The sequence below is a fragment of the Aurantimicrobium minutum genome, from assembly GCF_029893825.1.
Lineage (GTDB): Bacteria > Actinomycetota > Actinomycetes > Actinomycetales > Microbacteriaceae > Aurantimicrobium > Aurantimicrobium minutum_C.
Window position 1 is genome coordinate 861122 of the sequence record NZ_JARXXV010000001.1, and the last position, 115343, is coordinate 976464.

The 115343-nt window shown below is 54.5% G+C and carries 101 protein-coding genes, 5 tRNA genes and 1 riboswitch (2 of these 107 running past the window's edge); of the genes, 35 read left to right on the forward strand and 71 right to left on the reverse strand.

The window, feature by feature from the left end; genetic code table 11:
- Positions 1 to 177 carry the beginning of a LemA family protein gene (locus tag M2120_RS04125; RefSeq protein WP_280797452.1) on the reverse strand. Its footprint begins 393 nt before the window's first position, so only the first 177 of its 570 coding nucleotides appear in the window; the start codon lies at positions 175 to 177; its stop codon lies beyond the left edge, outside the window.
- A 96-nt stretch (positions 178 to 273) separates the two neighbouring features.
- Between M2120_RS04125 and M2120_RS04130 the strand changes: the two genes are divergently transcribed.
- Positions 274 to 1554 carry an MFS transporter gene (locus tag M2120_RS04130; RefSeq protein ID WP_280797453.1) on the forward strand — a complete coding sequence of 427 codons (1281 nt, stop codon included), beginning with the start codon at positions 274 to 276 and terminating at the stop codon, positions 1552 to 1554.
- A gap of 110 nt (positions 1555 to 1664) precedes the next feature.
- On the forward strand, positions 1665 to 3593 hold the full coding sequence (locus M2120_RS04135; protein WP_280797454.1) for an alpha-amylase family protein: 1929 nt from the start codon (positions 1665 to 1667) through the stop codon (positions 3591 to 3593).
- Here M2120_RS04135 and M2120_RS04140 read toward each other — a convergent pair.
- From M2120_RS04140 to M2120_RS04190, 11 genes are all read right to left on the reverse strand, one after another.
- A complete protein-coding gene (locus M2120_RS04140; RefSeq protein ID WP_280797455.1) occupies positions 3590 to 4015 on the reverse strand; it encodes a hypothetical protein in 426 nt (141 codons plus the stop codon). The genes M2120_RS04135 and M2120_RS04140 overlap by 4 nt on opposite strands.
- A 74-nt stretch (positions 4016 to 4089) precedes the next feature.
- Positions 4090 to 4163 (reverse strand) — tRNA-Leu (locus M2120_RS04145).
- Between the two features lie 67 nt (positions 4164 to 4230).
- Positions 4231 to 5661: an NAD(P)/FAD-dependent oxidoreductase gene (locus tag M2120_RS04150; RefSeq protein ID WP_280797456.1), complete on the reverse strand. Its 1431-nt coding sequence runs from the start codon at positions 5659 to 5661 to the stop codon at positions 4231 to 4233.
- Between the two features lie 31 nt (positions 5662 to 5692).
- Positions 5693 to 6958 (reverse strand): S8 family serine peptidase, encoded by a 1266-nt coding sequence (locus tag M2120_RS04155; RefSeq protein WP_280797457.1) that lies wholly within the window; start codon positions 6956 to 6958, stop codon positions 5693 to 5695.
- Positions 6934 to 7446, reverse strand: coding sequence for a DUF501 domain-containing protein (locus M2120_RS04160; protein WP_280797458.1), 513 nt, complete (start codon positions 7444 to 7446; stop codon positions 6934 to 6936). Before M2120_RS04160 ends, M2120_RS04155 begins: the two co-directional genes overlap by 25 nt.
- A 9-nt stretch (positions 7447 to 7455) precedes the next feature.
- Positions 7456 to 7947, reverse strand: a complete 492-nt coding sequence (locus M2120_RS04165) for an FtsB family cell division protein (protein WP_280797459.1) — start codon at positions 7945 to 7947, stop codon at positions 7456 to 7458.
- An 18-nt stretch (positions 7948 to 7965) separates the two neighbouring features.
- The gene (eno, locus tag M2120_RS04170; RefSeq protein WP_280797460.1) at positions 7966 to 9246 is read right to left on the reverse strand and encodes a phosphopyruvate hydratase; all 1281 of its coding nucleotides are present in this window, start codon (positions 9244 to 9246) and stop codon (positions 7966 to 7968) included.
- Positions 9247 to 9304: 58 nt separating this feature from the next.
- Positions 9305 to 10612, reverse strand: coding sequence for a histidine--tRNA ligase (hisS, locus tag M2120_RS04175; protein ID WP_280797461.1), 1308 nt, complete (start codon positions 10610 to 10612; stop codon positions 9305 to 9307).
- Positions 10613 to 10616: 4 nt separating this feature from the next.
- Positions 10617 to 11294: a MazG family protein gene (locus M2120_RS04180; protein ID WP_280797462.1), complete on the reverse strand. Its 678-nt coding sequence runs from the start codon at positions 11292 to 11294 to the stop codon at positions 10617 to 10619.
- Positions 11291 to 11719 (reverse strand): DUF7670 domain-containing protein, encoded by a 429-nt coding sequence (locus M2120_RS04185; protein WP_280797463.1) that lies wholly within the window; start codon positions 11717 to 11719, stop codon positions 11291 to 11293. Before M2120_RS04185 ends, M2120_RS04180 begins: the two co-directional genes overlap by 4 nt.
- 103 nt (positions 11720 to 11822) lie before the next feature.
- Complete coding sequence (locus M2120_RS04190) at positions 11823 to 13697, reverse strand: phosphoenolpyruvate carboxykinase (GTP) (protein WP_280797464.1); 1875 nt, start codon at positions 13695 to 13697, stop codon at positions 11823 to 11825.
- A 133-nt stretch (positions 13698 to 13830) separates the two neighbouring features.
- Between M2120_RS04190 and M2120_RS04195 the strand changes: the two genes are divergently transcribed.
- Positions 13831 to 15270, forward strand: a complete 1440-nt coding sequence (locus M2120_RS04195) for an XRE family transcriptional regulator (RefSeq protein WP_280797465.1) — start codon at positions 13831 to 13833, stop codon at positions 15268 to 15270.
- A gap of 9 nt (positions 15271 to 15279) precedes the next feature.
- Positions 15280 to 16443, forward strand: coding sequence for a Na+/H+ antiporter NhaA (locus tag M2120_RS04200; protein ID WP_280797466.1), 1164 nt, complete (start codon positions 15280 to 15282; stop codon positions 16441 to 16443).
- Here the strand turns inward: M2120_RS04200 and mfd are convergent.
- From mfd to M2120_RS04220, 4 genes are read right to left on the reverse strand one after another with little or no spacing between them, the layout of a single operon-like run.
- The gene (gene mfd / locus M2120_RS04205) at positions 16409 to 20005 is read right to left on the reverse strand and encodes a transcription-repair coupling factor (protein ID WP_280797467.1); all 3597 of its coding nucleotides are present in this window, start codon (positions 20003 to 20005) and stop codon (positions 16409 to 16411) included. The two genes, M2120_RS04200 and mfd, sit on opposite strands and share 35 nt — an antisense overlap.
- Positions 20006 to 20023: 18 nt before the next feature.
- The gene (locus M2120_RS04210; RefSeq protein WP_280797468.1) at positions 20024 to 21142 is read right to left on the reverse strand and encodes a hypothetical protein; all 1119 of its coding nucleotides are present in this window, start codon (positions 21140 to 21142) and stop codon (positions 20024 to 20026) included.
- A 48-nt stretch (positions 21143 to 21190) separates the two neighbouring features.
- On the reverse strand, positions 21191 to 21772 hold the full coding sequence (gene pth / locus M2120_RS04215; protein WP_280797469.1) for an aminoacyl-tRNA hydrolase: 582 nt from the start codon (positions 21770 to 21772) through the stop codon (positions 21191 to 21193).
- 7 nt (positions 21773 to 21779) lie between these two features.
- Positions 21780 to 22493: a 50S ribosomal protein L25/general stress protein Ctc gene (locus tag M2120_RS04220; protein WP_280797470.1), complete on the reverse strand. Its 714-nt coding sequence runs from the start codon at positions 22491 to 22493 to the stop codon at positions 21780 to 21782.
- Positions 22494 to 22832: 339 nt separating this feature from the next.
- On the opposite strand from M2120_RS04220, the gene gndA reads away from it, so the two are divergent.
- Entirely contained in the window at positions 22833 to 24239 is a 1407-nt protein-coding gene (gene gndA / locus M2120_RS04225) for an NADP-dependent phosphogluconate dehydrogenase (protein WP_432418547.1), read from the forward strand.
- Between the two features lie 43 nt (positions 24240 to 24282).
- Complete coding sequence (locus M2120_RS04230; RefSeq protein WP_280797472.1) at positions 24283 to 25227, forward strand: carbohydrate kinase family protein; 945 nt, start codon at positions 24283 to 24285, stop codon at positions 25225 to 25227.
- Between the two features lie 149 nt (positions 25228 to 25376).
- On the opposite strand, the gene M2120_RS04235 is transcribed toward M2120_RS04230, so the two are convergent.
- The 3 genes from M2120_RS04235 to M2120_RS04245 form a co-directional block, all read right to left on the reverse strand.
- Entirely contained in the window at positions 25377 to 26345 is a 969-nt protein-coding gene (locus M2120_RS04235; protein ID WP_432418548.1) for a ribose-phosphate diphosphokinase, read from the reverse strand.
- 49 nt (positions 26346 to 26394) lie between these two features.
- On the reverse strand, positions 26395 to 27816 hold the full coding sequence (glmU, locus tag M2120_RS04240) for a bifunctional UDP-N-acetylglucosamine diphosphorylase/glucosamine-1-phosphate N-acetyltransferase GlmU (RefSeq protein ID WP_280797474.1): 1422 nt from the start codon (positions 27814 to 27816) through the stop codon (positions 26395 to 26397).
- 26 nt (positions 27817 to 27842) lie between these two features.
- A tRNA-Gln gene (locus tag M2120_RS04245) sits at positions 27843 to 27913 on the reverse strand.
- 66 nt (positions 27914 to 27979) lie between these two features.
- Here M2120_RS04245 and M2120_RS04250 point away from each other — a divergent pair.
- Together M2120_RS04250 and M2120_RS04255 are read left to right on the forward strand one after the other, a co-directional pair.
- Positions 27980 to 28492: a MarR family winged helix-turn-helix transcriptional regulator gene (locus M2120_RS04250; protein ID WP_280797475.1), complete on the forward strand. Its 513-nt coding sequence runs from the start codon at positions 27980 to 27982 to the stop codon at positions 28490 to 28492.
- Positions 28493 to 28494: 2 nt separating this feature from the next.
- Entirely contained in the window at positions 28495 to 28812 is a 318-nt protein-coding gene (locus M2120_RS04255; RefSeq protein ID WP_280797476.1) for a hypothetical protein, read from the forward strand.
- Here M2120_RS04255 and M2120_RS04260 read toward each other — a convergent pair.
- From M2120_RS04260 to rsmI, 6 genes are read right to left on the reverse strand one after another with little or no spacing between them, the layout of a single operon-like run.
- A complete protein-coding gene (locus M2120_RS04260) occupies positions 28809 to 30605 on the reverse strand; it encodes an ABC-F family ATP-binding cassette domain-containing protein (RefSeq protein ID WP_280797477.1) in 1797 nt (598 codons plus the stop codon). The genes M2120_RS04255 and M2120_RS04260 overlap by 4 nt on opposite strands.
- On the reverse strand, positions 30605 to 31543 hold the full coding sequence (locus M2120_RS04265) for a 4-(cytidine 5'-diphospho)-2-C-methyl-D-erythritol kinase (RefSeq protein ID WP_280797478.1): 939 nt from the start codon (positions 31541 to 31543) through the stop codon (positions 30605 to 30607). Before M2120_RS04265 ends, M2120_RS04260 begins: the two co-directional genes overlap by 1 nt.
- 9 nt (positions 31544 to 31552) lie before the next feature.
- Positions 31553 to 32389 carry a 16S rRNA (adenine(1518)-N(6)/adenine(1519)-N(6))-dimethyltransferase RsmA gene (rsmA, locus tag M2120_RS04270; RefSeq protein ID WP_280797479.1) on the reverse strand — a complete coding sequence of 279 codons (837 nt, stop codon included), beginning with the start codon at positions 32387 to 32389 and terminating at the stop codon, positions 31553 to 31555.
- Positions 32386 to 33291 (reverse strand): TatD family hydrolase, encoded by a 906-nt coding sequence (locus M2120_RS04275; protein ID WP_280797480.1) that lies wholly within the window; start codon positions 33289 to 33291, stop codon positions 32386 to 32388. Before M2120_RS04275 ends, rsmA begins: the two co-directional genes overlap by 4 nt.
- A gap of 14 nt (positions 33292 to 33305) precedes the next feature.
- On the reverse strand, positions 33306 to 34886 hold the full coding sequence (metG, locus tag M2120_RS04280) for a methionine--tRNA ligase (RefSeq protein WP_280797481.1): 1581 nt from the start codon (positions 34884 to 34886) through the stop codon (positions 33306 to 33308).
- Positions 34887 to 34896: 10 nt separating this feature from the next.
- Positions 34897 to 35712 carry a 16S rRNA (cytidine(1402)-2'-O)-methyltransferase gene (gene rsmI / locus M2120_RS04285; protein ID WP_280797482.1) on the reverse strand — a complete coding sequence of 272 codons (816 nt, stop codon included), beginning with the start codon at positions 35710 to 35712 and terminating at the stop codon, positions 34897 to 34899.
- 41 nt (positions 35713 to 35753) lie between these two features.
- On the opposite strand from rsmI, the gene M2120_RS04290 reads away from it, so the two are divergent.
- Both M2120_RS04290 and M2120_RS04295 read left to right on the forward strand, forming a co-directional pair.
- A complete protein-coding gene (locus M2120_RS04290) occupies positions 35754 to 37283 on the forward strand; it encodes a dolichyl-phosphate-mannose--protein mannosyltransferase (protein WP_280797483.1) in 1530 nt (509 codons plus the stop codon).
- A 74-nt stretch (positions 37284 to 37357) separates the two neighbouring features.
- The gene (locus M2120_RS04295; protein ID WP_280797484.1) at positions 37358 to 38722 is read left to right on the forward strand and encodes an L-serine ammonia-lyase; all 1365 of its coding nucleotides are present in this window, start codon (positions 37358 to 37360) and stop codon (positions 38720 to 38722) included.
- Positions 38723 to 38735: 13 nt separating this feature from the next.
- On the opposite strand, the gene mmuM is transcribed toward M2120_RS04295, so the two are convergent.
- Together mmuM and M2120_RS04305 are read right to left on the reverse strand one after the other, a co-directional pair.
- Positions 38736 to 39632 carry a homocysteine S-methyltransferase gene (mmuM, locus tag M2120_RS04300; protein ID WP_280797485.1) on the reverse strand — a complete coding sequence of 299 codons (897 nt, stop codon included), beginning with the start codon at positions 39630 to 39632 and terminating at the stop codon, positions 38736 to 38738.
- 47 nt (positions 39633 to 39679) lie between these two features.
- Positions 39680 to 41251 carry an MFS transporter gene (locus tag M2120_RS04305; protein WP_280797486.1) on the reverse strand — a complete coding sequence of 524 codons (1572 nt, stop codon included), beginning with the start codon at positions 41249 to 41251 and terminating at the stop codon, positions 39680 to 39682.
- Between the two features lie 86 nt (positions 41252 to 41337).
- On the opposite strand from M2120_RS04305, the gene hrpA reads away from it, so the two are divergent.
- On the forward strand, positions 41338 to 45195 hold the full coding sequence (gene hrpA / locus M2120_RS04310) for an ATP-dependent RNA helicase HrpA (RefSeq protein WP_280797488.1): 3858 nt from the start codon (positions 41338 to 41340) through the stop codon (positions 45193 to 45195).
- Positions 45196 to 45242: 47 nt separating this feature from the next.
- Here hrpA and M2120_RS04315 read toward each other — a convergent pair whose 3' ends face one another.
- The 4 genes from M2120_RS04315 to M2120_RS04330 all read right to left on the reverse strand — a co-directional run bounded on the left by M2120_RS04315 (position 45243) and on the right by M2120_RS04330 (position 51343).
- The gene (locus tag M2120_RS04315) at positions 45243 to 46184 is read right to left on the reverse strand and encodes an InlB B-repeat-containing protein (RefSeq protein ID WP_280797489.1); all 942 of its coding nucleotides are present in this window, start codon (positions 46182 to 46184) and stop codon (positions 45243 to 45245) included.
- 108 nt (positions 46185 to 46292) lie between these two features.
- On the reverse strand, positions 46293 to 47522 hold the full coding sequence (locus M2120_RS04320; protein WP_280797490.1) for an InlB B-repeat-containing protein: 1230 nt from the start codon (positions 47520 to 47522) through the stop codon (positions 46293 to 46295).
- 109 nt (positions 47523 to 47631) lie between these two features.
- Entirely contained in the window at positions 47632 to 48612 is a 981-nt protein-coding gene (locus M2120_RS04325; RefSeq protein WP_280797491.1) for a ribonucleotide-diphosphate reductase subunit beta, read from the reverse strand.
- A gap of 229 nt (positions 48613 to 48841) precedes the next feature.
- A complete protein-coding gene (locus tag M2120_RS04330) occupies positions 48842 to 51343 on the reverse strand; it encodes a ribonucleoside-diphosphate reductase subunit alpha (RefSeq protein WP_280797492.1) in 2502 nt (833 codons plus the stop codon).
- Between the two features lie 231 nt (positions 51344 to 51574).
- Between M2120_RS04330 and M2120_RS04335 the strand changes: the two genes are divergently transcribed.
- Positions 51575 to 52780: an MFS transporter gene (locus M2120_RS04335; protein ID WP_280797493.1), complete on the forward strand. Its 1206-nt coding sequence runs from the start codon at positions 51575 to 51577 to the stop codon at positions 52778 to 52780.
- A 12-nt stretch (positions 52781 to 52792) separates the two neighbouring features.
- Here the strand turns inward: M2120_RS04335 and M2120_RS04340 are convergent, their stop codons facing one another.
- From M2120_RS04340 to M2120_RS04360, 5 genes are all read right to left on the reverse strand, one after another.
- Complete coding sequence (locus tag M2120_RS04340; protein WP_280797494.1) at positions 52793 to 53935, reverse strand: MalY/PatB family protein; 1143 nt, start codon at positions 53933 to 53935, stop codon at positions 52793 to 52795.
- A gap of 9 nt (positions 53936 to 53944) precedes the next feature.
- Positions 53945 to 54583 carry a pyridoxamine 5'-phosphate oxidase gene (gene pdxH, locus M2120_RS04345; RefSeq protein ID WP_280797495.1) on the reverse strand — a complete coding sequence of 213 codons (639 nt, stop codon included), beginning with the start codon at positions 54581 to 54583 and terminating at the stop codon, positions 53945 to 53947.
- Positions 54584 to 54585: 2 nt separating this feature from the next.
- Positions 54586 to 55359 carry an SDR family oxidoreductase gene (locus M2120_RS04350; RefSeq protein WP_280797496.1) on the reverse strand — a complete coding sequence of 258 codons (774 nt, stop codon included), beginning with the start codon at positions 55357 to 55359 and terminating at the stop codon, positions 54586 to 54588.
- A gap of 34 nt (positions 55360 to 55393) precedes the next feature.
- Positions 55394 to 56281 (reverse strand): hypothetical protein, encoded by an 888-nt coding sequence (locus M2120_RS04355; RefSeq protein ID WP_280797497.1) that lies wholly within the window; start codon positions 56279 to 56281, stop codon positions 55394 to 55396.
- A 61-nt stretch (positions 56282 to 56342) separates the two neighbouring features.
- Positions 56343 to 56984, reverse strand: coding sequence for a GNAT family N-acetyltransferase (locus M2120_RS04360; protein WP_280797498.1), 642 nt, complete (start codon positions 56982 to 56984; stop codon positions 56343 to 56345).
- 56 nt (positions 56985 to 57040) lie between these two features.
- Between M2120_RS04360 and M2120_RS04365 the strand changes: the two genes are divergently transcribed.
- Both M2120_RS04365 and M2120_RS04370 read left to right on the forward strand, forming a co-directional pair.
- Positions 57041 to 57622, forward strand: a complete 582-nt coding sequence (locus M2120_RS04365) for a 5-formyltetrahydrofolate cyclo-ligase (protein WP_280797499.1) — start codon at positions 57041 to 57043, stop codon at positions 57620 to 57622.
- Between the two features lie 20 nt (positions 57623 to 57642).
- Positions 57643 to 57885, forward strand: coding sequence for an FmdB family zinc ribbon protein (locus tag M2120_RS04370; RefSeq protein WP_280797500.1), 243 nt, complete (start codon positions 57643 to 57645; stop codon positions 57883 to 57885).
- 13 nt (positions 57886 to 57898) lie between these two features.
- On the opposite strand, the gene M2120_RS04375 is transcribed toward M2120_RS04370, so the two are convergent.
- From M2120_RS04375 to M2120_RS04430, 12 genes are all read right to left on the reverse strand, one after another.
- Positions 57899 to 58108 (reverse strand): hypothetical protein, encoded by a 210-nt coding sequence (locus M2120_RS04375; protein ID WP_280797501.1) that lies wholly within the window; start codon positions 58106 to 58108, stop codon positions 57899 to 57901.
- Positions 58108 to 62190: an AAA family ATPase gene (locus M2120_RS04380; protein ID WP_280797502.1), complete on the reverse strand. Its 4083-nt coding sequence runs from the start codon at positions 62188 to 62190 to the stop codon at positions 58108 to 58110. The genes M2120_RS04375 and M2120_RS04380 overlap by 1 nt, the downstream gene beginning before the upstream one ends.
- 69 nt (positions 62191 to 62259) lie before the next feature.
- Positions 62260 to 63504, reverse strand: a complete 1245-nt coding sequence (gene rlmN / locus M2120_RS04385; RefSeq protein ID WP_280797503.1) for a 23S rRNA (adenine(2503)-C(2))-methyltransferase RlmN — start codon at positions 63502 to 63504, stop codon at positions 62260 to 62262.
- 249 nt (positions 63505 to 63753) lie between these two features.
- Positions 63754 to 64815, reverse strand: a complete 1062-nt coding sequence (locus M2120_RS04390) for a DUF3644 domain-containing protein (RefSeq protein WP_280797504.1) — start codon at positions 64813 to 64815, stop codon at positions 63754 to 63756.
- A 19-nt stretch (positions 64816 to 64834) separates the two neighbouring features.
- The gene (locus M2120_RS04395) at positions 64835 to 67969 is read right to left on the reverse strand and encodes a type I restriction endonuclease subunit R (RefSeq protein ID WP_280797505.1); all 3135 of its coding nucleotides are present in this window, start codon (positions 67967 to 67969) and stop codon (positions 64835 to 64837) included.
- Positions 67966 to 69069, reverse strand: a complete 1104-nt coding sequence (locus tag M2120_RS04400) for a restriction endonuclease subunit S (RefSeq protein WP_280797506.1) — start codon at positions 69067 to 69069, stop codon at positions 67966 to 67968. The genes M2120_RS04395 and M2120_RS04400 overlap by 4 nt, the downstream gene beginning before the upstream one ends.
- Positions 69070 to 69087: 18 nt before the next feature.
- Positions 69088 to 70638, reverse strand: a complete 1551-nt coding sequence (locus tag M2120_RS04405; RefSeq protein ID WP_280797507.1) for a type I restriction-modification system subunit M — start codon at positions 70636 to 70638, stop codon at positions 69088 to 69090.
- A gap of 105 nt (positions 70639 to 70743) precedes the next feature.
- Positions 70744 to 72420: a GmrSD restriction endonuclease domain-containing protein gene (locus tag M2120_RS04410; protein ID WP_280797508.1), complete on the reverse strand. Its 1677-nt coding sequence runs from the start codon at positions 72418 to 72420 to the stop codon at positions 70744 to 70746.
- A gap of 31 nt (positions 72421 to 72451) precedes the next feature.
- Positions 72452 to 72523, reverse strand: a tRNA-Arg gene (locus M2120_RS04415).
- A gap of 27 nt (positions 72524 to 72550) precedes the next feature.
- Complete coding sequence (locus M2120_RS04420) at positions 72551 to 73048, reverse strand: HNH endonuclease (protein WP_280797509.1); 498 nt, start codon at positions 73046 to 73048, stop codon at positions 72551 to 72553.
- 268 nt (positions 73049 to 73316) lie between these two features.
- Positions 73317 to 74105 (reverse strand): hypothetical protein, encoded by a 789-nt coding sequence (locus M2120_RS04425; protein WP_280797510.1) that lies wholly within the window; start codon positions 74103 to 74105, stop codon positions 73317 to 73319.
- Positions 74106 to 74320: 215 nt separating this feature from the next.
- The gene (locus tag M2120_RS04430) at positions 74321 to 75019 is read right to left on the reverse strand and encodes a metal-dependent transcriptional regulator (RefSeq protein WP_280797511.1); all 699 of its coding nucleotides are present in this window, start codon (positions 75017 to 75019) and stop codon (positions 74321 to 74323) included.
- Between the two features lie 77 nt (positions 75020 to 75096).
- Here M2120_RS04430 and serC point away from each other — a divergent pair, with 77 nt between their 5' ends.
- Positions 75097 to 76209: a phosphoserine transaminase gene (serC, locus tag M2120_RS04435; protein WP_280797512.1), complete on the forward strand. Its 1113-nt coding sequence runs from the start codon at positions 75097 to 75099 to the stop codon at positions 76207 to 76209.
- Here serC and M2120_RS04440 read toward each other — a convergent pair.
- Both M2120_RS04440 and M2120_RS04445 read right to left on the reverse strand, forming a co-directional pair.
- Positions 76206 to 76832 carry a DUF3027 domain-containing protein gene (locus tag M2120_RS04440; protein WP_280797513.1) on the reverse strand — a complete coding sequence of 209 codons (627 nt, stop codon included), beginning with the start codon at positions 76830 to 76832 and terminating at the stop codon, positions 76206 to 76208. The genes serC and M2120_RS04440 overlap by 4 nt on opposite strands.
- Entirely contained in the window at positions 76825 to 77205 is a 381-nt protein-coding gene (locus tag M2120_RS04445) for a cold-shock protein (RefSeq protein ID WP_280797514.1), read from the reverse strand. Before M2120_RS04445 ends, M2120_RS04440 begins: the two co-directional genes overlap by 8 nt.
- Before the next feature lie 70 nt (positions 77206 to 77275).
- Here M2120_RS04445 and M2120_RS04450 point away from each other — a divergent pair, with 70 nt between their 5' ends.
- The 6 genes from M2120_RS04450 to M2120_RS04475 all read left to right on the forward strand — a co-directional run bounded on the left by M2120_RS04450 (position 77276) and on the right by M2120_RS04475 (position 83769).
- Positions 77276 to 77539: a hypothetical protein gene (locus M2120_RS04450; protein ID WP_280797515.1), complete on the forward strand. Its 264-nt coding sequence runs from the start codon at positions 77276 to 77278 to the stop codon at positions 77537 to 77539.
- A 22-nt stretch (positions 77540 to 77561) separates the two neighbouring features.
- The gene (locus M2120_RS04455) at positions 77562 to 79304 is read left to right on the forward strand and encodes a helicase-associated domain-containing protein (protein ID WP_280797516.1); all 1743 of its coding nucleotides are present in this window, start codon (positions 77562 to 77564) and stop codon (positions 79302 to 79304) included.
- A 49-nt stretch (positions 79305 to 79353) separates the two neighbouring features.
- Positions 79354 to 80988 carry a DNA repair helicase XPB gene (locus M2120_RS04460; protein ID WP_280797517.1) on the forward strand — a complete coding sequence of 545 codons (1635 nt, stop codon included), beginning with the start codon at positions 79354 to 79356 and terminating at the stop codon, positions 80986 to 80988.
- Between the two features lie 120 nt (positions 80989 to 81108).
- Positions 81109 to 81801, forward strand: a complete 693-nt coding sequence (locus tag M2120_RS04465; RefSeq protein WP_280797518.1) for a response regulator transcription factor — start codon at positions 81109 to 81111, stop codon at positions 81799 to 81801.
- A gap of 89 nt (positions 81802 to 81890) precedes the next feature.
- Positions 81891 to 83342 (forward strand): sensor histidine kinase, encoded by a 1452-nt coding sequence (locus tag M2120_RS04470; protein WP_280797519.1) that lies wholly within the window; start codon positions 81891 to 81893, stop codon positions 83340 to 83342.
- Between the two features lie 136 nt (positions 83343 to 83478).
- Positions 83479 to 83769, forward strand: coding sequence for a WXG100 family type VII secretion target (locus M2120_RS04475; RefSeq protein WP_280797520.1), 291 nt, complete (start codon positions 83479 to 83481; stop codon positions 83767 to 83769).
- Between the two features lie 69 nt (positions 83770 to 83838).
- On the opposite strand, the gene groL is transcribed toward M2120_RS04475, so the two are convergent.
- The 11 genes from groL to M2120_RS04530 form a co-directional block, all read right to left on the reverse strand.
- A complete protein-coding gene (gene groL, locus M2120_RS04480; protein WP_280797521.1) occupies positions 83839 to 85458 on the reverse strand; it encodes a chaperonin GroEL in 1620 nt (539 codons plus the stop codon).
- 174 nt (positions 85459 to 85632) lie between these two features.
- Positions 85633 to 86670, reverse strand: a complete 1038-nt coding sequence (locus M2120_RS04485; RefSeq protein WP_280797522.1) for a DUF3048 domain-containing protein — start codon at positions 86668 to 86670, stop codon at positions 85633 to 85635.
- A gap of 70 nt (positions 86671 to 86740) precedes the next feature.
- Positions 86741 to 86944 carry a cold-shock protein gene (locus M2120_RS04490; protein WP_110234406.1) on the reverse strand — a complete coding sequence of 68 codons (204 nt, stop codon included), beginning with the start codon at positions 86942 to 86944 and terminating at the stop codon, positions 86741 to 86743.
- Between the two features lie 129 nt (positions 86945 to 87073).
- Positions 87074 to 87622: a LytR C-terminal domain-containing protein gene (locus tag M2120_RS04495; protein ID WP_280797523.1), complete on the reverse strand. Its 549-nt coding sequence runs from the start codon at positions 87620 to 87622 to the stop codon at positions 87074 to 87076.
- A gap of 12 nt (positions 87623 to 87634) precedes the next feature.
- The gene (locus M2120_RS04500) at positions 87635 to 87892 is read right to left on the reverse strand and encodes a DUF3263 domain-containing protein (RefSeq protein ID WP_280797524.1); all 258 of its coding nucleotides are present in this window, start codon (positions 87890 to 87892) and stop codon (positions 87635 to 87637) included.
- A 1-nt stretch (position 87893) separates the two neighbouring features.
- A tRNA-Thr gene (locus tag M2120_RS04505) sits at positions 87894 to 87966 on the reverse strand.
- A 35-nt stretch (positions 87967 to 88001) separates the two neighbouring features.
- Entirely contained in the window at positions 88002 to 88913 is a 912-nt protein-coding gene (locus tag M2120_RS04510; RefSeq protein WP_280797525.1) for a DsbA family protein, read from the reverse strand.
- A gap of 88 nt (positions 88914 to 89001) precedes the next feature.
- Positions 89002 to 89994, reverse strand: coding sequence for a 23S rRNA (guanosine(2251)-2'-O)-methyltransferase RlmB (gene rlmB, locus M2120_RS04515; RefSeq protein WP_280797526.1), 993 nt, complete (start codon positions 89992 to 89994; stop codon positions 89002 to 89004).
- Positions 89984 to 91390, reverse strand: a complete 1407-nt coding sequence (gene cysS / locus M2120_RS04520; protein WP_280797527.1) for a cysteine--tRNA ligase — start codon at positions 91388 to 91390, stop codon at positions 89984 to 89986. Before cysS ends, rlmB begins: the two co-directional genes overlap by 11 nt.
- Before the next feature lie 25 nt (positions 91391 to 91415).
- Positions 91416 to 92591, reverse strand: coding sequence for a 2-C-methyl-D-erythritol 4-phosphate cytidylyltransferase (ispD, locus tag M2120_RS04525; RefSeq protein ID WP_280797528.1), 1176 nt, complete (start codon positions 92589 to 92591; stop codon positions 91416 to 91418).
- Between the two features lie 27 nt (positions 92592 to 92618).
- A complete protein-coding gene (locus M2120_RS04530; protein ID WP_280797529.1) occupies positions 92619 to 93101 on the reverse strand; it encodes a CarD family transcriptional regulator in 483 nt (160 codons plus the stop codon).
- Positions 93102 to 93294: 193 nt separating this feature from the next.
- Here M2120_RS04530 and M2120_RS04535 point away from each other — a divergent pair, with 193 nt between their 5' ends.
- Entirely contained in the window at positions 93295 to 93789 is a 495-nt protein-coding gene (locus M2120_RS04535; protein WP_280797530.1) for a DNA modification methylase, read from the forward strand.
- 67 nt (positions 93790 to 93856) lie between these two features.
- Here the strand turns inward: M2120_RS04535 and M2120_RS04540 are convergent, their stop codons facing one another.
- Positions 93857 to 94603, reverse strand: a complete 747-nt coding sequence (locus M2120_RS04540; RefSeq protein WP_280797531.1) for a phosphoglyceromutase — start codon at positions 94601 to 94603, stop codon at positions 93857 to 93859.
- 33 nt (positions 94604 to 94636) lie between these two features.
- On the opposite strand from M2120_RS04540, the gene M2120_RS04545 reads away from it, so the two are divergent.
- Positions 94637 to 95449: a class I SAM-dependent methyltransferase gene (locus M2120_RS04545; protein WP_280798157.1), complete on the forward strand. Its 813-nt coding sequence runs from the start codon at positions 94637 to 94639 to the stop codon at positions 95447 to 95449.
- Here the strand turns inward: M2120_RS04545 and M2120_RS04550 are convergent.
- Positions 95446 to 96606 carry a YgfZ/GcvT domain-containing protein gene (locus M2120_RS04550; RefSeq protein WP_280797532.1) on the reverse strand — a complete coding sequence of 387 codons (1161 nt, stop codon included), beginning with the start codon at positions 96604 to 96606 and terminating at the stop codon, positions 95446 to 95448. The two genes, M2120_RS04545 and M2120_RS04550, sit on opposite strands and share 4 nt — an antisense overlap.
- Positions 96607 to 96853: 247 nt before the next feature.
- Between M2120_RS04550 and M2120_RS04555 the strand changes: the two genes are divergently transcribed.
- The 3 genes from M2120_RS04555 to M2120_RS04565 are packed head-to-tail and all read left to right on the forward strand — an operon-like array spanning position 96854 to position 100690.
- On the forward strand, positions 96854 to 97543 hold the full coding sequence (locus M2120_RS04555) for a winged helix-turn-helix transcriptional regulator (protein WP_280797533.1): 690 nt from the start codon (positions 96854 to 96856) through the stop codon (positions 97541 to 97543).
- A 37-nt stretch (positions 97544 to 97580) separates the two neighbouring features.
- Positions 97581 to 99749: an RNA degradosome polyphosphate kinase gene (locus tag M2120_RS04560; RefSeq protein ID WP_280797534.1), complete on the forward strand. Its 2169-nt coding sequence runs from the start codon at positions 97581 to 97583 to the stop codon at positions 99747 to 99749.
- Complete coding sequence (locus tag M2120_RS04565) at positions 99746 to 100690, forward strand: NUDIX hydrolase (RefSeq protein WP_280797535.1); 945 nt, start codon at positions 99746 to 99748, stop codon at positions 100688 to 100690. Before M2120_RS04560 ends, M2120_RS04565 begins: the two co-directional genes overlap by 4 nt.
- Before the next feature lie 110 nt (positions 100691 to 100800).
- Here M2120_RS04565 and M2120_RS04570 read toward each other — a convergent pair whose 3' ends face one another.
- Positions 100801 to 101430 (reverse strand): DNA-directed RNA polymerase subunit beta, encoded by a 630-nt coding sequence (locus M2120_RS04570; RefSeq protein WP_280797536.1) that lies wholly within the window; start codon positions 101428 to 101430, stop codon positions 100801 to 100803.
- A gap of 32 nt (positions 101431 to 101462) precedes the next feature.
- Here M2120_RS04570 and M2120_RS04575 point away from each other — a divergent pair, with 32 nt between their 5' ends.
- The 3 genes from M2120_RS04575 to M2120_RS04585 all read left to right on the forward strand — a co-directional run bounded on the left by M2120_RS04575 (position 101463) and on the right by M2120_RS04585 (position 102443).
- Positions 101463 to 101621: a DUF5993 family protein gene (locus M2120_RS04575; RefSeq protein ID WP_280797537.1), complete on the forward strand. Its 159-nt coding sequence runs from the start codon at positions 101463 to 101465 to the stop codon at positions 101619 to 101621.
- Positions 101621 to 102322, forward strand: a complete 702-nt coding sequence (locus M2120_RS04580; protein ID WP_280797538.1) for a disulfide bond formation protein B — start codon at positions 101621 to 101623, stop codon at positions 102320 to 102322. Before M2120_RS04575 ends, M2120_RS04580 begins: the two co-directional genes overlap by 1 nt.
- 47 nt (positions 102323 to 102369) lie before the next feature.
- Positions 102370 to 102443, forward strand: a tRNA-Lys gene (locus tag M2120_RS04585).
- A 42-nt stretch (positions 102444 to 102485) separates the two neighbouring features.
- Here M2120_RS04585 and M2120_RS04590 read toward each other — a convergent pair.
- The 5 genes from M2120_RS04590 to M2120_RS04610 form a co-directional block, all read right to left on the reverse strand.
- Positions 102486 to 103127: a DUF998 domain-containing protein gene (locus tag M2120_RS04590; RefSeq protein ID WP_280797539.1), complete on the reverse strand. Its 642-nt coding sequence runs from the start codon at positions 103125 to 103127 to the stop codon at positions 102486 to 102488.
- A gap of 55 nt (positions 103128 to 103182) precedes the next feature.
- A complete protein-coding gene (locus M2120_RS04595; RefSeq protein ID WP_280797540.1) occupies positions 103183 to 104166 on the reverse strand; it encodes a pirin family protein in 984 nt (327 codons plus the stop codon).
- Positions 104167 to 104281: 115 nt separating this feature from the next.
- The gene (locus tag M2120_RS04600) at positions 104282 to 104956 is read right to left on the reverse strand and encodes a hypothetical protein (protein WP_280797541.1); all 675 of its coding nucleotides are present in this window, start codon (positions 104954 to 104956) and stop codon (positions 104282 to 104284) included.
- 85 nt (positions 104957 to 105041) lie between these two features.
- Entirely contained in the window at positions 105042 to 106088 is a 1047-nt protein-coding gene (locus M2120_RS04605; protein WP_280797542.1) for an LLM class flavin-dependent oxidoreductase, read from the reverse strand.
- 67 nt (positions 106089 to 106155) lie between these two features.
- Positions 106156 to 107352 carry a CapA family protein gene (locus M2120_RS04610; RefSeq protein ID WP_280797543.1) on the reverse strand — a complete coding sequence of 399 codons (1197 nt, stop codon included), beginning with the start codon at positions 107350 to 107352 and terminating at the stop codon, positions 106156 to 106158.
- A gap of 62 nt (positions 107353 to 107414) precedes the next feature.
- On the opposite strand from M2120_RS04610, the gene M2120_RS04615 reads away from it, so the two are divergent.
- Positions 107415 to 108959 (forward strand): glycosyltransferase, encoded by a 1545-nt coding sequence (locus M2120_RS04615; protein ID WP_280797544.1) that lies wholly within the window; start codon positions 107415 to 107417, stop codon positions 108957 to 108959.
- Between the two features lie 17 nt (positions 108960 to 108976).
- A complete protein-coding gene (locus tag M2120_RS04620; RefSeq protein ID WP_280797545.1) occupies positions 108977 to 109510 on the forward strand; it encodes a gamma carbonic anhydrase family protein in 534 nt (177 codons plus the stop codon).
- Here the strand turns inward: M2120_RS04620 and M2120_RS04625 are convergent.
- Both M2120_RS04625 and glyA read right to left on the reverse strand, forming a co-directional pair.
- Positions 109500 to 110384, reverse strand: coding sequence for a bifunctional methylenetetrahydrofolate dehydrogenase/methenyltetrahydrofolate cyclohydrolase (locus M2120_RS04625; protein ID WP_280797546.1), 885 nt, complete (start codon positions 110382 to 110384; stop codon positions 109500 to 109502). The genes M2120_RS04620 and M2120_RS04625 overlap by 11 nt on opposite strands.
- Positions 110378 to 111658, reverse strand: a complete 1281-nt coding sequence (gene glyA, locus M2120_RS04630; RefSeq protein ID WP_280797547.1) for a serine hydroxymethyltransferase — start codon at positions 111656 to 111658, stop codon at positions 110378 to 110380. Before glyA ends, M2120_RS04625 begins: the two co-directional genes overlap by 7 nt.
- A 48-nt stretch (positions 111659 to 111706) precedes the next feature.
- Positions 111707 to 111791, reverse strand: a riboswitch (ZMP/ZTP riboswitch).
- Positions 111792 to 111824: 33 nt separating this feature from the next.
- Between glyA and purU the strand changes: the two genes are divergently transcribed.
- From purU to M2120_RS04650, 4 genes are all read left to right on the forward strand, one after another.
- Entirely contained in the window at positions 111825 to 112679 is an 855-nt protein-coding gene (gene purU, locus M2120_RS04635) for a formyltetrahydrofolate deformylase (protein ID WP_280797548.1), read from the forward strand.
- Between the two features lie 101 nt (positions 112680 to 112780).
- On the forward strand, positions 112781 to 113347 hold the full coding sequence (locus M2120_RS04640) for a YceI family protein (protein ID WP_280797549.1): 567 nt from the start codon (positions 112781 to 112783) through the stop codon (positions 113345 to 113347).
- A 149-nt stretch (positions 113348 to 113496) separates the two neighbouring features.
- Positions 113497 to 114246 (forward strand): dioxygenase family protein, encoded by a 750-nt coding sequence (locus tag M2120_RS04645; RefSeq protein ID WP_432418549.1) that lies wholly within the window; start codon positions 113497 to 113499, stop codon positions 114244 to 114246.
- 90 nt (positions 114247 to 114336) lie between these two features.
- A protein-coding gene (locus M2120_RS04650) for a ferredoxin reductase family protein (protein ID WP_280797551.1) crosses the window boundary here: on the forward strand, positions 114337 to 115343 show its 5' portion. 427 nt of this gene lie beyond the right edge of the window; 1007 of the gene's 1434 nt are visible here — the first part of the coding sequence; the start codon lies at positions 114337 to 114339; its stop codon lies off the right edge, out of view.

The window sequence follows — 115343 nt, forward strand, 5'->3', positions numbered from 1 at the left end:
CTCAATCAGGTTGGGGATCAAATCCGCTCGACGCTTGAGCTGAACGGTGATGTCACTCCACGCTTCATCAACTCGCACATTGAGGGTGACGAGTGAGTTGTAGGTCGACCAGAGGTAGATACCAACAATGACAGCGAGGACGACAACGATGCCGAGCAGGGGAAGCAAGAAATCCATGCCTCAATAGTACGGCGAGAAAGCTGGATGTCTGCCGGGAGAATCATGAAGATTTTTCCCCACAACGCTGTGAAAATATCTCACTAGGCTGGAGTAATGTCTTCTCCGCGAACACGCCTGATTCATCCTGCGTGGATAGTGGCAGCGGTGGGCTTCCTCGCACTTGTGGGGGCGGCAGGATTCCGTTCTGCACCGGGCGTCATGATGATCCCCCTCGAAGAGGAATTCGGCTGGGGAAGCGCAACTATTTCGCTTGCTATTTCCATCAACATTTTGCTTTTTGGACTAACTGCTCCCTTCGCGGCAGCACTGATGAGCCGCTTTGGCCTGCGAAAAGTCACCACAACTGCCCTTCTTCTCATCTCTGCGGGTAGCGCTCTGAGCATCTTCGTGACAACCCCCTTCATGTTGATTCTCACCTGGGGAATCCTGATCGGCTTGGGTTCAGGCTCTATGGCTTTGGTATTTGCTGCCACGATTACGAACACCTGGTTTTATGCCCGTCGTGGCCTCGTCTCGGGTGTGCTTTCTGCTGGAAGCGCCACTGGCCAATTGATATTCCTTCCTGTGATGGCAGGTCTTGTCACTACTTCAGGCTGGCGCGCAGCTTCCCTGGTGATTGCTGGTGCTGCGCTTGCAGTGGTTCCGTTGATTCTGCTCTTCATGAGGAATTCTCCAGCGGACATAGGCGTTCGACGATTTGGAGAAAGCGAGAAGGTGGCAGCTCAAGTAGCCGCAGAGAACGCTGCTGCTGCACCAGCGGGCAATCCCGCCAGATACGCTCTGACAACTCTTCGCGAGGCTGCACGAACAAAAACCTTCTGGGCTTTGGCAATCGGTTTTGCAATCTGTGGTGCAACAACCAATGGCCTCATCGGCGTCCACTTCATTCCATCCGCCCATGACCATGGCATGCCAGAAACTACTGCAGCAGGCTTATTAGCGGCAGTGGGCATATTCGACATTATGGGCACCGTTGCTTCCGGTTGGTTAACTGACCGCGTGAATCCGCGCATACTGTTGGGAATTTACTACTTCGGTCGGGGTATCTCCTTGATGCTTCTGCCCGTATTACTGTCGGCAACCATCCATCCCAGCCTGATCGTCTTCATCGTGATTTATGGTCTGGATTGGGTTGCCACCGTTCCGCCAACCATTGCTATCTGCAACGAAGTCTTTGGTAAGAAGGGGCCGATTGTTTTCGGCTGGGTATTTGCATCCCACCAAGTTGGGGCCTCTATTGCGGCGGTTGTTGCCGGCATCATTCGGGACCAGACTGGTGAATACACGTATGCGTGGTTCGGCGCAGCTACGCTGTGTGCCGTTGCCGCATGGATTAGCTTCCGCATTCGTAAGACGCCCACCGCAGTCTCCTAACTACCCTTAGGTCACAATTCGTGAAAGTGGTTCCGTGGGCTCCTCAGCAGGCATAAACTTTTCTCAACCTGTTATGAGACGGACAGGTTAGAGACAATGGAGTCCCTCCCATGCACGACATTTTCCCCCTTGTCGACGCTGCACGCGTGCAGCTCCAAAGACTCGTAGGTACCAGTACTCGTGGTGCCCAGGATCTACTCGACCGATTCGATCGCTGGGGTGGCGACCTGGTTGAAGCGCTCGCTGAGATATATCCCATCGAAACGGTTCTGCCAGCTCTGATTGAGGTAATGGCCTCAGCTCATGCCCAGCGCGATGAAGCACTACAACAGCGCGACCGCGAGCGCGTACTGGAGCAGGACTGGTTCCAAAGCCCCGACACCATCGGCTATGTTGCCTATGCTGACTTGTTTGCCAAAAACCTCAAGGGAATCACCAAGAGAATCCCCTATCTAGAGAACCTCGGCATTACCTATCTCCACCTGCTTCCTATTCTGAAGCCCCGCCCCGGCGCGAACGATGGTGGTTATGCGGTCATGGATTACCGCGCCCTCCGCGATGACCTCGGCTCTATGAAGGAGCTGCGCTCCACTGCGGACAAGTTGCATGACTCAGGTATTTCGCTCACTTTGGACTTGGTTCTCAATCACGTGGCGCAAGAACACGAGTGGGCGGAAAAAGCCCGCTCGGGTGATGCTGCATATCGAGAGTATTTCTATGTCTATCCCGACCGAACCATCCCTGATGAATATGAGAAGAGCCTGCTTGAAGTCTTCCCAGACTTCGCGCCCGGCAACTTCACGTGGGACGAAGAGCTTAAGGGCTGGGTCTGGACCACCTTCAACTCCTACCAATGGGATGTGAACTGGTCAAACCCTGCCGTGTTCTGCGAATACGCCGACATCATTGCCAACCTGGCCAACCACGGCGTTGACTGCATCCGCCTAGATGCCATTGCATTTATGTGGAAGCGCATGGGAACTATTTGTCAGGGCGAGCCAGAAGTTCACGTCATTACCCAGGCACTGCGCGCGTTCACCAAGATCTTCTCCCCTGCCATGATCTTCAAGGCGGAGGCCATCGTGGGCCCTGCTCAGGTTGGTGCCTACTTCGGTGAAGGTAAACATGCTGGCAAGGTTTCTGATCTGGCGTATCACAACAGTTTGATGGTGCAGATTTGGTCAGCCATCGCGGCCAAAGATGCCACTCTGATGGTTCACACCATGTCCCGGTTCCAGGGTTTACCTTCCACCACCGCGTGGGGTGTCTATCTTCGTTGCCACGACGATATCGGCTGGGCAATCGATGACACCGATGCCCATGAAGTCGGACTCAACGGTCACGACCACCGCATGTTCCTAGCTGAGTACTTTGAGGGCAGCTTCTATGGCTCTCTGGCTACGGGTGAGCCCTTCATGCCAGACCCTGTAAGCGGTGAGCGTCGCACCTCGGGTACGGGCGCCAGCCTGGCGGGTATTGAAAAAGCAATCAAGCTCAAGAATGAGAAGTTTCTGGGCCTAGCCATCGAGCGTTACCTCTGCGCTTACACAATGGTCTTTGGCTTTGGCGGCATCCCCCTGCTCTACATGGGTGATGAAATCGGTTTGCTCAATGACCACAGCTACCTCAAAGACGAGACCAAGGCAGAAGATAACCGCTGGTTACACCGACCCAAGATGAATTGGAAGGTTGCTGACGCCGCAGCTGCTGGCGAGCTCGATGACAAGCCTGCAGGTGTTATCTTCAACCGAATCAAACACGTCATTGAAGTTCGCAAGACGCTGCCCTCCCTTCACGCGGGCGTTGCCACGGTCGTGAAGAAGGGCACTGGTCAAGGCGTGGTGCTGTTTGAACGCACCCACCCTGCTGGGCGTCTCGTGGAGGTTTATAACCTCTCCGAATCAACCCGGTGGCTTGCCGCTAGTGAGCTTGGTGGATTACACGGCACTGTGACTGATCACCTCACTGGTCACAGCTTTGACCTAGGCGAGGGAATGCCGTTAGCGCCTTATGAAATGCGCTGGTTCACGCAAGGCTAGTGAAGTTCCTCAGTAATTTCTGTGGTGTCTTCTGAGATCTCTTGAACATCGCTGCTGATTTCATCAACATCTTTTTCAAGATCTTTCAAGTTCATAAGTAAGTTCTTGATGGCCGCAATTTCTTGTGCATGTGATTCACGTGCCGCCTTTGCTAACTCGAACTCAGCAAGAGAAGCTTCGTGAGTCTCATCAATTTTCTGCTGGAGACCCTTTGATTGAACATCCTGGCCAACCATGATGATGGAGAGAAGCACGAGTTGCAGGAATGTCTGCGCTACCCAGGCAACGATGATGATGGGATCTCCGGTGCTGAGAGCTGCCGGAAGGCTGATGAGGGCAATCCCCGCGAAGATATACGCACACCACATGGTTCCAACTGCGCTGGTAATGCGGGAGGCTAGCTTTTCATTGAACTGTTTCATGCCCATTCCCCCATTCAACCAGAGGAAACACTCTCAAAAGAGAAAAGACGAGATAGAGATAGAGATAGAGATAGTACCCCCAGTGGGACTCGAACCCACACTGGATCGATTTTAAGTCGATTGCCTCTGCCGATTGGGCTATGGGGGCGTACCATGTCAAGGCTAGCAAAGCAAAAGGGAGGCCGAGGACGGCCTCCCTTTCGTTTGGAAGTTTTTTACTTCTTAACTGCAGGCTTCTTAGCAGGAGCCTTCTTCGCAGCTGGCTTCGCAGCAGCCTTGGTTGCAGGCTTCTTAGCTGCTGGCTTCGCAGCTGCCTTAGCTGGTGCTGCAGGAGCTGGACGTGAAGCGAATTCTTCGAATGCAGCACGAGGAGTCTCGCGAGCAGACAGAGAAACAATGTCGCGTCCAAGCCAGAAGTTGTTCCACCATCCGCCAAGAACGCGGAACTTGCGCTCGAAGGAAGGCATTGCCATGCCGTGGTAACCACGGTGTGCAAGCCAGGCGATGTAACCCTTGAGGGCAAGCTTGCCGGACTGGAACACACCCACGTTGAGACCGAGGCCTGCAACAGCACCCAGGTTCTTGTGGAAGTAGTCGGTGGGGCCTTCGCCGCGCAGCACGGCAGCAATGTTGCGTGCCATGAGCTTGCCCTGACGAACAGCGTGCTGTGCGTTAGGAACGCAGTAGCCACCAACGCCACCACCGGAAAGATCTGGACATGCGGTTGCGTCACCAGCACCCCAGGCGCCTTCGATGATTCCGTTGTCGCCTTCAACGCGCAGGTCTGCACGAACGCGCAGACGTCCACGCTCATCAAGCGGGAAGTCGGTTGCACGAAGCATGGGGTTAGCCATCACACCTGCGGTCCAGATGATGAGGTCAGACTCGAAGCTTTCACCGGTGGAGAGCTGGATAACACCGTTCTCTGCAGACTGGAGCTGAGTATCGAGGTGAACCGTGGCACCACGCTCTGCGAGGTTGTTGAGTACCCACTTGCTGGTCTCGAGGGAAACCTCAGGCATGATGCGACCCATGGCCTCAATCAAGTGGAAGTGAGTGTCTTCGAAGGTGAGCTCTGGGTAGTCCTTGATCAGGTCAGAAGCCAGTGAGCGTAGTTCAGCGAATACCTCAATACCTGCGAAGCCACCACCAACAACGGTGACGGTGAGCAGGCGATCACGCTCGGGACCTGCAGGAAGCTGAGCAGCCTTGTCGAAGTTGGAGAGGATGCGGTCGCGGATTGCTACTGCTTCTTCAATGGTCTTCAGGCCGATAGCGTTGTCCGCAATACCTGGGATGGGGAAGGTGCGAGAAACAGCACCCGCGGTGAAGATGACCTGGTCATACTTTTCAGCAAACTGTGCACCAGCGTTAGGAACGATGGTTGCTGTCTTTTTCTTGTGGTCAATGCCGACAACCTTGCCCGAGATGATACGGGTGCGCTTAAGGTGTGAACGGTGTCCGACAACAGCGTGACGAGCTTCGATTGAGCCAGCTGCGATTTCAGGCAGGAATGGCTGGTAGGTCATGTAGGGCAGTGGGTCAACAATTGTGACTTCTGCTTCTCCTCGACGGAGGAGTTTTTCGAGCTTCCACGCGGTATAGAAACCTGCGTAGCCAGCACCGACAATAAGAATCTTGGGCACAGTAATACGTCTCCAGCTAGACAAAGTGGGGTTAGGGCGTCACGTCTGTTTCGTGATGGGAATTGTCACGGGGAACAACAGGGCGAAGTCTTCGAGCAACAACGATGTACCCGATAACTACAATCGTACCGAATCCAGCGAAAAACAGTAACGGAACACCCACGGTGGTGAGCTGATAGAGGGTGGGAAGACCCGGAATATTCCCGCTATCGAAAGGCAAAGGTGCCGGAGTTGCGGTTGACGTGTCCCAGTCTTCAGGCGAGGCAGTGGAGCTTCCACGGCGATAGAGCTTGATCCAGTCAGCAAGTGAACCCAGAGGGTTCTTCTTAACCAGTGGCACATCTGCGGTCACTGCTGCATAGGCATCGATCTTGCCGTAACCATAAATAGGGCTGGGCACAGTGTCCACCGGTGTTGCTGTGGCAATGATGCGGTTGATGACATTGTTGGCATCGAGTTCGGGATGAGCTGCACGTACGAGTGCCACAAGCCCTGCCACGATCGGGGTTGCCCCGCTGGATCCGGACCATTTCATATACGCACCGCCGGGTGCAACACCTACCAGTGCCTCACTTGGAGCAGAGACGCCTATCGTGATGCCTTGACTGGAAGCGTCGTAACTGGCCTCCCCATTGACATCGAGTCCGGCCACGGTCAGCACACCAGGAATTGTTGCCGGTGCTCCTACCTCAGTGGTTCCCGCACCGCGATTACCTGCCGCTGCAACGATGACCACGTCATGCTCGAACGCATACATAAAGGCGTCATCCCAGCTCTTGGGCCATTCCAAAGAGTTCCGGGTTAGCGACATGTTGATGACCTTGGCACCTTGGTCAACTGACCACTTGATGGCATTAGCTATTTGTTCATCAGAAGAAATTGCAGTGTTTTCACCAAATGCCACAGAAGCCGAAAGAAGCTGTGCTGCAGGAGCAGTTCCCAAAATTCCGTTGTTGCCGCCCGTGCCACGACCGGCAAGCACAGAGGCTACGAGTGTGCCGTGATCTGGCGACTCCCCCACAGGTGTTCGCCCATCGGGAGAACCAACACCAGAGAAGTCAGCGCCACCGACCACAGCAGCATTGATATCGGGGGCATAGCCAATACCGGAGTCAATCACGGAGACCAGCACGCCATCACCTTGAGTGATGTCCCACGCTTGATAAAAGTTGTAATCCCCGAGCCAATATTCAAAGTCACGGATATAGTCAGCGCGTGCGGGAGTAGCCGAGAGCACCGCCAGTGCGCTGACGGCAAGAACTGACAGAGCTGCTACTGCGCGTCGTAGTCGATGCATTGACACACCTCTGGTGACCAGCTTGAGCGCTCCAACGCCAGATCACCAATGGGGTTCACGCCAGGACCAGCAGCAAGTGCATGACCGGCGAGGGCGTGCAGGCACTTCACTCGAACGGGCATGCCGCCTGCAGAGATTCCATCGAGCTCGGGAACCACAGCAATGGATTCGCGGTCAGCAATGAACTGCTGGTGCGCTATGAGGTATTGCTTTTGCATTTCTTCGTCAGCGTTCAAGATCTCGGTGAACTCTGCCATCACCTGAGTTGCTTCCAAGTCAGACATGGCAACTGTTGCAGCGGGGTGGGTGAGGTAGTAGAACGTGGGAAAGGGCGTTCCATCTGAGAGCCTGGGCGCGGTTGCCACCACGGTCGGAGCACCGCACACACAGCGCGCAGGAATACCGATTACATCCCGCGCGGGACGACCCAGCTGCGCCGAGACAATGCGGATGTCTTCGTCGCTGGCAGGTTCAAATGGTGGGCGCATGGATGAGTCCTACTGTGTGGGCTGAACTTGTTCCGGGGTGGGAGTACCCAACCCAGCAACAAGGAAAGATTTGAGCAGACCAGAAACCCAGTCCGTGGAGGTGTCTTGCAAAGAAGCAGTTGCTTTCTCACGCTTGAGATCATCAATGTTTGCGTCATTGATAACCAGGTAGCTGATTTCACCAGGCATGACGTAATAGAGGCGATCGCGTGCCTGCGCACGAACATAGGCAGGGTCATCCCAGCGAGCGCGTTGCTTTTCAAGATCAGAAATCTGTGACTTCTTCAGATCTGCCTCTGCTTGCAGATCGGCAATGACCTGACGTTGTTCTACCAAGATCTTCAGCTGAGGCGCCAGCACGAGCACACCCAACAGGGTCAAACTCATGATCAAGATAGAAAAGCCCGACAAGCGAATGCTGCCGAGCCAGACGCCCGCCTTCGTGGTTCCGGTGACAAGAGCCACCGGAACCTTACGAACGCGAACGTTTTTGTTAGCCATAGAGGGCTGGTGCTTTCCTTAGGCCGAGAAGCGTGGGAATGCGCTGCTACCTGCGTAGACAGCTGCATCTCCCAGTTCTTCTTCGATACGCAGAAGCTGGTTGTACTTAGCAACTCGGTCGCTACGTGCAGGAGCACCGGTCTTGATCTGACCGCAGTCGGTTGCAACTGCGAGGTCAGCAATGGTGGTGTCCTCGGTTTCACCGGAACGGTGAGAGAGGATTGCCTTCATGCCGTGGCGCTGAGCAAGTGATACAGCATCGAGAGTCTCGGTGAGAGTACCAATCTGGTTTACCTTGACCAGAATCGAGTTACCGGCCTTGAGGTCGATACCCTTCTGCAGGCGAACGGGGTTGGTTACGTAGAGGTCGTCACCCACGAGCTGAAGCTTGTTGCCAAGCTCAGCAGTGATGTGGGTCCAGCCGCTCCAGTCATCCTCATCCAGTGGGTCCTCGATGGATACCAGTGGGAAGTCGCGAACGAGCTCTGCGTAGTAAGCGGTCATTTCTTCAGAAGAGCGCTTCTGACCTTCGAAGTGGTAGGCGCCATCCTTGAAGAACTCAGAGGAAGCAACATCGAGTGCAAGAGCAATGTCCTTGCCTGGCTTGAAGCCAGCCTGCTCAATAGCGCCCACGATGAACTCGAGTGCACCACGGTTGTTGGGCAGGTCTGGAGCGAAACCACCCTCGTCACCCAAGCCAGTAGCCATACCGTTCTTCTTCAACAGCGACTTGAGCGAGTGGTAGATCTCAACACCCCAGCGCAGTGCTTCTGAGAAGCTCTCCGCACCGTGTGGAACTGCCATGAACTCCTGGATGTCCACACCGGTGTCAGCGTGAGCACCACCGTTGATGATGTTCATCAGGGGAACAGGAAGAGTGTGAGCGTTGGGGCCACCAACGTAACGGAAGAGTGGAAGGTCTGCAGAGTCAGCAGCTGCCTTCGCAACGGCAAGAGAAACACCCAGAATGGCGTTAGCGCCGAGGCGCTTCTTGTTCTCGGTGCCATCGAGTTCAATCATGGCGGAGTCAATCAGACGCTGGTCTGCAGCGTCGAAGCCTTCGAGTGCAGGACCGATTTCGTCGAGAACTGCATCTACGGCCTTGAGTACACCCTTACCGAGGTAACGGTTCTTGTCTTCGTCACGAAGTTCATACGCCTCGAAAGCACCGGTGGAGGCACCGGATGGGACTGCAGCGCGAGCGAGCACGCCATCTTCGAGCAGAACCTCTACCTCAACGGTGGGGTTACCGCGAGAGTCGAGAATTTCGCGTGCGCCAATGGCGTCAATGAGGGCCACAGTGTCTCCTTGTGATGTGTTAGGTGGTGTGTAAAAAGTGAGGGAATTACTAGTAATTCTAGGCGAGGTCCTTGAAGACCAAGTCTTTGGCACTCGTAGTCTCAGCAGAAACAAAGGCAAAGGAGCCAAATCCTGCTTCTCGGGCACGATCAAGCACCGGGGTGAGATTCTTTACTCGCTTTTCCAAACGAACACGCTTGCCCGCAGCAATCAGTTCTGCCTTGATGCCAATCAGGGTGCTCATGCTGAGGTCGGCGCTGTCTAAGACAGCATCGTGCACCAGCACGACACTGTCGGAAACAGCGGCGGAATCGACCTCAATGAGGTCAACGATGCGCTCAAACCCGATGGAGAATCCTGCTGCAGGAACCTCCTGCCCCAGGAAGCGACCAATCATGCCGTCATAGCGACCGCCACCGCCGACAGAGGAACCAGACTCAGGGTGGGCAATCTCAAAGATGGTGCCGGTGTAATAGCCCATGCCGCGCACCAAAGTGGGGTCAAAGCGCACCTCAACGCCTGCAGGCAGTTCGGTGAGTGAGTGAGCCAGTGTCTCCAGCGCTGCCACAGCATCAGGGTCAATACCTTCAGGCAGCACAGAAAGAATGTCTTCGGTGGTCAAGGGCACTCCGCCTGAGGCGAGGTGTGGCTCGATGCGGCCGAGCAGTCCACCCAGGACTGCTGCTGCATCGGGTCCAGTCTCAGAGAGCTCCTTCACGACGCCCTCGGCACCGATCTTGTCGAGCTTGTCGATCGAGATCAGTGCCTGGCCAAAACGTTCTGAAGCAAAGCCGCAGTAATCAAGAATGCCCGCCAAGATGCGGCGGTCATTGATGCGGATGGTGCATCCGTTCAAACCCAGGGTGGAAAGAACTGCAGAGGTGGCGGTGATGAGTTCCACTTCAGCGAGCTGACCTGCTTCACCAATAATGTCGATGTCGCACTGCACAAACTGGCGGTAGCGACCCTTCTGGGGTCGCTCAGCACGCCAGACCGGCGCGATCTGGATTGCACGGAAGACACTGGGAAGTTCAGCACGGTGGCTGGCGTAGAAACGCGCTAACGGAACCGTGAGGTCAAAACGCAAGCCCAGATCTGCTAGGTCGTGAGCATCACCCGACTGGGCAGCAGCTTCGAGTGCTTCCTTGTCGAGGCCGCGCTTAAGAACGCTGAAGGCAAGCTTTTCGTTATCTCCGCCAAGCCCGGAGTGCAGACGCTCAAAGTCTTCAACTACTGGGGTTTCGATTTCTTCAAAACCGTGGCTGGTGTAGACATCGCGAATGACGCGCAGCGCGCGTTCACGCTTGGCCTTATCTGCAGGCAGGAAATCCCGCATTCCACGGGGAGGAGAAACATCACGAGCCATGTATCTATTCTGCCTCTCGAATGTCTTCCTGAAGTTCACGTAGCCTCAGACGCAGGGCTTTCTCAGCATCAATACCCTGTTCACGAGCTGAAGAAACAATGCTCAACAAAATCGAGCCGACCTCGTCTTCGTCTTCCCAGATGGGTGGGTCAGGCAGGTGTTGCTTCTCCAGGCCCACTTTTTCTGCTTTGCCCAGCAGTTTCTCGGCGAGTGCGAGGGCAGGCATGGACTGCGGAACTCCATCCAGGGTGGAGGTGCGTCCAGGTTTTTCTTGCTTTTTTAGGTCATCCCATACCGCCATCACATCTTCAGCGGTGTCGAGCTTGTTCTCGCCAAAGACATGAGGGTGACGCCCCACCATCTTGGCGGTCATGTGAGCGGCAACATCTTGAATATCGAATTCTTCGCCAGGAGTATTCGACGCCAAGTCAGCGTGGAAGATGACTTGATAGAGCACGTCACCGAGTTCTTCAATCATGGCGTCACGATCACCAGACTCGATTGCATCGATGAGCTCGTAGGTTTCTTCCACCAAATACTTGATCAGCGACTCGTGGGTTTGCTCCGCATCCCAGGGGCACCCACCCGGTGCTCGAAGCACAGCCATGACCTCGATGAGTTCATCGAGTTTGGATTGCTCGTTGTTTACTTCACTGATTTCTAGGCTGTTTTCTTCACTCATGAGTTCTTCTCCAGAAACCTTTCACGCATACCCCAGCGATAAGCAGTGGCATAAGCAATGGCGACGATAAGCCCAGGCGCTACCACGATGGGAATATATGCCACCTCTGTCCCGACAGAAAATGCTTGGAGCAAGGCAAAGAGAGCAAAGCCAAGGCCTGCTAGACCAGGACGGTTCCAACCAGCAAACGTGAAGATAGCCAGGGCAAGCGCGGGCAAGAAGTGGGTCCAAATCGACCACTGAAAAAAGAAGTCTGGGTTCGTAGCACCGCCGAGAACTAGCTGTTGCCTCGCCTGGGACTCATCCCACCAAGCAGTGAAGAACAGAGCGGTTACCGCAAGGGCGAGGACACGTGAGGTCCAGATAGCCACGACATATCGTGTGCGGGTGACTCCTCGAAGTGAGGAGAAGATGGGGCTGGTCATCAGTTTCCCTCCAGATGTACAGCCCCATCCTCTCACCGAGACTGAGAGACACAGGCCCGGTTCACTCGTCCGACAATAAATTGTCGGTTATGACTCAGGTGATCTACGTGGTGAGACGTCCTCGTAGCTGAGCCAATTCTGTGTTGAGCGCGTCAGGAACGCGATCACCAAACTTCTCGAAGTACTCCTCCGTGAGGTCGCACTCCGCGGTCCACATGTTGCGGTCAACGTGGAACAACTTCTCCATCGCCTCATCAGTTACATCGAGGCCTTCGAGGTTGAAGGATCCTGCTGCAGGAACGCGACCCATGGGTGCGTTCTCAGTTCCAACCTGGCCATCTACGCGGCGAGCAATCCATTCGAGTACTCGAGAGTTCTCACCAAATCCTGGCCACAGGAAGGAGCCGTCTGCATCCTTGCGGAACCAGTTGACCTGGAAGATCGCTGGTGCTTTTTCGCCCAGGGTCTTGCCAATCTCAAGCCAGTGGCCCCAGTAGTCAGCCATGTTGTAGCCGCAGAAGGGAAGCATGGCGAAGGGGTCGCGGCGCAGATCGCCCACGGTTCCTTCGGCAGCTGCAGTCTGCTCGCTCGACATAGTTGCACCGATGAAGACACCGTGCTGCCAGTCGAAGGCTTCTGCCACGAGAGGAATGTTTGTTGCACGGCGACCACCGAAGATGATGGCATCCAGGGGCACACCTGCGTTTTCGTACCACTCGTCAGAAAGAGTTGGGCACTGCTGGATGGGAACAGTGAAGCGCGAGTTGGGGTGCGCTGCGGGACGGCCAGAGTCTGGAGTCCATTCGTTTCCACGCCAGTCGATGAGGTGATCAGGAGTCGCCTCAGTCATGCCCTCCCACCAGACGTCGCCGTCATCGGTGAGTGCCACGTTGGTGAAGATTGTGTTGGAGGCCACAGTATCCATCGCGACAGGGTTGGTCTTTTCACCGGTTCCCGGTGCTACACCGAAGAAACCTGCTTCTGGGTTGATGGCGAAGAGTCGGCCATCAGCGCCGGGGCGCAGCCAGGCAATGTCATCACCAATGGTCTCGGCCTTCCAGCCGGGGATGGTGGGACGGAGCATGGCGAGGTTGGTCTTTCCACATGCCGAAGGGAAGGCAGCAGCCATGTGATACGCCTTGCCCTCTGGAGAGGTGAGCTTGAGGATGAGCATGTGCTCAGCGAGCCAGCCTTCCTGCAGCCCCATGAACGATCCAATACGCAGCGAGAAGCACTTCTTGGATAACAGTGCGTTTCCGCCGTAACCAGAACCAAATGACCAGATTTCACGAGTCTCAGGGAAGTGGCAGATGTACTTGATGGGGTTTGAAGGCCAGGCCACATCCTCAACGCGACGACCGGTTGCATCAACCAGAGGTGCACCTACAGAGTGAACGGCGGGCACCCAGGGGGTGTTCTCGTCAATCTGAGCAAGAGCATCAAAGCCCATACGGGTCATGATGCGCAGGTTCAACACAGCGTAGGGAGAGTCAGTGAGCTGAATACCCACCTGAGAGATGGGACCACCGTAGGGACCCATCGAGAAGGGCACGACATACATGGTGCGACCACGCATGGAGCCGTCGAATAGTCCACGGAGCTCTTCATTCATGTCATCGGGGTCGCGCCAGTTATTGGTTGGACCTGCATCTGCTTCGTTGACCGAACAGATGAAGGTGCGGTCTTCAACACGGGCAACATCATCAGGATCTGAACGAACCAGGAAAGAGTTGGGGCGCTTTTCTGGATTGAGCGGAATCATCGATCCGGCATCAACGAGAAGTTTGGTCAGACGGTGCCATTCAGCGTCAGAACCGTCGCACCATTCAATGCGCTCGGGCTTGGTCAACTTGGCAATGTCCGCAACCCAGTGCAGAAGGGCTCGCTGAGTGACGAAGGGAGGCGCGTTGAGTTCAGTAGCGATGGGCACCTCAGGCTGAGCAACTGGCTCGGTGTGGGTGAGGTCTGCGATCGACATCTGAGTCTCCTTTGTCTCATCCAAGTCTCGAGGGAAGTAAAACTTGGTGATATTTCAAGTATTGACCCCTGTATACAGAATTGTTGCCGAATTTCACTAGAAATATTTGCACTTTTTCTCGTATTGTAAAGAAATGGCCTCTGACATGATGATTTTGGGTAAACGCATCAAGCACTTCCGTATCAGCGCGGGAATGACCCTCGAACAGCTCGGTGACGCCGTGGGCGTCGTCCCCAGCCAGCTCTCCTTGATCGAGAACGGAAAACGAGAACCCAAGCTGTCCCTGCTCACCTCGATTGCGTCCTCACTGAGCGTTACCGTGCCCGAGCTACTGAGCACCGAAGCACCCGATCGTCGCTCAGAACTCGAGATTGAGCTTGAACGACTTCAACAGTCTGAGCTCTACACCTCATTGAACTTGCCCGCCGTGCGCAGCACCAAGGGCCTCACCGACGATGCTCTCGAAGCTATCGTGGGGCTGCACAAGGAAATGGAACGGCGAGCGCGTCAATCTATTGCCACCCCAGAAGAAGCACGTCGCGCCAACACGGAACTTCAAGCCGTGATGCGCGAGAAGAACAACTACCTGCCCGAACTCGACCAACTCGCAGAAGATCTGGTGAAACGAACCGGTCACGAAAGCGGCGCACTGATGCACCGCACCGTTGCCGAGATGGCCAACCTGCTCGGTTTTGAGCTCATCTTCGTGGATGACCTGCCAAGTTCTGCCCGCTCCGTCACAGATACCGCCAACGGACGCATCTACTTGCCCCCGGCATCCATTCCCGGTGGTCATGGTCTGCGCGCTATGGCGCTGCAAGCCATGGCACACCGTGTTCTGGGGCATGAGAAGCCCCACACCTATGCCGAGTTCTTGAAGCAGCGCCTAGAGATTAACTACTTTGCTGCTGCCTGCTTAATGCCACGTTCGAGGTCAGTGGCGTTCTTGCAGAACGCCAAGAAGGAACGCAATATTGCCATTGAAGACTTCCGTGACGCATTCGGTGTGACGCACGAAGCTGCTGCGCTGCGCTTTACGAACCTGGCAACCGAACATCTTGGTCTGCGCACCCACTTCCTGCGCGTGAACCAGGGTGAAGGTATTTTCCGCGGCTATGCCAACGACGGACTTCGTATCCCCGCCGATGCCAACGGCTCCATAGAGGGACAGGTTGTCTGCCGGAAGTGGCCAGCACGTGTTGCTTTTGAGCGCACCAACCGCACCAATGAGTTCTACCAATACACCGACACCCCTGGTGGTACTTTCTGGGATTCAACCCAAACAGGAACAGGTGAAAAGGAAGTCTTCTCGATCAGTGTGGGTGTTCCCTTCGACGATGCGAAGTGGTTCCGTGGGCGCGACACCGATAACCGTGAAGTCTCTACCTGCCCCAACGAGGCATGCTGCAAGATCCCTGCCGAGGACCTCACCCAGCGTTGGGCAGGTAATGCCTGGCCCAGCGCCCGTATGCATGCACACGTGCTCTCACCCTTGCCTTCTGGAACATTCCCTGGCGTAGATGACAACGAGCTCTTTGCGTTCCTCGAACGCCACGCCAACGCCGGCGCTTAGGCTTATCTCATGGCCCGAGTCAGCATGCGCACGATCTTTCGATCTGAACGTTATGCCGCGATTTCTCTCGCCGCCGCTGCGGTATTGGGATTGTTCCTCGCGAACTCAGTTGCTGGACCTGGCCTGATTGAGCTCTTCTCCAGCCACATTGGCTTGCCAGCTCTGGAACTTGACCTGAGCATAGGGCACTGGATTACCGATGGTTTGCTCGTCATATTCTTCTTTATTGTTGCGGTGGAGCTTCGGCATGAACTCACCGTGGGTGAGCTGAACTCGTTCAAGCATGCGTTGGCGCCAGGAGTTGCCGCCGTCGGTGGTGTGATTATTCCTGCGGTGCTCTATCTCGTTATTGCAGGACCAGACTTCGCGCAAGGCTGGCCCATTCCAACAGCAACCGACATCGCTTTTGCACTGGGCCTGATTGCTCTGGTGGGACGTGGTCTCCCGGGGCGAATTCGAGTCTTTTTACTAGCCCTTGCGGTGCTCGATGACCTCATTGCCATCCTCATCATTGCGGTGTTCTTTAGTCACAGCATTGACCTCCTCGCTCTGGGCATGGCAGTCGTTGCGGTGTATTTGTTCCGGTTCTTGGGCTGCGAGGGTCGCATCAAGAACCCGACCTTGCGCACAGTTCTTCTTGTGGTGGCTGCCCTATTTGCCTGGTACTTCACGGTGCTTTCTGGCGTTCACGCCACCATCGCAGGAGTTGCCCTCGGCCTCGTGCTGAACCCTCGCCTTGCACAGCAGGCAGCCCATGCTCTGCAACCGGTGACTAATGCTGTGATCTTGCCCCTGTTTGCCTTTGCCTCAGCACTTGTTGTTATTCCTGCCGTCTCCCCGGCTGAACTCAGCCCCGCCTTCTGGGGTATTGCTGTTGGTCTGCCTCTAGGCAAGATCATTGGCATCATGATTGCCGGCAGCATCATTGCACTTATTGCCACGCGTGGCGAGGCAACACAGACACTGATTCGTGGCTGGGACTTGCTCACGGTTGCAGCCGTGGCAGGTATTGGTTTCACAGTCTCGCTACTGATGAATGAGTTAGCTTTTGCCAACCTTGATGCCATACGTGACGAAGGTGTCCTTGCCGTGCTCGTCGGTTCTGCCGTGGCAATCGTGGTGGGTGGAACCTTGGTGTTTATTCGCTCTCGCCACTACCGGAAGCAGCACTAGCTTCTTCAGTCTTCACCGGCAACGGGAAGATGGCATCAAGCAAGGTGCCCGTCCAGGCAATCAAGTCCGTGTCTTCGGGCAATGGCACGGTGATTACGCGAGCTGCTGGAACATACTTCGCTCCCGGATACATCCTGGCCAATCTCACCTGAATAGAGTCCGGTAAATCAGCTGGGGTAATACGCAGGTTCGATCCCATCACAACAACCTCACTCAAACCGGAGCGGTGTGCTCGGCGACGCAGGCGAGAAATGGAGATGAGGTTGTGAACCTGTGCTGGCGGTTCACCATAACGGTCTGTGAGCTCTTCCAGAACCTGATCAATCTGCTCCTCACGAGAGAGCGGGCCGCTGGCAACTGAGAGCTTCTGGTAAGCCTCTAGGCGGAGGCGCTCACTATCGACGTAGTCGTCGGGGATGCGAGCATCCACCGGAAGCTCGAGGCGAAGCTCGGTCTGACCTTCGGCAACATCGCCGCGGAAGGTGGAGACAGCTTCGCCAATCATGCGCAGGTAGAGATCAAAACCAACCCCGGCGATGTGACCTGACTGTTCACCACCAAGGAGGTTGCCAGCGCCACGAATCTCGAGGTCTTTCAGCGCAATTTGAATACCAGAACCCAGTTCATTGTTCATGGCTAGAGCATTGAGTCGATCGTGAGCGGTTTCTGTCAGTGGGGTGGTCTCGTCATAGAAGAGATAGGCATAGGCGCGTTCACGACCACGACCGACGCGACCACGAAGCTGATGCAGCTGGCTCAGGCCATACTTATCTGCGCGGTCAATAATCAAGGTGTTGGCATTGGCAATATCGAGACCGGTTTCGATGATAGTGGTGGAGACCAACACATCAAACTTGCGCTCCCAGAAGTCAATGATGACCTGCTCCAGCTGGTGCTCAGAGAGTTGGCCGTGGGCAACGGCAACGCGTGCCTCGGGAACCAGTTCAGCAATCTGGGCAGCAACGCGATTGATGCTCGAGACCCGGTTATGTACGAAGAAGACTTGGCCTTCGCGCAAGATTTCGCGGCGAATTGCTGCCGCTGCCTGCTTTTCCGAGTAGGGACCCACGAAGGTGAGAATCGGGTGACGATCTTCGGGAGGTGTTGCCAGCGTCGACATTTCACGAATGCCGGTGACTGCCATCTCGAGCGTGCGAGGAATGGGGGTTGCACTCATAGCCAAGATGTCGACGTTGGTCTTGAGTTTCTTCAACGCATCCTTGTGCTCAACGCCAAAACGTTGCTCTTCATCAATGATGACGAGTCCTAAATCTTTGAAGGTGACACCCTGTGCCAAGAGGCGATGCGTGCCAATGACCACATCCACTGTGCCATCGGCCATTCCCGCCAGGGTCTCTTTTGCTTCCTTCTCGGTTTGGAAGCGACTGAGTGCCCGAAGATGAACAGGGAAACCTGCAAAGCGCTCTTGGAAAGTCTCAAAGTGTTGCTTCACCAGCAGCGTGGTGGGCACCAAGATGGCAACCTGTTTGCCATCTTGGACAGCCTTGAACGCTGCACGAACCGCGATCTCTGTCTTTCCAAAGCCCACGTCACCGGAGATGAGGCGATCCATGGGGATGGGTCGCTCCATGTCGGCCTTGACCTCATCGATGGTGGTGAGCTGATCCATCGTCTCCACATAGGGGAAGGCTTCCTCAAGCTCGCGCTGCCATGGAGTGTCAGGGCTGAATGCAAAACCTTTACTTGCCATGCGCGCGCTATAAAGCTTGACCAATTCAACGGCAATGTCTCGAACTGCCTTGCGCGCTTTACTCTTGGCCTGACCCCAGTCACTTCCACCCATCTTGGACAGCGCAGGTGCTTCCCCGCCGACATAACGGGTGAGTTGATCTAGCTGATCGGTGGGGACATAAAGTTTGTCGCCGGGATATCCCCGCTTGCTGGGTGCGTATTCGAGGACTAAATATTCACGCATGGTCTTCACCGCATTCCGACCACCGGTGGAGACTTCGCGTTGAACCAGCTCAAGAAACTTGCCAATTCCGTGCGTCTCGTGGACCACGATGTCGCCCGCTTCAAGCTTGAGTGGGTCCACCACATTTTTACGACGACTGGCCAGCTTGCGTGGTGCCCTGGCGTCATAGCCTGCTGCGCGGCCATAGAACTCAGACTCTGAGATGACGGCCAGCTTGGCTTCCCCGAGCTCGAACCCTGCCTCTACTGAAGCTTGAACGAGATAGGCAACGCCTGGTTCGAGCTCGTCAGGAAGCTCCTCCACCATGCGGGCAGCCAGGCTGCGTTCAGCAAGAACTTGCCCTGCTCGTTCAACAAGGCCGTGACCTTCGGCCGCAACAATGACAGTCCAGTCCTGCTTGAGTAATGACTCCACGTGGTCAACAGCACCGTCAACGTTGCCGGCGAATGTGGGAACATTCTTGGCATCAATACGGATAGTCAGAATCTCGTCGAGGTCGAGTTCTTCGGGCAGTGGTTCGGAAGCATCAGGTCCATGCTGGAAGGCACTGAATGTCCACCATGCCCCGCCGGTGTAGTGCTTCCGTAATTCTGTAACGGTGAGGAAATCACCTGCAGAAAGATCAATGGGTGACTGAGCACCAGCACTTGCAGCATTCCATGCAGCGTTGAGGAACTCACGGTTGGTCTCGGTCAGGTTGATTGCACGTGTGGCAATGCGTTCAGGGGAAAGCAATGCCACGGCGGAGCCTTGGGGTAAGTAACTAGTGATGGGAACCAGCTTGTCCACCAGTGCCGGAGTCAATGACTCCATGCCCTCCACCGCAATACCTTCAGCAATCTTGGACAGCATCTGGTTGATGCCGGGGAACTCATGCTCCATCTCCCGAGCGCGCTGACGCACAGCTTCGGTAAGCAGCAACTCTCGACTAGGTGCTAGTTCAATGCTGTCAAGCACCTCATCGAGGGAGCGCTGATCGGCAACCGAGAAGGCACGAATGGAATCTACTTCGTCACCAAAGAAATCCACACGGATGGGGTGGTCTGCTACCGGTGGGAACACATCCAAGATGCCGCCGCGAACTGCGAACTCTCCACGACGAGTCACCATGTCGACTCTCACATATGCCAAGTCGACCAGGCGCGAAGCAATGGCCATCAGGTCATTGCCACGTGAACCCACTTTCAACACGATGGGTTCAACATCACCGAGGTTGTCGGCAATCGGTTGCAACGCTCCACGCACCGAGGTAATCATCACCAGAGGTGTTGAACCGTCCCACTCGCGAGCCAGACGCAGCGCCGCAAAGCGCCGGCCCACAATCTCGGGACTGGGTGAGAGACGCTCATGCGGAAGAGTTTCCCAGGCAGGGAAATCACACAGCTGAGCATGGGGCATCAAACTTGCCAGAGCAACCGTGAGGCGTTCCGCCTCACGGTTAGTGGCAGTCACAGCAAGAACCACAGGCGGCAAGCCAGCGCGAATTCGCGCCTCGAGAAGAGAACTCAACAGCGGGGCATTCAGGCCTTCAACGAGTGAGAAGTCTGCGTCTTTGTTGGCGTAGCTGAGCGCTTCAGAAATCTGAGGGGTGCGCGAAAGGGCGCGCGAAAGCCCCTGAAATACCATGTGATTAGTCTAGGGCTCTCACCAGAGCGTGGCAGCTTCAGCAAGCTGATCAGCAGTGCAGCTGCGGGTATAGGCACCAGTGCTGTAACCCAGTTTCACGATGGTGGCACAGTCCGCCATCCACTCCACTGGCATCGAGCCCGTCTGACCCGGAACCAGTGCGTTGTAGGCGGTCATGATCGAGGGGCCATATTTCAGCCACTGCTTAGCGTGTGCTGCTTCATGAACCAACACAGAGATGCCCACTGAGTTGGCATAGCGGTCGGTCAACGAGCTATCCAAGGTGATGGGAACACGGTCGGTGTTAGAACCACGCAGGTTCACCGTGGCATATCCACAGACATAGACATTCGGACCGAACTGGCTAGCACACATGCCGTTGACCCACACGATGTAGGAATTGGGGGCAAGCGCTGTGACATAGGTCTCTGCGCTAAATCCTTGCGTGACCGGAGCCGCGGCTGCCGCAGTTGCGGGTGGTGCAGGAGCAGTAGGCGTGGTTGAACCACCTGTTTGTTCCAGGGTTTGTGCTTGTGCTGCACGCCGGGCTGCCGCAGCGGCTTGGGCGGCAGCGGCAGCTTCTGCCGCTACCTGTTCTGCCGCAATACGATCTTGTTCTGCCTGCCAGGCGGTCTGAGCAGCTTGAACATTCTGTATGCCTTGCCCCAGCGCCATCACTGATTTGACGAGAGATTCAACACTTGTCTTATCTGTTTCTTTCACGCTCTGAGCTCGCTGTTCTTGGCCATATGGCCAAACCAGATCGAGCGGGGCAGGGGTCTTTAACGAGGACACTGCTGTCTTGAGTTTGGCTAACTCTGACTTTTGAGCCTTGAGGGTAGCTTGTGCTGTGGCAATTGATTTCTCCAGTGCCTGGCGGGAGGAATCATCGAGTACCTTGCCGCTGGAATCAGAAAGTATTGCCTGCGAATTCTTCAGCGCTAATTCGAGATCAGCAATGCGTTCAGTAACCGCATCTACCTTTTCTTGGCCCACGGCCAATGAATCCACCAGGGCTTGCTGTGCACTGTGTTGTGTGGAGACGTAGTTCGTTCCCACCACCACAGCAGTGCTGGTGACCAGCACTGTGCTGACTGCCAGGGCGGCAATCATTTGAGTTCGGGGGGAGAACTTCATGACTCTAGGTTAATCGCTGAAACTTAACGCCAGCTGAGTGCATCTTGTTTATGCGGGTGAATTAAAGCGCTGTTGCGCAGCAAGGATTCCTTCTTCTGCGATGGTCTCCACTGCATCCGCAGCATGGGCTAGAACATGCGGCAAAATCTCACGCTGTGCCGAGCTGAAGTTGGAGAGCACAAAGTCCGCTGCATCTTGGCGACCGGGTGGGCGACCGATGCCGATGCGGACACGATTGAATTCATTCGTACCAATAGCCGCGATGATGTCGCGTAGGCCGTTGTGGCCTCCGTGTCCGCCATTGCTTTTGAGTCGAACCACGTCAAAGTCGATGTCGAGTTCGTCGTGAAGAACAATCAAGTTTGATGGTTCAATTCCATAGAACTTCAACAGGTTGGCAACAGGCCCACCGGAGAGGTTCATAAACGTGTTGGGCTTAGCGAGAACAAGTTTGGGGCCTCCAGGGCGCACCCAACCTTCCGCTACAAGCGCGTTTGCTTTGTGTGACTTGAACGTCGCACCGATGTCGCTGGCTAACTGCGACAGAGCCATCTGACCCACGTTGTGGCGATGACTGGCGTAGTCGGGCCCGGGGTTGCCGAGCCCGACTACAAGCCAGGTAGTGCTCAATGCAGTGTTACTCAGCAGCCTCAGCTGCAGCAGCTGCACCGGAGAGCTCAGCGTCAGCGAGTGCTTCTGCCTTCTCTGCCTCGTGCTGCTCAGCGTGGATTTCTGCCTTGTGCTCAGCGTGAGCTGCTTCATCAGCGAGCTCTGCAGCGAGTTCTTCACCAGACTCTGCAAGGTCCTTAGCCTTTGCACCGTGAACGTGAACAACAAGCTGAGTGGGGTCACCAGCAACAGCAACACCTGCAGGAAGGTTGAGGTCTGCATAGGTTACGCGGTAACCAGCAGCAGCACCTTCGATGCTGACCTCAATGAATGCAGGGATGTGAGTTGCCTCAGCCTCAAGGTGTGCCGACTTAGCGTCGAGCTCGAGGGTGTTACCAGCCTGCTGAGTACCGACGATGTGGATGGGCACGTCAACGACAACCTTCTCGCCAACCTTGACCACAACGAGGTCAATGTGCTCGATGATCTGGCGTACGGGGTCCTTCTGAACATCCTTCACGAGTGCAAGAGTGCTCTTGCCATCGATCTGGAGGTCGAGGATTGCGTTCTTCTTACGCAGCAGAAGAGAAACCTGACGAGCAGGAACCGCAACGTGAAGAACCTCTGCACCGTGACCGTACACAACGGCAGGAATCTGACCTGCAACGCGAAGACGGCGAGCAAAACCCTTACCGAACTGGGTACGTACCTCTGCGGGTACCTTGTTATCAACTTCAGCCATGATGGCCTCCTTGTCTTGCGAGGCCGTGGCCTCAATCGTTATTTCAACTCGAACGCATGTCAGCGTGAGGAAACGGCGAGAGCCACATTCCACCGCGTCGATAACGGATATCCAAGAGATATCCCTCGCCGAAGTACTCCTTTACTGTAGCGGGAAAGCCGTAACAGCGCGAAATCGAGCAAGAAGGGCAATCCTCGGTCGGGTACGATTGAAATTAGAGACGTTATTCATTAAGAGACGACTGAATACCTCTTATCTTTCCCACTTTTTACTTTTCTTCAGCTAGGAGACGCATTCGTGAGCGCGAAGGCAAACATTGGAGTCGTAGGACTCGCCGTTATGGGTTCTAACTTGGCACGCAACCTTGCCAGCCGCGAAGGCAACACCGTTGCCGTTTACAACCGTTCCTATGCGCGCACCGAGCAGCTCATCACCGAGCACCCAGAGGCTCGCTTCATTGCTTCCGAGACCATTGATGACTTTGTCGCATCACTGGCAAAGCCTCGCACCGCGATCATCATGGTTCAGGCTGGTGCCGGAACTGACGCTGTGATCAGTCAGCTGGCTGAACGCTTCGAACCTGGCGACATCATTGTCGACGGCGGTAACGCACTCTTCACCGACACTCTGCGACGTGAGGCAGCGATCTCCCCCACCGGCATTCACTTTGTGGGTGCAGGTATTTCCGGTGGTGAAGAGGGCGCGCTCAAGGGCCCCAGCATCATGCCCGGTGGTTCTGCAGAGTCTTACAAGACCCTCGGCCCCATCCTTTCTTCCATCGCAGCTGTTGCTGAGGGTGAACCGTGCGTAACTCACGTGGGTACCGACGGCGCTGGCCACTTCGTGAAGATGATTCACAACGGTATTGAGTATGCAGATATGCAGCTCATTGCTGAGGCTTACGACCTGCTTCGTAACATCGGCGGATTCTCTCCTGCCGAGATTGCAGATATCTTCACCGAATGGAACAAGGGCGAGCTCGAGTCCTACCTGATCGAGATCACCGCTGAGGTTCTCAAGCAGGTCGATGCCAAGACCGGTAAGCCACTGGTTGATGTCATTCTGGATGAGGCAGGCTCCAAGGGAACTGGTGTCTGGACTGTTCAGACGTCGCTGAACCTGGGTGTTCCCGTTTCCGGTATTGCTGAGGCGGTATTTGCTCGTTCGCTGTCATCACAGCGTGCACAGCGCGATGCGGCCAACAACCTTCCCGCAGAGACCTTCCCCTTCGAGGTTCCCAACAAGGAAGCTTTCGTTGAGGAAGTACGCCTTGCCCTCTATGCTTCGAAGATTGTTGCTTACGCTCAGGGCTTCGATGCGATTCGTGCCGGCGCGAAGGAATACAACTGGAACATTGACTTGGGTGCTGTGTCCAAGATCTGGCGTGGTGGCTGCATCATCCGTGCCCAGTTCCTCAACCGCATTGCAGAGGCCTATGGCAAAGATGCGAACCTGTTGTCCCTGCTTCTTGATGGTTACTTCACCGACGCTGTAGCGAAGTCTCTGGGCGCATGGCGCCGTGTAGTGGCTGGAGCATCCCTTGCTGGATACCCCATTCCTGCTTTCGCTTCCTCCCTGTCCTACTACGACGGTCTGCGCGCTGAGCGCCTTCCCGCTTCTGTGGTGCAGGGTCAGCGCGACTTCTTTGGGGCTCACACCTACAAGCGCGTAGACATGCCTGGCACCTTCCACACGCTGTGGTCGGGAGATCGCACCGAAATCGAAGCTGAGCCCAGCACCCACTAAATCCGATTGCGGGAATTCCCTCCCCCGCACAAAGGAGACAACCATGAGTGATCGCATTGTGGTCATTGGCGAGGCACTGATCGACCTCATCCAACAAGCTGACGGCAGCTATCAGGCCAAGCCTGGTGGTGCACCAGCAAACGTGTCCATTGCCTTAGCTCGCTTAGGTGCACACGTGAGTTTCGCAGGCCGTATGAGTGATGACAAGTTTGGCCAGAAGCTGCACGATTGGCTCAGCCCAGAGAAAATTGACCTCTCACTGGTTGAGCGAACCAGTGACCCCACCTCACTGGCTGTGGCATCGCTGGATGATCAGGGCAAGGCCAGCTACAGCTTCTATCTCAAAGGAACTGCTGACTGGGGTTGGACTCTGGGTGCATTTGTTCACTTGGAAGTGGAACCACCAGCTGCACTGGTGATTGGCTCCGTTGCCACCGCTATTGAGCCTGGTGCTTCGGTGATTGAGAACCTCGCCGGCCACCTGCACTCAACGGAAAACTCGACTGTCATTATTGACCTCAACATTCGCCCAGGTCTCGGTTTTGAACGCGAGAACGAGACAGTGCGTGTGGAGCGCCAGATCAAACTGGCACACATTGTGAAGGCATCAGATGATGACCTCGCCTGGCTCTATCCCGACCGCTCACCGGTTGACACTGCTCGTCTCTGGGCTGGCGCTGGTCACCACGTCATCATGACTCGTGGCGCAGACGGGGCAACCCTGTTCACCCCCACCGGAGACACGGTGAGCGTGAAGGCACCGGTTATTGAACTTGTCGACACCGTCGGTGCCGGTGACTCCTTCCTGGGCGCCACGTTATATGGATTGCAGCAACGTGGAGCACTTGGCGGTAATGCTGAGGAACTTCTGGCCAAGGTCACACTGGATGAATGGATTGACCTGCTCACCCTTGCAGCGGAAGTCGGCGCCATCACCTGCTCTCGTGCTGGGTGTAATCCACCCACGCTTGCCGAACTAGGCTTGTAGGGCGCTCGCCCAGATTCTTTCCACCCAAGCCATCCTTTTGGGATGTGTGCTTCTCGGGTGGTTCATGGGGCGACGAATCCACAAATTCACAGACAACCGCTTCACTGAGGGCCCCTGCACAGCAGAGGCCCACAGTCATGAAACTGCTGTTATGCAGCTCCATCAAACATTGAGGTGACAGAACCCTCTTCGAAGACTTCGTGGATGGCACTGGCAAGCAGTGGCGCAATCGGAAGAATGGTGAGCTTGTCAAAGCGCTTCTCTTCAGCGATAGGAAGAGTGTCGGTGACGACAACTGCACTAATGAACTCAGACTGCAGAATCTCACACGCAGGATCTGAGAACACGGCGTGTGTGGCAGCAACAACAACACCAATGGCGCCATTAGCAACCAGAGCTTCAGCAGCCTTCACGATGGTGCGACCGGTGTCAATCATGTCGTCAACCAAGAGGCAGACGCGGCCAGAAACTTCACCCACGATTTCGTGAACAGTGACCTGGTTGTGAACCTTGGGGTCACGACGCTTGTGAATAATGGCCAGTGGAGCACCTAGCTTCTCGCTCCAGATGTCGGCAACGCGAACACGGCCCATATCTGGAGACACCACGGTGAGTGTTGCAGGGTCGAGCTGAGCACGGAAGTGCTCGAGCAGCACGGGCATAGCAAAGAGGTGGTCTACTGGGCCATCAAAGAAGCCCTGGATCTGTGCTGCGTGGAGATCGACGCTCATGATGCGGTCTGCACCTGCGGTCTTGAACAGGTCAGCAATCAAACGAGCAGAGATGGGCTCGCGGCCACGGCCCTTCTTGTCCTGACGAGCGTAGGGATAGAACGGAGCAACTACCGTGATGCGCTTGGCCGATGCACGCTTGAGCGCATCAATCATGATCAAGGTTTCCATTACCCATTCGTTGATGGGGGCAGTGTGAGACTGAACCACGAAGACATCAGCACCACGAACACTGTCGTCATAACGCGCATAGATTTCACCGTTGGCGAAGGTGCGCAGGTCGGTGCCGGAGACGTGGGTGTTCAGTGCGGCAGCAACTTCGGTGGCAAGTTGTGGGTGAGCGCGTCCACTCACGATCACGAGCTTCTTCTTCGTTGACACGGAGATTTCTGACACTGGCGGCCTTTCGAAGGTGGTTTGACTCGTGTGGGGTGAGCTACTTGGCCTCGTCAGCAGCTTTCGCTGCTGCGGTGCCGGGACGGTTGGCTTCAACCCAGCCGTCTATGTTGCGCTGTGGGGCCACGTTAATGGCGAGTGCTCCGGCTGGGACATCCTTACGGATGACCGCACCAGCGCCGCTATAGGCTCCATCGCCAATACTAATTGGCGCAACGAAGGTGTTGTGAGACCCAGTTCGAACATGGGAACCCACGGTGGTGTGACTCTTGGTCACGCCGTCGTAATTAGCAAAGATGGTGCCAGCACCAATGTTGCTTCCCTCGCCGATGGTGGCATCGCCGACATAGGACAGGTGAGGGACTTTACTTCCCTTGCCAATGCGAGCATTTTTCGTCTCAACGAAAGTGCCAATCTTTCCGTCTGCCTCAAGATAGGTTCCTGGACGCAGGTAAGAGAAGGGGCCAACCGATGCACCAGCACCGATGACTGACAGTGTCGCATCGGTGCGCTTGACCACAGCACCCTCGCCCACCTCTGTGTCGAGCAAGGTGGTGTCGGGACCGATCACGGCACCGGTCTCCACCACGGTGGCACCGAGAAGTTGTGTTCCTGGCTTGATTTCCACATCTGGAGCAAGCTGCACCTGAATATCGATCCAGGTTGAGGCAGGATCAGTAATTGTCACACCAGCAAGCTGCCAGCCGCGCACAATCAAGCCATTGAGCAAACCTGCCGCACGAGAAAGCTGAGCACGGTCGTTGATACCTTCGACTTTCCAAGAATCAAGAATCTCTACTGCCGCTACGGTCGCTCCTGCTTCGCGCAGAAGACCAATCACGTCAGTGATGTATTTCTCGCCCTGAGCATTGTCGAGGGTGAGGTTGCTCAACTGTGCACGAAGCTCAGGTGCAGAGAAGACATAGATCCCGGCATTGATTTCTTTGATTGCCAGTTCATCCTGATTGGCATCCTTGTGCTCAACGAGCTTCTCCAGGTTGCCATCAGCAGAACGGATCACACGACCATAACCAGTGGCATCGTCCAAGATGGTGGACAACACCGTTGCGGCAGCCTGCGCATCGCGGTGCTGATTAATCAAGCCTTGGAGTGTTTCAGCATCCAGCAGTGGCACATCTCCGTTGACCACGAGCACATCCCCCGCGAACCCGGATGGAAGTGCAGCAACAGCAAGCTCAACTGCACGACCGGTGCCAGGAACGTCGTCCTGATCCACAATGATGCTTTCGGGCAGGTCAACTTCAATGACCTCCACCAGACGGTCACGTTCGTGGCGAACAACAGAAACTACGTGTGCTGCGTTCAGTTCACGTGCAGTAGCAAGAACGTGACTGACGACCGAAACGCCACCGAGCTTGTGTAACAGCTTGGGTGTGGAGCTCTTCATGCGAGTGCCTTGACCAGCTGCAAGAACCACGATGGCTAGTTGTGCGTCGGTCACTCACGTCTCCAATTTTTGATCGGGAGCTCCGCCACCAGGATTCGAACCTAGACCAACAGATCCAAAGACTGTTGTGCTGCCTTTACACTATGGCGGACCGTGGATTCTCTTTGAGGAAACCCACACGTACAGTCTGCCAGATTCCAGCAGGGATAATGGATGCATGGCCCCAGAGAATGATGAAGTCGACCGCATTGTGCAGTCGTGGAAGCGTGAGCGTCCCGATCTGGACTTCTCTCCCCTGCAGGTTCTCTCCCGCGTAGGGCGCCTGGCCAAGATGCTAGACCGCGCCAGGAAAGACGCGTTCCACAAATCTAAGTTGGAATCGTGGGAATTCGATGTTCTTGCAGCTCTGCGCCGTGAAGGCCACCCCTACCAGCTCAGCCCCAAGGCATTACTGCAACAAACATTGGTTTCCAGTGGAACTATGACAAACCGCATCGACCGCCTGGTCGACAGCGGTTTGGTGGTTCGTAGAGAAGACCCCAATGACGGTCGTGGTGTTCTGGTCGAGATGACAACCGCAGGGTTGACGCGCGTTGATGCTGCCATTACCCGCTTGGTAGATGCCGAGGCGATTCTGTTGTCTTCGCTTTCACGTAGTGAACAAACCCGCTTGGCGGAATCTTTACGGCGACTCAGCATCGATGTCGACACCCAAGAATCCGCTGACTAAACATGGCACGCCACCGAGGATTTTGGCCCTCTGAAAAGTCAGGCAAAGTAGCACTCTGGTTTGCCGTCGGAGCTTTTCTGCTGTGGGTCATCCTGCCCATGATCACTGGCGCGTTCCGCGAGAGTGTTCCTGTGACAGACACTTGGGTGATGCCGTTCATTGGTGTGGTGGGGGTAGCCATCGCTGCCGCAGTGAATCTGTTTACCTATGTGGTCAAGCGCCAACGATCTGCCCTGAACCTCACAGCGATGTCACTGACTGTGTGCTTCACGGTGTTCTCGGCCGTGTTTTTGATAGGTGAAGGACTTGCAGGGGTTTAGTGCCCGAGCAACTCACTCAGTTCTAACCAGCGCATCTCGAGATCTGCGATAGTTCCTTCGCACGCACTGATCTGCGCTGCATATTCACCCAGGCCCACGTAATCGTTAGGGTCATGGGCGGCCATCTTCTCGTGAATGAGAGCAATATCTGCTTGTTGTTTAGCAATCTTGCGCTCAATAGAGCCGAACTCTTTTTCTGCGTTGCGAAGCTCGGCCCCTGAAAGCTGTGGCTGAGCCTTGTGTGCAACTGCCGGTGAAGCTGTGCTGGTGGGTGCTGCAGGAGCCGCGACTTGCTTGGCACGCAGTGCCAGGTATTGATCCACCCCATTAGGCAGATGGGTGAAGTGGCCTTCGAGCACGGCGTATTGATTATCCGTGATGCGCTCGAGTAGGTAGCGGTCGTGAGAGATCACGAGCAGGGTTCCTGGCCACGTATCCAGCAAGTCCTCCATCGCGACCAACATGTCTGTGTCGAGGTCGTTGGTGGGCTCATCCAGGATCAACACGTTCGGTTCATCTAACAAGATAAGAAGTAGCTGCAGGCGTCGCTTCTGACCACCAGAGAGATCTTTCACGGGAGTGGCCAACTGTGCTGAGGTGAAACCGAGGCGTTCCAACAACTGGCCAGGGGTCATCTCCTTGCCACCAACTGCATAGGTGGTGCGCTTTTCTGCAACGACGGCACTGACACGCATGTCTTGAACAGCGGTGAGCTCATCAAGCTGTTGAGTAAGCGTGGCAATCTTGACTGTCTTGCCTCGCTTCACACGACCGCTCGTTGCCTCCACATGCCCAGAAACCAGCCCCAACAATGTGGACTTTCCTGCACCGTTGATACCGAGAATTCCGGTGCGCTCACCAGGAGCAATACGCCAGGTGACATTGCGTAATACTTGCTTGTCGCCAAAGCTGACCGAGACATCTTCGAGATCAACCACGTCTTTACCCAAACGCTGCATCGCCATTTGGGAGAGGGTGATCTGATCACGAACAGGTGGTTCATCTGCAATGAGGGCATTGGCTGCCTCAATACGGAACTTCGGTTTTGCCGTTCGTGCGGGTGCACCACGGCGAAGCCAGGCCAATTCTTTCTTCATCAGGTTTTGACGTTTGGCCTCACTCACCGCAGCCATGCGGTCGCGTTCCACACGTTGCAAAACATACGCGGCATAGCCGCCCTCGAAGGGCTCCAGAATCCGGTCGTGAACTTCCCAGGTGTCTGTGGAGACTTCGTCGAGGAACCAGCGGTCGTGAGTGACCACGAGCAGACCGCCCTGACCGTTAGGCCAGCGCTTCTTCAGGTGTGAGGCAAGCCAGGAAATACCTTCCACATCTAGGTGGTTGGTGGGCTCGTCTAAGAAAATGACGTCCCAGTCTCCGGTCAGCAATGCTGCCAGTGCGACGCGGCGGCGCTGACCGCCAGAAAGATCTCCCACCTTCGCATCCCAAGGAATATCCGAGACGAGACCGGCAAGAACATCACGAACCTTGGCATCCCCGGCCCAGACGTGTTCTTCAATACCGCCCACGATGGCCTCGCCCACGGTGAGTGTGGGGTCAACCTCATCGGATTGGTCCAGCATTCCTAAGGTGATGCCACCGCGCCTCGTAACGCGACCAGAATCTGGTTCTAACCGCCCTGCAAGAATTTTCATCAGGGTGGACTTGCCGTCACCGTTGCGACCGACAACACCAATGCGATCACCGTCGTTGAGGCCTACGGTGATGCCCTCAAAGATGACGCGCGTGGGAAATTCAAGGTGGAGGTTTTCTCCACCGAGCAAGTGCGCCATTAGTCGTTGACCAGGCGTGCGCCGTGGACAGGGCCGGTCACACGAAGTGCCTTGTGGCCTGCAGCGCTGAGTGTCACTTGAAGATCAACTGCAGATTCTTCATCTTCGACCAGGAACGCGAGGGTGGGGCCAGAGCCTGAAACAATGCCGGCAAGTGCACCATTCTTTTCACCGAGCTCCAGAATGTCCACTAGGGAAGGCTGCAAATGGAGGGCAGGTGCTTGCAAGTCATTGCTCAACGCATCTGCAAGTTGCACAGGATCACCCGCACGCAGTGCCTGAAGCACATGAGTGTCCACGGTGGGCAGCTGAGGTGCAGGTTTGATATCTGCAATGTGGCGTTCCCGGTGAGCATCAAGTTCGCCATAGACAGCGGGAGTGCTCAGCCCGAAGTCCGCAGGGACCAGAACCCATTCAAAGTGTTCGTGGCTGGTGAGCACAGGACTCAAACGGTCACCGCGTCCAGTGCCAATGGCTGTGCCACCCATCAGAGCAAAAGGAACGTCAGCGCCAAGTTCAGCTGCCAAGGTGAGCAGGGTTTCTTTGCCCACATTGGTTCCCCACAGTGCATCACAGGCAACCAGGGTTCCAGCAGCATCTGCTGAACCGCCGCCCATACCCCCGGCAATGGGAACGTTTTTCTCGATGACCAGTCGAACACCACCGCGGTACTTCGTTGCACGAGCCAGTAGCTGCGCTGCCTTGATGGCGAGGTTACTGGCATCGAGCGGAACGCCACTGAGATCAAAATCACCGGTGAACGATACGGAGAAATCATCTGCGTGGTAGGCGCGAATGTCTTCATAGAGACTGACTGCTTGATAGGTGGTTGCCACGTCGTGGTAACCATCCTCCATCACTGCGCCAACAGCGAGCGAGACATTGATTTTGCCGGGGGCTCGAACGTGAGCCACCTCGCGTGCACCTGTCTCGGTCATGATTCCAAACTAGCTGGCGTTGGCAATTGACACGAATTGAGCAATGGTGAGCTGCTCTCCGCGCAGAGTGGGATCAATCCCTGCACACTCCAATAGCTCGGTAGCAGCTGCACTGGAACCACACAGATCGGAGAGAGCTTGGCGCAACATCTTGCGCCGCTGGCCGAATGCCCCATCGATGATCTCGAAGGTGCGGCGGCGCAATGCTTCATCGCCGGGCTCCACAGCATCGCGCTCAAATCCCACAAGCACCGAGTCCACATTCGGTACCGGCCAGAACACCTGGCGGCTCACAGTGCCCGCAATGCGCCACTTGCCATACCAAGCAGCCTTAGCACTGGGCCCGCCATACACCTTCGAACCAGGCTCAGCAGCCAGACGGTGTCCCACCTCGGCCTGAACCATGACAACACCCGAACGAATGCTGGGGAAGTGCTCCAGGAAGTGAAGCAACACAGGAACGGAGACGTTGTAGGGGAGATTGGCAACCAGACGTGTTGGCTCGTTGGGTAGCTCCAAAATCTTCATCGCGTCTTCGTGAATCACGGTGAGGTCAGCACCCGGTGCCATCTCGGCAAAGGTTGCAGGCAGCTGTGCTGCCAAGCGGCCATCAATCTCCACCGCAACCAAGGAAGCCCCTGCTTCCACAATGCCCAGGCTTAAAGAACCAAGCCCTGGGCCAATCTCAACAACTTTGTCCCCTGATTCAACGTGAGCAACCTTGACGATTTTGCGCACCGTGTTGGCATCAATGACAAAGTTCTGCCCCAACTTCTTCGTTGGAGTGACATCTAGTATCTCTGCCAGATCTCGAATCTCGGCAGGCCCGAGGAGTTTCACACTCATTCGACAAGCCCCTCTTGCCACGAGCCATAAACCTTCTCAGTGTTGAAGAAAATCTGTGCACACAGATCACCCAGATCAACATTCAAAACCTCTGCCATGGAGCGAACAGTGTGAGGAGTCATATAGGGAGCATTGGGCCGACCCCGGAAGGGAGTGGGTGTCAGGAACGGTGCATCCGTTTCCACCAGCACAAGCTCACGAGGAATCACACGGAGTGCTTCACGTAAGTTTTCATTCTTCTTGAATGTGACCGTTCCTGAAAAGGAGAGATACCAACCGTGATCGGCGGCAATCTTGGCCATCGTGGCATCCCCTGAGAAACAGTGGAACACGGTCTTCTCTGGGGCTCCCACGCGCAGCAGCGTTTCGATCACGTCATCATGTGCGTCACGGTCATGAATCTGCATTGCGATGGAGTGCTTCTTCGCAATCTCAATGTGTGCTTCGAAGGATCGACGTTGCGCAGCAAGACCTTCAGCACCCGTGCGGAAGAAGTCGAGTCCGGTCTCCCCCACCGCACGCGTGCGGGGCCAGGCAGCAAGCTCATCAATGACGGCCAAAGCGTCATCGAGCGTGCCTGCTTCTTCGTAGCGTGGGGCTTCATTGGGGTGAATAGCAACAGCGGCAAGCATTCGAGGTTCTGCAGCAGCAACTGTGGCAGACCATTTCGATGTCTCCACGTCGCCGCCAACCTGAATCACGCCAACAATGCCCACCTCGGCAGCACGTTCGAGATGCTCGTGATAATCGATGGGCTGCTCACCATCAGAGATCTCGAGGTGAGTGTGATTGTCATAGACCGCGACCGGGAGGGGTTCTGGAAGTGGTGGGTAGGACAAGTCACGCTTCTGGCCGTGCTCGGCTGTGGTGTCGCGCTGACGAATATATGCCGATTCGGTCATATTGGCTGATCCGACTACTCGGCGGAGGACTCAATACGTGGGAAAAGGGCTTCCAAAGCGCCAACGGTGGTTCCGGTGGGAACTTGGTTCCACTTCCCTGCTTCGCGGATGGGCTGAGCAGTGAGGGCGCCGAGGCTTGCTTCAACGTTCAAAGCTGACCACAGCTTCTGGGTCGCCTGAGGCATGAACGGCGAGAGCAACACAGCAAGAGCACGCAGGCCCTCGGTTGCCGTATTGAGCACAGTTGCAAGGCGGCCAGCCTGATCAGGATCCTTCGCCAGAGCCCAGGGCTCTTGCTCAGTGATGTATCCGTTGAGAGCATCAACGATGGTCCAGATCGAGGTCACCGCATCATGGATCGCCAGCCGCTCAATTGCTGCATCTGCTTCAACAGCTGCCGCGGCAACGACGTCCACGATGGCCTTATCCGATGGGGTAAGTTCACCAGCGGCGGGAACAACTCCGTCGAAGTAGCGGGTCACCATGGCCAGGGTGCGCGAGGCAAGGTTTCCAAAACCGTTTGCAAGCTCAGCCTGGTAGCGAGCAGAAAGGTCTTCCCAGCTGAAGGAGCCATCTTGACCAAAGCTAATTGCGCTCATGAAGTAGTAACGGAATGCATCCGAACCGAACGTGTCGGTGATGTCATTGGGTGCAATACCCGTGAGCTTGGACTTGGACATCTTCTCGCCACCAACGAGTAGCCAACCGTGTCCATAGACCTGGTGAGGAACCTCAACACCGGCAGCCATGAGCATGGCAGGCCAGATCACCGCGTGGAAGCGAAGGATGTCTTTACCCACGATGTGGGTAGCAGGCCAGAGAGAATCCAGCTTCTCCTGGTCATAGCCGTAACCTGCAGCAGTGATGTAGTTCAGCAGTGCATCGAACCACACATAGACAACGTGCGATTCATCCCAGGGAAGCTTGATTCCCCAGTCGAAGCTGGAGCGAGAAATGGAGAGGTCGTTGAGCCCCTGCTTCACAAACTGGACAACCTCGTTACGGGCAGATTCAGGCTGTACAAAGTTGGGGTTTGCTTCATACATATCCAGCAAAGGCTGGGTGAAGTCACTCATACGGAAGAAGTAGTTCTTCTCGTGCAGGTTCTCTACCGGCTTGGAGTGAATTGCACAGACCTTCTCGCCGGCAAACTCTCCGGTGCCCTCAACCAGATCAGAGTCCTGCTTGTACTCTTCACAGCCCACACAGTAAGAGCCCTCGTATTCCCCGGTGTAGATGTATCCAGCGTCATAGAGGTGTTGCAGGAACTTCTTCACATTGTCTTCGTGACGAGCATCCGTGGTGCGAATGAAGTCATCGTTAGAAATATCAATGGTGTCTAGCAGTGGCTTCCACGCAGACTCAACGAGGCGATCTACCCATTCCTGGGGAGTGGCACCGTTTGCGGTTGCAGTGCGCAAAATCTTTTCACCGTGTTCGTCAGTACCAGTGAGCATCCAGGTGCGATCGCCGGCCTGGCGGTGCCAGCGTGCGAGCACGTCTGCAGCTACCTCTGTGTAGGCGTGACCAATGTGTGGTACGTCGTTGACGTAGAAGATAGGGGTGGTGACGTAGAAGCTCTTGCCGGCAGACATAGCTTCTATTCTATTTTGCTGCGAGAGCTGCCTGATACAGGTCCCGTTTGGAGAGCCCCGTCTCTTCAGCAACCTGTGTAGTGGCCTCTTTCAGACGCACACCATCAGCAACCAGTATCTGAACCTGGGCTAAACCATCCTCGAGAGTGACGGTTGCGGCCGTTGCTCCACCAATGACGAGAACAATCTCGCCACGCACACCTTCTGCTGCCCAGTCGGCAAGCTCGGACAGTGTTCCGCGCTTGACCTCTTCATAGAGTTTGGTCAGTTCCCGACACACTGCAGCCCGACGGTGAGTACCCAATTCATCCCGGGCATCTGCCAAGGATTCAGCAATGCGATTGGGTGATTCAAAGAAGACCATGGTGCGAGATTCGCGGGCAAGTTCCCGGAATGCAGATTTACGCTCCCCCGATTTCCGCGGCAGGAAACCTTCGAAGGTGAAGCGATCGGTGGGAAGCCCTGCCACGGCGAGCGCGGTAATGACCGCGCTGGGCCCTGGAATAGCGGTGATTTGAATACCTGCTGCAGCAGCTGCCTCAACGAGGTGGAAGCCTGGGTCACTCACCGTGGGCATTCCTGCATCAGAGAGCACAAGGACATCCTGTTCCTTGGCCAACTCAATGATTTCTGGCGACTTGGAGGTCTCGTTGTGATCGTGGAGTGCAATCAGGCGTGGCCTGTTCTCAATCCCTAAAGCATTGAGCAGTTTGGATGTGGTGCGGGTATCTTCACTGGCTATGACTGTGGCTTTACTCAGAGCCTCCACCAGTCGAGTGGAGGCGTCTCCTAAGTTCCCGATAGGAGTTGCGGCCAAGATAATCACACACCCAGTTTGGCAGGGTTCTCACTCGCTAGGCTAAACGGATGAAACAGGTGTGGTCAGCAAACCTGCGCTGGATAGCTCCAGCGCTTGTCTTATTGGTTGCTGCCGCCTTACGCCTGTGGAATTTAGGCAACCCGCACTCTCTCGTTTTTGACGAGACCTTCTATGTGAAGGACGCCTGGTCGTTGTGGAACAACGGCTATGAGTCCACCTGGGGTGAGAACCCTGATGCCAACTTCAATGCCGGGGATACTTCTGGTTTCAGCACCGACCCGTCGTATGTGGTTCACCCACCGCTGGGTAAGTGGCTGATCGGTCTGGGTATGTCTGCCTTTGGAGCCCAGAACTCCTTCGGTTGGCGTATTGGTGTTGCCATTGCCGGCATTTTGATTGTGCTCATGGTGATGCTCATAGCGCAGAGACTCTTCCACTCCACTGTGTTGACCGTGGTGGCGGGAAGCTTGATGGCTATCGACGGACATGCCATCACGCTTTCTCGGGTGAGTCTGCTCGATAACTTCGTTACGTTGTTCACCTTGGCCGGCTTTGGTCTGGTCTTGTTAGACCGTGAGCAAAACCTGCCCAGGCTCATGGCTTGGCTGCGCAGACGCAGGGCGCAACTCGGCGATGAAGCACAAGGTCCCACCTGGGGTCCGACGCTGTGGAATAGGCCTTATTTGATTCTTGCGGGTCTCGCCTTTGGCTTGGCCTGCAGCGTGAAGTGGTCTGGCCTCTACTTCCTTGCGGGTTTTGCTGTCTATGTTGTGGTGATGGATGCCCTGGATCGACGCCGCGTTGGCCTGCCCTTCTGGATTTCTGCAGCGCTACTCAAGCAAGGACCTGCAACCTTTATCTTGATGGTTCCCATTGCTGTCGTGACCTATGTCACTAGCTGGGCTGGCTGGATTCTCACCAGCGGTGGCTACTATCGCAACTTGGTATCGCAAGACACCAGCCTGCGCTGGAGCGGGCCGCTGTCGTGGGTTCCGGACTGGGCACAAAGCCTGTGGGCTTATCACGTCTCTGCCTACCAATTCCATGTGGGCTTGGTCACCCCTCACTCCTACCAAGCAAACCCACTGACCTGGTTGATTATGTGGCGACCAACCAGCATGTTCTATGAAGGCGTCAACAATGGTGAAGCTGGGTGCACTTTCGACTCTTGCGCCTCAGCAATTACTGCCATTGCCAACCCTCTGATTTGGTGGGGCGGATCGGCAGCACTGGGGTATTTGCTATACCGACTGGTTCGCTACCGCGAGTGGAAGGTGGGCTTTATCCTGATGGGCATCGTCGCCGGGTATGTGCCCTGGCTGATGTACCTCAACCGCACCGTGTTCCAGTTCTATGGCATCGTCTATGAGCCCTACATGATCCTCGCCATCACGTTCGTGGTGAGTGTGATCTTGGCCATCAAGGATGACTACAAACGCAACACAGGAATTGCCATCCTTACTGTGTTTGGAATCCTCACTGTATTGGTCAGTATCTTCTTCTACCCACTCTGGAGTGGAATGCAGATTCCGTATTGGTACTGGCACATTCACATGTGGATGCCCAGCTGGATTTAGTCCGTCCCACTGACCGGACACGCGCACCCACAATTCTCTAGCTGGATTGCCGCGGCAACCCTAAGCTCAGTACCGTGACAGCGTACGTCTCAGCCTTTGACCTGTTTTCCATTGGTATCGGGCCCTCCAGTTCCCACACTGTGGGACCCATGCGGGCTGCCCTTGACTTCGTTACCACCCTGCGCGAGAAGAACCTCCTGAGCTCAGTCACCTCTGTGAACTGCAGCCTCTATGGGTCCCTCGGCTCCACCGGTATTGGCCATGGCACCCCCGGTGCTGTAATTGCGGGACTGACCGGCCTTGCCCCCGAGACGTGCATGCCCGAACAAGTGCGCAGTGCCTGGAGCTCACTAGAAAGTGCCCCCACCCTCAACCTCGGTGGCACACAATCGATCGCATTCACCCCAGCAGACATCAACTTTGAACCTCGCACCCGACTACCTGGCCACCCCAATGCCATGACTATCCGCGCCTTCGGTGCGGATGCAATACCCCTATGGGAACAGACCTACTATTCAGTCGGCGGTGGTTTCATTCGCCGCGACGGCGAAGAAACCAGCAGCATTCAAACCGAATGGCCGCTTCCCTATGGCACCTCCACTGCTTTGTTGGCGCTGTGCGATGTGCAGAACCTCACCATTGATCAGGTTGCCCTCAAGAACGAACTTTCTCAGCACACCGAGCAGGAAGTCACTGAGCGCTTGGATGCCATCTGGGACACCATGCACTCCTGCGTCAACGCGGGGCTCACCTCTGCGGGAACACTTCCTGGTGGTCTGAACGTGAAGCGACGCGCTGCAGAACTGCGCGAACATTTGGTCACCGCCGATGCGGCCAATAGCCGTGACACCACCATCGAATGGCTGCATGCCTTTGCCCTTGCCGTCAACGAAGAAAACGCTGCCGGCGGAAGAGTGGTCACTGCTCCCACCAATGGAGCTGCCGGCATTGTTCCCGCTGTTGCCAGCTACTACCTGCGCTTTGTGCCCGGAGCCAACCAAGAGGGCATCCGTCGCTATCTACTCACCGCAACGGCTATCGGCTCACTGTTCAAAGCCAACGCATCAATCTCGGGTGCAGAAGCAGGTTGCCAAGGCGAAGTAGGCCCTGCCTGCGCCATGGCAGCTGGTGGTTTGTGTGCAGTGTTGGGCGGAACACCACGTCAAGTGGAGAACGCAGCAGAGATCGCTATGGAACACCACCTTGGCCTCACCTGCGATCCAGTCGGTGGTCTGGTTCAAATTCCCTGCATTGAACGTAACGCCATTGCCAGTTCAACCGCGGTGAGCGCAGCACGTCTTGCCCTGCATGGTGATGGCAATCACCTGGTGTCCTTGGACACTGTGATTGAAACCATGCGTCAGACCGGTTTGGATATGTCGACCAAATACAAGGAGACCAGCGAAGGCGGTCTCGCCGTCAACGTGATTGAGTGCTAAAGCGCACTACCCACTACAGCGCTGCAGCAAGCTGGCGAATATCTCCTGCGTGAGTACCACAGCACCCACCAATAAGTGATGCTCCCTCACGCGCCCAGGTCTGGGCATAGGAAACCAGTGCATCCGCATCTGCGTTCTCCCACAAACCAGTTTCCGAGTTCCAGGTTCCACCACCATTTGCATAAATCACTATGGGCAGATCACTCACACTGCGGATTTCAGCGATAGCGGCAGAAACCAATACCGGGTCAACGCAGTTGACTCCGATGGCCGCAATAGCCGGAGAAGAGGCAGCTATCTGCGCTGCCTCCGCAAGGCTCTGCCCTGCCCACAACTTCCCATCAGGACCTAGGGAGAAACTCATCCAAGCAATTGCCCCAGGGAATTCTGCGAGCGCTGCAACAAGAGCTTCCGCTTCGAGGGCATCAGGAATGGTTTCGATGGCGAGCAGATCAGGGTTAGCAGAGAGTATTACTGAGAGGCGCTCAGCGTGGAACGCACGAAGCTCCTTAACAGTCTTGCCATAGTTGCCCTTGTATTCGCTTCCGTCGTGGAGGATGGCTCCATATGGTCCCACGCTGGCGGCAACGAGGGTGCCCGTTCCCGCAACGGCTTTGCGTGCAACCTCAATGCTGGCGCGCAGTGCGCGGTCGGCATCTTCAGCTGTGAGTCCTACTTCAACAAAGCCCGTGCGTGAGATTTGGTAGCTGGCAGTGATGACCACGCCTGCTCCCGCATCAACATATGCTTTGTGGGCTGCCTGGATCAGTGCTGGGTCATCGAGCAATGCCTGAGCAGTCCAGAGGGAACCCTCGAGACGGCAACCTTGTTGTTCCAGTTCTGTGCTCATTCCGCCGTCAATGGCGTAAGGAGTATGAACACGAGCGAGAAACTCTTCACGGGTCAGCATGACTAGAGCCTAAAGAACAACGAGGAAATGAAGAAAGTCGAGAAGACTTAGTTCGTCAAACCCAAGTACTCTTCCACAGGAATGCTGGCCTTTTTGTTCTTGAGCAAGAGATACATCGTGGCACCGGCAAGGGCAATCACCACAGCAATGATGCTGATGGTGGAGACAAAAGCACTCGAATAGATCGCAGCAAGATCCGCAGTACTCACCGCTGACAACGAGGAGTTTGTCGTCGAACCGGTTGCCATGTAACTGGTGATGGCATCCCAGTTACTATCCCCTGCTACTGCGCCATTGGTTGCCTTCTTCACGCCAGAGAGCGTAAAGAGCGAGACCATGACAGTGCTACCGGTCAGACCCAGCGCGTAACCGAACTGTCCCACAGCGAGCTTGCTAGAGGTAACGGGGCCATAGAACTTGGCAGGGGCCAAAGTAATGAAGAGGTTTCCTTGGCTCGTTGCGTTCATCATCCAACCCACAGCAGCAATGACCATGCCGGGGAGGAACATTAAGTAGCTCGAGGTGGGACCAATGATGAGATAGCTGGCAAAACCAAGAACCATCAAGACGTAGCCGGAGATGGCAGTGGTGCGAGGCACAGAACCCTTACCCAGCAATGTTCCAGCTATGACCGAACCAATGATTCCTGCTGCCGACATAGGCAAGCTTGCTGCACCCAACAGTGCTGCGGGGATGTGCGTCACGTACTGCCACATGTTAGGGAGCATCTGGCTCAACGAGGCTGATGCCATGTTCCAGAAAATACCCATCACTACAGCACCCAAGAATGCGGGGTGGGTCAGCAGCTTGATGGGGAATACAGGAGACTTTGTGCGATTTTCTCGAATACCGAATGCTGCCAGAGCGATCAGGGCGATAACCACTGGAACATAAAACGAGGGGTGACCGAAGCCGTTCGTTGCACCGCTGATGCCATAGAGCAAACCGGCAATACCGATAGCCACAAAAAGCATGCCGAGGTAATCAACTTTCGAGGGAGGCAGCTTGTCAATTTTGGGCAAGATGGGCTTAACAAAGAAGAAACCAATCACCGCAACCACGGGAAGAATCAGATATGCCAGTCGCCAGCTTGTAGCAATCAAGACGCCTGCCAACACCATTGCAATGACAGGGATAACGCCGTTGACGATGTTGAAGGTAGCCATCGCGGGTCCCAGAGATTTTGTACTCGAGACATTACGCAGCATGCCGTAAGAGGCGCCAAAGGTCACACCAAGAGCCACACCAGTAATCACACGGCCCAATAAATAGAAGAGAACAGCCGTGCCTGCCTTGGGATCAATCAGACCTGCGCTGGCGGTCATCAGCTGACCTGCCGCGGCAACAAGCACAGACAAGGCGAGGAGTAAACGACGACCGTAACGGTCAGCCAACATACCGCCAGGAATAGCTGTTGCTGCCAGGGCAAGGGTTGAAATACCAGCGGCTAGGGACTGGGTGGAAGCTGAGAAGTTCAGTTCGTCCGAGGCCTTCACCAATGCCAAGGAGGAGAGGATAGGGTCTGCTACCTGAATAGCACCCAACAGCCCCAGAAGAATAACGGCGGAGCGACGAAAGCCTGTTTCAGGTGCAGTTCCTGCATTAGCGGTTGTAGACACGTTTTCTCCTCATAAAGATGTGCTCAGTTAGTTTGGCACAGTAGACCCGTAGTACAAACACCCCTCGCGTAGTCTTGAAGGTGCCCATGGATGCCGCACTCATCACCTACCCGCCTGACCTGCCGGTCAGTGAACGGCGTGAAGAGATTCTGAAGACCATCCGTGACAACCAAGTTGTGATTATTGCCGGTGCAACTGGCTCCGGTAAGACCACTCAAATACCCAAGATGTGCCTGGAATTGGGCCGCACCAGCATTGCTCACACCCAGCCCCGGCGAATTGCTGCCCGTGCTGTAGCGGAGCGCATTGCAGAGGAGCTCAAGGTAGAACTCGGTGGCCTTGTTGGCTACCAAGTGCGCTTCACTGATCAAGCAAGCCCAGAAACCGAAGTCAAAGTCATGACCGACGGTATCTTGCTCAATGCTCTCCAGCGTGACCGACTTCTGAAAAACTACGACACCATCATCATCGATGAGGCACACGAGCGCAGCCTCAATATTGACTTCCTGCTGGGCTATCTCAAACAGATCTTGCCCCAGAGGCCAGATCTCAAACTCATCATTACCTCAGCCACCATCGACCCAGAGAGTTTCTCCCAGCACTTCGGCGGAGCACCCATGATTGAGGTCTCCGGGAGAACATTCCCGATAGAGATTCGCTACCGCCCACTGGTGGAAGACAAGATGTCCAGTGATGACGTCGATGATGATGAACTCGCTGATGCGTCCAACAAGGCAACACAGGCTCCTGAGCATTCTGCTCGGGATTATCTCGATGGCATCATCTCTGCCCTCAATGAGCTAGATAAAGAAGCCCCCGGAGATGTGTTGGTTTTTCTTTCCGGAGAGACAGAAATCCGCGATGCCCAAGAAGCCATCGAAGGACATATCGCGGCAGGCCGAATGAAGTCCGGCACGGAAGTCCTTCCCCTTTATGGCCGCCTCTCTGCTGCAGACCAGCACAAAGTATTTGAACCCAGCAAGGTTGTGGGACTGCGCAAACGCATCATCCTGGCCACTAACGTTGCAGAAACAAGCCTCACCGTCCCCGGCATCAAATACGTCATTGATGCCGGAACTGCACGTATTTCCAGATACTCACCCCGAGCAAAAGTGCAGCGCCTGCCTATCGAGGCAATCTCTCAAGCAAGTGCGAACCAACGCTCAGGCCGCTGTGGTCGAACAAGTGACGGCATTGCAATCCGCCTCTACTCAGAAGAAGACTTCGAGCGCCGCCCAGAATTCACCGACCCCGAAATCCTGCGCACCAACCTCGCCTCGGTGATTCTGCAAGCGGCTTCGCTGGGCTTGGGAGATATTTCTCAATTCCCCTTCCTGCAAACACCAGACTCCAGGGGCGTTAAAGACGGCATTGATCTCTTGAAAGAGCTTGGTGCTATACAAAGCAACTCCAACACAACCAAGTTGACCAAGATCGGTCACGACCTCTCCAGACTTCCCATTGAGCCGCGATTTGCCCGCATGGTCCTGGAATCTAGGAACCACGGGGTCACCAGAGAAGTGATGGCCATCGTTGCCGGCCTCACCGTGCAGGACCCGAGAGAACGCCCACTTGAGAAACGTCCCCAAGCAGACCTCTCCCATGCTCGCTTCACGGATCCCACCAGTGATTTCTTGTCACTGCTGAACCTGTGGAACTACCTCGAAGAGAAACAGAAAGAACTCTCCTCGAGCGCATTCCGCAGGATGTGTAAGGCAGAGTTCTTGAACTACCTCAGGGTCCGTGAGTGGAATGACGTTTTCCGCCAGCTCAAGACTCTGACCAAACCCTTAGGGCTCAGCTTGGGTGAGCCCAAGATCGACCCAGATGGTATTCACAAGTCACTGCTATCCGGTCTGCTTTCCCATATTGGTCTCAAGCAAGTCAGTGACAACAAGCTGGGAAGCAAATACAACGAGAAGAACTCTCCCCGCAAACAGCAGCACGAATACCTGGGTGCAAGAAATCAGAAGTTTGTCATCTTCCCTGGCTCTGCCCTAGCGAAGAAACCACCGGCAGCAGTGATGAGTGCAGAGCTCGTAGAGACCAGCAGACTCTTTGCCCGCACAAACGCTGCCATCGATCCCGGCTGGGCAGAGAAGATTGCAGGAGAGCTGTGTAAGCGCAGCTATAGCGAACCACACTGGGAGAAAAACCAGGGGGCAGTTGTTGCCTATGAGAGGGTCACCCTCTTTGGAGTGACCCTCGTTGCACACCGGAGAATGCAGTACTCAAGAGTAGACACAGAGCTATGCCGAGAACTCTTCATCCGCCATGCATTAGTAGATGGCGAATGGGACTCCAAGCAAGCGTTCGATCGAAGCAACAGAATCCTGCGTAGACAGCTCGAAGAACTCGAAGAACGCTCGAGAAGACGAGACATCCTCGCAGACGACGAAGTCGTCTTCGCCTTCTATGACCAGCGCATCCCTGCCGATGTCTTCTCCACCAGAACCTTTGAAGGATGGTGGAAGAAAGAGCGAAGCACCAATCCTGACTTCCTCACCATGCAACGCTCAGACCTGTTAGAAGAAACAGAAGCTGAACATGACGAGATCGAATTCCCCTCCGAGTGGGTCTATGGCGACCAGCGCCTCAAGCTCAAATACAGGTTCGAACCCGGCCGTGAAGATGATGGGGTCACAGTCGAGATTCCCCTGCCATTACTAGCCAGGCTAGAACCAGAAGCATTCGACTGGCTCGTCCCCGGTCTTCGCCTCGAGCTCATCACAGGCCTGATCAAAACCCTCCCTAAAAACATTAGAAGGCAAGTAGTCCCGGCAGCAGACTGGGCTGCCAAAGCAGCTGCGACCTTGCCTGAACAACCAGAGGGCAACCTGTTGGTTGCCGTTGCCAAAGCACTTCAACATCTCAGTGGCGCACTCGTCTCACCACAGGACTTTGACCCTGAGCGCCTGGCAGATCACCTCCGCATGACCTACCGCGTCATCAGCAACACAGGAAAGAACCTAGGCACCGACAAAAACTTAAGCAAGCTCCAACGAGGCTTAGCCGAGCGCAGCAGAGACGCAGTGGCCGAGGTAGCCGAGCGCGTGACATCACCACTGGAGAGAGACGGTCTCACGAGCTGGGACTTTGATGAACTGCCTCGAACAGTGGATGCCAAGCACGGTGGCAACACCGTGCGTGCATACCCCGCACTTGTTGTTGAGAACCCAGGAACAGCTCGGCAAGAAGTCAACATCAGACTTCTTGCCACCGAAGCAGACCAGAGACGTGAACACCCTCTAGGGACCAGAGCACTTGTTGTTGCGGCAATACCTTCACCTGCGAAGTATGTGCAGGAACACCTCACCGCTGCAGAGAAACTCATTCTCACTCAGAGCCCCTACCCCAGCCTGAATGCACTCATCTCTGATGCCATCGCAGCCAGCGTTGACAACGTGCTGTTCTCCATGCGTGAGGACGGAATGATCTTCCAGAAAGCAGAGTTTGAAACCCTGAGAGACAGAGTCCAAGGCGCCATCATGGACAACATCTTCGATGCTGTCTCACTCACTGCACGCATTCTGAGTGCCGCTAAAGAAGCACAGAAGGCAATGGCGAACACCAACCCCATGTCCTTCCTTGCCCAGCTCTCACAAGAGAAAGCACACCTAGAACAGCTTCTTCAGCCTGGGTTTATTTCTGATGCAGGATTAGCACGTCTGCCCCGCATACTCATCTATGTCAGAGCTATCACCATGCGCATTAACAAGATGGTTGAAGATTCAGGCAGAGACAGAACAGCGGCTGTTGAGCTCGATCAAGCACTCAATCTCTACGAAGCTGCAGGTGGCAAAATCCCACTCGCTCCTCATTCACCAGACAAGTTGGTTAAGGTTCGTTGGATGTTAGAAGAGTTCAGAGTGAGCCTCTTTGCTCAGTCTCTAGGAACAGCAGAGCCCATCTCGTTACAGAGGATCAAGAAGGTATTGGCATAAACAAGAACACCCCAGCCATAAGGCTGGGGTGTTCTGGTATTTGATACTTAGTTGCTGCGCTCGCGGCGAGCAATCATGAAGAGCTCTGCACCAACAAGTGCCAGTGACAGCCCACCTGTGAGGAGGGAGATGCCTGAAGCGGTGTTGATACCGGTGTTTGCTAGAGGCTGAGCGCTGGTCGAACTCGAACCGCTTCCAGAGCTATTCGCGGTCCACTGGGCATAAAGAATTCTGCTCGACTGGAAGTTATAAGTAGCTCCATCTGCAAAGGCAGTTCCAGAACCATTTGCAGCGGTGTTCCACCCTGAGAATGTGTATCCAGAACGAGTGAAAGTGTTTGACGTTAGGGAAGCAGAGACGTTGGAAGATTGAGGAGACATGGTTCCCGAGCCAGAATTCGCATTAAAGTCCACGGTGACCGTGGGAGCAGTTCCAACCAGAATTGTTGATGTTCCTCGATCAATCAAATTTCCACTTCCCTCCTCCGTAGCCACACCAAACGTGTAATACCCATTGGTCGCAGGGGTCACAAATGCACCTTGTGCAAAAGTAATTTCAATGTCTCCAGTTGTGGGGCTGAATTGAGTGCTGGGGTTGTAAACCCTAATTCCGTTATAGGTGACTCCACCCAAATATGCTTGCCAACCAGAAACGGTAATTCCTCCCACTTTGATGCTTGTAATGCCGCAAGATGCAAGGTTGTTAGCAGGAAGCGAACCACTATAAGCAGGGCACGTGTTAACTGGAGTCCAGTTGTTCCCAGACAAGCTTCCACCGATAGAGATGTAGTTGATCAAGCTGCTAATCGATGCCCCGGGGATGGTCACAGTAAATGCTGGTGTTCCAGTCGATGTGGCAAATGCAGTGTTTGCAGGGTTGGTAACCAGTGTCATAGAGATATTGGCTGCTTGCGCTGGATTTATTGCTGAGACCGAAATTCCCAGAGCTACAACAATCACGCCAAGGAACCTAAGGGAAAAACGCTTCATAACTAAATACTAAACATGAGGAGGAAGTTGACCCCACATAGCCACATCACTAGTCAAGAAACACAGGGTGCCCCAACCTTGCGGTTGGGGCACCCTGTAATTGAATAACTAGTTGCTGCGCTTGCGCCGAGCAATCATGAAGAGCTCTGCACCAACGAGTGCCAATGACAGTCCACCTGCGAGGAGAGAGATGCCAGTAGCGGTGTTGATACCAGTGTTTGCAAGCTCTGCAGGAAGTGTGCTGGAAGTCGCAAGCAATGTTCCGGATGCGGAGACCTTGAAGTAGCTCACGCTTGTAACAGCTGAACCGTTTGCCCCCGTAGAGGTGAAGGTCAATGTGTGCCAACCTGCTTCAAGACCCGCTGGCAGAGTTACCGAAGTGTTTACAACACCAGCAGTTGCATTGCCGGAACCGATGGTCTGAGGTGTCGACTGCACAACAACTGTGTAAGGGGCTGTTGCCTGGAGGCCACTAGCTTGAACTGCAACTGTTGAGCCTGCGACGAGCTGTCCGGTAGAAGCATTGAGAGTCATGGTTGCCGATGCAGAAGATCCGCCGCCACCATTAGCTGTCCAGATCGCGTACAAAGTACGTGAGGTCTGGAAATCGTAGCTAGCTCCGTTAGCTAGGAATACCGTTCCTGCGTTAGCAAATGACTGAGTGGAAGCCCAGCCGCCAAATGTGAAACCTGACTTGGTAAATGCATTTGGAGTCAAGTTTGTAGCAGAAGACGAGGTCTGGTTCGCCATAGATCCAGAGCCACCATTTGAGTTGAAGGTAACCGTAGAGGAAGGGCTGCCAACTGTTAAGGTTGTGGTTGAACTATCGAGGTTGGCGCCACCGTTGTACATCGTTGTAAATGTGAAAGTTGTATATGCTGCGCTAGCTGATGTGGTCCATGCGCCAGCATCAAAAGTTACCTTGATTGCTTGACCAGAGGTAAAGCCTGTACCCGCGTTTGCTTTGTACAATCGCAATTTAGGTCCAGTGTTGCTATCCAAATATGCTTTCCACCCAGTTACCGCAGTACCACCAACGGTTACCGAAGTGATTCCACATGAAGATTCATTACCTGCAGTAGCACTTCCAAAAACTGGACAGGTATTGACGTTGGTCCACCCCGAGTTGGGACCAATAACAATCGTGTCAAAGTTATTTTGAATCGTTGTACCAGTTAGTTCAGCATTGAGACCGGCAGGAGTAGCTGTACTGGTTGTGAAAGTTGTTGTCGAAACTGTGAGTGCAGCAACTGCCTGGGCAGAGAGAGATGCACCAAAAACAACAAGAACCAAGGTTGTAATGGCAGCGCTGAGCGCCTTGAAAGAAAGCTTTGTCATACCAATAGTTTAGACAAAAATTCTAGGGATTTTCACCTTTTCGGGGTACATGAAAAGGGCCCTCCTGTAATCAGGAGAGCCCTTAACTTTGTTCGAGTTCAAACGGTGACTAAGCAGTTGCTCCGTTGGACTCGTAGCTGGTGTTGGTCGACTCGAAGAAGTTGACCAACTGCAGAGTGTCATTGGCGGTAGCCATCCACTTTGCAGGGTTCGAAACCTTGTACTCTGCTTCGAAGCCGAGCTCTTCGAGACGGCGGTCAGCGAGGTAACGAACGTACTGGTTGATGTAGTTCGAGTTCAGGCCCAGGATGCCGTTGGGGAGGAGGTCGCGGTTGTATTCCGATTCCATCTCTACTGCATCGAGGATCATCTGCTTGATCTCTGCTGCGAACTCTTCGGTCTGCAGGTCTGGGTTTTCTTCCAGAACGGTAAGGATCAAGTTGATACCGAACTTGAGGTGAAGGGACTCGTCACGAACCACCCAGTCCATGAGAGAACCGAAGTTACGCAGCAGGTTGCGCTGGCGGAAGCTGAGAGCAACCATGAAGCCTGAGTAGAACCAGATGCCCTCGAGGATGACGTTGTAGGCAACGAGGTTGCGAACGAAGTCCTTCTTGCCTTCGGTGGTGGTGATGTCGAGAGTCTGCTCAGTCATGCGCTTGATGAAGTTCACTTCGAACTCTTCCTTGCGCGCCATGGAAGGCACCTTGACGTGTGAGCTGTAAGCAGCTTCACGGTCAATGGGGAAGGTTTCGAGAACGTACTCGAAGCTCATGCAGTGGTTTGCTTCTTCCCACATCTGCTTTGCGAGGTAGAGGTGAGCCTCAGGTGCGTTCACGTAGGGGTACACACCGAAGGCGAGTGCCTTGTTCACGAGAAGCTCGTTGGGGTTGAAGTAGCTCATCAAGAAGGTGATGGCGTGACGTTCTTCATCCGTCATCTTCTTGAAGTCAGCGATGTCTTCGCCGAGCTGAATTTCGTTAGGGAACCAGGTGTTTGCTACTGCCTGGTCGTAAAGGTCCATCGCCCACTTGTAGGTGACGGGCTTGAGTAGGAGTCCTTCCTGGACTCCGGTTCCGAGAATACCCATGGTGTTTCTCTCCTTAGTTCGTCGTAAAAGTGTGGTGTTTCTGTAGTTCCCGCTTTTCTAGATCCGGGGTGGAAGTAGTGGGGTGCGGCGGGAGTGTTACAGATGGTGCTGGTGTTGCAGGGGTGTCTATGGTTCAGGGTGAGACCTGCCTACTGGCAGGAGTCACACTGAAGTTCGTCCATTGGGTCGACAGGAACGACGTACTCGTCTACTGAAGTGGTGTAGTTCATTAGTTTCCACCTCCCGCTGCGCCGAATCCGAAGCCCTTACGAGCTGGAGCTGCTACTGCTGGCTCAGCTTCAGCAACTGCTGAAACTGCATGAGGTTCTGGGTTTGCACCAGAGCCACTGCCGAAGCCGAAGCCCTTCTTTGGTGCGCCAGCGCCAGCGTTGATGTCTTCTGCCTTGTTCACCTTGACGGTGGACTGCTCAGCAGTGTGACGAGGCTTCATGTGCAGGTAGTAGGTGGTCTTGACGCCTCGGTTCCATGCTTCGGAGTAGATGTCCATCATGTCGCCGAGGTCGCGGGTTTCTAGGTACATGTTGCGACTAATGGCCTGGTCGATCCACTTCTGTGCACGCGCTGCAACTTCAAGGAAGGAGAAGGGCGAGAGCTGGAAGCTGGTCTTGTAGACAGCCTTGATGTGGTCAGGAATCTGAGGCAGGTTCTGAACATCACCCTGGTTACGCAGCAGGTCTTCACGAACGGTTTCCCAAATGCCCAGCTGCTGCAGGTCAGCAACAAGGTTGCGGTTGACCTCAAGGAACTTACCCGAGCTCGTTGCACGGCTGAAGATCTGTGAGAACTGTGGGTCCAGGCCAGGAGTGGTTCCGGCAACGAGACCGATGGATGCGGTGGGTGCAATGGCCATCAGGGTTGCGTTGCGAACACCGTTCTTGACCTTGGCACGCAGTGCATCCCAGTCCAGAGTGGTGTTGCGGTTGACAGTGATGGGAACACCACGGTCTGCTTCGGTCAGGTCAATGCTGTCGAAAGGTACGAGACCCTGTGACCAGCGGCTGCCCGCGAAGTTCTTGTATGCGCCACGCTCCTGAGCAAGCTCGGTCGATGCCTCGATGGCAGCGTACGAGATGTGCTCCGTAATGACGTCGATGAGGTCGTAGGCCTCTTCAGACTCGTAGGAGTAGCCCAAGCGCTCCACGATGTCGGTGAAGCCCATCAGACCCAGACCGATTGCACGGTTCTCCTTGTTGGAGAAGTCTGCTTCGTCAACCGATGAACGAGTGATGTCGATCAGGTTGTCGAGCTGGCGAACAGCAAGCTTGGCGCTTTCTGCGAGCTTGGCAAAGTCAACCTTGTTGTCAGCGGTGAGGTGACGAGAGAGGTTGATGGAAGCCAGGTTACATACCGAAACGTTGTCTTCATCCTGAGGAAGGGTGATTTCGGTGCAGAGGTTCGAGGAGTGGATCGTGCCGGTGTTGTTGTTGAGGGCACGCAGGTTGATGGTGTCCTTCCAGGTCAGCCAAGGGTGGCTGGTGGACTGGAGGGAGATCAGAATCTGCTTGAACTGCTCGCGAGCACCGATCTTCTTGTAGAGGTTCATGCGGCCAGCTTCTGCCTCGGCTACGTAGAAGTTGTAGCGCTCTGAGAATGCCTTGCCGTAGAGCTCGTTGAGGTCAGTTACCTCGAGTGGGTCGAAGAGGTACCAGTCTTCATCGTTCTGGACACGCTTCATGAACTCATCTGAGATCCAAACAGCGGTGTTGGCAGTACGGGTACGACGGTAGGGGTCACCAGAGTTCTGACGAAGGTCAAGGAACTCGGGGAAGTCCATGTGCCAGTTCTCCATGTAGAAGCAGAGGGCACCAAACTTCTTACCACCACGGCTGACTGCACGAAGGATCGAGTCGATGGTGTGCATGAAGGGGATGGGACCGGTCGAAGTGGTGTTGTTCGAGCGGATAGGTGAACCCTGCGCACGCAGCTTGGTCACGGACAGACCGATTCCACCGGTTCCCTTGGTCAGCCACATCACGTCGCGAGTGGTCTTCGCGATGTGCTCCATGTCGTCCTGCATTTCCAGAACGAAGCAGTTAGCAAGCTGAGGGTAGATGGTTCCCGCGTTAACCAGGGTTGAACCTGCTGCGAGGTATTCGAGCTGGCTCATCTTGTTGTAGAACTTGATTGCGTGCTCGGTGGGATTCTTCTCGTTCAGAGACAGACCCATGGAGATACGCATCCAGAAGTACTGAGGAACCTCTAGTGGGTCACCGTTGCGGCCCTTGATGGCGTAGCGGTTGTTGAGGGTAACAACACCGATGTACTTGAGCAGGTCATCGTGGCTGGGGTCGATCTCGGCAGCAAGAGCTTCGAGGTCGAACAGCTCGGTCAGACGTGGGTCGAGCAGACCTTCTTCAACACCGCGCTTCATGTTCTCAGCGAAGTGTTCGCGGTGCAGCTTCTTCAACTGTTCTGGAGTGGAGAAGTCTCCCAATACGCGCTTGTAGATGGTCTTGAGCAGAAGTCGAGCAGCAACAACGTCGAATGCAGGGTCATCCTTGACGTTCTGCAGTGCAACCTGGATAACTGCCTCATCCAGCTGCTGAGTGGTAATGCCGTCAAACAGTGTGATTTCGAGCTCGGTGGCAATCTGAGTCACCCACGCAATGTTGTCGTGGAGGCCATGTGTTGCCTCTTCGATCGCCATGTTGATCTTGTTGGCGTCATACTGTTCGCGCTGTCCGTTGCGCTTAACGACGGTGATTGCCACGTCTGTTGTCTCTTCCTCGTGTGATTTCTGCTCTTGGTGCTTGACCACTATATACGGGGTAGAGGATGAAAATGAATCCCTAGATGTTGTGGGCGTGTCATCCCCAGTTGTGGATAACTTTTCCTCATTTATGCACATATCAACACCCCTTTTTTCACTCTTTTTGTGCGTAAAATCCATCATTTCTGCACCCACGGACACTCACATCGCGCCAGCTAGAGTGGAGAGGTTGTGAAAACGTATCTAGAACTCCTCAAAGTCACGGGCGTAGCCCGTGTTTTGCTGTCGCAACTTCTGGCACGTTTTCCCCACGGCATGCTCTCTATTGCGTTCTTGATCCACGTTGAACACATTCACCACTCCTATGCCGCAGCTGGACTGGTTGTCGGAGGAATTACCTTAGGTGAAGCTATTGCCGGCCCCATCAGCTCACGCCTGATGGCAAGGTGGGGCATGCGCCCACTGCTGAGTGTGATGGCTGTTATTTCTGTCGCTGTCTTCTGCATCATGGCTATCTTCCCCTTCTCGGTTCCGGTCATGGTGGTGCTGGGCTTTATTGCGGGAAGTTCTTATCCGCCCATTCAGCCGGCAGTGCGCACCATCTACCCCAAGTTGGTTCCCAACCGTTTGCTCACACCACTATTTTCACTTGATGCCTCCGCACAAGAAATCATCTGGATTGTTGGCCCCGTGCTCACCACTTTCGTGGCTGTGCAGTTTGGGAGCACCGAGGCCATCTTGGTGTCGATGGCATTCCTGGCCGTCGGTGGCGCGTGGTTTATCACCGCTCCGTCGGTAGGTCAGGTTCGTATTCCAATGAGCAAGCGCCGCTTTGGTGGTGTGCTCACCAGATCGCCGGTCATTATTTCTCTCACACTGGGCCTGACCCTGGTGGCAACTTTCTCTGCCGTTGAAGCAGGAATCATTGGTTTGTTTGGCAAGGACGGCCCCGAGGCGGGTTGGATTCTCGCCATCTATGCCCTGGGTTCCCTGGTGGGTGGACTGGCCTGGGGTCACCGAGAAATTGCACCGTGGTCATTAACGCGCAGACTTCTGGTGATCACTACCGGTCTCGTCGCAGCGTCATTCGCCAGTGACTTCTGGTGGCTTTCTATCACGCTGTTTATTTCAGGCCTTGGTGTTGCACCTGCACTCACGGTGCTCTTTGCCAATGTGAGCGCAACCATGAAGTTCAGCGAGACCGCCGAGTCTTACGCCTGGATCGGAACAGGTCAACTCATTGGAGTGGGCTTGGGTGCAACCGTGGCAGGTCTGTGCATCGACCACCTCGGCGCACAAACCGCCATCATGGCAGCTACAGGCTTTGCGGCACTGACCGCGGTTGGCGCCGCCATTGCCTATAAGTGGAGTCCCGACTTGCGCGGATCACACGGTGCACCGCTGCCAGATACTGGCCCGGTCGAAACGATTAGCTAAAGCAGCTGAGATCTAGAGAGCTAGCGATGCTCGGCGGAAAGCTTCCGTCAAAATCTCGGGGCTGGTTGCCATGTTCACACGAATGTGACCTTCACCACCCTGACCAAAGACGTGGCCACTACTGAAGGCAACCTTGCCCTTCTCTAGGAACACCTGACCGGGGTCATCGCCAAGGCCCAAGGGGCGGCAGTCCACCCAAGCCAGATAGGTTGCCTCCACTGGCGTGTAGTGCGCGCCGGGAAGGAACTGAGTAACTAATTCAGACACCAGGTGACGATTACGGTCAATATCTTTGTTTACTGCCGCAATCCACTCATCCCCACCGCGCAGCGCGGCAACGTGGGCAATCGTGCCCAAGTGGCTGGGTGCTTCAAGGTATTCCGCCTTCATGCTGCGCACAAATTCGGAAGATTCCTTATTCGTGACAATGAGTGCACCCTTCAAACCTGCAAGGTTGTAGGACTTGGAAGCACTGGTCACCACAATGGCATCTGCTGCTTCCGGGATATCCAGGATGGAGATGAAGTCAAAGCCGGGCATGGTCAATGGTGCGTGAATCTCATCCGAGAGAATACGCAGACCATGCTTGGCAGCCAATGTTGCCAGCATGGTCAGTTCTGCGCGGGTGTGCACAGCACCACCGGGGTTGTGGGGGTTACTGATCAAGACCATGCCACCCTTACCCATTGCGGCAGCTTCTGTGAATGCCTTCTCAAGAGTCTCAGGGTCGAAGCGACCTTCTGATGTCAAAGGTGCATTCACGAGAGTGCGACCAGTACCGGCCACGATCATGGCGAAGGGGTAATAAACCGGTGGGGTAATCACCACAGGAGCACCCTCTTCAGTGGCATGAGAAATAACTGAACCCAAACCACGAATCACGTCAATGACGGGGATTGTGTAGGCAACGTCGAGATCAAGGTTCCAGTGACGCTTCGAGTACTCCACGAACGCTTCACCATAGAGATCCCCCACGGCATAGCCAGTGTCACCATTGACCAGTGCAGCGTTGACCTCTTCAATCACGGAAGGTGCGATGGGCACGTCCATCTCGGCAACCCAAAGTGGTAACACGTCTGGGCCGTAGTGCTGCCATTTTGCACTGGTGCGGGTGCGCAGCTGGTCGAGAGTAAAGGTGGTGAAGGGAGTGCTCATTGCTTCAGCCTAGGGCTGAAGACGGCTGATCTGCCACTGATTATCCACAAGGTCGTAACGAATGCGGTCATGGAAGCGCATCGAGCGTCCCTGCCAGAATTCGATGGCGTGAGGAAGGACCCTAAACCCGCCCCAGTGCTCAGGCCGAGGAACCAGAGCATCCCCTGGATACTGCGCTTCTAGCGCTGCGAGCTGTTCGTCAAGGAGGTCACGAGAGGCAATCGGTGCAGACTGATCACTTGCCGCGGATGCCAACTGAGCCCCCTTGGGGCGGCGCTGCCAATACAGGTCACTCACGGAAGAAACAGTGGGCTGTGCCTCGCCATAGACAATCACCTGACGCTTGAGTCCATACCAGGGAAACAGCAGAGAAATGCTGGGGTTAGCCAGAAGTGCTTTGCCCTTGCGTGAGGTGTAGTTGGTCACAAACTCGAAGCCGGTGGCATCTAGGCCCTTGAGCAACACCGTTCGTGAGCTGACAGCCCCATCTGGATCGATGGTGCTGGCAACCATGGCATTGGGTTCAAAAACCTCTTCGGCTTCTGCCTGCTTGAGCCACTGTGCAAACTGCTCCAGCGGATTGGCAAGCGCAATCGATTCGTCGAAGGGGACGTTTCCGTAGTCGGTGTGACGAGAAAGCGATTCCATATTTAGGCCTTGGGCTTGAGTTCACCACGAATAAGTTTGTGCTGGGCTGCTTGGGCAACGGGACGAATGGTGATCATGTCCATGTTCACGTGGCCAGGAAGTTCAATGGCGTGAACTATTGCCTCGGCAACATCTTCAGCAACCAGAGGCGCTTCAACGCCGGCATAGAGTGCCTCAACCTTGGCGGTGTCTCCACCCAAACGGTTGAAAGCGAACTCGTCGGTCTTGACCATGCCAGGGGCAATCTCAAGAACACGAATAGGTTCACCAGCTAGCTCCAGACGCAGCACACCCACAACACCGTGAGCAGCAAACTTGGCGGCGTTATATCCGCCACCGCCTTCATAGGGAACAAAACCTGCTGTGGAGGTGACGGCCATGATGTCGGCGTGGCCACCTGCTGCTGCCTTGCGCAGCAAGGGAAGCAGCGCACTGGTCACGCGCTGAACACCAATGACATTGACGTCGAACATGCGCTTCCAGTCTTCGGGGTCACTATCTTCAACAGACGAAGCACCAAAGGCACCACCGGCGTTGTTCACCAGGGCATGAACAGGTCCAGAATCTGCAAGGAAGTCACGCAGAGCATCCACATCTTCCTGCTTGGTCACATCTGCCACGAAGGTGCTGATGCCGGACTGCGCTTCAAGTTCTGCCAGGCGGTCAGCCCGGCGGGCAACGCCAACAACCTGCCAGCCATGCTGGGCAAACAAACGGGCAGTGGCCCGACCTATACCGGAACTAGCTCCGGTGACAACAACGCGACGAGTGCTCATACAAGCAAATGTACCGCGGGAAGAAAGAAGATGTTTAGCCTGCGCGGCGGCGGCGCAACACAGCATCCAGGTCGAGCTCTGCCGACTCAACCTCTGAGACGACACCCATGCTTGCCAGGCGTGCGCTCACGCTGTCAGCAACAGGAACCTGAACAGGAGTTGCCGGAACAGAACGACGTAAGTTTTCAAGCCCTGCCTGATCCAGGCTCATGCGTTCAACCAGTGCAGACTCTTGAGCGTTCTGACGCATGCGGTCAGCAGCCAACTGCGACTGAACTACGGCCTGGGCCAATGTTCCCTCGGAGAGGTGGAGCGGGCGAGGAAGAGCAGTAGGGGTCCAGCTGCGCGGCGCAACAGCAGGCTTGTAGTGACCTTGGTCAAAGAACTCAGAAGCAAAGCGGTTTGTCTGGGCAGGGGCAACCTGTGCTGCTGCCTGAACCGACACAACCACTTCCTGAGTAATCAGTGCAGCAGCGAAGGCGATGCAGGAGATAGCGAGAGTTTCCCAGCTACCGCCGTTGGCGAGAATGAGAATTCCAGCAACCACACCCAGGATGCTTGCCAGCAGGAAGAGTGCACTTGCCAGACGATTACGGCGAGCGCGACGGGCAGCCATCTCGGCCTGCTCGTCATACCCCACGGCACGACCTGCTGCCTGGCGAACCTGTGCACGGGCGGCAGCTTCTGCCTGGCGCAGAACACGCTTTTGTTCAATGACGGCGCGAGCAGATGCTTCCACGCGAATCTCCTCGGGAACGTCTGTGGTTTCTGCCAGTGCGCGGATGGTTTGTTGCATGCGCACGGCATTGCGCTCGGTCGCATCGAAGTTGCGACGGCGCAAATATGTTGGGATTAAATAGGCAATCCAGAGGGCAGCAGCAATAGCGAAAACTATGCCGCCACCGAACATTCCACCACTCATGTTTCTAAGTTACGAGTGAAAGTGGTCTGCGCCCTTTAAGGACAGGGTGTGTTGTTTTCCCTTATGACAAACCCAGTGCTTCATAGTCAGCGGCAGGAACCATGCTGACATCTGCCGGGACGAGTCCCGACTGCCATCTATTCAAGACTCCGCCAGGAATTTCTTCCTGAGTGAGCGCGAAAGCGAAGTGGTCTCGCCAGTCACCGTTGATGTGGATATAACGGCGGCGAAGGCCTTCATATCTAAACCCGAGCTTCTCCACGATGCGCAACGAAGCTGCGTTCTCGGGTCGAATGCAGATCTCCATGCGGTGCAAACCCAGACTGCGTAAGCAATAGTCCGTGGCCAAAGCAACCGCAGTGGGCGTCACACCCTTGCCCGCAACGCGTTCGGCAACCCAATACCCCAGCTGCGCTGAGGAGAGGGAGCCATAAACAATGCCAGAGACGTTGAGCTGACCCACCAACTCGCCGTCATATTCAATAGCGAAAGGCAGACCAGCACCGACCTTGGCATGGGCCAGGAGGTTTCGAATACCAGCCTTGGTGTCAAAGCTCACGAAAGATTGCGGCGCTGTTGCTTCCCATTGGCGCAACCAGGCACGGTTGCGCATCAGTTCTTCTTCCAGTTTCTTGGCATCGCGTGACTTGATCCCACGGATACTCACGCGCCCCTCTGTGAGGGTGGGAATGATGGCAGCCATGTTCACAAGCCTAACTAAGCCCCAGTGCTGGTGTCACAGCCAATTAGAATTGAGGCATGTCAGAGAATCTTGTTGCCGCAAAAAAGGCTTTGCGTGCTGAGATTCGCGAGCGTCGCAGAAACATCACCGAGCACGAGCGCGCTGAAGCAACCGCGGCAATCACCGAGCATCTCAAGCACCTGGTTGCTGCCCGCGGCGTGAAGAAACTCTCCTGCTATCTGGCCACCCCCTCCGAGCCAGAGACTCGCCCCTTCCTCAGCTGGGCCTATGACAATGGCATTGAGGTTTTGCTGCCGGTAAGCCGAGATGATGGCTTGTTGGATTGGGCCATCGCGAATGACTCCCCCGATGAAAACATTGGAATGTATGGCTTGCCCGAACCCACCGGCGAACTGGTGGGCCCTATCGCAATCAATGGGGTTGACCTCATCATTGTTCCTGCCTCTGCCGTTGATAAGCAGGGTGTGCGCATGGGCTGGGGTCGTGGCTATTTCGACAAGACACTTGGATCTATGGGCAAGCGCCCACCTGTTTATGCGATCGTGTTCGACTCTGAATACGTTGATTCCTTACCCCGCGAAGTACACGATCAGCCGGTCACCGGCGTGGTCACCCCTTCCGCCCTGATTACGTTCTAACTGACACCACGGAGATACACGTGCCTACTTATTCCTACCGCTGCACCGAATGCGACAACGCTTTCGATATTCAGCAGGCGCTCAGTGACGACTCGTTAACAGAGTGCCCCTCCTGCAAGGGCAAGCTTCGTAAGCTTTTCAACACCGTCGGAGTGACATTCAACGGCTCTGGTTTCTACCGCACTGACTCTCGTTCAAGCGGATCATCCAGTTCTAGCTCCACCGGCTCATCGAGCTCGAGCTCCTCTAGTTCAACTTCCTAGAACGTTTCGGGCGCTAACCCCAGTGGGGTGGCTTGTCACGCTTGAGCTGTTCGTCATTACTGAGTGAACGCTCTGCCCAGTCTTCACCAGCGTCCTCGGCAGGTGCGCCAACAAAACTGGGATCAATCGTGACGCCTTCTGGCTGCCACTGAACTCGGCGGTTCTTTCGGGGTGAACCACTGCTCGACTTCTCAGACTTCGAAGTCTCGGGCTGCTCAGCCATTAGTTCTCAGGAAGATTGATGGGTTCGGTGACCGCGTCAGGCTCTGAAGTCCGTGGTGTATCCATGATGACGTCGGTGAAGGAGATGGAGTCATCAACTTCTTCTACAACGACCTCTTCTTCAATAACATCTTCAACAACAACCTGTTCAACGAGGACATCACCGTCAGCATCTTCGACAATCACTGTCTCTTCGAACGTGATGACCTCTTCAACTACGTCTCCGACAACAACTTCTTCAACGATGACCTCGTCGACAACCTCTACCGCAACTGGTGCTGCCACAACAGGAATATTGATGGGACCGGTTTGAATGTCATCTTCAGCGGGGTCAACGCCAATGAGTGCTGCAATACGAGTTGCGACTGCTTCAGGATCTGCAAAGAGTTCGAAGGCGTGAATGCGGATGTAGTGCCAGCCAAGACGGCGAAGCATTTCGGGGCGCAGGCGCAATGACTCACGCAGGCTGCCACGAGCAAGTACAGCATCTGTCTCCACGGCAACAGCACGGCCTTGGAAGGACGCAGCCAATGCAATCTCTCCTGCGTGGTTGAGCGAGACCGTGAGACCACGACGCTCCAAGCGCTTGGCTAAGTCAACAAGCATGGGCTCGGGAGTTTCTGTGCCAACCTCACGAGCAATGGGCTTTTCCGTTTCAGAAAGTACCTCTGCCAGTGCGCGCATGCCATCAGAGAGGCGACTCTCGTCGATGTCACCGGGTCGGAAGCACGAGACGATTTCCATCGAGCGGCGTGCTCGGGTCATACCGACAGCAAGCAAACGCTCACCACCAGGAAGAGCAAGCGAACCGAAGTCGGAAAGCAGGCGTCCGTGAGGTGTGCGGCCATAGCCGATGGAGAATATGACGCGGTCTCGGCTTTGTGCGACGGCCTGCTCGAGTGTCATCACAGCAAATGCTTCAGGGCGATCTTCGAGAATAAACTCGGCCAAATCAGCACGGCGAGCAAAGGCAGAAAGCACTGACTGTTCAACACGAACGGCGTGCTTAGGGCTCGCGGTAATCACCATGAGTGATTCATTGGGGCGCTCGGCAGCGTGTTCCAGCACGAGCTCCACCACGCGCGAGACTTCAGCATCCACGCTCTCCACAGCACCGGATGCCGAGTCAGGCATACCCGAGCCATCAGCGATGTAGTGCAGGCGCAAGCTGGAGTGGCCTAGGAAGGTTCCTGCCCACGGTAGGGATGAAATCTTGCCGCCATAGAACCTACGGTTCACCACATCTGCCAGATCTTCACCACCGGCACGATAACTCTGCGTCAGCGTGCGAGACGGAAGAATTCCACTGAACTGGGCCAGGGCAGACCTACTGTGCCACGCATCTGCGTCCCGAACGGGAGGCAATGGGGTTTCAAATTCACCCATACCGGTTTCAAAGCGTGAGGGTGTTTGAGTGACGGGGTCACCAAAGACAACCACTGATGCACCGCGGCGGATTGCTCCTGCATTCTCGGCAACGGTAGTTGCTCCGGCATCGACTAAGAAGACTGCATCGAAAGAGACCGAGTCAGGAATGAGGTGTGCTTCATAGGGTGAGCACAACCACACGGGAGCAATAGATTTCGCCAGGCGTGGTGCGAGGGAAATGAATTCATCGGGGCTGAGGGCATCCCCACGCAAGCTTTGACGCAGACGCTCTGCCTCATCGGGAAGGTCAACTAATCCGATCTTCCACAGCTCTGCCAAGCGAGCTGCCAAGAGCCCACCATTTGCCGATGCGTGAGCATCATCCACGAGTCGGAAGTCAGACTCGAGGCGATCCAAGATAGAGGTGTTGGCGTTGAGTAAAGCCTTGTCGGTGGTGAGCATGCCTTCGAGAACCGACTGCCACCAGGCCAGTTCGAGTTCGTCAGCCACTTCGCTTTCGGGCACGTGACGAGAAGAAAGATCAGCAAGCAGAACATCAAGATCAAGTTCACGCAGATGAGCCAGCAGCGAGGTGCGCTCTTGAAGATTGTGCAGAACCTCAGACTCAGCAGCCAATCCTGAAACCTTGTTGGTCAGGGTTGCGATGGGGAGCTTAGCGAAGGACTGATCGGTGCCCTTGAGGCTCAGTGCAACATCCAGGATGTCCAGCTCTGCCATCACGCTTTGGTAGTTCGCCAGAAGATCTGCCACACCGACAGGAACTTCAGGAACAGCACCGGCGACGACGTATCGCTGCCACAGCACACGCTGCTGCTGAATCTCAGTGAGGGCTTCGTGCATATCGGCAACGTTTGCCCCGGGGCGAACGTATTCGAAGGCGAGCTTCTTGAGGCGTCTGCGGTCGCCACCACTCATGCCACTGCCACGACCAGAAGTTGCCGTGATGAGTTCCGTGAGCGGACGGTCATATACCGAAGGCAGGAACTTGTCCAAGGTCTCGCGGATGTCCACCAGCAACTGCAGATAGATGCCCAGCTCTTCTAAGTTCTCGAACGGGCGCATCTTGGTGCGGCTGAGTACTTCCTCAGCACGCTCGAGAAGTTTGGGCAGCTCAGTCTGGTGTAGACGCTTGGCCTGCTGATGTGCAGCGGTGGTTTCTTCAGGTGTGGGGAAGTTTGCTCCGTACCACGGAGAGTCATCGGGACCGTAGCGGAACTCTCCCAGGGCAGCTGCCTTGATCAGGCTGGCTGCTGCTTGGGGGCGCGAGTTAGCCAAACCTTCGATGGCACGGCGAGGCAAACGAGCCGTGGTCGAAGGTGGCGTGGGCAACAAGCTCAGGCGTGAGAGTTCTTCAAGCGCGTCAAGGACAGAAACGCCCAGCACCTCGTCCTTGCGAGTGAGTGAGCCACGGTAGTCCAGCAACACCTTGCGCAAACGAAGCAGTGCGTCATCAACGTCGGAGACGTTGGGACGCGTGGCCTTCTCATTGCGCAAGATGGCGTTGATCAAATCACGGCGCAGGGTCCGCGGTGAAACGGTGAGACCTTCAAGACCAACCTGACTCAGACGGTGAACGATGGAGTCCAAGCTGGAGCGGCGAGCACCCACCACAAGAACACGCTTGTGTGCACCGGTGAGCACACCAATCGCATTCACGATTGTCTGTGTTCCACCGGTGCCGGGAAGAGTCTTCACTACGAGAGAATTACCGGCAGCAATCTCAGCAACGATGCTCTCTTGTTCAGCATCTGCATCAAGAAGGTGAGTATCTGTTGCTGGTGGACGTTCATCCTGACCAACAATCTGTGCTTCTTTGTGCTCATTAGTGAGCCTGGTGCGTGCAGTGACATTACCGGCGAGCGCATCAAGAATGGGGTGAGCCAACTCTTGAACGTCAGCCACCATGGCGGCGGAGAGATCAGAGAAGCTGGACGCAACCAGACGTGGTTCAACCTCGAAGTTACTGAGGTGTTGGGTAAGCCCGCGCAGACGCTCAATCACAGGAAGTGGGTTGAACATCCCATCGAGGTTCGCCAGTGCAACGAAAGAGTCCGCATCCAGGGCAATGCCCAGTTGGCTCTCCAGTGCACGAGCTAGCTGAGGGTTTAAGAATGGCTGACCGCTGAGCTTGAGTTCGAAGTCTTTGCCATAGCGTCGAAGCGACATTGGGCGAAGCAACACTGGACCGCAATACTCACGGTCCTGGAATGTCCACTTGGCAATACCGAGTGCGAGATAGACAGACTCGATGCTGCGCATCGAGCGAAGCTCGGTGCTCTTGGCGCTAATTGCGGCAGCAGCGAGTCTCGCATTACGCAGTGCAAACTCTTCACGAATCAGGTTCGATAGCAAGGTGGGCTTACCTGAAATAAACGAGGGAAGACCACCGGGGTGAATAGAGGTGAGCTCAATACGAGTGCGAGGTGTATCCACAAACTGGATCAGGGGTGAAGTGCCACCAACCAGAGCTAACTCTTCACGCCATTCGTGCCACACAGGCTCTGCCACGTTGATGTTAGACAGTGCTGAATTGAGACTTCCTGCCGTGGGAGCAAGTAAGTCAACGGCGGGTTCTGCCTCTGCCGAGAGCTCGGGGAATGGGTCGTCATCGAGAGAGATCTGCTCGCCAATGTTCGAGGCAGTCTCTTCTGGCTCTAACGACTCGTCGTCAGACTTTCGATTACGGGGCCACACATCAAAAACACTATGTCGCGGGCACTGAAAAACCCCGTAGTGACACCTATTTCAAGGGATTTCTGAAGGTTAGTCAGCTGCGGCAAGTTGACCGCAGGCACCATCAATTTCTTTGCCTCGAGTGTCACGCAGCGTGGTGGGGATTCCCCGTTCTTCAAGCCTGCGCACGAACTCTCGGGAAATGGCCGGCTCTGATGCGGTCCAGATGGATCCCGGAGTGGGATTCAGTGGAATGGGGTTGACGTGAACCCAGCCACGTCCTCGAGCATTAAGTTTGTCTGCCAGCAGATCAGCACGCCAGGCATGGTCATTCATGTTTTTGATGAGGGCGTATTCAATCGAGACGCGGCGCCCCGTCTTCTCGAAGTAGTTATAGGCCGCATCAAGGGCTTCGTCGACTTTCCAGCGTGAGTTCACGGGGATGAGTTCATCACGCAGTTCATCATCTGGAGCGTGCAAAGACAAAGCGAAGGTCAGCTGGAGTCCCTCGTCGGCAAGTTTGTGAATGGCAGGCGCCAGTCCCACAGATGACACCGTGATGTGGCGAGCAGACATTCCTAAGCCTTCTGGCTGGGGAGCTAACATGGTTCGCACCGCGGTCATGAGGCGGTTGTAGTTGGCCAGGGGTTCACCCATGCCCATAAAGACAATGTTGGTCACGCGTTCGGGCTGACCTTCGGCATCTTGATTGCCCGCGTTACGACGCTTGCCACCGAGTTCGCCAGCGGCAATCACCGCATTAGCGCGAACCACCTGATCCACGATTTCTGCTGCGGACATATTGCGGGTGAGACCTGCTTGTCCGGTTGCGCAGAATGGACAGTTCATGCCACAGCCTGCTTGGGAAGAAACACACAGGGTGATGCGGCCGGGGTAACGCATGAGCACCGACTCAACGAGTGCACCGTCAAACAGGCGCCGCAAGAACTTGATGGTGTCACCGTTGTCGGTGCTCAGTCTCTTCACCTCGGTCATCAGCGGTGGCAACAATGACTCGACCAGCTCAGCCCGTCCTGCCGCAGGCAGATCGGTCATCTTCTCTGGGTCGCTGGTGTAGTGGGAGAAGTAGTGGGTGCTGATCTGCTTGGCGCGGAAACCTGGCAAACCGAGCTCAGTGACCTTTGCCTTGCGTTCTTCTGGTGAAAGATCCGCCAGGTGAACAGGAGGCTTTGCTCCACGCTTGGGCTGTTCGAACATGAGCGTGGGACGGCCATCAGCATCCACGTTCTGCTTCCAGCCTTCGGCGGTGGGGCGAACCTGGGGTCGTTCATCGACACGAGCTGTCAGGTTCCTGGCGCCACGCTTTTCGGTCATGATTCAAGTGTGGCATGAGGTATACCCCCAGGGGTATACTAAACACCAAGGTTAGGAGTCTCACAGTGTGTAGAGAAGTAACGTGCCGCAAGTGCGGCAAGTCAACATGGGCGGGCTGTGGTCAGCACGTGGACCAGGTCATGCGCGGCATCCCCAAGAACCAGCGCTGCCAAGGCCATGAGACAGAACCCGGTTTCTTCGCCAAGCTTTTTAGGGGAAAGAAATGAGCGAATATTCAGCTAAAAAGGTTCACTTTTTACTTTGAAGTTTGTGCTGTTGCCAAATTCCTTCAGCTCCAATTTCCTCTTTTAGTTCGAGAATTCTTGCTATTGCCTTTTGCGAATACCTCTGAAATCTGGTTTTTCCTAGAACTACTTCGTTATAGCAATCTGGGTCGTCTTTGAGATTAAGTAGCGCTATTGCTGCGGACGTTTTAGAGGAAGTCAATCCAACTTTTTGTGTGAGGTCTTTGTGGCCTAAGTTGTAGTAGCCAAGCTCGTTTACTCGCCTTACTGCGACTACTGCGGCACCTGGCGTACCTTCGTCAACAATTGTTACTGGGACACCTTCATTTTTTAAGATACGAAGACTAATTTGCGAGCCGGTTGAATCAGTACTGAAGTTGACTGAGCCAATCCCCGGGAATAGTTCTGCAAATTTTTCTCCGCCAACCAAGCGGGTACCGAGTCGATTGAGATCCCTTGCACTTGGTTGAACTGGTTGGCCTTGCAATGCGCCGTCCATAATTGCGAGACCCCTAAGCATCGCTTCTGCTTCAGCTTTCTTTCTACGTCCGGGTTTCAAGAGCTGCTTTACTTTTTCCGCATCAGAAATGAACATTTCCAGAGGATCACTCATCGCAATAGTTGAAACAGGGAGCGCGCGAGGGGGCAGTATTTTTGCTAGATCTTCATTAAATACATCTAGCAAAATATCCCTGAACAATGTGACGCCCGACTGGCAATGAAAATATAGTTGCGATTCTGAAAGATCCACCAAGTGGTGTTGTGCAGCATCTCGAAGTCCATTTATTGTTTGGAGAACCAACACTTGTTCTTCAGTCAAAAAAGCGGATTCTGAGAGTGCCTTCCTAAGACTTTTTTCAAATCCGATTGTTTCTTTTTCTCTGGAATTTCGAATTTTGCCACCCTTGGTCAAAATCCCAGCTTTTAAGAGCATCTCAAAAGAGTGATCAAGAAAAATCAGAACAGCTTCAAGTCTCCCCCTGTCATTTACGCCATTGAAATGATCAATAGAAAGTAAAAGAGAATTAATTGCCTTTTGCTTGAGTAATTTGGCTTCTTTCAGCAACAGCTACCCTCACTTAGGTTCAATTATTTGATCCGGTAGCTAACAGTTCTGCTTGCTCAAGAACAAGTTCGACAGCAACCTCTTCTGCATCCGGTGGATAGTCGTATTTGGCCAACAATCTGCGTACTTTCGAGCGCATCGCAGCTCGAACACTGTCTTTGAGGTTCCAGTCGATTGTTGCCGATTCACGAACAGCAACCACGAGTTCTCGGGCAATATTTTTGAGAGTCTCATCCCCAAGTTTGAGGACAGCGGTGTCGTTTTGGAACACCGCGTCATAGAAGGCGACTTCGTCATCTTTGAGGCCAAGTTCCGCTCCCCTGGCCTGCTCATCTCGCAATTCCTTGGCTAGTTTCACGAGTTCTGCAATGATTTCTGCGGTCGTGAGGGAACGGTTGGTGTATTTCTTGATTGCCCCATCAAGAAGTTCCGAGAACTTCCTCGATTGAACAATATTCGTCTTGGATATCGTCTTGATTTGGTCGTTGAGCAAACGACGCAATAGCCCCATTTGGAGGTTTGGTTTGTCTTTGTGTTCTAACGAATCCAAGAATTCGTCAGACAGAATCGACAATTCAGGCTTTTCAATTCCTGCCAACTCATAGATATCGATGACTTGGTCCGCAGAAACTGCCTCATTGACAAGCTGCCCAATTGCAGTGTCAATTTCGATTGCTCCAGATCCACCGCGTCCAGAGTCAGGGTTCTGAATCTTGAGAATTGCAGTTCTTACGTCGGCAAAGAGTCGGATGTCTGAACGAATGAAATTTGCTTCGTCACGGGCACCTGCCAGCATGAATGCTTTGAGGAGTGCTAGCACTTGGTCATTGAATCTAGATGTCCTGTCGGGATCTGCCATGACGAAGTCGAGAACTTTGGCCCGTTGGCCCAATAGTTGTGATGGTGAAAGATTAGGGCTGGAGTCATAATCAACTCCATGAAGTAATCCAGAGATGATGTCGTGCTTCTCCAACATGACGGCAATGATTTCCTCGATGGGAACGCCAGCTTGTTCCTGATCTGTTGGAGAGTACTCCGCCAATGCAGCTCGCAAGTTTGTGGCAATTCCCACGAGGTCGATGATCAAACCGCCGGACTTGTCTCGGAAGGTTCTGTTTACACGGGCAATAGCCTGCATCAATCCAGCGCCACGCATGGGCTTGTCAACATACATGGTGTGCATCGAGGGCGCATCGAATCCAGTGAGCCACATGTCTCGAACAATCACGAGTTCTAGTGGGTCATTGGGATCTTTAGCTCGTAGCTTGAGATCACGTCTGGTTTGTTTGTCATGAATGTGTGGCTGGAAATCAGCAGGGTCCGCAGCAGATCCAGTCATGACTACCTTGATCTTGCCTTGCGTGGCATCATCAGAGTGCCACTCAGGTCGAAGCGCAACAATCTTTTCGTAAAGCTTCACTGCGATACGGCGGCTCATCACCACGATCATGCCTTTGCCGAATGCGGCCTCGCGACGTTTCTCCCAGTTCTCCACAATGAATTTTGCTTCGATATCTAGGCGAGCGTCAGCACCAACGATTGCTTCCAAGCGCGACCAGCGAGACTTTGCTGCCGAGGCGGCATCTTCTTCAACCTGCTCAGTGATTTCATCTGCGAGCTCATCTAGGTTTTCAAACTCATCTTCAGGGAGCTCGACCTTGATCAAGCGGGGTTCATAGAAAATACGAACTGTCGCACCATCCTCAACCGCGCGGGTGAGGTCATAAACATCGACGTAATCACCAAAAACCGACCTGGTTGATTTGTCATTGCTTTCAATGGGGGTCCCTGTGAACCCTAGATACGTAGCACCAGGTAGTGCGTCACGAAGATGCTTAGCTAGACCAGCTCGGAGCTGTCCCCTGCTATCCAAATATTCGCTGAATCCATATTGTGAACGATGTGCCTCATCAGCAATCACAATCACATTTCGGCGATCAGTTAGAACAGGATTTTCGTCCCCATCTTCCCCAGGTCTGAATTTCTGCAAAGTGGAGAAAACAATGCCCCCACTTGCTCTCTTGAGTTTGCTTCGAAGATCTTGACGCGTTTCTGCTTGAACTGGGGTTTCGGGCAAAATTCGCGCAGGTGCAAACGTTTCACCAAAGAGCTGATCATCTAGGTCGTTGCGGTCGGTGATGAATACAAGAGTTGGGTTACTCATGCGTGGATCACGCATGATCTTGGCCGCATAAAAGACCATCTCGAAACTCTTGCCAGAACCTTGGGTGTGCCAGACAACACCACCACGTCGATCCCCCTTGGGGCCAGAAGCCTCAACGGTGCTTTCTATGGCGGCGTTGACAGCCCAGAACTGGTGATACTTCGCAACTCGTTTCACCAACGTTCGAATGGGTTGGCCAGAGCTTTGTTCAGTAACCGTTTCGTCAGAGAACACAACAAAGTTCTGAAGCAGATCTAGGAAGCGAGAAGGTTCAAATACACCTTTGATGAGAACCTCGAGCGAAGGAAGGTTACTCACTACTTCCCTGCCCTCAATAGTTTTCCAAGGCGCATAGTGTTCGAAAGCACCCGTGTAGGAACTCATCGCAGAACTAATGCCATCAGAGATAACGGTTACTGCATTTGACACAAAGAGCGAAGCGATGTCTTTGCGGTAGGTCTGAACTTGATTCCAGGCGTTCCGCAGTGTTGCATGTTCAGCAGCAGAGTTTTTGAGCTCTAGTAGACCTACCGGGATGCCGTTGAGGAACACAATCACATCTGGGCGACGGTTCTTTCCGTTTTCGATGATGGTGAACTGGTTGATAGCTACCCAGTCATTGCGTTCCGGTCGCTCAAAGTCAACAAGCCAAACACGAGTGGTGAGTACCTGACCGTCTTCACCTCGGTGCTCTATAGGGACACCCTCGGTTATCAGCTTGTGAACTCTATAGTTTTCGTCAATAACATTCTGAGATTCGGGGCGTTTTAATTTCTTAAGCGCTTCTTCAATTTGTTCAATTCGAACGGATCGATTTAGACGGATAAGCGAATTTTTCAACCTGCCCATTAGGAAAACTTGGTCAAAAGATGAACGCTCCTCGCCCGGCTCTCCCGGAGCTACATTTGGGCCCCAAACAGTTTGGTAGCCTAACTCTGAGAAATATTGAAGCGCAGCAGCCTCGATCGTTGACTCATTCACAGTCGTCATTTGCTAGAACTTTCTATGACTGAGTTGCTTGAGAGCATTTGTTCAAGAGACTGATCTCTCAATAATGCAAGCCTCTTGGATTCTTCATTTCTAACTCTGAGTAGTTCAAAGAGCAGTTGTATTTTTTCTTCAAGCAGCTCAAGATCCTTCGGGACCGTCAAAGGAAGGGATTTTAGATTGCCCATGTTAACTTTTGGTTGAACTGCACCAGTGACCAAGGGCCTAATATCTGAATCATCAAGAAGTAAATACAAGAGTTCTGTTGAAATCCCCTGCCCTTCCAACGGATGTGCATGGTTGTTGATCCAAGCTGGGCCCCAGATGTATTGGAGGACAGGGCCGCCATCTTTACGAACGACGGTTCCGTCTTCACCGACAAGTACGAGTACCTCGTTAAAAGTTGCCTCATCAACGTGACCAAAAATACCTGTTGCACCATAGTAAGGAATTACCCCAAGACGTTTCTCACGCTCCTGGGCAGAAAGTGGCTTACGGCGACGATTATGAAAAATGGCTAACTCAGCTAGAGGCAAAGCCGATGCGCCATCCTTAACAGCGCTAGCCACTAATGCCTTGGCTAATCTAATAATTTTGTTGTTTGCGCGTTCATTCGAAGCAATTTTGTCATCCAAAACACACAGTTTTTCCGCAATTTCTTTTTGTCGGGATAATGTCGGCAGCTCAATTTCTAATGCAGCAAGTGACTCTTGCTGGACACGCTGACGACCTGAACTTCCATTCATGCTAGAAATAGCGAAGTTTCGAACAAATGTTGAAGTTACTAGGTAATAGGCGAAGAGAGTATCCGAAACTCCTTCTCTGCCACGGATAACAATGAATTCTGTAGAACCAAAAGCCGGCTTATCTTCATCCATTTCAGATCGAAAAATAGAGGTTTTACCATTTTCAAGCGATGGGGTAATTCGTGCCATCAAAATGTCACCGTTCATAAATTTCATTCCGCCACCGTATGGCTTTTGAACATTTGTAGTGACATCTCTTGTAAAAGGTGCAATTGAAGCCATTTCCACAAAGGGTGCAATTTCGCCTTTATTTAGAGAAACTTTTGGATTGATCACAAAGGCTTCATCAAATCTCATTTTGATGGCTTTCTCGTATCAGAAGAGCTCTCTAATTTGATTTTCAAGAATTTTACCGATTTCAAATTCCTGAAAAAGATCATGGGTAAGTCTCTCTATTTCTGCGTCAGAAGAATCTCTATCTTCATCTAGTTCTTCCGTACCAACATATCTTCCAGGGGTAAGTACATAGCCTTGCCTCTGAATGTCTAATTTAGTTGCAACACAGGCGAAGCCAGGTGAGTCTGAGTATCCTCCGTCAATATTTCTCCAGGAGTGGTAGGTCTCGGAAATTAATGAGATATCACTATCAGCGAGCACCCTTTGACGACGGGAAATTAGTGTTCCAAGTTGACGCGCATCTATAAATAAAACCTCGTCGTTTCTTTCCCTGTGCAACTTTCCACTTCGATCTTTCGAAATAAACCAAAGTGAAACCGGAATAGTTGTGTTCAGGAAAAGCTTGCTGGGAAGTGAAACAATACAATCCAACAAGCCGGACTCTACTAAACGTTCTCTAATTTGAGAGTTTGTTCCAGATTTGTCCGTCATAGCACCATTTGCTAAAACAAACCCTGCCGTTCCATTTGGCGCAAGGTGGTAAAGAAAATGTTGAAGCCATGCGAAATTACTTCCAGCTTTTCCTTCGGCCGGTAACCCAAGTGTCCATCTTGGATCATGGGTGAGTTTTGGGCTCCACCAGTCCTTTTGATTAAAAGGAGGGTTAGCAATAATAAAATCTGCCCTCAGATCCGGATGTAGATCTTCGGTGAATGAGTCTGCAGATTTTGGCCCAAAGTCAGCCTCAATGCCTCGCAAAGCAAGGTTCATTTTGGCAAGTCTCCAGGTAGTTTCAGTAAATTCTTGGCCAAAAACCGAAATGTCGGTGTGTTTTCCGCCATGCGCCTTAACGAACTCCGCTGATTCAACGAACATTCCGCCCGAACCTGCGGCAGGATCATATACGCGACCTTTATAAGGTTCGAGCATTTCCACGAGTGTGCGTACTACTGAACGAGGTGTATAGAACGCACCAGCGTCTTTGCCGCTTTCTTTTCCAGCGAATTGGCCAAGGAAGTATTCATATACGCGACCCAGGACATCGTCAGAGCCATGGTCATCTGAGCTTGTGAAACCGATTGATCCGATGAGGTCTACAAGCTCACCCAGGCGGCGCTTATCAAGTCCATCACGACCATAGTTTCGAGGCAGTACACCTCGAAGCGAAGGGTTTTCCTTCTCAATAATGTCCATCGCCTTGTCAATATCTTCACCGACAGAAGGCAACTTGGCTCGATCCTGGATGTGCCCCCAACGGGCATTCTCAGGAACCCAAAACACGTTGTGGCTTGTGTATTCATCGCGGCTCTCAACGAACTGAGCCAGGCGTTCTTCACGAATGCCATCTGCCTCGAGTTCAACAGTAAGCGATTCACGTCGCTCTTCAAAGCGGTCTGAAATGTACTTGAGGAATACCAAACCGAGCACAACGTGCTTGTATTCACTGGGTTCCTGGTTTCCGCGAAGTTTGTCTGCTGTTTCCCAGAGGGTTTGCTCAAGAGTTTTTTGAGTTTTTGTGGTCTTAGCCATCTTGATTTTTCCTCTTACCATCTGCATCAAATGCTGATTTGAAGCTTATTCGCAGGTACCGACATTATGTTGTTTGAAGTTTCTCAACTAACTGTTTAGTTACCTCTACTCCAAAAATTTGTTGAGGCGCTCTGCAATAAGTTTCCTTCTCTTTTGCTTGAAAGCTTCAAAGACATCACCAGCAGTTAATCCATCTTCAAAGTCAATGAGTTGGACATTCAAGAGATGGGGCTCAAAGTCATTCTTGTAGTCATCAGGACTTCTGTCAGTGATCTTCTTATTTGTTGCAGCTCCTATGAAAGCAAGATTGGCAATATCGTCAACATCTCGTGAGTCAACATCCGGGCGAACGCGCTTGAGGAAGGCTTTGGGGAAGATGTGGTGGAATTCAATCTTGTCTGAGGCACCACCATGCTTAGTAGAGAGTTCTAAGTTAGTAGCCCAGTCACGAGCACCGTCTTGACGTAAAGCCAAGAAAAGTGTTTTGAAAGCGCCAGAACGCGAATTCCTACCGATGAGGTCCTCGGGAGTGAAATCAAGTCGACCCATTTGTTGAATGAGTCTCTGGTAGAGACCATCCACCGAACCGCCGTTTCTCAACGCTGCGATGTCCTGGTCCAATAGTCCTTCCGATGAGCCTCGCGAATAACGACCCTTTGCATTTGCAGAGAGGAACCAGCGCCTAAATTCCTCTGCCTCGGTTGAATCGATTTTGTAATCGCGAGAATCAACCCAGAACGCAGTTGTCACCAACAGAAAAGGTGACGATAAAAGGGTAAGGCTGTCGATTCCAATGTTGCTCTGAACAAAATTAAGCGCAAAATCAAGTGCCTTTTTCGTTCGTTTCCAACCATCTTCAAGTTGCTTGGTTGATAAACCTGAAACGACAAAGAACTTGGATTGTCCCGTTACCAGAGCAACCAAAGTTTTGAGGTAGGTTCCCATTTCAATGACAAACCCCCGGCGGTCTACCTCCGATTGGTAGTCCTGGAAAATTTGGAGTGAGCCTCTCCACTTTGCGGTGATCTGTGCCAAAGCCAGATCAGAGCTTCTGAGCTTTGCTCCAAGCGAATTCACTCGAACAAAGATTTCTGTTACTTCTTCGTAAGACTTGCTCTTTTCGAGGACGTCCATCCTGTACGAATAATCCGCGATTGCACGCACACCTTTCAACCGCTCTGTGTATTTTTCGTAATTTGGATCGTCAAAGCTAGTCACCCCGGCACCGCGGAGTAATTCACCATCTGATTTGGTAAACACGTCAGTGACTCTTACCCAGTTCGGCAAGGAAGCGATTCGTCCATTTGAAACTACAAATGCACGCCGCGACAATCGTTCGATGAAGTCCTTTTCTGAAGCATCTTCGATGTCTGGATCTTCATCGTCTTTACTTGACTCATTCACTTCAGTAATGAAAGTCAGTTCATCAGGATGTTCAAGGTTGAACAAGATCTCCACAGGTCGTTTTCGTCCACGAACTGTAACAGGTTCTCCACGAATTACTGCGGACAATGAGGTCAGTCGTTGCTGACCATCAAGTAACAACAACTTCGATGAAGAGGATGCGGCTGAAGTCTCCACAGCAAAATCGGTTGTGGCCACATTTTCATCTGTTTCCCAAGCGAGAATAACACCAGAGGGGTAGCCACGGTAGAGAGAGTCCAATAGATCTCGCACACGAGTTGCTTGCCAGACATACTCACGTTGCATTTCAGGAAGTTGCAGATCCTTGTTCTGAATCATGCGAACTAAATCGCTGACTGTGCGGTCTGTCCTAGCCACAAGGCCCCCTTGATTACTAACAAATTTAAAGTGCCCCTGAAGAGACTCGAACTCCCAACCAACTCCTTAGGACGGAGGTGCTCTTCCATTGAGCTACAGAGGCGTAACTCCAGTCTACGACCAGAAGTTTTTAGGCCGCAGGGGCGAGGTAGTCATCCCAAGCAGTGTCACGGTGGTCGAGACCCATGGCGAACCAGCCAGAACCGGCGGGCATTCGTGGCGTAATCCTCAAACGCCAGCCCATCTCTTGGGGCGTGCGATCAGACTTAATGTTGTTGCACTTGAAACAGCAGGCAACCAAGTTCTCCCAGGACTCTTCACCCCCGCGCGATTTCGGAATCACGTGGTCGATTGTGTTTGCGTTCTTGCCGCAATAAGCGCAGTGATGACCATCCCGCCGCAGCACTCCTCGGCGGGTGAGAGGAACGCGGCGCGCATAGGGAACTCGAACATAGCGTGAGAGCACAATCACGGAAGGGCGTTCAAACTGCGAGGTGATCGATTCCACCGGGTGTTCCGCATCAGCTTTGAGCACCGTGGCTTTCTGGCTCATCACCAGCATCAACGCTCGTCTAAAAGAGACGATCGCGAGCGGTTCATATCCTGCGTTGAGTACCAAGGTGCGCACGGTGGGCCTTTCGAGTTGGGGCCTGCATGGCGTGCAGGCTGCTTGCCGAATGGTCACATGAAGCGTGAAGGTTCCCTAGAAACACACAAGGGCATCGTCGTTACCGACAATGCCCTAGCGAAGACGTGCGCGTAGACGCTCACCTATTCGTTCGTGAAGTTTCATGAACCCTCCGCACTTAATGCTTGAGTTCAGGTTAGGAGCAGCAGCGCAACTTCGTAAGAGGGCACGCCGAATCGTTACCGGGAGTTAACCCAGTTGCAAGGTGTTAGCCGACGCGAACGAAGAGTGCGTAGCTGTGAGGATCTGCAGAGATGGAGGTGAGAACAGAAGTTCCACCAATACCACCTTGAGCTGCAAGACCGTTACCTGCGTAGATAGCGACGTGGTTGCCGCGCATCATGATGTCGCCAGGCTGAACCTGGTCAGGGTCACTGAATACCGTTCCGTAGCCACCGAACTGCATGGGGCCAAGGTCAGGAACCGAGTACCCGATATTACGCAGTGCCTGCTCAACGAAAGCGGTGCAGTCACCAGGCATACCGATCAAGTTCAGTGCTGCATTCAGCAGTGCTGAGTTTGAACGGATACCCGATACATCGACAGATACTCGAGAAGAGGAAGAAGCACGTGCTGCTGAAGCAACGGTGACCGCAGCTGCAGTTGAGTACCCGTCACGACTTGCAGAAACAGCAGCGTCACCGGAGACAACAAGAGCCTGCGCTTCAGCAGCAAGCTGAGCCTTGTATGCCTCAACATCAACGTGGTCGCTGGAGTCGATTGCATAAGCAGGAATCGAGAAGGTTGCCAGCACACCAAAAGCAACAGCCATCACACCGGCACGTGCCCAGTTGCGGCTGTTGTTTGCGTTGCGCGCAGCACGAGCGGTGCGCTTGACGGGTTGTGCGGTTGCTACCTCTTGGGCAGCAGAAACTAGAGCAGTACCGCGCTCACGTGCAGTGGATGCGAAAGAGCGTGCGGACTTGCGAAGTGTTTTCTTTTCCGCGAGCTTGCGCTCACGGCGTGACGAAAATTCGTCGTTACCTAATTCGGCCAAGGTATAACCTCCGGCGCCCCAACAAGCTAGGTTGCTTACCCCGTCACGATGCGAAATTCGCTTCGTTTCACATATCGAGAGACGGGGGTTGGGACGTCTCGCTATGTGGCTTTTCAACCGTTTGGTGGTTGTAAAGCTTAACCAGACTACGCGAAGAGAGCCAAAAAGTCACATTAGCGACACGACAAAATCACAAAAAGATAACGGGTGATTTACTACAAGCTGTGCTCAACGAAGATGTGAACCGCTACATCTAGTGGTAAATCAAGAGAACCTGAGAATCCAGTGGCAGAAACGCTGACCCGGTCACCATCTCGCTTGAAGGAAATTTCAGCACCGGGTTTGAGGCCCACTTCAGCAAAGTCGGCAAGAGTTTCAGGATCGATTTGCGCCGGCTCCCCCAGGCGTCGCACGATGCCCGTGCTGAGTTCACCAGATGCCTGGAGTAGATCTAACAGGTTGGCCACGCCATCCATAAATCCTTCGGCAGGTTCAATACCGAGCTCTTCTAGACCTGGGATGGGGTTGCCATAGGGAGATTCGGTGGGGTTACCCAGCATCTCCATAATGCGACGCTCCACCTTGTCGCTCATCACGTGTTCCCAGCGGCAGGCTTCATCATGAACGAACTCCCACTCCAGGCCAATGATGTCGCTGAGCAAACGCTCGGCTAAACGGTGCTTACGCATGACATGAACTGCCTTCGAGCGCCCCTCTGCGGTGAGCTCAAGATGCCGGTCATCCGAAACCAAGACAAGTCCGTCACGTTCCATACGTGCCACGGTCTGAGACACTGTGGGACCGGAGTGACCTACCCGCTCTGAGATGCGCGCACGCAGAGGAACAATGTTCTCCTCCTCCAGCTCGAGGATGGTGCGCAGATACATCTCAGTGGTGTCGATCAGATCCGTCATGCTCACTACTTTACCCGGGGCAGTTGCCCAGATTCTGTGCGGAAATTTCGCTGGGCGCCAAACCCTAGAATTGATTCATGGCAGAGATCACCATCCCCAGCGAACTTCTTCCCGTTGACGGCCGTTTCGGTTGCGGACCATCCAAGGTGCGCCCCGAGCAGGTTGCTGCACTTGCAACCCGTGGCGCGGAACTGCTGGGCACCAGCCACCGCCAAGCACCTATCAAAAACATGGTGGGTCGTGTGCGCTCTGGACTGGCTGAGCTGTTCAACCTCCCAGATGGTTATGAGGTACTGCTTGGTAATGGTGGCTCGACCGCGTTCTGGGATGCTGCAGCGTTCTCTCTGATTGAGAAGCAGAGCCAGAATTTGGTCTGTGGTGAGTTTGGCGGCAAGTTTGCTGCCGCCGCCAAGACTCCTTGGCTTACCGCACCCGATGTGATCAACGCTCCTGCCGGGTCTCGAGCTGATGCACAAGCTAAGGAAGGCATCGATGTGTATGCCTGGGCACACAACGAAACCTCGACAGGCGTGATGTCACCGGTCACCCGCGTTCACGGTGACGCTGGCGCTCTCACAGTTGTTGATGCCACCAGCGCAGCAGGCGGTATCAAGATTGACGCTGCCGAGACGGATGTCTACTACTTCGCTCCGCAGAAGAACTTTGCTTCCGACGGTGGTCTGTGGTTTGCTCTGTTCTCCCCTGCAGCTATTGAGCGCGTGGAGCGCATAGCCGCTACTGATCGCTACATCCCCGAGTTCTTGAGCCTGAAGAATGCCATCGACAACTCTCGCCTGGAGCAGACCCTCAACACTCCTGCCGTGGCAACTCTGGTCCTGCTCGAAGAGCAGATTAACTGGATGAATGCCTCGGGTGGTTTGGACTGGGCAGATGCCCGCACCAAGGAATCATCCAACCTGCTCTACACCTGGGCAGACCGAGTTGACTATGCAACTCCCTTCGTGACCAACCCTGAGCATCGTTCACAGGTTGTCGTCACCATCGACTTCAACGACGACATCGACGCTGCAGCAATTGCCAAGGTGTTGCGCGCGAACGGAATTGTCGACACCGAGCCTTACCGCAAGCTTGGACGCAACCAGCTTCGCGTGGCGACCTTCACCGCAATCGAGCCCAGCGACGTTGCCGCGCTGATTAGCTCGATTGAATACGTGGTCGAACGCCTCTAGTTCGAGTCGTCCTCGTCTTCAGCAGAGCTGTCGTCGAGGTCATCGATATCGACTCCGTCGATATCTCCACCGTGGGTGGGCGCAGAGATGTGATCCTCATCGTCGAGGTCTGATTCATCATCATCCTCGTCTTCTTCCTCATCCTCGTCGTCCTCGAGATTGTCATCATCGTCATCCTCATCGGAATCAGAGTCGTCGAGGTCTTCGAGTTCGTCATCGAGAACGGTGCCATCTAGAGCACCTTCGGCGAGGTCAAGAAGACCCTCAGGAAGTTCTTCATCAAGTTCAATACCAGCAGCTGCCGCCTGCTTCTGAGCTTCCAAAAACTCTGCAAGACGGACAGACCAGGGAACCCACTCTGGTGCAACGAGTGCACCGTCACCAGGAAGCAGTTCTGCTTCCATGACGGTGGGCTCTTCACCTTCGAGAGTGGCCAGAGAGACGTTCCACAACCAGTTGGGGTAGCCATCAAGCTTGCACTGGTATTGCAAGGTGGCAATGCCATCGTGGTCTATGGTTTCCACCTCAAGCTCGCCAATGCTTTCTGGCGTGGTGATTTCGTGCAACGCAGCCAGAGCAAGACTCTGGTGCGCAGCAGTGAGTTGAGGGAAAGGCTTAGACATCAAAGTCGTCTGCTACGCGACGAAGCAAGGCAGCAATCTTGCTGCTGTGTGCCTTGTCGGGGTAGTTGCCACGCTTGAGGTTGTTACCAATACCGTCAAGGAGCTTGACCAAGTCTTCGACAATAATCGCCATGTCATCGGCAGGCTTACGGTCGAGCTTCTCGCGGCCAGCAGGAGACTCGAGTACGCGCACGGACAGTGCCTGTGCTCCACGCTTGCCTTCGGCAATACCAAACTCGAGTCGTGAGCCGGGGCGAACCTTCGCACCATCGGGCAGGGCAGAAACGTGCAGGAATACTTCCTGGCCATCGTCGGTAGAAATAAAGCCGAAGCCCTTTTCCTCGTCGTAAAACTTCACTTTGCCGGTTGGCATTTTTTCCTCCTGCGTTTGGTGCGTTACCCAGTTTACTCAGAGGTAACAAGTGGCACCTATCCTTAGAGGTATGGCAACAACTGACACCTACGAAGCAACCCGACTCGAACGCATCTTGGGAACCATGGTGGTCTCCATCGTGGGCATCTCGATTTTGGCGTTCTTGGCCATTGTCACTGCAGGGATTACTCACCTGGATCTCACCAGTGGCTTTGGAACATTCGTTTTGGTACTGCCCGGTATTGGTCTTCCCATCGGATTCATCTTGATGGTGACTTTGCTGATCGTGAACATGGTTCGTCGCCGCCGCGACGCATCAGCAGGTTCACGTTAACTCCCGCCCGGGCACATCTTCTGTGTCTTCCTCACTTGAACTTTCTAAGCGCTTACGCGAGCTCAGCGATGAGCAGCTGGAGCAGCTCGCCCAGACGCGCTTAGTCTCGAGTGGATCTATTCGGGACTACTTCGATTTAGCAGACGCCCTCCTCACCTCTGATTCCATCGTGAGGGCACTCACGCGGTGTTCACGTGAACAACTCTTGGCGCTTCGTTCAGTTGCTCAGGGTGAGTCAACCCTGCACAACAACTCGGTTCTTGCCTCGATACCCGAGCATGCACTGCTGGGCAGCGCCGATGGGTCTGCTCTCTACCCTGAGGTGGTGAAGGTGGTGCTGGATGTCACGGCTGACCTTTCCCCCGCCCCAGCACAATCTGCACCAGTGAATGATTCGAACGCAACACTGAAAGAAGCCGCTGCTCTTGAGCGTGCGCTCTCAGTCATGACATCTCTGGATGAACTTGTTCGCAGCTTAGAAACTCACCAGGTTAAGGAACTAGCCCGTGGTGGTCTCAGTGCGCAGGACACTCAGCGCCTCACCCCGCTGATGCCTAGTCCGGATGTTGATCCTTCTTCTGTATTGGCTCTTGGTGCACTCTCAGGAATTCTTGCTCGTCGCAGCAATTGGTGGCTCACAACCACCCAGCTAGAAAGCTGGTTGCTGCTTCCTGTGGAACAGCGCTGGTTTGTTGCCGTTGAGGCGTGGGTTTCAGGATTGAGCCCCGAACTGAGCACCATCTTGCCTCACGAACAGCACTGGGGAGACCAACTCCTCACTGCCGTGGATGCCTATTACCCATTAGGTCATGACTGGCTTGATGCTGAACTTTCCACCAGCCTCAGCGCTGCCGAGCTCTTGGGGCTCAGTAGTGCAGGTGTGGCCACGTCCGTAGGCCGTGCAGCGCTGTCAGGAGAGTGGGGCAGCGTTCGGAGCGCGATAGCCGCCGTTGTTCCACCCTATGCCGAGCACGTGTTTGTTCAGCATGACTTCACCGTGATTGCTCCTGGCCCGCTCCGACCTGAAGATGATGCGTTTATGCGTCAGTTGTGTGTGGTGGAGTCCAGAGGACTAGCCACCACCTTCCGCATCACCGGGCAGGGAACTAATCATCTCCTTTCGAAGGGAACAACTGCCGCTCAGATCTTGGAACATCTCAGTGCACTTGCTGCCACACCCATTCCGCAAGCGGTCAGCTATTTCATCACCGATCTGGGCGAACGTTTTGGATCTGTTCGTGTGCGCGAGGTTAACGGTCATTCGATTATCACGGCCAGCGATCCTTTAGTGCTGCGCACTATCGCTGCCGATCACTCTTTGCATTCTGTGGGACTGCGTAAGGCGTCTGAGGAGTCTCTGCGCTCCTCACTTTCGGCAGGGATAGTGCTCAACGCCTTAGTCGAAGCGAAATATCCAGCACAGCTCGAGGACGCTTCCGGGAATGTCATTGCTCTGCCCACTATGCGCCGCGAGATCGAGCTCCAACCAGAACCGGTCAGTCCTCACGTTGCACTCGTGCAACGCCTGCGAGGTAGTCGTGAAGCCGCGGCCAGTGATGACGCCACGTGGATCGCCAGGCAGTTAGATCTTGCCGTTCGCGAGAAGAGTTTGTTGATTGTGACCGTGAACATGCCCGATGGCGAACGGGAGTTCACCATTGAGCCCAAGGGCTTTTCGAATGGACGCCTACGCTGCTTGGATCGCAAGACTGATGTTGAACGCACTCTGCCTGCATCACACATCACTGCCGTTCGCCCGGCATAGCCAGGTCACACTGTCCACAGCCCCCTCTCAACCGGAGTAACGTAGAGAGATGCCCGATGGACCGTTGATCGTTCAAAGCGATCGCTCAGTATTGCTCGAGGTGGCACATCCGCAGGCTGCGGATGCCCGTCACGACCTCGCAGTTTTTGCCGAACTTGAACGCGCTCCTGAGCACATTCACACCTACCGCATCACCCGCTTGGGATTGTGGAATGCACGTGCTGCCGGTCACACCGCGGAAGAAATTCTCGGCACTCTCGAGAAGTACTCAAAGTATGCGGTTCCTGCCAGCGTCACCATCGACATCGCAGAAACGGTCAACCGCTACGGCCGCCTCACCATTGAACGCGATGCTGAAGGCACGCTCATACTCAAAGGCTCTGACGCAGCAGTTCTGTCTGAGGTGTCCCGTTCAAAAAAGGTCACCACCTTGCTCGAGGGCAAGCGTGAGGATGGCAGTTACCAGGTTGCCGCCTGGGCTAGAGGACAACTCAAACAAGAACTTCTTAAGCTCGGTTGGCCCGCAGAGGACAATGCCGGTTACAAGCCCGGTGCTCACCACGACATTGATTTGGCTCAGGACGGCTGGGCGCTGCGTCACTACCAGGAGAAGGCGGTCTCCAACTTCCTCGATGGTGGTTCCGGGGTTGTCGTATTGCCGTGTGGTGCGGGAAAGACTCTGGTCGGTGCTGGTGCTATGGCTGCCACTAAGACAGACACCCTGATTTTGGTCACCAACACCGTCTCTGCCCGCCAATGGCGTGATGAGCTGCTCAAGCGAACCTCGTTGACTCCCGATGAAATCGGGGAATACTCCGGTGCAACCAAGGAGATCAAACCGGTCACGATTGCAACCTATCAAATTCTCACCGCGAAGCGCGGTGGTGAATTTGCTCACCTTGCTCTGCTGGATGCGTTGGACTGGGGTTTGGTCATCTATGACGAGGTGCACCTCCTTCCCGCACCTGTATTCAAATTGACGGCAGAACTGCAAGCTCGCCGCCGCTTGGGATTGACCGCCACGCTCGTGCGCGAGGACGGTCGCGAGTCTGACGTTTTTAGCCTGATTGGGCCCAAGCGTTTTGATGCACCGTGGAAAGAGATTGAGCAGGAGGGCTTTATCTCTCCAGCGGAGTGTAAAGAGATACGTATTGATCTCGATCCTGAAGAACGTTTGATCTATGCCGCAGCAAGCGATGCCGAGAGATACCGCCTGGCAGCAACGTCTCCGGTGAAGATTGCCATTACGAAAAAACTCATTGCTGCACACCCGGGTGAACGCATTCTCGTGATTGGCCAATACCTCGATCAACTTGCCGAGCTCGGCGATGCTCTGGGGGTTCCCGAGATCACCGGTGCAACACCCGTGGATGAACGTGAACGTTTATTCAATGCCTTCCGTGACGGCAGTGAGCCGGTTCTTGTGGTGAGCAAGGTGGCCAACTTCTCGGTTGACCTTCCAGAAGCTAGTGTTGCCATTCAGGTTTCTGGCGCATTTGGTTCACGCCAGGAAGAAGCACAGCGACTGGGTCGTTTGCTGCGCCCGAAGAAGTCAGGTTTCACAGCGACGTTCTACACCCTGGTCGCTCGCGACACTGTGGACCAGGACTTCGCTTTGAACCGTCAGCGCTTCCTTGCCGAGCAGGGTTATTCCTACGAAATCGTTGACGGTCACACCGTTTAACTTTTCTTCTCTGCCAATTTCCCGCCTAAACACTGGGAATTTGCCGGTGTTCAGCGTGCGCACAGACGGCTTCCTAAAAACTCTCAGGTTACATTCAGGAAACAGTCAGATACTAGAGACATGGAAAACCCACGAATCCTCATAGTTGATGACGAACCCAACATTAGAGACCTCCTGACCACAAGTCTTCGGTTCTCCGGGTTCAACGTTCAGGCTGTTGGCAACGGCGCAGCCGCAATCTCGGCAGTGCTTGCTGAAGAGCCCGACCTGATCGTGCTCGACGTGATGCTTCCGGACATGAACGGCTTCTCCGTGACCAAGCGACTGCGCTCGGCCGGATACACCGCCCCCATCCTCTTCCTCACCGCCAAGGACGACACCCAAGACAAGATTATGGGACTAACCGTCGGTGGCGATGACTACGTGACCAAGCCTTTTAGCCTCGATGAAATCGTGGCACGTATCAAGGCAATCCTTCGCCGCACCATGCAAGCAGATGAGGAAGCACTTATCCGCGCAGGTGAGATCTCGATGGATCAAGACACCCACGAAGTGGTTGTCAACGACTCCGTGGTTGAACTGAGCCCCACCGAGTTCAAGCTGCTTCGTTACCTCATGCTCAACCCCAACCGAGTACTCAGCAAGGCACAGATTCTGGATCACGTGTGGGAATACGACTTCAACGGTGACGCTGGAATCGTGGAGTCTTATGTCTCCTACCTGCGTCGCAAGCTCGACGCAGTTTCCACCGAACCCCTCATTGCCACCAAGCGTGGTTTCGGTTACATGCTCAAGGTTGCCAAGGCTTCCTAAGTACACACCTCCAATGCGACAAGGGCGAGACCATCACGGTCTCGCCCTTTCAGCATTTCCCCACCTAGAACCTGCTTAGATTGTCAGTGATGCCATTCAAATTCGATGAACGCTGGAACGCCATCTCCTTGCGCACCAAGGTGACCGGCGTCACTGTGTTGTTGCTGACGATTGGTCTACTGGTTTCCGGTATTGGAACCATGGCAATGCTCAAGCCCGCGTTGATCGGTCAGCTCGACACCCAACTTCAAGCAGTTCAACAAGATCTCAGCAGTGTGTTGCGGCTGTCCAAGGCAGGAACAACCACCCAGGCTGCTCCCACCGACTACTACTACGCTGTCTATAGCGCCAGTGGAATTCTGCTCGAGCAGAACTGGACCGAGAAGACAGACGCAGCACGCCCTAACCTCTCCAGCGGCATCACTGTCGACCAGGCCACCACCTTAGATGGCGCCATCTTCCCCATCAAATCTGGCAATGGCAGAACTCTGTTTCATGCCATTGCTGTTCCGGTCACCTTTGATGACAGCACAGGAACCCTCGGCACCGTCGTCGTTGCCTTGTCCACCGCAAGCGTGGACAAGCTCATGACCACTTACCTCAGCATCTTCTTAGGACTTGGTATTGCCATTGTGATCGTGGGTGCATTGCTCACTCGCTTCTTAGTCACCACCACCTTCGCGCCCCTGCGCGAGGTGGAGGACACTGCGGTTGCCATTGCAGATGGTGACCTCAGTTTGCGTCTTCCTTCGACGTCACCGTCGAATACTGAGGTTGGCCGCCTCAACCGCTCGCTCAACATCATGTTGGGCCGGATCGACCGTGCCTTTGCAGATCGCGCCCGCACGATTGACCAGATGCAACGCTTCGTCGGAGATGCGAGCCATGAGCTACGCACTCCCCTGGTCTCCGTTCGCGGCTATGCCGAGCTCTATCGCATGGGTGCTCTTCAGACTCCTGAAGAGGTTGGCCAGGCAATGGAACGTATTGAGAAGGAAGCCATCCGTATGGGTGCTTTGGTTGAGGACCTGCTCGAGCTTGCTCGCATGGATGAAACCAGGCCCTTAGAAATTGGCAAGTTTGATTTGCTCACCATCGCACACGATGCCGCACTGGATGCTCGGGCATTTGATCCCGAGCGCACCATCACCGTTGAGGGAGACTCAGTCGAGATCCTTGCTGCTGAAAACAAGATCCGCCAGGTTGTGACTAACCTGATGGGCAATGCGCTGCGCTTCACCCCATCTGGTTCTCCGCTGGAGATTGTGGTCAGTCACGATGACAAGGCGGCAGAAGTAACTATTTCTGTGGTTGACCACGGTGAGGGAATCCCCAAGCAGATTCGAGAGAAAATCTTTGAGCGCTTCTATCGCGCAGATAACTCACGAACTCGTGAGACCGGAGGTAGTGGTCTGGGTCTGGCCATTGTTGCTTCCATCGTGAAGGCACACAACGGTCGTATCGACGTCACTGCAACCAAGGGTGGTGGGGCAACCTTCTCGGTGACTCTTCCTGTTGTCCACACTCCCGACGAGGGCTAAAAAGTCCCCAACTCTCATCTGCGGTATAGCTGGTTGTACGAAGACCTCATATCTTCAAGGGCAGAGCGCATCCGGCCCGCAGCACTCCCCCTCCGCTCAGGGGTCGGATGCGCTCTCCTGATCACAAGGAGTAAACATGCCCGTCTTTCACGTCGACAGCGAAGCTGTCCTACATGCAAGTTCAGCTGCACAGCAGTCCATCTCACGCATCCAGAGTGAAGTTCTTGCCCTCCACACTCAGCTCAGCAATCTTCAAGGATCATGGAGCGGTGCTGCTGCCACCGCATTCCAAGCAGTGGTTTCCGAGTGGCATCTCACTGCCCAGCGCGTGGATGAGTCACTGAACTCCATCAACCATGCGTTGTCGATTGCTGCTCAGCAATACACCGAGGTTGAGCACGCCACCGCACGAATGTTCCGCGGGTAAGTCCGCAGAAACAATAAAGAACGCCTCCCCAATCGGCGGGGAGGCGTTCTTTATTGGTTGGAGTAGGACTTAGAAGTCCATGCCGCCAGAAGGGTCACCCATTGGTGGGGCTGCCTTCTCAGGCTTCTCTGCAACAACTGCCTCAGTGGTGAGGAAGAGAGCTGCGATCGACGCTGCGTTCTGCAGTGCCGAGCGAGTTACCTTTGCGGGGTCAATGATGCCTGCAGACAGGAGGTCGACGTACTCGTCAGTTGCAGCGTTGAGGCCCCAACCGATGGTGAGTGAACGAACCTTGTCAACAACAACACCGGGCTCGTGACCAGCGTTGAGTGCAATCTGACGCAGAGGAGCTTCGATAGCTACCTTCACGATGTTTGCACCAGTTGCTTCGTCACCGGTGAGAGCAAGCTTCTCGAAAGCGGTCTTGCCTGCCTGGATGAGTGCAACACCACCACCGGGGACAATACCCTCTTCAACAGCAGCCTTTGCGTTACGAACAGCATCCTCAATGCGGTGCTTGCGCTCCTTGAGTTCAACCTCGGTAGCAGCACCTGCCTTGATTACTGCAACACCACCGGCGAGCTTAGCCAGGCGCTCCTGGAGCTTCTCGCGGTCGTAGTCGGAATCGGTGTTGTCGATCTCTGCACGGATCTGAGCTACGCGGCCAGCAATCTGGTCTGCGTCGCCTGCACCCTCCACGATGGTGGTCTCGTCCTTGGTGATAACAACCTTGCGAGCCTTACCCAGCATGTCGAGTTCAACGTTTTCGAGCTTGAGGCCAACTTCTTCAGCGATAACCTGACCACCGGTGAGGATCGCGATGTCCTGGAGCATGGCCTTGCGGCGGTCACCGAAGCCAGGAGCCTTGACAGCTACTGACTTGAAGATGCCACGGATCTTGTTGACAACGAGGGTTGCCAGTGCTTCGCCATCGACGTCTTCCGCGATGATGAGCAGCTGCTTACCGGTCTGGATGACCTTGTCCACGATGGGCAGCAGGTCCTTGATGTTAGAAACCTTGCTGTTCACGATGAGGATGTAGGGGTCCTCGAATACTGCTTCCTGACGCTCTGGGTCAGTAACGAAGTATGCGGAGAGGTAACCCTTGTCGAAGCGCATACCCTCGGTGAGCTCGAGCTCGGTGCCGAAAGCGTTGGACTCCTCAACGGTGACCACACCTTCCTTACCAACCTTGTCGATAGCTTCAGCGATCAGTGCGCCGATCTCGGGGTCAGCAGCGGAGATAGAAGCGGTAGCTGCGATCTCTTCCTTGGTCTCAACTTCCTTAGCGTTGTTGATGAGTTCCTCAGAAACAGCTGCAACAGCCTTCTCAATACCGCGCTTGAGCGAGATGGGGTCTGCACCAGCAGCTACGTTGCGAAGACCTTCGCGAACGAGTGCCTGAGCAAGAACGGTAGCGGTGGTAGTTCCGTCACCAGCGACGTCATCGGTCTTCTTGGCAACTTCCTTAACCAGCTCAGCGCCGATCTTCTCGAATGGGTCGTCCAGTTCGATTTCCTTCGCGATGGACACACCATCGTTAGTAATCGTGGGGGCGCCCCACTTCTTTTCGAGGACGACGTTGCGTCCACGTGGGCCAAGGGTGACCTTGACGGTGTCAGCAAGGATGTTCAGACCGCGCTCTAGACCGCGACGTGCCTCTTCATCAAAAGCAATGATTTTTGCCATGGTTGTTTTTCGTCCCTCCCGGACGTACGAAATACTTCAGGAATTAGCACTCAATTCAATCGAGTGCTAATCCAATATTGGCACTCTCATCCCTCGAGTGCAAGTACGTCCGCGCTGAGCGAAAGTGTTGATGCCCTCCCCAACGGGGAGGGCATCAACTACGTAGAGAATGACCTATTCGGTAATGGTCACGCTTCCAGCTGGAACATAAGAATCCAGGGGAACCATCTCGATCCAGGTGTTACCTGGTGCAAGTCGAATAGTGACACCATTGTCGCCCTTGAACACGATCGGCGAGGCAGTTCCTGCCTTACTCCAGGTGCCGTGGACAACCTTGCCACCACTGAGCACAAAGAGCTCACCGGAGTCCACCATGCGGGTGCGGGGAACGCCAACAAACTCATCCACATTCACGCGCATCACAACAACGTTGGCGGCAGAAAGCTGAGCACCAGTAAGGTCGAGGTCTGGACCTTCCCACTGGGTGCGCAGGTAGCGACCCGATGCACCGTCATAGGTCCAAGTGTTGTCACTCTGGTTGCTGAAAATGTTCTGCACGGAAGATGCAGGAGTTCCATCCAGCACTGCAGTCGAGGTAGCCAGTGAAGAAGAATATGCCCACTGCTGTGCAGGAGCTGCCAGTCCGGGGTTAGCGGCAATAGCTTCCTGTGCGTGCAGCATCAGGTTGTAGGGAGCAACGTTGTAGTCGTTGCGATACATCGCAGGGTCATTCTCGGTGATGTTCACCAGACCGGTGTCGACAGCAAGGTCACGAGTTTCCTGTGCCCCATATCCGGAGTAAGCGATGATGCCGCCGAAAGGCGCAGCAATATCTGCATCCATCGGACGCAAAGAACGAACGGGGCCGACAGTGACGGGAACATTCGAGTTCCAAATACCGACGTAGCGGCTGATGCCACCTTCCACGATCTCTTCGAAGACCACATCTGCCTGGTTGAGACCATCCTGTGGTTCACAGTGGAAGACGTTACAAATCTTCACCGACAAAGCAGGGCCCACAGTTGTGCCAGCTGCCAGAGCAACACCAGTCAAAGGTGCGTAGGCAACAGGCTCAGGTGCCTTGTAGGTGGACTTGTAGTCGGGAGTGGCGGGGCCGGAGGCTCCACCTGAACATGCGGCCAAACCAAGCGCTAAAGCACCAGCTGCTGCCACACCGACAATACGGATCAGAGAACGCGATTGAGTAGTCACGAGACAAAGACTAACGCCGCCCACAATCGTGGACGGCGTTAGTTCGGGCGTGCCCGAATATTACGAGGCTTTAAGCCAGTCGAACCGACTCTGCCTGAGGACCCTTGTTTCCGGTACCGATTTCGAAAACAACCTTCTGGCCCTCTTCGAGGACCTTGTAGCCGTTCATGTCGATAGCGGAGTAGTGGACGAATACGTCCTGCTCGTCGCCGTCTACGGTTACAAAACCGTAGCCCTTTTCAGCGTTGAACCACTTAACGGTTCCAGTGGCCATGTGTAACTCCAATTGCAGTATCCCAACCGACACACACAAATCGCTTGTGCCGTTGGTCTCACACTACTGGTGAAACACAGAAAACAGTTAGCCTTGCCTAACTTTTAAATGTCGCGAATTGACAACGATTTAACCGGCGTAATCGGCACCAATGACCAAAGTGAGCTGTGCGGAGCTCTCAATGTAGGCATCGGTCAGCTTAATTTCGCCAAAACCTAAGGACTTCGCCAGACCACGCGCAGCACCTTCGAGAGTGGGGTTGCCGTAGTAAATGTATGTCTTTTCTGCCAATTCACTGGCGTTGGACTTGGCCCCAATGGTCCAGCCTTCACCAGCAAGTTGATCTCCAACTTCGGTAGCAAGTCCGGTGGTCTCAGTTGCATTGAGCACGTTGACCACAGATGCTGGGTCAATGGTTGGCGCAGGGGTCACTCGGGGTGTTGCCGACGCAGTTGCTGTGGGCAAAGCAAAGATGCCCTCAAAATCTTTCATGCTGATGCTGTCGCTGGTGACGATCAGTGTTCCCACTCCGCCCACAACCAAAACACCGGTGGCAAGAGCTGCCCACGCGAAGGGAACGAAGCCAGCGCCACGACGCTTGGGTGCGCGGTGAACACCGCGACGCTCCAGCCCAGGGGCTAGGTCGTCGAACTGGTCGCGCTGCGTTTTTTCAGACATCGTTCTATTCTCTCAGTTCTTATCTGAGGATTCTGGGTTAATTCTCTTTTGACGGGATGCACGGCGCTCATCACGCACTCGATGTAACCGTTTGACCAACATGGGGTCATAAGCCAAAGCTTGTTCAGAATCCATCAACTTGCTCAGTATTTGGTAATACCTCGCAGGTGACAAACCGAAGGTTTGTCTGATGGCATCTTCTTTAGCGCCGGGATGCTGCCACCACTCTCGTTCGAAATCGAGAATGGAACGATCACGGTCGTCTAACACGGGCCGACTATGGGACTCGAACCCACAACCCCCGCTTTACAAGAGCGGTGCGCTACCAATTGCGCCAAGTCGGCTTGTGTGAGGTCTAGGACCTCACTACCCGTTAATCCTAACCTGCGGCAGGAGTGGCGGGAGTCGTCGAGGCAGACTCGCCAGCGACCTGAGTGATGAATGCCAAGAATTCCTTGGGGTCAACAATCGAGCCGGTGTACACCTTGCCATTGACCAGGATGGTGGGGGTGCCCACACCCTTTGCACCAGAGTCCTTTGCGGCCTGAGCCATAGGACCATTCAGTGCATAGTCAGTTGCCTTGGTTGCCCAAGGAATGAAGGTCTTGTCCTTGATGCACTTAGCAATCTTGTCCTGGTTCTTTGGCTTCTGCGCATCGATCAGGGCGGTGATCTCGTCATCGTTCAAACCAGGGGTTCCTTCTTGAGGCTGGTTTGCATAGAAAGCCTGGTTGACCTTCCAGTAGGTGTCAGGAGAGTAATTGGCAACACATGCTGCAGCAGCGGCCGAACGCAGTGAGTACTTCGTTCCTGCAGAGTTGTTAGCAAGCATGCCAATGGGGTGAATCTCGAGGGTGGCAGCACCAGCTTCAACAAGGGTCTGCAGCTGTTCTGCGTTTGCCTTATCGAATGCCTGGCATGCAGGGCAGAGGTAGTCCTCATACACCTGGATGGCCACGGTGGAGCTTCCCAGTAGAGGCTGGTTTGCTACCGGGTCAGCACCTGGTGCACCGGCATCGCTGAGAACAGCAGCCATGTCTGCGCCACTGAGGACGATGCCATCGCTGGCCATGTTGGCGGGGCGAGGACCTTCCTTGGGTGCAGAAGTTGCAATGGTGGAAATAAAGATTGCTGCGATGGCGATTACTGCAACAGCAACACCGCCTTGAATAAACAGCTTGCGACGCTTGTCGGACTTCTGCTGTTGAACGCGAAGTTCTTTCGCCTTCGCACGAGCAGCTTCACGCTGCTGGTTTCGAGTGGGTCGGTTGCCGTGGGCTCCGGTGCTCATGCTCGTTTTCTCCAAATGTGTGGGGGACGTAATAAGACGTTCGTCAAAACACGCAAAGACTAGAGTACGTGTGAACGCTGGGAATTTGCTAAACGGCTCCTGAACGCAGGCGCGCTACTTCATAGAGTGCAACGCTGGCAGCAATACCTGCATTCAGGGACTCGGTGCTGGCCGAAATAGGAATCGAGACGATGGCGTCGCAGTTCTCGGTAACGAGCTTGGACAGCCCCTTGCCTTCATTTCCCACCACAATCAGCAGTGGACGATCAGCCAACTCAAGACCTGGAAGCATGGTGTCTCCACCGCCATCAAGACCAATGACAAAGACTCCTTGATCCTTGAAGGACTTGATGGTTGCGGTGAGGTTAGAGGCCATTGCAACAGGAAGACGCGCTGCCGCACCGGCAGAAGTCTTCCAGGCAGCAGCGGTTACACCCACCGAACGACGCTGAGGCAAGATGATTCCGTTGCCACCAAAAGCTGCGGTGGAACGAATGATTGCACCCAGGTTTCGAGGGTCAGTGATGCCATCGAGGGCAACGAAGAGAGGAGTCTTGTTCTTCTCAAAGGTTGCTTCCAGAAGATCGTTGGGGTGTGCGTATTCGTAGGGGGGAACCTTGATGGCAACACCCTGGTGCACGGAGTCATAGCCGCCCATGCGGTCCAGCTCTGGCTTCATCACTTCGAGGATGGGAATGCCGCGCTGGGTGGCAATGGAAATCATTTCCTTAACGCGGTCATCCATCTCAATACGAGTGGCTATATAAAACGCAGTGGCCGGGATTCGTGCACGCAGTGCTTCCAGCACTGAGTTACGACCGGTGACTACCTCAGTGTCATCACTTGCCTTCGCACGCTTCTGCACAGGCTTGCGTGAATCAGTGGTGTTGCGGTTGAGCTTGCCCATGGCAGCAAGCTTCTCGCGACGAATCTTTGCCTTACCGGCTGGGTGCCATTCGCGATCCTCTGCCTTAGGGGTTGGCCCCTTACCTTCGAGTGCACGACGACCAAGGCCACCTGTTCCCTTAGATGGTCCCTTACCTGATTTGCGGACTGCTCCAGCCCGAGGCTTACCTGCCATTGAAACTCCAATGTGCCCCGTTGGGGGTGTCTTCGATCGTGATACCTGCAGCGGCAAGACGCTCGCGCAGTAAGTCAGCAGTGGCGAAGTCCTTGTTCGCGCGTGCGGTAGCACGTGCTTCAAGGAGTTCAGCCATGAGCAAATCCAGGGCAGCATCCCCCTGGGAAGAATTCGTTGCCCAGGAAGCATCGAGTGGGTTCACACCCAACACATCGAGCATGGCGACAACCTCTGCCGCCTGTGATGCAGCGGTAGCAACATCACCAGCATCCAGTGCACTATTTCCGGAGCGAACGAGGTCAAAGACCACGGCGAGCGCAGCAGGAATGTTGAGATCATCATTCATTGCTGAGCGGAACGCAGCAGGAACATCAGCAGAGACAAGCTCTCCTGCGTCACGGATAACACGTTCCAGGAATCCTTCGATGCGCTCGAATGAGGCTTTCGCTTCAGCAATGGCACGATCGTGGAGTTCAAGCGTGGAGCGATACTGCGCCGAGCCAAGGAGGTAGCGCAACACAACAGGCTTTGCTTTATCCAGCAGGTCGGCGGCAAAGACTGAGTTGCCCAACGACTTACTCATCTTCTGGCCGCCTACGGAAACCAGTCCGTTGTGGAGCCAGTACTGGGCGAAGCCATCGCCGGCAGCAGAAGACTGTGCCAATTCGTTTTCGTGGTGGGGGAAGCGCAGGTCGAGGCCACCACCGTGAATATCAAAGGAGGTACCCAGATACTTTGTCGACATGGCCGAGCATTCGATGTGCCAACCGGGACGACCTACACCCCACGGAGATTTCCAGGAGGCCGAGTCAGGGTCGCCGGCCTTGTGGCCCTTCCAGAGGGCGAAGTCTTGTGGTGCCTTCTTACCGCGAGGATCTGCATCTGTGGCAGCTTCCATCTCGGCAGGCTTTTGGTTGGTCAGTTCACCATATGCGGACCAAGATGCGGTGTCGAAGTAAACATCTCCGGAACCATCTGCTGCAGGGTATGCGTGACCTCGCTCAATCAAGCGCTCAATGATGGCAATCATCTCAGGGATGCTTGCGGTAGCACGAGGTTCATAGGTGGGGCGCTGAATGCCAAGCAGGTCATAGGCGGCTGTGAACTCTGCTTCCATGCGGTATGCCAAAGCCCACCACTGCTCGACACCGCCGGCCTTAGCGTTATCTAAAACCTTGTCATCGATATCAGTGACGTTACGCACCAGTGTGACGTTGAAACCTTCATGGGTGAGCCATCGACGCAGCTGGTCATACACAAGTGCACTGCGCAGGTGACCCACGTGGGGGCTCGACTGCACGGTGGGTCCACACACGTACATTCCAACCTGGCCAGGGGTCAGGGGAATAAAGTCTCGAAGGGCTTGTTCCTTTGAGTCGAATAGACGCATGCTCACGTGTCCAGCCTACCTTCGAGCGCCGTTAGCGCTTGCGAACGAGTGCAGTTGCGATTGCCGCAACACCCTCGCCGCGGCCGGTGAAACCGAGGCCGTCGGTGGTCGTTGCGGACACGGAAACCGGTGCACCCACCCACTCGGTAAGTACTGCCTGTGCTTCCTCACGGCGTGCACTAAAGCGGGGCTTGTTTCCCACAATCTGGACCGAAACGTTGACAGGCTCGAAGCCTTCAGCAGCTAAGAGTTCGATGGTGCCGCGAACAAACACTTCCCCGGAGGCATTGGCATAGGCAGGATCTGCTGTGCCAAAACGTGATCCGATATCACCCAAGCCAGCTGCAGAGAGCAGCGCGTCGCAGATGGCGTGTGCGACCGCATCGCCATCGCTGTGACCAGAAAGTTCCTTTTCGCCAGGCCAGTGCAGACCAGCAAGCCACAAGTTTTCTACTTCGCCAAATGCATGCACATCAATACCAGTGCCCACGCGATGAGCATCAGGGATACCACCTAATACCTGATGTGCCCTGTTCAAGTCCCAGGCAGTGGTGATCTTGAAGGCAACTTCGTCACCTGGAATAGTCGTCACTGCTCCCCCATGGGCAGCAAATAATGCTGCATCGTCGGTGTAGTCAGAAGATCCGGCTGCCGCATAGGCAGCGTCGAGTTCAGCGCGAGGGAAACCCTGGGGTGTCTGTGCCGCACGCAATTGTTCCCGGTCTGCAATGCCTAACACTCCGCCGGTGACATCCACCTGCTTGAGGGAGTCCACCACGGGTAGTGCAGGAACAATTCCTGCTCCAGTTGCCTGAACGGCCATGTCTACATCTGCAAAAAGGGTGGTGGGCGTCAACGCGCGTGCCGCGTCATGTACCAAAACAGTGGAAACTGAGGGCTGCACTTCAGCAAGACCCCGAGCTACGGAATCATGGCGAGTAGCGCCACCGGTGACAACAGAGACAAGAGCGTCTAATCCTGGAGCAACTTTGTGCGCAATCGCGTGGGCATCTGCGAGGAAATCTGCCGGGGCCACAATGACAACCTGGACCGGGTAGGGAAGCAAAATGATGGAGCGTAGTGAACGCTCCAACAATGACTGACCGGCGAGGTCAACAAAAGCCTTCGGAAGTTCTGCACCCAAACGGGTACCACTTCCAGCGGCAACGACTATGACAGCCGTGGAAACGTGCAGGTCACCAGACATGGAGGATTTCACCTGCCACTCGCGTGCTTAGGACGCGAGAACCTCATCAAGGAACTCAGAAGCTTTCTCTTCGTCGGTCTTCTTCGCCAGAGCTAGCTCAGAGATCAGAATCTGACGAGCCTTTGCCAGCATGCGCTTCTCACCAGCGGAGAGGCCGCGGTCCTGATCACGACGCCACAGGTCGCGAACAACTTCAGAAACCTTGATGACGTCACCAGAAGCAAGCTTCTCCAGGTTTGCCTTGTAACGGCGAGACCAGTTGGTGGGCTCTTCCACGAAAGGAGCACGGAGAACTTCGAAGACCTGCTCGAGGCCTTCCTTACCAATTACATCGCGAACACCAACGAGGTCAACGTTCTCTACTGGAACCTTGACGGTGAGGTCGCCCTGAACAACGTGGAGGGTGAGGTACACCTTCTCAACGCCCTTAACAACGCGCTTTTGTACTTCCGTAATCTTCGCTGCGCCGTGGTGTGGGTATACGACTGTTTCGCCAACAATGAACTGCATAAGTCTGGAGCTCCCTATTTATCTAGACACAAGTTTACCACGGCTTACTGACACTGATTTCGGGGGCCACTTCCCACTGAGCGGTGCCCGTTCTTCGGCTCAAATACCGCCAATGCGATAGAGTCAAAGGGAAGAATTTTGCGAAAAAGTACCCAGCACTGGGCTTTCGCACCACACCCGGGAGGCTTTCGTCGTGAAGGTTCGTATTGTTGTTGCCGCTGCTCTTGCTGTTGGCGTTGCCCTAGGCACTGCTGGTTGCAACCTGATCCAGCCTCAGGCGACACGTCACGCATATGACGCAAGCGACGGTGTAGGCGTGAACCTTGATGGTCTTGACCTGCGCAACCTGATCGTGATCAGCGACAACGGTGAAACCGGAAACCTTCTACTTTCCGCAACCAACAGCTCTGGCGAGGACGTCAAGCTACACATCGGTTTCGTTTCCGGTGGCAGCGTTGTTGACGGACACGTTGAGGTACCCAGCAACGACAAGGTCGCCACCTCATGGGGCGCAGGTTCTGAAGACCGCATCATCCTCGGTGGCATCAACACCATGCCTGGTGGCCTGCTCGAGATTGCCTTCGAAGCCAACGGCGTAACCAAGACTGCTCTGGTTCCTGTGCTCACCTCTGCACAGCCCGAATATGAAGGTCTCGCACCTAAGAAGATCACCAAGATCTCGAAGTAACGATTTCTGCAAGACATACAAGAATCCCCCGGCCAGTGGCCGGGGGATTCTTCGTGAGAACCTGGAACTACTTCTTGTTTCCCTGGGCAGCTACTGCGGCAGCACCGGCAGCGGCAGCTTCTGGGTCAAGGTATTCGGCAGGTGCAATCGGACGGAAGTTCTCGTCCAACTTGTACACCAGAGGAATACCGGTAGGAATGTTGAGCTCAGCGATGTCCTCATCGGAGATACCATCGAGGTGCTTCACCAGTGCACGCAGCGAGTTACCGTGAGCGGTCACCAAAACGGTCTTGCCTGCGGCCAGATCCTTGGTGATGTCTGACTCCCAGTAGGGAATCATGCGGTCAATGACATCTTTGAGGCACTCAGTTGCAGGAATAGCACCGTCAATACCCGCATAACGTGGGTCGTTGATCTGTGAGTACTCATTGTCATCGGCAATGGGTGGCGGGGGAACATCGAAGGAACGACGCCAGGTCTGAAACTGCTCGGGACCGTATTCAGCCAAGGTCTGTGCCTTGTCCTTGCCCTGCAGAGCACCGTAGTGACGCTCGTTGAGGCGCCAGCTGCGCTTGACCGGAATCCAGAGACGATCAGCGGTGTCCAGAGCCAGGTTGGCAGTTTGGATTGCACGGCTGAGCACCGAGGTGTAAAGAACGTCGGGAAGAACACCAGATTCTGCAAGAAGTTCACCGGCACGCTTGGCTTCGCCAACGCCCTGGTCGCTCAAACGAACGTCAACCCACCCTGTGAACAGGTTCTTCTGGTTCCAGTCGCTATTTCCGTGTCTCAGCAAAATCAATGTGTGCGTCATAGTTCTCAGTTTATTGGGTGGTTAACTGGTCAGATGCCCGTGGGAAACATCACGCGTGGGACGACCAACGCCAATCGCTTACGCCGCGTAGACAGGTGGATCCAAACCTGGCCTGCCCTGCGCACCACCAGCGACCCCTTAGTTATCGACTTAGGCTATGGCGCAAGTGCGGCCACCCCGGTCGAGCTCGCCACCCGGCTTCGCAAGACCCGAGAAGATGTTGAGCTGCTGGGGTTAGAAATTGACCCTGAGCGCGTCACGATTGCAAAAACTGAACTTTCCCGCTGGCTCGCAGAGAGTCTCATCACTGAAGAACAAGCTCAAGGAATATCTTTCGCCCGCGGTGGTTTTGAAGTTCCCACACCCCACAACCGTAAGCCTGTGATCATCCGCGCTTTCAACGTGCTGCGCCAATATGACGAGTCTGAGGTTGACCACGCCTGGGAGCTTATGGTTGCCCGACTACAGCCAGGCGGGGTTCTGGTTGAGGGCACCTGTGATGAGATTGGTCGCATCTCTAGCTGGATAACTATTACTCCTGACGGCCCACAAACGTTGAGTATTGCGCTCAAGCTCGACACCCTCGAGGTTCCCTCGATTGTTGCAGAGCGCTTGCCCAAGGCACTCATTCATCACAATGTTCCCGGCGAGCGCATTCACGAATTCCTGACTGCCCTCGATCGGCAGTGGCTCATCCACGCCCCCTTGGGAAGCTTTGGTGCCACTCAACGCTGGATTGCAACGGCTCAGGGCATGAAAAATGCGGGCTGGCCCATCATCGGCAATAAGAGCCGCTGGCGTTTAGGTGAAATCACGGTCGCCTATGACGCCGTGCGTGCGAACTAGCCTTCGCGCTTAACCGCACCTAAGCGAGGTAGCTTGGGCACGTTCGCTGTGCGCCCGGCATCTGGTGGAACAATGACCACCTGTGTTGCAGGAATACGGAGACCTTCAGAAAGAACAACAAGTTCAGCTTCAGGATCTGCATTGCGCTTGAGCAGAGCTAACGCAATGACTCCCTCTTCGAAGTGGCGTGCTGCAGAAGTAATGTGGCCCACCTCGGTGTCGCCTTGCAGGACAACTGCTCCTGCCTCAGGCACCACAACATCCACACCATCCAGACTCAAGAAAGCCAGGCGGCGAGGTGGGTGGCCGAGGTTGTGCACCTTGGCCACGGTTTCTTGACCTCGGTAGCAGCCCTTGTTGAGGTGAACAGCACTGCGCAGCCAATCAAATTCATGGGGCAAAGCATTGTCATCACCTTCGGTGGCAATGCGTGGCCGCCAGGCTGCAATGCGCAGTGCCTCAAGTGCATCCGTGCCTGCAACCGAGAGTTGCCCCGAGTTGACCAGCGCTACAAGTTCGTCGGCAGCACTTCGAGCAATCACTGCCTCGGCATAGTTCCACTGCTCACCAGGGTGGCGGTGCCCCAAGTCATGGGCGGAGTATTGCCAGCCACCTTCTGCCACGGCATTCCAGGGGTCAATCCACACAACAGGAACATCGTCTCGACCAATGACGAGTGGCGCAAGAAGTTCTGGAAGTGACCCAAAGAAACCAATTGTCGAAAGCTCTGCACTGCGATCAATAATCTCAACCTGCTTCATGAAGCGCATTTTGAGCAACCACTGAGTAAGTTCTGAAGCGCGTCCCTCATCCACTAACAACCAGGTGGTGGTGCCATCTTCGAACACGCGCATTGCATGCTGAACGTGACCGTGAGGATCCAGCAACAACGTCTCGGTGCTCTGTCCTGGCTTGAGCTGATCAAGGCGCTGGCTGAGGAGTGAGTCCAACCAGCTCAGTCTGTCTGGACCGGTGAGTTTGATCACTCCGTGGTGAGAAAGATCAACAAAGGCAGTGCCTGCCAGCAGACTGCGCTGCTCAGTCAGGCTGTTGCCATATGCAGTGGCTACACCGAAAGGACCCGGAATAGCGCCAGGAAGGGTGGCCAGCGCAGTGCGTGGCATTTCGCCTACTGCCGACGAAGTGTCGTCATCCATGAGATGCGCTTAGCGCTGTCCCTTGAACAGCTTGTACACAACGATGCCGGAGATCCATGCAATGGACAGACCGGCGACTGCCAACAGGCCAATGAAGAAGAGTTCGAGTGCAAGAAGCATGAGTCCATCATATTCCGGGAGAGTACTGATAACGGTAACTGCGCATTCCACACTGAGGAAGTACGAAACCTCACTGAAACACAAGCCATTTAGACTGTTATTACTCAACCAAGCGGAGGTGACCGTCATGGCAAGCATCCTGATCCTCGCCGCGCGCCTCAATGCAGAGGTCTTACCCGCTCTGGGACTTCTTTCACACCAGGTGAAGACCATACCTGCTGAACCCGCACAGCTGGTGAGTGCCCCCCACTCGGACATTGTGATGGTCGATGCCCGCACTGACTTGGCCAGCGCCAAGAGTCTGTGCAAGATCTTGCAGGCTACTGGCCTCAGTTCTCCTCTCTTGTTAGTAATCACCGAAGGTGGTCTTGCCGCAGTCAGTCCCGACTGGGGAATCTCCGACGTCGTCCTCGACACCGCAGGCCCTGCAGAAGTGGATGCCCGTATTCGCCTTGCACTGGGACGCAATGAAAAAGATGCACCTTCCGAGGCACGCATCTCTGCGTCGGGCATCGTGATCGACGAGGCTTCTTACTCCGTGAAGGTCCACGACAAGCCACTGGATCTGACATACAAAGAGTTTGAACTGCTGCGCTTCCTTGCAACCCACCCTGCTCGTGTGTTTACTCGTGAGCAATTGCTGAGTGAAGTCTGGGGTTACGACTACTTCGGTGGTACTCGAACTGTGGACGTGCACGTGCGTCGCTTGCGGGCGAAGTTAGGCGACATGGAGCAGGTCATTGGCACCGTGCGCAACGTGGGATACCGCTTCAATGTGGCAGAAGATTCCCACGAGCACTCCTCTGTAACCTCCTAGTTTCTTTTCCGTCACCTGTGCGTGCCAGTATGAATGTATGGCTCCGCACGATACCGACTCTGACGTCTCAGACGTCGACGATGACTTCGATGAAGTTCCATTCGTGCACGTGGATGAACTTCCCGATGACCGCTACCTCGACCGTGAGCTCAGCTGGCTTGCCTTCAACCAGCGAGTCCTTGAATTAGCCGAAGACACTGCCCTTCCACTTCTGGAACGTGCAAACTTCTTGGCCATCTTTGCCAGCAACCTTGATGAATTCTTCATGGTGCGCGTGGCAGGTCTGAAGCGCCGCATCATGACCGGTTTGGCCGTGCCCACCAACATTGGACGTGCTCCTAGTGATGTGTTGGCAGATATCTCCGCTCGTGCCCATGAACTCCAGCTGCGTCACGCCAATGTGTATCACGACAGCGTGAAGCCAGCGCTGTCCGAAGCTGGAATCCAAATTGTCACCTGGGATTCTCTCGATGACGCAGATCACGAGATTCTGCACCGCTACTTCACCGATCAAATCTTCCCTGTGTTGATGCCACTGGCCGTAGACCCAGCTCACCCCTTCCCCTACATCTCTGGTCTGTCACTGAACCTTGCTATTCGTGTTCGTAACGCCAAGACCGGAACAGAAGAGTTTGCTCGTCTTAAGGTTCCGCAGATGCTGCCCCGCTTTGTTCGAGTGGACAGCCGAGAAGGAATCTCAAACGTTCGCTACATCGCGTTGGAAGATTTGATTGCGAACCAGCTCCAAGACCTCTTCCCTGGAATGGAGATCCTCGAGCAGCACACCTTCCGTGTGACACGTAATGAAGACGTGCAGATCGATGAAGATGAGACAGAAGACCTCATCCAGGTTCTGGAAAAGGGTCTCCTCAAGCGTCGATTCGGTCCACCCATCCGCCTCGAGGTGGGTGAAGGCATGGATCCCACCACCTTGGATCTGCTTATCCGTGAACTCGACATCACTGAGCAAGAGGTCTACCGCCTGCCTGAGCCACTGAACTTGGGTGGTCTGTTTGAGATCGCCGGCATTAAGCGCCCTGACCTGCACTACCCACCGCACGTTCCCACAACTTCTGTCGCCCTTGCCACCGCAGAAGCAAATGAGCCTCGCAGCATCTTTGCCTCTATTCGTCGCGGGGACGTGCTGCTACACCACCCCTACGAATCGTTCTCCACGAGTGTGCAGTCATTCCTAGAGCAGGCCGCAGCAGACCCCAATGTTCTTGCGATCAAGCAGACGCTGTATCGAACCAGCGGTGATAGCCCCATCGTTCAGGCATTGATCAATGCCGCAGAAGCAGGCAAGCAAGTCCTGGCATTGGTAGAGATCAAGGCCCGCTTTGATGAGCAGGCCAACATCTCCTGGGCACGCAAACTGGAGAAGGCCGGCGTTCACGTGGTCTATGGCCTCGTGGGACTCAAGACCCACTGCAAGCTGGCATTAGTTATCCGCCAAGAAAAGGGTCAGCTCAAGCACTACAGCCATATCGGCACCGGAAACTACAACCCCAAGACCAGCCGTCTCTATGAAGACTTTGGTTTACTCACCGCAGACCCCCAGGTGGGCAAAGACCTCACCCGCTTGTTCAATGAGCTCTCTGGCTATGCCATCGAGAAGAAGTTCAAGCGTTTGCTCGTTGCCCCCCTGCACTTGCGTAAGGGGCTACTGAAGCTCATCAACAACGAAACCAAGAATGCTCTGGCAGGAACTCCTGCCCGCATTCGCATCAAGATCAACTCCATGGTTGACGAGAAGATCATTGATGCTCTCTACCTCGCCAGCGCAGCGGGTGTGAAGGTTGACATTTGGGTTCGTGGCATTAGCTCGATTAAGGCAGGGGTACCCGGACTGAGCGAGAATATTCGTGTTCGCTCGATTCTTGGGCGTTATCTCGAGCACTCGCGCATCTTCATGTTTGACAATGCAGGCGACCCCCAGATCTATATCGGTAGTGCAGACATGATGCACCGTAACTTGGACCGACGCGTTGAGGCCCTGGTTCGCCTGCCTAACACAGAGCACATCACTGAGCTCTCCGAACTCTTTGATCTCGCCATGGACGACGCGACCGCGTCGTGGTGGTTAGAGTCAGATGGCTCCTGGACTCGTCACACCACGGACACATCCGGAGCAGCTCTCATCGATCTACAAGATCACTTGATGAAGAGCATCAGCAAGCGTCGTCGCCCAGGAGGACACCGATGAGCTCCCGCCCCACCACTGTCTATGCAGCAGGAGCTGTACTGTGGCGCATGATCGGTGACGATATTCACGTACTCGTGATCCATCGCACCGAACACAAAGACATCTCCCTCCCCAAGGGCAAAGTGGACCCCGGGGAAACTCTTCCCCAAACTGCGGTGCGCGAGATTCGTGAAGAAACCGGTATCAAGGTCTCCCTCGGTGTGCCCGTTGGAATCACCGACTACATCATGCCTAACGGCAAGCAGAAGATTGTGCACTATTGGGCCGCTGAGGTCACTCCCAAAGCTATTCAGAAATCAAAGTTTGTACCCAACGATGAAGTAGCCGCACTTGAATGGCTGCCCTTGGCTACTGCGCGCGGTGAACTCAGCTATGAGCCTGACAAAGAAATCTTGGATAACTTTGCCGCACTAGTTCGGGAAGGCATTACTCAGACCTTTGCCGTCATTGTCTTGCGCCACGGCAAAGCAACTTCTCCTTCAGAATGGCGCGGTGAAGACTCGACCCGCCCCCTCACGGAGCGCGGACTCACCCAGGCTCACGGCATCGTTCGCACGCTAGCCGCATGGAAGCCGAAGAAGTTCATCTCCAGCACTGCTGTTCGATGCAAAGAAACCATCACGCCCACCGCTAAAGCCCTGGGCAAGGAGGTTACACTCACGAGCAAAATCAGCCAAGACTCTTTCGAGGCTGGAACTGCAGACGTTCGCGACGTAGTCGGAAAGATTGTGCGCAAGCGTAAGAGCACCGTGGTCTGCACACACGGACCAGTCGCGCCCACCGTGGTTCGTGAACTTGCCTTAGCAACCGGCACTCCACGCAGCGGTGCCTTAGACCAGGCAGGACTGCTCGACACTGCCTCATTCACCGTGGTTCACCTCAGTGCCACCCACCCTTCCTCCGGCATCATTGCCGTGGAAACGCACGAGTCATTGCTCTAACTCGAGAAGGCATGAAAATGCCGAACCGCAGTGAACGCCTCTCGGCGGAAGGCCGCTCGCAGCGGCGAAATATTGGAGCCCGGGGTTACTACGGTCCGGCACACAAAAGATTAGTCGAGAGCGCCGTCGCGCCACAAACGAGCACACACAGATAGCTCGTGAGCAGTTTGCGTCAGTCGCGATGCCTGCAGTGTCAACGTGGAGGCACGCTCGGGGTGGGTTGCATCAGACTCGTTAGCTACAGCTGTGCAACCGGCTGAAATGATGCGACAGAACGCTGCTGAGCGATCAAGTGCACCACTAAAGTCGCCGGAGAATGCCCCATGCAAGATCGTGTCCGCGAGGGTCACCATCTCATCAGGTCCGGCAGGTGTGGGAGCACCGGCAACCACGGCATCTGCCGTGCTGAGTACAGAAAGCCCTTGAGCAAACAACACACTCATTTGCGCCGCCTGGGCACGAATCAAATCACGAATCAAATACATTCGCCACAGCGCACCAGGAAGTGAGTGCGCGCTCGAACGTGACCACAGTTCTGCCAAGGTGTCGATACCGTTTTCATCGGCAAAAGACACAACCTTTTCCACCACGTCTGGGTGGGCTGCATCACGTACACGAGCCAAGAGCGCACGGGCAGTGTCATGGGCTATGGCAGAAACCTCTGCAGGATCATCACCACCCTGGAAAGCGCTGAACTCATGACCTGCAAAGAGTGCCGGCTTTCGGTAAGGCGCATTCATACATTCATTCTCCCCCGGGTTAGGGTGAAGATATGGACACAATCGTCTTCGCGCTCATTCTTGTTGCAGCGCTATTGATCATCTTTGTTAAGAAGCGCTGGGTCGTTATTCTCGGCTATTCGATTGCTTTCGTGGCAACGGCAGCACTGTTTGCCCACCACGTAACCAGTGTTTTGGATTTGAGTTTCTAATGAGTGAGATTCACGTTTCCGCGCTGCAGACCGAGAACGCCAGCACCACTGTGGTGGTGGGCGATACTCGCGTCGTTGTTCCTGCTCCCACCAAGCCCCACCATGTGTTGCTGGGCAAGCTCGGGTTCTGGGCTCAGGTGGGCTTCATGCTCGCGTATATCGGAGTGCTCTCCGGCGCGATGTTCTACTTCCAATTCGGACTCAATGAAATGCCCTGCCCGTTGTGTATTACACAACGCATGGGCATGATGCTTTCATCCCTTGGTGCGCTCTATGTCATCGTGGGCTCACTACGTGGACGCTTGTCCCCCGCAGGCTTCATGACTGGACTGGGCTTCGCTATCCTCGGCGCATTGCTGGGTGCCGCCATGTCTATCCGCCAAATCTTGCTGCACATCATGCCGGGTGACCCCGGTTATGGCGGAGCAGTCCTGGGTCTCCACCTCTACACCTGGGCACTAGTGAGCTTTGTTGTGGTGTTGGTCTTTGCCGGTGTCTTGCTCACCTTAGGCACTGAGTTCTTGCCCGTTCGACCAAGCTCGAAGTTTGGTCGGGTTGTGGCATGGGTTGTGATTGGTATTTTCATCTTCACTGTTGTGGCCAACATGGTGGTCGTCTTCGCTGAAGAAGGCTTCAATATGTATCTGCCAGATGACCCAACGAACTGGATTCTGTTCCAGCAATTGGGCTGGAGCAAATAACCACTTCTGGTCTGTTCTAAACTAGAAGGGCACTCTTTGAGTGCGGCGGGCCTCTAGCTCAGTTGGTTAGAGCATCGGACTTTTAATCCGAGGGTCAAGGGTTCGATCCCCTTGGGGCCTACAACCAAGGAATCCCTCACCATATGGTGAGGGATTCCTTATTTCAACTCTTGTTACCACTGGCTCCGTTGCTGCTGTGATTTTTCATAAAGCGCCACGTCAGAATAATGACGAGAGCTGGGTAGATCGCCTGACTGGTTGTCACAACTCGTTCCCATAATCCTGCGGTGTGGATTTCGGGATTCGTCCACACGCTCAAGAACCCGATTGCGATTGCCCCTAGGGCAAGAGTGGCAACGATAGAAGCAAGGGGGCGAACAATCGGTGGCCACTCACGGGTAAACCTCATACCAAACACAGGCCACACCGAAAAGATGACAAATGAAAGCGTGGCAAAAACTCTGTGAGGTTCAGAAACCCCTACCAACGGTGTGGGAAAAATCGTGAGACCAATGGTTGCCAGCCCGCCCAGAAAGATCAATACTCGAGCAGGTTTTGCTAACACCGTGAATTTCCACGCGACAACGATGTCAATGAGTGCACCCAAGAGAAAAAAGCTTGACTGGATATACCTCACCGGAGATTCCGGTGATGCCAATTCACTAATGGTTTGGGTTATGGGGTCATATCCAGGCCAGAGGGCTGCTGACAAGCTCCAACCCACAACCGATTGGATAGGTCCTAATACAGCTAGGACAAGCAATAACCGACTGACCTGGTGAGGGTGAATATCAGTTTGAGTCATGATGCCCCTTCCGGATGAGAGCTTACGGGGCTATCTACGCACTTGCTCAGGACTTTTAGTGCCTGTGGTGGAAAGGCTGCAGTGCATCGTCAGGAATCTGCCCAAAACGACCATAGTTGAAATCTTCCAATGCTTGAACAACCTCTGCCTTAGTGTTCATCACGAAGGGGCCATAAGCAACCACAGGCTCATTGATGGGCTGCCCACCGAGTAGAAGCACATCGAGTGCTCCATTGCGTGCATCTTGAATCTTGTCAGCGCTCAGCACGACTCGATCTCCGTCAATCATGACAGCAAGAGTTCCTGCCGTGATGGGGGCAGCAGAGCCACCAAGTTCACCTTCGCCGACTGTTCCCTGACCAGCGAGCGTGTAGGCAAGGGCGTTGAATTCAGGGTTCCATGGGATTGAAACAGAAGCTCCTGGCGCCAAAGTCACGTGAGCAATGGTCATTGGTGTCTGAGATTTACCGGGACCAACGTGTCCATCTATCTCTCCGGCAATCACGCGAATGAGTGCTCCACCATCTTGGCTGGAAAGGAGCTCAACATCTCCACCTGCCAGATTCTGGTAGTTCGGTGCTGACATCTTTTTTGAGGCTGGCAGGTTAATCCAGAGTTGAATTCCGTGGAAGAAACCACCAGACATCACCAGTTCATCTGGTGGCGTCTCAATGTGAAGGACGCCAGAACCTGCAGTCATGTATTGGGTGGCACCGTTTTCAATAATCCCGCCACCACCATGGTTGTCTTGGTGCTGGAAGGTGCCATCAATCATGTAGGTGAAGGTTTCAAACCCACGGTGAGGGTGCCAAGAAGTTCCGCGAGGTTCATAAGGTGCATATTCAACTTCACCCATTTGATCCATATGAATAAAGGGATCGATGTCTTGGTAAGAAACTCCTGCAAAGGCACGAGTCACAGGGAAGCCATCACCCTCGAATGCCTGCGGACCCTTCGTAACTGACTTCACCGCACGAGCACGGCCAACGGCTGGAGCCAAGTGAGGCAGGGTGAAAGTATCAGCGGTTACAGCAGGCATGTGAAGCTCCTCATGAGTTGAACATTAGAGATAAGTCATTCACTAGTCAGAGTATTCCCACACAGCAAAGACGGCATCCCCGAAGGGATGCCGTCTTGTTCAGCTGTGCTGAGAATTACTTCTTTACAGCAGGCTTCTTAGCCGCAGGCTTAGCTGCTGGCTTAGCTGGTGCCTTTTTTGCAGCGGGCTTCGCTGCAGGCTTGGTAGCAGGTGCCTTTGCTGCTGCAGGCTTTGCAGCGGGCTTCGCAGGCGCTTTCATGGCAGCAGGCTTTGCCGCTGGCTTGGCTGCTGCCTTTGGTGCAGCCGACTTGGCAGGAGCCTTCTTAGCAACTGGCTTCGCAGCAGCCTGAGGAGCAACTGCTTTAGCTGCCGCAGGCTTTGCAGCAGGCTTAGCGGCCGCCTTGGAAGCTGCTGGCTTGGCTGCTGCCTTAGCTACCGCAGGCTTCGCAGGTGCCTTCTTTGCAGCAGGCTTTGCGGCAGGCTTTGCAGGAGCCTTCTTCGCTGCAGCAACTGTCTTCTTCACAGTTGCAGTGGTCTTCGCAGCATCCTTCTTGATGGTTCCTGCAGCGTGTGCAAGATCCTTGCCGACAGAAGCGGCAGTCTTGGATGCGTCCTTCTTGACGGTGGTGGCAACCTTCTTGGTGGTGGTTGCTGCTTTCTTTGCAACAACAGTTGCATCAGCTGTGACGTCCTCGACCTTGTCTGCAACAACTGCTGCAGTTGCGCCGGCCTGCTTTGCGCCGGAGCGGAAAGCCTTCTTCAGTGAGGAAAGGAAAGATGACTGAGCCATCGAGATAACACTCTCATTTCATAGTTGGGGGTGTAACAAAGTTTGTACTTAAGCCTAACCTGAGTGTTTCTTATGAAGCAGGTGCTTAGACGCGAGCCGTCACAAAGCCCAGGTGAGCAACCTGAGGCAAAACTTCTGTTCCAAAAAGTTCAATGGACTTCATCACATCAGCGTGAGGAACATTGCCAATGTCCATATGCAAGATGTGGCGGTCATGCTTGAGTTCGGCATGAATCGCTGCCAAGCGATCTGCGACCTCGTTTGGCGTTCCTACAATGATGGGGCCTATGCCCGTGGCCTGCTCTTCATAGAGCTCACGATCTGGAATGGGGCGACCACGCTCTTCAGAGACTTTCATAACTGAAGGCAGCCAGTGCTGATACATGACTTCTTTTGCGTGAGCTGAGTCGGTAGCAACGAGTCCACGGCCGGCTACTCCCACTTTCATGGTGGCAAGGTCATGTCCAGCTGCAACTGCCTCAGCGCGGTAGTGATCCACTAAGTGTTTGTTGGAGGCAGGTGGGTTACCCAGAAATGAATAAATTGCATTCATTCCCAACTGTGCTGCGCGGGTGGAAGATTCAGGTGTTGCACCGGTTGCCACCCAGAGGTCTAGCTCTTCATGGGCTGGCCTTGGCCACACTCCAGGAACGGAGAATGGTGCTCGATGCGTGCCCTTCCAATCAATAGGACCACCCTTGTTGAGCAGCTTCATTAGTTGGAGTTTCTCGGTGAACTCAGCTTGTATTTCTTGACGCTCATGTCCAAATAGGTCATACGACTCGCAAAATGCTCCTGTGCCAACGGTGACTTCAGCACGTCCATCAGAGATGAGGTCAAGGCTTGCATATTGTTCAAATACTCGAACAGGGTCGTCCGTTGGCAGCACGGTGACAGCTGAACCTAGGTGAATCTGTGTGGTCTGTGTAGCTGCTGCCGAGAGGAGGGTCACTGGGGCAGAGAGCGGATAGTCAGCACGGTGGTGCTCGCCTAAACCGAAGTAGTTCAATCCCACTTGGTCGGCAAGACGTATGCGCTCGAGCAGGTTTTTGTATAGCTGCCGTTCAGAGGCGTAAGTGCCGGTTTCGGGATCAATGCTGCTATCGCCGAAGCTGTATATCCCGAGTTCCATGACATTCCTTAGGTGTTCTACCCAGGAATAAGTCAGAAATAGAGTTTCCTATTCCCGAACGCACTCATTACTTTTCTTGAGTAACCAACCACTCATGCGCACCGGCAGCTTCTGCACCCATCGCATTGACGGTGGCACGGGTGCGTTCGCGAACCCCAGCATCAAACTCTGGGCTTTGGCACACTCCCTGCGGAGCATCGGAGGCAACCGAGCACCAGCGATAGACACCATCTTGTTTATTGGTTGCCGCTGCCCAAGCCATGTCACTGACAGACCAAGTGCCATCCTTGGCCTTGCTGAACTGTGCCCGCATGATGAGGAACTCGTTGTTCACGGGATAGTCGCCAGAAGATTCACTAATTCCGTTGCCCAGTGAATACACAATCCAGTGGCCGTTATAGAACTCCATCGGCTGAATGGCGTGGGGATGGTGGCCATAAACCATGTCGAATTGGCCACTGTCGATCAAGGCGTGAGCGTTGTTGATTTGCTGAATATCGGCCTCGTTTGAGTATTCAGTTCCTGCGTGCTGCACTCCGATGACGACATCGGCACCTGCGGCACGCGCCTGAGCAGCACGGGCAATCATCACATCCGGGTCAAGCGGATAGTTCACTTGCCAATCAAACTCATTGAAGTTGCCATTGACCGAGAACGTGGCAGAGATGAAAGCAACTTTGCCAGCAGGAGTGTCCATGATGAGGACCTGGTTCGCTTCTTCTGGGGTGCGATATGAGCCGGTGTGCTTGAGCCCATTTTCATCAAGAACATCCAGCGTGCGAACAACACCGTCATAACCTTGGTCAACGGTGTGGTTGCTGGAGGTGTCACACGCGTCATAACCAATGGCTTTTTCGGTGGAGGCGAGTTCCCAAGGAGTTGCAAAGATTGGGTATCCCGTTGGTTCTTGCCCAACCTGAGTAAACGGTGTTTCCTGGTGACAGATCGCAATGTCTGACTCGTTCAGATAGGCGCTCTGTCCTTGCAGCAGAGGCATGAAGTCATAGTTTCGACCTGTTGCATCGGTGGGTATGACAGCGGGCTTCCACAATCCTGCGTGGAAAAGCATGTCACCTGTCGCCGTGATGGTGAAGCAGTCATCGGTCGGACATTCCGGGCCTAGGCCTGGATGACGGGTCGGGGTTGGCGTGGGAGTGGCGGTCTTTGTTGCACTGAGCTTGGCCACTGGTGTCTCAGGTGCACATGCGCCAAGTGTTAGTCCGACTGTTAGTGCGAGCAGTCCTGCAACGATTCCCCGTTTCATTTCTCCATTCTGCCAGTGCATAAGTTCAGGGGTAATTACCGCTCAACAAGTAGCATGAGCAGGTGAGTTCAACAGTTCTTCCTGCCTCCAACTACGTCAGTGTGACCTGGGGTATCCGCACTGACTCTGGCGGGCTCACCGTCACCCTGCTTCACCGTGCAGGCATCATGAGCCAGGCAGGTGCCGGCCATGTCACCGTGCTCACCTTCGATAACTTTCCTAACTACGAACAGGTTGAAGTTGAGCTTCGCAAGATGGGCCGCCTTTTTGGAGACGTATCTATCTGCAACCTGTGGGATTGGCTGCGCACTGAGCAGGTTCCTGTTCGTGCAACTGGGACTTCCGCCGACATTCTTAAGGCTTTTGCCCCCATCGCAGATTCGGATTCTTTTGAATCCACTTTCCGCAACGGCAAGGAACTCTCTCGCACGAGATATGCCTCAGATGATCTGACGGTGCTTCAGGTGGACCATTTCCGTGAAGACGGAACCATGCTGTTGAGTGACCGCAGAGACTTTCGCGAGCGCGGTGTGCGCGGCGGTCGACGCATTGTGTTGTGCGATCTGCAGGGAAACCCCTACAAGCTCTGGAAGTACCCCAACGATTTCTATCACTGGGCACTAGATCGCATGAACGGCAAGACCCCCACCACCTACATCATCGACAGCAAGACAGCGGTCAACATGTTTGTGGAATATCGTCGACGTAATGCACTGACCGTGCACGTGATTCAGGGGGCTCACGTCGAAGGAACCACTGCAGATGGTCGCCCTATCCTGACCCAGGCACGAAGCAAGAGCATTGCTCAGATTCCAGCTTTCGACCTGGTTGCCACTTTGACTAAACGTCAGCGCCGTGACGTTACCGACATCGTGGGAGCAAGTCCCAATCTTGTAGTCATTCCCAACTCTGTGCCACTTCCTGATCCGCAGGAAATCGTTCTGGAACGCCCTGTTGACCGAGGAATCGTGGTTGCCGCTTTCGTTCCTCGTAAGCGCGTTCACTTAGCTATCGAGGCAGCAAGCAAGGCCAACTCATCTGCCCAAATTCACCTCGATGTGTATGGCGAAGGAGAGACTCGCCCGAAGGTTGAAGCCATGGTTACTTCTGCCCAAGCAGATGGATACACCACTCTCCACGGCTATAGCACCACAGCCCTGAATGAGACCAAGACTGCTTCCTTTATTCTCATCACTTCGGAGACCGAAGGAACTCCCCTCGTCCTTCTTGAAGGCATGGCTGCTGGCTGTATTCCGATCTCTTTCGATATTCCCTATGGCCCCAGCGACATCATTGTTGATGGCGTGAATGGTTTCCTTATTCCTGACGGTGACACAGACGCCATGGCTGCCGCCATTGTGCGTCTGCAGTCACTGCCCGAAGACAAGGTCTTGGCCATGCGTGCTGCAGCAATCCAATCCGTGCAGTCTTTCAATGACGCGGCAGTGGTTCAGTTGTGGAGTAAAGCACTGCGCACAGCGTGGAAACACAAGAGTGCACGCTGGTGGCGTGCACTGCGCAAATGGCAGGCATCCAATGCAGAAAAAGCCTATGCGCGCCGCGCACCGGAAATTGGACCTAAAACCCCTCCCGCACCACGTCGCTAGGGTTCTAGGCTGAAGGCATGACGAACCCAGACCAGATCATTTCTGTTCCCAGCTACGGCACCCCCAGCATTGATGACTCCTGCTACATCGCACCAGGCGGACGCCTGGCCGGCGATGTCACCCTGCATGCCAACGTGGGCGTCTGGTTCAACGCCGTGTTGCGTGGAGACTACGAACCGATCGTGATCGGTGAAGGATCCAACATCCAAGACAACGTCAGTGGCCACGTCGACACTGGCTACCCGCTCACCCTGGGCAAGAATGTTTCTGTCGGCCACAACGCCGTAATCCACGGCTGCACCGTGGAAGATGACTGCCTGATTGGTATGCACGCCACTGTGATGAATGGTGCAGTTATTGGCAAGGGTTCCCTCGTTGCCGCTGGCGCACTCGTGCTTGAAGGAACCATCGTTCCACCTGGTTCTTTGGTTGCCGGAGTTCCTGCGAAGGTGCGCAGAGAGCTCACTCCAGAAGAACAAGAAGCAGTGCGCAAAAACGCAGCTAACTATCGCAAGCGCCTCGAGATTTATAAGGCCGAAGCTACGAGTTAGCAGCTAACTCCGCTGCCTTGACCACGTTGGCCAGCAGCATTGCCCGGGTCATCGGACCAACCCCACCAGGATTCGGGGAGAAGTGCCCAGCAACTTCAGCAACTGCCGGGTCAACATCACCGGTGAGTTTTGCTTTACCGGTCTCTGCATTCTCAACACGAGTAATACCCACATCCAAAACTGCAGCGCCAGGCTTCACCCAGTCAGGTTTGATGAAGTGGGGAACACCCACAGCAGCAACGACAACATCAGCACGACGAATATCGTCCTCAATGTTGACGGTGCGAGAGTGGGTCAATGTCACCGTGGCATCAATACCTTTACGATTGAGCAAGAGCCCTAACGGACGTCCCACGGTCAAACCACGACCCACAACAGTCACATGCTTACCCGCAAGAGGAACGTCATAACGCTGAAGAAGTTCCACAATTCCGGCAGGGGTGCAAGGAAGTGGCGAAGCCAGTTCACCTTCAATTCCCATCACCAGACGACCCAAGTTCATCGGGTGTAGACCATCAGCATCCTTGGCAGGATCAATGAGCTCCAGTGCTGCATGCTCATCCAACCCTTTAGGCAAAGGAAGTTGGACGATATAACCGGTGACGGCAGGGTCTTCGTTGAGCTGCTGAATAGCAGCTTCAACATCGGCCTGTGTTGCTGTGGCAGGCAGATCAACTCGTATCGAGTTGATGCCTACCTCAGCACAGTCACGGTGCTTACCCGCAACATATGAACGTGAACCAGGGTCATCACCAACCAGCAACGTTCCCAAACCAGGAGTAATGCCCTGAGCTTTGAGCGTTGCAATCCGGTCAGCAAGTTCACCCTTGACGGCAGATGCAGTAGCGATGCCGTCGAGAGTGATTGCTACCACTGTTCGAGGCCTGGGTATAGGGGGAATGCGTCGGTGAGAACCTTGACACGTGCCTTGAGTGCAGAAACATCTGCACCAGGCTTGAGTGCCTCAGCAATCACGTCTGCAACCTCGGTGAACTCAGCATCGCCGAATCCACGAGTAGCCAAAGCAGGTGTTCCAATACGAAGACCAGAGGTCACCATAGGTGGACGTGGGTCGAAAGGTACCGAGTTACGGTTCACGGTGATGCCTGCTTCGTGCAGAACATCTTCTGCCTGCTGGCCATCCAGTGGAGAGTTACGTAGGTCAACCAGAACCAGGTGAACATCGGTGCCACCGGTAAGAACATCAACGCCAGCTGCCTTCATGTCTTCCTGAGTGAGGCGGTCAGCAATGATCTGAGCACCACGAAGAGTGCGCTCTTGACGGTTCTTGAACTCAGGGGTCATAGCGAGCTTGAACGCCGTAGCCTTCGCAGCGATGACGTGCATGAGTGGACCACCCTGCTGTCCAGGGAAGACGGCGGTGTTGAGCTTCTTAGCCAGTTCTTCATCACGGCTGAGGATCAAACCAGAGCGAGGACCAGCCAGGGTCTTGTGAACGGTGGTGGAAACCACGTCAGCAAATGGCACGGGGTTGGGGTGAAGACCTGCAGCAACCAGACCAGCGAAGTGAGCCATGTCGACCCAGAGCTTGGCCCCAACTTCATCAGCGATAGCGCGGAATTCAGCGAAGTCGAGCTGGCGTGGGTAAGCAGACCAACCAGCAATAATCACCGAAGGCTTGTGCTCGTGTGCAAGCTTGCGCACAACATCCATGTCAACGAGGAAGGTTTCAGGGTCAACACCGTAGGCAACGGGGTTGTAGACCTTGCCGGAGAAGTTGAGCTTCATACCGTGGGTGAGGTGACCACCGTGAGCAAGCTCAAGACCAAGAATGGTGTCGCCAGGCTGTGCGATCGCGTGCAGAACTGCAGCGTTCGCGGTTGCACCCGAGTGTGGCTGAACGTTGGCGTATGCAGCACCGAAGAGCTTCTTTGCGCGCTCAATGGCGAGGCTTTCTGCCACGTCAACGAATTCGCAACCACCGTAGTAACGCTTACCGGGGTAGCCTTCTGCATACTTGTTGGTGAGGACCGAACCCTGAGATTCAAGAACAGCGCGAGGAACAAAGTTCTCAGACGCAATCATCTCGAGGAAGTCGCGCTGACGGCCCAGCTCGTCCTGAAGAACGGCAGCAATCTCGGGGTCAACCTCGGATAGCGGGGCGTTGAAGGTGTTATCTGAAGACACGGTGGGCTCCTAGGGGTAGACCGGGACAAACCCGGAACAGGTTTTGTCGTTCATGGCCCAGGCGTTCGGCCAGATCCGCTCTTAAGTCGCTCCCTGATGGATACCCATCTCAACGCCAGTTGCGACTGTGTCAGTCTACCAAGCCTCGAGGCAATAATCTTGATACATGTCTGAAGCAACGCACTGGGTAGTGACCTTTGTTTGTGCCGATAAGCCGGGAATCGTGCACGCAGTTTCTGGTGCAATCGTTGCAGCCAACGGAAATATCACTGAGAGCCAGCAGTTCTCCAGTGATGACACCGGAACCTTCTTTATGCGCCTGCAGGTAGAGACTGAAGCAAACCGCCAAGAATTCGAACTCGCTTTGCAGCCAGTTATCGCTGCGTATGACATGCAGTGGCGTCTGGATGTTGTTGGCCGCCCACTGCGCACACTCGTGCTGGCAACTAAGGCTGCCCACTGTCTGAACGACATCTTGTTCCGCCAGCGCGCAGGACAGCTTCCGGTTGAGATTCCACTAGTTCTCTCCAACCATGATGATTTGAGTTCCCTTGCTGGCTTCTATGGCATTCCGTTCGAATCCATGCCTGTCACCACACCAGAGCAAAAGGCAGCTTTCGAAAAGCGTCTGCTCGAAGTTGTCGAAGAAAACGATATAGAACTGGTCGTTCTTGCCCGATACATGCAGGTGCTCTCACCTGAGTTGTGTAAGAAACTCGAAGGCAAGATCATCAACATTCACCACAGCTTCCTCCCTGGTTTCAAGGGCGCTAACCCCTACAAACAGGCCCACTCTCGGGGCGTGAAACTCATTGGTGCAACAGCCCACTTCGTCACTAGCGACTTGGACGAAGGACCTATCATCGAGCAAAACGTCGTACGCGTGGATCACTCCCGCTCCCCTGAGGAACTCGTCGCTATCGGTCAGGATGAAGAAAGTCGCACATTGACCCAGGCAGTGAAGTGGTTTGCGGAAGACCGCATTTTGCGCGATGGTCAGCGCACCATTATCTTCAAGTAAACATTTCGTAAATAAAACTTCTTTCGGGAATAGAACTCGGATTTCTGGGTTACACCCCCTGACGCACAGGTTGTGCTGTCGCCATTCTCGAAGGAAGAAACATGACTATTACTGCCGCCACAATCCCCGGTTACAAAGCCGGTACTTGGACCATTGACAAGACTCACTCGACCGTGGGCTTCTCTGTTCGCCACCTCATGATCAGCAAGGTTAAGGGCACCTTCGACACTTTTGATGCAACCTTCGTGACCGGCGAAAATCCCCTCGACACCAAGGTGACCGCAGATGCACAGGTTGCGTCAATCAATACCAACGATGAGAACCGCGACGGCCACCTGCGCCAGAACGACTTCTTTGAAGCAGATAAGTACCCCACCATTTCCTTTGTCTCAACTGGCGTGAAGGTCAAGAACGCCGAGGAAGGCGAATTCGTTGTGAGCGGCGACCTCACGCTCAAGGGCGTAACCAAGAGCGTTGACTTCGATTTCGAACTCGGTGGCTTCGCAACCGATCCTTACGGAAACTACAAGGTCGCTGCTTCAGCAGAGACCGAGATCAACCGTGAAGACTTCGGCCTGTCCTGGAATGCCGCGCTCGAGACAGGTGGCGTGCTCGTCGGCGAGAAGGTCAAGATCACTCTCGACTTCCAAGCGGTTCTTCAGTCTTAGTCTTCTGAACTTGTGTGGGTGGTCGCGTCTGCGCCACCCACACATCTAGGCGGGAATATTTAGTACCCGCTTTGACTTAGCTTGATATAGACAAAGATTCAACTACTCAAGGAGCTCCCGTGTCTGAGACTCAGCAACCCGTTCTCTTTATGAGCCACGGTGCTCCCATGTTGGTCGATGATGCTCGCTGGTCGAGTGAACTTGCTGGCTGGGGTCAGGCTATTGAGAAGCCCAAGCAGATCTTGATGGTTTCAGCGCACTGGGAAGAAGCCCCTGCCACCATCAGCAGCACGATTGACCACACTCCATTGGTCTATGACTTCTATGGCTTCCCCAGCAAGTACTACCAAATGCAATATGACACCCCCGCGGCTACGGAACTCGCTGCTGACGTGATGGGTGTGCTCGGGCCTGAGGTTCAACAGGATCAAGCTCGAGGACTCGACCACGGAGCTTATGTTCCGTTGACTCAGATGTATCCAGATGCAGATATCCCTGTTTTGCAGCTTTCACTACCTAGTTTGAACCCTATCGACCTCTTTGAAATGGGGCGCAAGCTGGCTCCACTTCGTGATTCTGGAACGTTGATTGTGGGCTCTGGTTTCACTACCCACAACCTGCGCTGGTTCAACCCAGGTGCTGGCCCAGATGGCGCACCACCCCAGGCTTCTGCCGAGTTTGATCACTGGGCTGCCGAAGCTTTGGAAAACAAAGACATTGATGCCCTGTTGAATTTCTGGGACACCGCACCGGCAGCCCATGAAGCTCACCCACGCATTGAGCACTGGGCACCCCTTTATGTTGCTCTGGGCGCTGCCTTGGAGACAGGTTTGGACAATAACTCGACTATTGAGGGCTTTTGGTATGGCCTGTCGAAGCGCTCATGGCAATTGAGCTAAATTCCCAGAAATTACTGAACTTTCACATTCATAAGTAATTCATAGGTTTGTCATAGGGTTCCCTCAGTCAAACCTGACAGGTTTATCTACATGACCTCCACTGCGCCATACCGAACACCTCAGCCCGCACGCCGCGGCAGCGCCACTTCAGAGCGCGCCACAGCTATCAAGCGTGGCTATAAGGCACGTCTGCGTCGTGGAGATCTACTCGAAACAATCGTGTATTTCTCGGTGGCCATCGTGCTGGCGTTGTTCCTGGCAGATGGTGGTGCCACGTACTTCATCAACATCAAGGACGTTGCAACCGGTGTTGGTATCGTGACCGGCTTGGTCGGTTCTGACCTGCTGCTCATCATGCTTATCTTGGCTGCACGTATTCCAGCCATTGACCGCACTTTCGGCCACGACAAGGCACTGGCTCTGCACCGCAAGCTGGGTAAGCCTGTTCTCTACTTGATTCTGGCCCACATGCTTCTGCTCATGATTGGCTATGGCATCGCTCAGGGATTGAACCCTGTTGCCGAAGCAGTAGACATGATTGTCAACCAGCAAGACATGTCCATCGCGTTCATTGCGATGGGACTTCTCATCCTGGTTGTGGTGACCTCCCTGGTTATCGTTCGTCGCAAGCTCTCCTACGAGTTCTGGTACATCGTTCACCTGCTCTCCTATGGTGCAATCCTGCTGGCACTTCCCCACCAGTTCACTCAGGGAATGATGTTTGCTGAAGGAACGTGGGCGCGCTGGTATTGGATGGCTCTCTACGTTGGCGCATTAGCGTCCATCACGATCTGCCGTGTGATTGTTCCAATCGCCAGTTCGCTGCGCCACGACCTCCGCGTGAGCGAAGTTGTGATCGAAGCTCCCGGCGTTGTCTCGGTCACGATGCGTGGCCGCGAACTGGATGCCCTGCGTGCCCAAGGTGGTCAGTTCTTCCAGTGGCGTTTCTGGGCACCTGGCTTCTTCTGGCAGTCACACCCCTACTCCCTCTCCGCCCACCCTGATGGCCGCTCACTGCGCATCACTGTGCGAGACCTGGGTAAGGGAAGTGCACGTCTGCTCAAAATCAAGCCCGGTACTCGTGTGAGCTTTGAGGG

What these genes read in the sequence shown, in the direction of transcription:
- M2120_RS04130 (WP_280797453.1), top strand. Translation starts at nt 274, where the DNA reads ATGTCTTCTCCGCGAACACGCCTGATTCATCCTGCGTGGATAGTGGCA.
- M2120_RS04135 (WP_280797454.1), top strand. Translation starts at nt 1,665, where the DNA reads ATGCACGACATTTTCCCCCTTGTCGACGCTGCACGCGTGCAGCTCCAA.
- M2120_RS04140 (WP_280797455.1), bottom strand. Translation starts at nt 4,015, where the DNA reads ATGAAACAGTTCAATGAAAAGCTAGCCTCCCGCATTACCAGCGCAGTT.
- M2120_RS04155 (WP_280797457.1), bottom strand. Translation starts at nt 6,958, where the DNA reads ATGCATCGACTACGACGCGCAGTAGCAGCTCTGTCAGTTCTTGCCGTC.
- M2120_RS04160 (WP_280797458.1), bottom strand. Translation starts at nt 7,446, where the DNA reads ATGCGCCCACCATTTGAACCTGCCAGCGACGAAGACATCCGCATTGTC.
- M2120_RS04165 (WP_280797459.1), bottom strand. Translation starts at nt 7,947, where the DNA reads ATGGCTAACAAAAACGTTCGCGTTCGTAAGGTTCCGGTGGCTCTTGTC.
- hisS (WP_280797461.1), bottom strand. Translation starts at nt 10,612, where the DNA reads ATGGCTCGTGATGTTTCTCCTCCCCGTGGAATGCGGGATTTCCTGCCT.
- M2120_RS04180 (WP_280797462.1), bottom strand. Translation starts at nt 11,294, where the DNA reads ATGAGTGAAGAAAACAGCCTAGAAATCAGTGAAGTAAACAACGAGCAA.
- M2120_RS04185 (WP_280797463.1), bottom strand. Translation starts at nt 11,719, where the DNA reads ATGACCAGCCCCATCTTCTCCTCACTTCGAGGAGTCACCCGCACACGA.
- M2120_RS04190 (WP_280797464.1), bottom strand. Translation starts at nt 13,697, where the DNA reads ATGTCGATCGCAGACCTCACCCACACCGAGCCAGTTGCTCAGCCTGAG.
- M2120_RS04195 (WP_280797465.1), top strand. Translation starts at nt 13,831, where the DNA reads ATGGCCTCTGACATGATGATTTTGGGTAAACGCATCAAGCACTTCCGT.
- M2120_RS04200 (WP_280797466.1), top strand. Translation starts at nt 15,280, where the DNA reads ATGGCCCGAGTCAGCATGCGCACGATCTTTCGATCTGAACGTTATGCC.
- mfd (WP_280797467.1), bottom strand. Translation starts at nt 20,005, where the DNA reads ATGGTATTTCAGGGGCTTTCGCGCGCCCTTTCGCGCACCCCTCAGATT.
- M2120_RS04210 (WP_280797468.1), bottom strand. Translation starts at nt 21,142, where the DNA reads ATGAAGTTCTCCCCCCGAACTCAAATGATTGCCGCCCTGGCAGTCAGC.
- M2120_RS04220 (WP_280797470.1), bottom strand. Translation starts at nt 22,493, where the DNA reads ATGGCTGAAGTTGATAACAAGGTACCCGCAGAGGTACGTACCCAGTTC.
- gndA (WP_432418547.1), top strand. Translation starts at nt 22,833, where the DNA reads ATGGGTTCTAACTTGGCACGCAACCTTGCCAGCCGCGAAGGCAACACC.
- M2120_RS04230 (WP_280797472.1), top strand. Translation starts at nt 24,283, where the DNA reads ATGAGTGATCGCATTGTGGTCATTGGCGAGGCACTGATCGACCTCATC.
- M2120_RS04250 (WP_280797475.1), top strand. Translation starts at nt 27,980, where the DNA reads ATGGCCCCAGAGAATGATGAAGTCGACCGCATTGTGCAGTCGTGGAAG.
- M2120_RS04255 (WP_280797476.1), top strand. Translation starts at nt 28,495, where the DNA reads ATGGCACGCCACCGAGGATTTTGGCCCTCTGAAAAGTCAGGCAAAGTA.
- M2120_RS04260 (WP_280797477.1), bottom strand. Translation starts at nt 30,605, where the DNA reads ATGGCGCACTTGCTCGGTGGAGAAAACCTCCACCTTGAATTTCCCACG.
- M2120_RS04265 (WP_280797478.1), bottom strand. Translation starts at nt 31,543, where the DNA reads ATGACCGAGACAGGTGCACGCGAGGTGGCTCACGTTCGAGCCCCCGGC.
- rsmA (WP_280797479.1), bottom strand. Translation starts at nt 32,389, where the DNA reads ATGAGTGTGAAACTCCTCGGGCCTGCCGAGATTCGAGATCTGGCAGAG.
- M2120_RS04275 (WP_280797480.1), bottom strand. Translation starts at nt 33,291, where the DNA reads ATGACCGAATCGGCATATATTCGTCAGCGCGACACCACAGCCGAGCAC.
- metG (WP_280797481.1), bottom strand. Translation starts at nt 34,886, where the DNA reads ATGTCTGCCGGCAAGAGCTTCTACGTCACCACCCCTATCTTCTACGTC.
- M2120_RS04290 (WP_280797483.1), top strand. Translation starts at nt 35,754, where the DNA reads ATGAAACAGGTGTGGTCAGCAAACCTGCGCTGGATAGCTCCAGCGCTT.
- mmuM (WP_280797485.1), bottom strand. Translation starts at nt 39,632, where the DNA reads ATGCTGACCCGTGAAGAGTTTCTCGCTCGTGTTCATACTCCTTACGCC.
- hrpA (WP_280797488.1), top strand. Translation starts at nt 41,338, where the DNA reads ATGGATGCCGCACTCATCACCTACCCGCCTGACCTGCCGGTCAGTGAA.
- M2120_RS04315 (WP_280797489.1), bottom strand. Translation starts at nt 46,184, where the DNA reads ATGAAGCGTTTTTCCCTTAGGTTCCTTGGCGTGATTGTTGTAGCTCTG.
- M2120_RS04320 (WP_280797490.1), bottom strand. Translation starts at nt 47,522, where the DNA reads ATGACAAAGCTTTCTTTCAAGGCGCTCAGCGCTGCCATTACAACCTTG.
- M2120_RS04325 (WP_280797491.1), bottom strand. Translation starts at nt 48,612, where the DNA reads ATGGGTATTCTCGGAACCGGAGTCCAGGAAGGACTCCTACTCAAGCCC.
- M2120_RS04340 (WP_280797494.1), bottom strand. Translation starts at nt 53,935, where the DNA reads ATGAGCACTCCCTTCACCACCTTTACTCTCGACCAGCTGCGCACCCGC.
- pdxH (WP_280797495.1), bottom strand. Translation starts at nt 54,583, where the DNA reads ATGGAATCGCTTTCTCGTCACACCGACTACGGAAACGTCCCCTTCGAC.
- M2120_RS04350 (WP_280797496.1), bottom strand. Translation starts at nt 55,359, where the DNA reads ATGAGCACTCGTCGCGTTGTTGTCACCGGAGCTAGTTCCGGTATAGGT.
- M2120_RS04355 (WP_280797497.1), bottom strand. Translation starts at nt 56,281, where the DNA reads ATGAGTGGTGGAATGTTCGGTGGCGGCATAGTTTTCGCTATTGCTGCT.
- M2120_RS04360 (WP_280797498.1), bottom strand. Translation starts at nt 56,984, where the DNA reads ATGGCTGCCATCATTCCCACCCTCACAGAGGGGCGCGTGAGTATCCGT.
- M2120_RS04365 (WP_280797499.1), top strand. Translation starts at nt 57,041, where the DNA reads ATGTCAGAGAATCTTGTTGCCGCAAAAAAGGCTTTGCGTGCTGAGATT.
- M2120_RS04375 (WP_280797501.1), bottom strand. Translation starts at nt 58,108, where the DNA reads ATGGCTGAGCAGCCCGAGACTTCGAAGTCTGAGAAGTCGAGCAGTGGT.
- rlmN (WP_280797503.1), bottom strand. Translation starts at nt 63,504, where the DNA reads ATGACCGAAAAGCGTGGCGCCAGGAACCTGACAGCTCGTGTCGATGAA.
- M2120_RS04395 (WP_280797505.1), bottom strand. Translation starts at nt 67,969, where the DNA reads ATGACGACTGTGAATGAGTCAACGATCGAGGCTGCTGCGCTTCAATAT.
- M2120_RS04400 (WP_280797506.1), bottom strand. Translation starts at nt 69,069, where the DNA reads ATGAGATTTGATGAAGCCTTTGTGATCAATCCAAAAGTTTCTCTAAAT.
- M2120_RS04405 (WP_280797507.1), bottom strand. Translation starts at nt 70,638, where the DNA reads ATGGCTAAGACCACAAAAACTCAAAAAACTCTTGAGCAAACCCTCTGG.
- M2120_RS04430 (WP_280797511.1), bottom strand. Translation starts at nt 75,019, where the DNA reads ATGACGGATCTGATCGACACCACTGAGATGTATCTGCGCACCATCCTC.
- serC (WP_280797512.1), top strand. Translation starts at nt 75,097, where the DNA reads ATGGCAGAGATCACCATCCCCAGCGAACTTCTTCCCGTTGACGGCCGT.
- M2120_RS04440 (WP_280797513.1), bottom strand. Translation starts at nt 76,832, where the DNA reads ATGTCTAAGCCTTTCCCTCAACTCACTGCTGCGCACCAGAGTCTTGCT.
- M2120_RS04445 (WP_280797514.1), bottom strand. Translation starts at nt 77,205, where the DNA reads ATGCCAACCGGCAAAGTGAAGTTTTACGACGAGGAAAAGGGCTTCGGC.
- M2120_RS04450 (WP_280797515.1), top strand. Translation starts at nt 77,276, where the DNA reads ATGGCAACAACTGACACCTACGAAGCAACCCGACTCGAACGCATCTTG.
- M2120_RS04460 (WP_280797517.1), top strand. Translation starts at nt 79,354, where the DNA reads ATGCCCGATGGACCGTTGATCGTTCAAAGCGATCGCTCAGTATTGCTC.
- M2120_RS04465 (WP_280797518.1), top strand. Translation starts at nt 81,109, where the DNA reads ATGGAAAACCCACGAATCCTCATAGTTGATGACGAACCCAACATTAGA.
- M2120_RS04470 (WP_280797519.1), top strand. Translation starts at nt 81,891, where the DNA reads ATGCCATTCAAATTCGATGAACGCTGGAACGCCATCTCCTTGCGCACC.
- M2120_RS04475 (WP_280797520.1), top strand. Translation starts at nt 83,479, where the DNA reads ATGCCCGTCTTTCACGTCGACAGCGAAGCTGTCCTACATGCAAGTTCA.
- groL (WP_280797521.1), bottom strand. Translation starts at nt 85,458, where the DNA reads ATGGCAAAAATCATTGCTTTTGATGAAGAGGCACGTCGCGGTCTAGAG.
- M2120_RS04490 (WP_110234406.1), bottom strand. Translation starts at nt 86,944, where the DNA reads ATGGCCACTGGAACCGTTAAGTGGTTCAACGCTGAAAAGGGCTACGGT.
- M2120_RS04495 (WP_280797523.1), bottom strand. Translation starts at nt 87,622, where the DNA reads ATGTCTGAAAAAACGCAGCGCGACCAGTTCGACGACCTAGCCCCTGGG.
- M2120_RS04510 (WP_280797525.1), bottom strand. Translation starts at nt 88,913, where the DNA reads ATGAGCACCGGAGCCCACGGCAACCGACCCACTCGAAACCAGCAGCGT.
- rlmB (WP_280797526.1), bottom strand. Translation starts at nt 89,994, where the DNA reads ATGGCAGGTAAGCCTCGGGCTGGAGCAGTCCGCAAATCAGGTAAGGGA.
- ispD (WP_280797528.1), bottom strand. Translation starts at nt 92,591, where the DNA reads ATGTCTGGTGACCTGCACGTTTCCACGGCTGTCATAGTCGTTGCCGCT.
- M2120_RS04530 (WP_280797529.1), bottom strand. Translation starts at nt 93,101, where the DNA reads ATGCAGTTCATTGTTGGCGAAACAGTCGTATACCCACACCACGGCGCA.
- M2120_RS04540 (WP_280797531.1), bottom strand. Translation starts at nt 94,603, where the DNA reads ATGACGCACACATTGATTTTGCTGAGACACGGAAATAGCGACTGGAAC.
- M2120_RS04545 (WP_280798157.1), top strand. Translation starts at nt 94,637, where the DNA reads ATGCCCGTGGGAAACATCACGCGTGGGACGACCAACGCCAATCGCTTA.
- M2120_RS04550 (WP_280797532.1), bottom strand. Translation starts at nt 96,606, where the DNA reads ATGGATGACGACACTTCGTCGGCAGTAGGCGAAATGCCACGCACTGCG.
- M2120_RS04555 (WP_280797533.1), top strand. Translation starts at nt 96,854, where the DNA reads ATGGCAAGCATCCTGATCCTCGCCGCGCGCCTCAATGCAGAGGTCTTA.
- M2120_RS04560 (WP_280797534.1), top strand. Translation starts at nt 97,581, where the DNA reads ATGGCTCCGCACGATACCGACTCTGACGTCTCAGACGTCGACGATGAC.
- M2120_RS04565 (WP_280797535.1), top strand. Translation starts at nt 99,746, where the DNA reads ATGAGCTCCCGCCCCACCACTGTCTATGCAGCAGGAGCTGTACTGTGG.
- M2120_RS04570 (WP_280797536.1), bottom strand. Translation starts at nt 101,430, where the DNA reads ATGAATGCGCCTTACCGAAAGCCGGCACTCTTTGCAGGTCATGAGTTC.
- M2120_RS04575 (WP_280797537.1), top strand. Translation starts at nt 101,463, where the DNA reads ATGGACACAATCGTCTTCGCGCTCATTCTTGTTGCAGCGCTATTGATC.
- M2120_RS04580 (WP_280797538.1), top strand. Translation starts at nt 101,621, where the DNA reads ATGAGTGAGATTCACGTTTCCGCGCTGCAGACCGAGAACGCCAGCACC.
- M2120_RS04590 (WP_280797539.1), bottom strand. Translation starts at nt 103,127, where the DNA reads ATGACTCAAACTGATATTCACCCTCACCAGGTCAGTCGGTTATTGCTT.
- M2120_RS04595 (WP_280797540.1), bottom strand. Translation starts at nt 104,166, where the DNA reads ATGCCTGCTGTAACCGCTGATACTTTCACCCTGCCTCACTTGGCTCCA.
- M2120_RS04600 (WP_280797541.1), bottom strand. Translation starts at nt 104,956, where the DNA reads ATGGCTCAGTCATCTTTCCTTTCCTCACTGAAGAAGGCTTTCCGCTCC.
- M2120_RS04605 (WP_280797542.1), bottom strand. Translation starts at nt 106,088, where the DNA reads ATGGAACTCGGGATATACAGCTTCGGCGATAGCAGCATTGATCCCGAA.
- M2120_RS04610 (WP_280797543.1), bottom strand. Translation starts at nt 107,352, where the DNA reads ATGAAACGGGGAATCGTTGCAGGACTGCTCGCACTAACAGTCGGACTA.
- M2120_RS04620 (WP_280797545.1), top strand. Translation starts at nt 108,977, where the DNA reads ATGACGAACCCAGACCAGATCATTTCTGTTCCCAGCTACGGCACCCCC.
- purU (WP_280797548.1), top strand. Translation starts at nt 111,825, where the DNA reads ATGTCTGAAGCAACGCACTGGGTAGTGACCTTTGTTTGTGCCGATAAG.
- M2120_RS04640 (WP_280797549.1), top strand. Translation starts at nt 112,781, where the DNA reads ATGACTATTACTGCCGCCACAATCCCCGGTTACAAAGCCGGTACTTGG.
- M2120_RS04645 (WP_432418549.1), top strand. Translation starts at nt 113,497, where the DNA reads ATGAGCCACGGTGCTCCCATGTTGGTCGATGATGCTCGCTGGTCGAGT.